The following is a 114,817-nucleotide window of genomic DNA, read 5'->3' on the forward strand; positions in this document are numbered from 1 at the left end:
CTAAGCCCTTCAGCGCCGATGGTACTGCCCTGGAGACGGGGTGGGAGAGTAGGACGCCGCCGGACAACCCTTCACCGAAGGCCCACCCCACACGGGGTGGGCCTTCGGCATATCCGCGCCCCTATTGCTGAGCTCTCGGCTGGCCGAGACAGACCTGCGGTTCGCCAGACAGGACCGCGGTCGCGAGAAGTAGAACCGTGGTCGAGAGGTGGAACGGCTGCCGGGCGAGGTAGAGCCGTGGTTCTCGTGCTCGACGGCGTGCGGCCGGCCTGGACCGTCGAGGTGGTTGGTGGTGCCGCGTCTACCATCCGCCGCTCGTTCCTCGCGGATCCCACCAGGCCCGCCACGAGGCGGTACCAGCACCCACCCCGCCCGGCTTGTCTCACCTCGTCGTGGCTCGCTCGGCGTCTGCGCGCGGTGTCGTCTGCGCTGTCTCGGTCACATCCGTGTGCCGGGAGGTCGGCGACGCGGTGGGCACGACGTCGGTCCCCACTAGAATGGGGGCATGTCCACCATCTCCCGTGACGAGGTCGCGCGCGTCGCCGCGCTGGCCCGCATCGATCTGCGACCCGAGGAGCTGGACCGGCTCTCCGGCGAGCTCGACGTGATCGTCGACGCCATCGCCAAGGTCAGCGAGGTCGCGACGCCCGACGTCCCCGCGACGAGCCACCCGATCCCGATGTCGAACGTCTTCCGTGACGACATCCCCGAGCCGCCGCTGCCCGTCGAGGACGTCCTCGCGGGCGCGCCCGCGGCGGAGGACGGCCGGTTCTCCGTACCGCAGATCCTCGGGGAGGAGTGAGATGACGGACCTGACACGGCTCTCCGCGGCCGAGCTCGCCGAAGGGCTCGAGGCGCGCGACTTCTCGAGCGTCGAGGCCACCCAGGCGCACCTCGACCGGATCGGCGCGGTCGAGGGCGCGGTCAACGCGTTCCTCCACGTCAACACCGACGATGCGCTGGCGACGGCCCGCTCGGTCGACGACCGCCGCGTCGCGGGCGAGCCGGTGCACCGGCTCGCCGGTGTGCCGATCGCGGTCAAGGACGTCGTCGTGACGAAGGGCATGCCGACGACGGCCGGCTCCAAGATCCTCGAGGGCTGGGTGCCGCCGTACGACGCGACGCTCGTCGAGAAGATCCGCGCCGCCGGGCTGCCGATCCTCGGCAAGACGAACATGGACGAGTTCGCCATGGGCTCGTCGACCGAGCACTCCGCGTACGGCAACACCCGCAACCCGTGGGACCTCGACCGGATCCCCGGCGGTTCGGGCGGCGGCTCCGCCGCGGCGGTGGCGGCGTTCGAGGCACCCCTCGCGATCGGCACGGACACGGGCGGCTCGATCCGTCAGCCCGGGGCCGTCACCGGCACCGTCGGCGTCAAGCCGACGTACGGCGGCGTCTCCCGGTACGGGCTCATCGCGATGGCGTCCTCGCTCGACCAGGCGGGCCCCGTCACGCGCACCGTGCTCGACGCCGCGCTGCTGCACGAACTCATCGGCGGCTACGACCCGCGCGACTCCACGTCGATCCCCGGCCGCGGGCCGGCGCTCGTCGACGCCGCGGTCCAGGGCGCCACGGGCGACCTCTCGGGCCTGCGCGTCGGCGTCGTCAAGGAGCTCACGGGCGAGGGCTACCAGGAGGGCGTGAGCGCGCGCTTCGCGCAGTCGCTCGACCTCCTGCGCGGGCTCGGCGCCGAGATCGTCGAGGTCTCCTGCCCGCACTTCGAGTACGCGCTCGGCGCGTACTACCTGATCATGCCGTCGGAGGCGTCGAGCAACCTCGCGAAGTTCGACGGCATGCGCTTCGGCCTGCGCGTGGAGCCCGAGGAGGGCCCTGTGACCGCGGAGCGCGTCATGGCCGCCACGCGCGGCGCCGGCTTCGGCGACGAGGTGAAGCGCCGCATCATCCTCGGCACCTACGCGCTCTCGGCCGGCTACTACGACGCCTACTACGGCAGCGCGCAGAAGGTCCGCACGCTCATCCAGCGGGACTTCGCCGCCGCCTTCGAGCAGGCGGACGTCCTGGTCTCGCCGACGGCGCCGACCACGGCGTTCCGGTTCGGCGAGAAGCTCGACGACCCGCTCGCCATGTACCTCAACGACGTCGCGACGATCCCCGCCAACCTCGCGGGGGTCCCCGGAATGTCGGTGCCCTCGGGCCTGTCGGACGACGGCCTGCCCGTCGGGTTCCAGATCCTCGCGCCGGCCAAGGCCGACGACCGCATGTACCGGGTGGGCGCCGCGCTCGAGGCCGCCCTGGTCGGCTCGTGGGGCGGACCGCTGCTCGACCGCGCGCCCGCGCTGCCCACGGCCACGAACGCACAGGAGGGCCAGGTCGGATGACCGCCACGACCGTCGACCTCGTCGACTACGCCGACGCCACGCGCCGCTACGACCCCGTCATCGGGATCGAGGTGCACGTCGAGCTCGGCACGCTGACCAAGATGTTCTGCCCGGCCGAGGTGAGCTTCGGCGCCGAGCCGAACACCCAGGTGACCCCGGTCTCGCTCGGGCTCCCGGGCGCCCTGCCGGTCGTCAACGGCAAGGCTGTCGAGTACGCGATCCGCATCGGCCTCGCGCTCAACTGCCAGATCGCCGAGACGTGCCGGTTCGCGCGCAAGAACTACTTCTACCCGGACGTCCCGAAGAACTTCCAGACCTCCCAGTACGACGAGCCCATCGCCTACGACGGGTGGATCGACGTCGAGCTCGAGGACGGGACCGTGTTCCGCGTCGAGATCGAGCGCGCGCACATGGAGGAGGACGCCGGCAAGAACACCCACGTGGGTGGGGCGACCGGTCGCATCCACGGTGCCGAGTACTCGCTCGTCGACTACAACCGCGCCGGCATCCCGCTCGTCGAGATCGTCACGCGGCCGATCACGGGCGCGGGCGACCGCGCCCCCGAGGTCGCGCGCGCGTACGTGCAGACGCTGCGCGACATCTTCCGGGCGCTCGACGTGTCCGAGGCGCGCATGGAGCGCGGCAACGTCCGCGCCGACGTGAACCTCTCGCTGCGCCCGACGCCCGAGTCGCCGCTCGGGACGCGCACCGAGACGAAGAACGTCAACTCGTTCCGCTCCGTCGAGCGGGCCGTGCGCTACGAGGTCTCGCGTCAGGCCGCCGTGCTCGACGCGGGCGGCACGGTGATCCAGGAGACCCGGCACTGGCACGAGGACACCGGCATTACGACGTCGGGCCGCGTGAAGTCGGACGCCGAGGACTACCGGTACTTCCCGGAGCCCGACCTCGTCCCGATCGCGCCGCCGCGCGAGTGGATCGAGGAGATCCGTGCCGGGCTCCCCGAGCTCCCGGTCGCGCGCCGCCGTCGGCTCCAGGGCGAGTGGGGCTACGCGGACGCCGAGATGCGCGACGTCGTGAACGCGGGCGCGCTCGACCTCATCGAGGCCACCGTCGCCGCGGGCACCAGCCCGGCCGGTGCGCGCAAGTGGTGGATGGGCGAGCTCGCGCGCCGCGCCAAGCAGGACGAGGTGGCGCTCGAGGCGCTGCCCGTCACGCCCGCGCAGATCGCCGCGCTGCAGGGTCTCGTCGACGCGGGCCGGATCAACGACAAGCTCGCGCGCCAGGTGCTCGACGGCGTGCTCGCCGGCGAGGGGGACCCGGAGGCGGTCGTCACCGCTCGGGGCCTCGAGGTCGTCTCTGACGACGGTGCGCTGCTCGCCGCGATCGACGAGGCGCTCGCCGCGCAGCCGGACATCGTGGAGAAGGTCCGGGGCGGGAACCTCGGGCCCGTCGGCGCGATCATCGGCGCCGTGATGAAGGCGACCCGCGGCCAGGCGGACGCGGGCCGCGTGCGCGAGCTCGTCCTCGAGCGGATCGGCTGACCGCCGTGACGCGCGGACCGGTCGTCCTGGGGGAGATGGTGCGTCTGCGCCCGATCGAGGCGCGGGACGCGGGCCGCATGTGGGAGTCGCTGCAGGACCCGGAGGCCAACCGGCTCACGGGGACGACGGCGACCTTCACGCGCGACCAGATCGACGAGTGGGTGGCGACCGTCAGCGACCGGGACGGCCGGTACGACTGGGCCATCACGCCGGGCGCGGTGCGTGACGGGCAGCCGGTGAGCGACGAGCTGATCGGCGAGATCGTGCTCAACGACCTCGACGAGCACGCGCGCTCGGCGAACCTGCGGCTCGCGCTGCTCCCGAACTACCGCGGGCGCGGCTACGGTCGCGAGGCCATCTTCGAGGTGCTGCGGTTCGCGTTCGACGGGTCGACGGACGTGGACGGCGTCCGGCACGAGGGACCGCGCCTGCACCGCGTGAGCCTCGACGTGCTGAGCATCAACCCCCGCGCCCGGATGCTCTACGAGTCGTTGGGCTTCCGCGAGGAGGGTCGGCTGCGCGACGTCTACCGCGACGGCGACGGGTGGGCGGACGCGACGGTCATGAGCATCCTCGAGGACGAGTTCCGGGCGGGCCTCGGCGCGTCCTGAGCCGTCCGCGGGCACGACCGCACGAAGGGCCCGGCAGCATCCGCTGCCGGGCCCTTCGTCGTCCCGTCCTGCACCAGCTCCTCGCCGCGCGGACGTGCCCGTCAGGCGCGGTACGCCTGGCGCAGCAGCTCCACGCCGTCCAGCGTGCCCTCGAAGGACGTGCCACCGGTCATGACGACCACGAGCTCCTGGTCGGGGAAGAGCGCCAGGAGCTGGCCGCCCAGGCCGAGGGCGAAGACCATGCCGAGGTCCGGGTCGGCCCACCAGTGCCAGCCGTACGCGCCGATCCAGGGGTAGGTCCGGGTGCGGGGGCGCCAGCACTCGCGCAGCCAGTCGAGCGGCGCGACCTCCTCGCGCAGCACGGCGGTCCCGAGGCGCGCGAGGTCGGTCGGGAGGAGGCACAGCCCGTTGCCCGCGTGGCTGTAGCCGTTCCGGTCCGCGTAGAAGCGCCAGCGGCGGATGCCCGACGGGCGGAAGAGGTGCTCCTCCGCCAGCTGCTCGACGCTGCGACCCGTGCGCCGGTGGAGCACCGCACCGAGCAGGTGCGAGGACCCCGTGGAGTACCACATCGTGCGTCCGGGCTCGTCGACCAGCGGCCGCTCCACGACGGCGCGCAGCAGGTCCTTGCTCGCCGTGAGCGGCGGGGCCGAGCCCCGCCAGGCGCCGAACTCCGGCCACTCGAGCCCCGACGTCATCCCCAGCAGGTGCTCGACGGTGATGGCGCGCTTGCGCTCGTCGTCGACCGGCACGTGCGGCAGGTGCGCAAGCGCCGAGGACGACAGGTCGACGTCGACGAGGCCCGCGAGGATGCCGGTGACGCTCTTCGTCACCGAGTTCAGCTTGGCGAGGCGGTCCGCTCCGTCGTGCCGGCGGAACCACGTGCGCTCGGTGGTCCCCGCGTGCACGACGACGAGCGCGTGCACGCCGGCGGTGCGCAGCCGCCGCTCCCAGCGCGGGCCGGTCCAGAGGTCGTCGATCATGGGGCAGGAACGTAGCGGCTCCGGCTCGCGGCGGACGACGGGATTACCGACGCGTGGCCGGGACGCACCGTGGTTGACATCACCCGACCCACGACGTACATTCATAAGACGGAAACAAACTTCCGAGATGTGGAATCCACTCCGAAGGTCGGGCGGTGTGCCGCCCGGCCCGGTCGTCGAGAGGGAACGCAGCGATGACGCTGGACGAGTTCAACCGGTGGTCGCCGGACGAGGCGCGGGACGCGCTCCTCGCGTGCGCCCACGTGGACCGCTGGGCCGAGGAGGTCGCGGCCGGGCGCCCGTACGCGACCGTGGAGGACGCCGCCGAGGCGGCGCTCACCGCCGCCGACCCGTGGACGGACGACGAGGTCGACTCCGCGCTGGCGCGCCACCCTCGGATCGGCGAGCGTGCCGAGGGGGAGGCCGCGGACGCGAGCATGTCGCGCTCCGAGCAGGCCGGCGTCGACACCTCCGACGACGACGTGACGCGCCGGCTCGCCGAGGGGAACCGCGCGTACGAGCAGCGGTTCGGCCACGTGTTCCTCGTCCGGGCCGCCGGGCGCAGCGCCGAGGAGATCCTCGAGCAGCTCACCGAGCGGCTGGGCAACGACGCCGAGACCGAGCGGGCGAACGCCGCCCGCAACCTGCGCGAGATCGCCGCGCTGCGGCTGAAGGGAATGCTGACGGCATGAGCACCCACGCCAGCCACATCACCACGCACGTACTCGACGCGGCCAGCGGTAGGCCCGCCGAGGGGATCACCGTCCGCCTGGAGGCGGCTCCGGAGATCGCGGAGGGGACGACGGGGCAGGGCTGGTCCCTGGTGGCGTCCTCCCGCACGAACGACGACGGTCGCGTGCCCCAGCTCGGGCCCGAGACCCTCGTCCCCGGTACGTACCGGCTCGTGTTCGACACGGCCGAGTACTTCGACCGGCGAGACACCGTGTCCTTCTACCCGGAGGTCGTCATCGTCTTCCGGGTGGCGAGCGCTGAGCAGCACTACCACGTCCCCGTCCTGCTCAGCCCGTTCGCCTACTCGACCTATCGAGGGAGCTGACATGAGCACCACCACGACTGCCGAGCAGTCGGCGGCCACGCAGAGCAGCGGGGCCATCGTCCTGGGCGACAACCAGTGGGGCAAGGCGGAGGTGCGCCTCGTGCGCGTCGACCGCTCCACGCCCCGCCACGAGATCACGGACGTCAACGTCTCCTCACAGCTGAGGGGCGGGCAGGAGGCCACGCACCGCGAGGGGGACAACTCCCGGTGCGTCGCGACGGACACGCAGAAGAACACGATCTACGCGTTCGCTCGCGACGGCGTCGGCGCGATCGAGGACTTCGCGATCCGCCTCGGGCAGCACTTCGTCGAGGACTTCGAGTGGATCGAGGGCGGGCGCTGGGAGATCGAGCAGTACTCCTGGAACCGCATCGAGACCTCGGACGGCGAGCACGACCACGCGTTCGTCCGCAACAACCAGGAGACGCGCACCACGGTCGTGCAGCGCGACGGCGACGAGGTCTTCGTCGTCTCGGGCCTCACGGACCTTGTCGTCCTCAAGTCGACGGGCTCGGAGTTCCACGGGTTCCCCCGCGACCGCTACACGACGCTCGTCGAGACGGACGACCGCATCCTCGCGACGTCGGTCACCTCGCGCTGGCGCTACACGACCACGGACGTCGACTTCGACGCGGTGTACGCGAAGGTCCGCGCGATCCAGCTCGAGGCGTTCGCGACGACGCACTCGCTCGCGCTCCAGCAGACGCTCTTCGCGATGGGCAAGGCCGTCCTGGAGGCCGTCCCGGAGATCGCGGAGATCAAGTTCTCGATGCCGAACAAGCACCACTTCCTCGTGGACCTGGCGCCGTTCGGCCTCGACAACCCGAACGAGGTCTTCTACGCGGCCGACCGCCCGTACGGTCTCATCGAGGCGACCGTCCTGCGTGAGGACGTCCCGGCCGAGCCGCGCGCCTGGGCGACCGTCACCGGGTTCTGCTGAGCCGACATGACGGACGGACGCGCCCTGCCGGGCCGCGGAGTACCCGCGGCCGGGCAGGGTGCGCCCATCTCAGGGCGCCGCGGTGATGAGCTCGCGCGTGAGCTCGCTCGCGACGCGGTGCAGCACCGGGACCGCGTGCTCGCCGAACTCGTACGTCACGCGGGCCGCGGGCCCGGAGACGGACAGCGCGGTGGGGGTCGGGGCGTCGGGCACCGCGACGGCGAAGCAGCGCACGCCGAGCTCCTGCTCGCCGTCGTCGATCGCGTACCCGCGCTCGCGGGTCGCGGCGAGCTCCGCGAGGAGCGCGTCGACGTCGGTGATCGACTGGTCCGTCGCGGGGGGCATGCCGACGCGGCCCATGATCTCGCGCACCGTCTGGTCGGGGAGCTGGGCGAGGACCGCCTTGCCGACGCCCGTGCAGTGCGTGTAGACGCGTCGTCCGACCTCGGTGAACATGCGCATCGAGTGGCTCGACGACGCCTGGGCGACGTAGACCGCCATGTCGCGGTCGATCATCGCGAGGTTCGCCGACTCGCCGAGGTCGTGGGCGAGGCGCTCCAGGTAGGGGCGCGCACCGGCGCCGAGCTGGCGGCCCGCCGACTCGCCGAGCCGGATGAGGCGCGGGCCGAGGGTGTACCGCCGCGACGGCGTCTGGCGCACGTAGCCCTGGGCGAGCAGCGTGCGCAGCAGGCGGTGGATCGTGGGCAGGGGGAGCCCCGCGTGCTGCGCGAGCTCGCTCAGGCCGGACTCCCCGCCGAAGTCGGCGAGCAGCTCGAGCAGCTCGATCGCGCGGTCCACGGACTGCACGCCCCCGGCCGGCTTCGCCGTCCGCGTGCCCGGCGCGGTCTCCGTCGGCTCCGTCGCCGCCGGTGTCTCGGCCATCTCACCATCTCCTGTCCACCAGGTGCCGCCCGACGGCGGGCGCACCTCGCCTGAGCAGTGCGGGAACCTCCCGCACTCCCTTCCGCATCACGGAAGACACGCATCAGCATACGAGAAGAAGGAACGAACATGACGTCCGAGACGAAGGCCCCGGAGACGCAGGCCGCGACGGCGAAGAACGCCGCGACCAGCCCGAGCTACTCCATCACGCTGCGCGTCGAGGCCCCCAGCGGTCACCGCACGGCGAGCGACCTCGTCGCGGCCGTGAGCGCGACGGGTGCCGCGATCACGGGCGTCGACGTCTCGGAGTCGGGCGCCGACCGCCTCGTCGTCGACATCACGGCCGACACCGTCGACGCCGCGCACGTGGAGCAGATCCGGGACGCGCTGAGCGCGCTCGACGGCCTCACCGTGCGGCACGTGAGCGACGCGACGTTCCTCATGCACCTCGGCGGCAAGCTCGAGGTCAACCCCAAGGTGCCGCTGCGCCACCGCGCCGACCTGGCCCGTGCCTACACGCCGGGCGTGGCGCGCGTGTGCCTCGCCATCGCGGAGCGGCCCGAGGACGCGCGCCGTCTGACGGTCAAGCGCAACACGGTCGCGGTCGTGACCGACGGCACCGCCGTCCTCGGCCTGGGCGACATCGGTCCCGCCGCGGCCCTCCCCGTCATGGAGGGCAAGGCCGCGCTGTTCAAGCAGTTCGCGGGTGTCGACGCCTGGCCGGTGTGCCTCGACACGACCGACACCGAGGAGATCATCCGCACGGTGAAGGCCATCGCGCCCGTGTACGGCGGGATCAACCTCGAGGACATCTCCGCGCCCCGCTGCTTCGAGATCGAGCGCCGTCTGCGCGAGGAGCTCGACATCCCCGTGTTCCACGACGACCAGCACGGCACGGCGATCGTCGTGCTCGCGGCGCTGACGAACGCGCTGCGCGTGGTGGGCAAGGCCATCGAGGACGTGCGCATCGTCGTCTCCGGTGTCGGCGCGGCGGGCAACGCGATCATCGCGCTGCTCCAGGGCCAGGGCGCGGGCAACATCGTCGCGTTCGACCGCCAGGGCGCGATCCACCCCGGCGCGAGCCTCACCGACGAGCACCGCCGCCGCCTGGCGGAGACGACCAACCCCGAGGGTTTCACGGGCACGCTGCGCGAGGGCCTGGCCGGTGCCGACGTCTTCATCGGCGTCTCGGGGCCGAACATCCTCACGGGCGACGACGTGGCCACCATGGCCGACGACGCGATCGTCTTCGCGCTGGCGAACCCCACGCCGGAGGTCGACCCGATCGCCGCGGCGCAGCACGCGACGGTCGTCGCCACGGGCCGGAGCGACTACCCGAACCAGATCAACAACGTGCTCGCCTTCCCGGGCCTTTTCCGAGGCCTGCTGGACGTCGGCGCGAGCGAGATCACCGACGAGATGCTGCGCGCCGCGGCCGTCGCGATCGCCGACGCGGTCGCGCCCGAGGAGCTCAGCGCGAGCTACATCGTCCCGAGCGTCTTCGAGCCGGCCGTCTCCACGGCCGTCGCGCGCGCCGTCGCCGAGGTCGCGGAGCGCGACCGCGCGGGCCAGGCTCAGGAGAGCAGCACGTCGGGCCACCACGTCGGGTCGGCAGCCCGGTCCTGACGCACCCTCGTCAGCCCGGCCCGCCCCGCAGAAAGGACACCACCATGACCACCACCACGGCCGTCGCCGTCCACGGACCCGCCGTCGAGCGGTCCGACGAGATCCTCACGCCGGACGCGCTCGACTTCGTCGCCGACCTGCAGCGCCGGTTCGGCGCCCGCCGCGACGAGCTGCTCGCCGCCCGGGCCGCGCGGCGCGAGCAGGTCGCCCGCACGGGTCGCCTCGACTTCCTGCCCGAGACCGCCGACGTGCGCGCGGGGGACTGGACGGTCGCCGGCGCGCCCGCCGACCTCCGGGACCGCCGCGTCGAGATCACCGGGCCCCCGACGCCCAAGATGGCGATCAACGCCCTCAACTCGGGCGCGAAGGTCTGGCTCGCCGACCTCGAGGACGCGTCGACGCCGCACTGGAGCAACGTCGTCGGGGGGCAGGTCGCCCTGCACGACGCGACGCGCCGCACGCTCGCGTTCACGTCGCCCGAGGGCAAGCAGTACGCGCTGCGCCCGGAGACCGACGGCGACCCGCTCGCCGTCATGGTCGTGCGGCCCCGTGGGTGGCACTTCGACGAGGTGCACCTCACCGTGGACGGGACGCCCGCCGTGGGCGCGCTCGTCGACTTCGGGCTGCACTTCTTCCACAACGCCGCGGAGCTCGTCGCGCGCGGCTCCGGGCCGTACTACTACCTGCCGAAGATGGAGTCGCACCTCGAGGCGCGCCTGTGGGACGAGGTCTTCACGCACGCGGAGCAGGCGCTCGGCATCCCGCACGGGACGATCCGGGCGACGGTCCTCATCGAGACGATCCCGGCCGCGTTCGAGATGGACGAGATCCTCTACGAGCTGCGCGACCACGCGTCCGGGCTCAACGCGGGCCGCTGGGACTACCTGTTCTCCGTGATCAAGTACTTCCGCGACTCCGGGCCGTCGTTCACGCTGCCCGACCGCGGGTCCATCACGATGACCGCGCCGTTCATGCGCGCGTACACCGAGCTGCTGGTGCAGACGTGCCACCGGCGCGGCGCGTTCGCGATGGGCGGCATGGCGGCCGTCATCCCGAACCGCCGCGAGCCCGAGGTCACCGCCCAGGCGTTCGAGAAGGTGCGCGCCGACAAGCAGCGCGAGGCCGGCGACGGCTTCGACGGGTCGTGGGTCGCGCACCCGGACCTCGTGCCGGTGTGCCGCGAGGTGTTCGACGGGGTGCTCGGCGAGCGACCCAACCAGCTCGACCGGCAGCGCCCCGACGTCCACGTCACCGCCGACCAGCTCCTCGACGTGGCGTCCGCGCAGGGCGACGTCACCGAGGCCGGGCTGCGCAACAACCTCTACGTGTCCGTCGCGTACGTCGCGGCGTGGCTCGCGGGCAACGGCGCGGTCGCGATCCACAACCTCATGGAGGACGCCGCGACCGCGGAGATCTCGCGCTCGCAGGTGTGGCAGTGGGTGCGCTCGGGCGCGTCGTTCACCGCGGGCGAGAGCGCGGGCACGACCGTCACCGCCGACCTGGTCCGCACGCTCCTGCGCGAGGAGACCGCGCGGCTGCGGGACGACGTCGGGCACGAGGCCTACGACGCCGGGCCGTACGACCGGGCGGCGGCGCTCGTCGAGGACATCGCGCTCAACGAGCACTACGTCGACTTCCTCACGCTGCCCGCGTACGAGGACGTCGTCGCGCACGAGCAGGACGCGTCCTGATGCCGGCCGGTCCCGAGGCGGGCTCGGTCCGCGGCTTCAGCGAGGACGGCGTCGCGGCGCTGCACGCGTCGCTCGACGGTCTGCTCGCGCCCTGGGACGCGGAGCTCGCGGCCCGCTACCCGGGCGACGACGGCTCGCGCCAGCCCGTGCACACCGTCTACGTGCCGGGCGACCGGTACACGGCCGGCCTCGCACCGGAGTGGGCGGCCCGGGCGCGCGAGGCGGTCGACGGCGCAGGCGGCGTCCGCCGGCTCGTGGACCTGCTGGGCGTCGGGGAGGGGGCCGGGGGCGACCTCGCGGACGCCGTCGCGGAGCGCGTGAGCGCGAAGCTCGCGGTCGAGGCGATCGAGGACCTCCGGATCGACTTCGAGGACGGGTTCGGCGACCGCGGCGACGCGGCGGAGGACGCCGCGGTGATCGCGGCGGCGCGCGAGCTCGTCCGGGCCGAGGCGCAGGGCACCGCGACGCCGTTCGCGGGCATCCGCATCAAGTGCCTCGAGGAGGCGACGCGCCGACGTGGCGTGCGCACCCTCGCGCTGTTCGTCGCGGAGGTCGTCGCGGGTCGCGTCGCGGCCGGCGAGACCCGCGCCCTGCCGGACGGGTTCGTCGTGACGCTCGCCAAGGTCACCGCGCCCCAGCAGGTCGAGGCGATGGCGCGCGCGTGCGAGCACGTCGAGGACGCGAACGGCCTCGAGCCGGGCACCCTGCGGTTCGAGGTCCAGGTCGAGACGCCGCAGGCGCTGCTCGCGGCCGACGGCACGGCGACGGTCGCCCGCCTCGTGCACGCCGCGCCGGGTCGTGTCACGGCGCTGCACTACGGCACGTACGACTACTCGGCGTCGCTCGGTATCGCGGCGGCGTACCAGTCGATGGAGCACCCCGCGGCCGACCACGCGAAGTCGGTCATGCAGCTCGCCGTCGCGGGCACGGGCGTGCGGCTGTCGGACGGGTCGACGAACGTCCTGCCCGTCGGCGACCCCCAGGCCGTGGACGCCGCGTGGCGCCTGCACGGGCGGCTCGTGCGCCGCTCGCTCGAGCGCGGGTACTACCAGGGCTGGGACCTGCACCCCGCGCAGCTCCCGAGCCGGTTCGCCGCGACGTACGCGTTCTACCGCGAGGGCGCGGCGTCGGCGCTCGCGCGCCTCGCGGCGTACGTCGGGTTCGTGCCCGACGCCGGGGGCGTCCTCGACGAGCCGGCGACCGCCAAGGCGATGGCCTGGTTCCTCGGACGCGGCGTCGACTGCGGCGCGCTCACCGATACCGAGGTCCGCACCGCCACCGGCCTCGACCGCGCCGGGCTCGACGCGGTTCGCGTCTCCGGGCGCGCGCCGCAGCCCGTCGCGGGCTGAGCGCCCGCCGGCCCTCCCATCCTTCCCGCCGTCCGCCGTGGCGCCGCCACCGGCACGGCCACGACCTCCGAGGAGTGACCCCATGACCCAGACCACCCCCTACTACACCCCGCAGGGTGGCCTGCCCGGCCAGACCGAGCTGCTCACCGACCGCGCGATCGTCACCGAGGCGTACACGGTGATCCCGCGCGGCGTGCTGCGCGACATCGTCACGAGCAACCTGCCCGGCTGGGACAAGACCCGGCTGTGGGTGCTCGCCCGGCCGATCGAGGGCTTCGCGACGACGTTCGCGCAGTACGTCATGGAGGTCTCGCCCGGCGGCGGGTCGGACCAGGGCGAGGACGAGGAGACCGTGCAGTCCGTCGTCTTCGTCACCGAGGGCACGCTCGTGCTCACGCTCGCCGGGGTCGAGCACGTGCTCGAGCCGGGCGGGTACGCGTACCTGGCGGCGGGGGAGCGGTGGGCGCTGCACAACCGCTCGGACGCGAAGGCCGCGTTCCAGTGGATCCGCAAGGTGTACGAGCCGATCCCGGGCCACACCGCGACGTCGTTCGTCACGCGCGAGCAGGACGTCGAGCCGCGTGCGATGCCGGACACGGACGGCGTGTGGGTGACGACGCGGTTCGTCGACCCCGACGACCTCGCGCACGACATGCACGTCAACATCGTGACGTTCCAGCCCGGCGGGTCCATCCCGTTCGCGGAGACGCACATCATGGAGCACGGGCTCTACGTGCTCGAGGGCAAGGCGGTCTACCGCCTCAACGGCGACTGGGTCGAGGTCCAGGAGGGCGACTTCATGTGGCTCCGCGCGTTCTGCCCGCAGGCCTGCTACGCGGGCGGCCCCAAGCCGTTCCGCTACCTGCTCTACAAGGACGTGAACCGGCAGGTCAAGCTCGACCGTCGACGCTGACGAGACCTGACGAGGGCATGACCAGGGCCCGGCTCCGCACGCGGAGCCGGGCCCTCGTCGTGCTTCGGGTGTTTTCACCCGCCGCGGCGCGAAGATCATCCGGCTCCGAACGGCTCTCGGCCTGTCGGCGGTGCCACAGTGGGGTGTAAGGCAACGGATCACGTGAACCAATGGAGTGTTCATGGCACCGCGCTACAACTCCCCGCCCAACTGGCCGCCGCCTCCTGCAGGGTGGTCACCGCCGCCAGGCTGGTCGCCTGACCCCGCATGGGGACCCGCGCCGCAGGGGTGGAGGTTCTGGATCGAAGACACCGAGTCCGGTTCTCCCGATCCCCGAGGGGCGCTTCCCAAGGTCGGTGCCGGTGACGAGACCGCGGGAGCGGCACAGGGGAAGTCCTGGATTGCGCGGCACAAGCTCCTGACGGGAGCAGGCGGTGTGGTCCTGCTCATCGTCGCCATCGCGGCGCTGGTCGGCGGGAATGGCGGCGCAGGCGAAGATCCCGTCGTCGTCGCGACGACGCAAGATGCCGATACGGGCGAGAAGTCGGCTGACGAGATCGCTGCGGAGGAGCAAGCAGAGGCGGATCGCCTTGCCGAGGAGGAAGCTGCGGCGGCGGCGGAAGCCGAGGAGGAGCGGCTGGCGGAGGAGCAGCGACTCGCTGACGAGGCGGCTGCTGCGGAGGCAGCCGCTGCCGAAGCAGCGAGGATCGGGTCGGTCGCGCAGCAGAATGCGTACCGGTCGGCCGTGAGCTACCTCGACCTCACGGGGTTCTCGCGTTCGGGCCTCATCGGGCAGCTCGAGTTCGAGGGCTTCAGCGCAGCCGACGCCGAGTTCGCGATCGCTCGACTCGAGGCCGAAGGCGGCGTGGACTGGAACGCGGAGGCGGCCGAGAGCGCGGCGAGCTACCTGGACTTGACGTCGTTCTCGCGGGCCGGTCTCGTCGACCAGTTGCTCTTCGAGGGATTCACACAAGAGCAAGCCGAGTATGGAGTGAGTACCACGGGACTGTGACTCAAGGTCCGTCCCGACCGTTCGCCGCCATCGTGTCGTCGAGGGCCAGTCCGCACGGCGATCCTGCCCGTCGACGAACGTCCCTGCAGCGACGAGGTTTGCGCCTCTGTCGAGCCTCACGTTCTGCGCCTTCATGAAGGCCGCGCCCGCCCACTCCTCGAAGAGCAGCGCGACCGGCCCTTGACGTCCTGACCGAGAGGCAGCGCGTCTCGCCCTTCGCCATCGCGACGATGCGCGACATCTGAACGTCGCCGAGTGCGATTCGAGCCCGCACGCCCGGAAGCGGGAGCCGTCTCACGATCCCCTTCATGTGTCGTGTGAGGGCGGACGGTAGCCGCGCGCGAGCCCAAGTGGGTCACCGTCTCCCTCCACCGTCGTCCCGAGGGTCTGCACCTGAGGCTCGGGAGAGGTTCAGTCTTGCGTGCCCTCGTGAGTCTTCGCTGACGGGCTTCCCGTCGCGCCAGATACGGGAAGGCGCCGACGCCCTGGACGTCGCGCCAAGGCTTCCCCGACGCTTGACGCTCTGCGCGAACGGCGCTTACACTTCCATACAGCAGAAGAAAAGTTCCGCAGAATGGAATCGCAAGGTCGCGAGACGCGGACGGACCCAGGGAGACGACGATGAGCCCCGCACCGACGTACACCGTCAACTGCTCGATCCTGCTCACGGACCTGCCGCTGCTCGAGCGGCCGGCCGCCGCCGCGGCGGCGGGGTTCCGGGGCGTCGAGTTCTGGTGGCCGTTCGCGTCGCCCACGCCCGCCCGCGACGAGGTGGACGCGTTCGTCGGCGCGATCGAGACCGCGGGCGTGCAGCTCACGGGCCTCAACTTCGACGCCGGGAACATGCCCGGCGGCGACCGCGGCCTCGTGTCGTGGCCCGCGCGCTCCGCCGACCTGCGCGCGAACCTCGACGTCGTCACCGCGATCGGGGAGCGCACCGGCTGCCGCGCGTTCAACGCGCTCTACGGCAACCGCCAGGAGGGCGAGACGCCCGAGGTGCAGGACGAGCTCGGCGCCGAGAACCTCGCGCTCGCGGCGCGGGCCGTCGGGCGCATCGGCGGCACGGTGCTCGTCGAGCCCGTGAGCGGCGCGCCGGCCTACCCGCTGAAGACCGCGGCCGACGCGGTGCGCGTCATCGACCGGGTCGCCGCCGACCACGGCGAGACGAACCTCGGTCTCCTGTTCGACGTCTACCACCTGGCCGTCAACGGCGACGACGTCGACGCGGCCCTGTCGACCTACCGCGGCCGCATCGCGCACGTGCAGGTCGCGGACGCGCCCGGTCGTGGCGAGCCCGGCACGGGCGACCTGCCGATCGAGCGCTGGACCAAGGACCTGCGCGCCGGCGGCTACGACGGCTGGATCGGCCTCGAGTACAAGACCGCGGCCGCCGACCCGTTCGCGTGGCTCCCCGCCGCCGAGCGCTGACGCGACCCCCGGCCGTCCGCCGGCCGCGTGCCGGCGTCCGTCGGCCGCCCCGACCCCCGACCTGAACCACCCAAGAGGAGCACACCATGGCCTCCATCGCCTTCATCGGACTCGGCATCATGGGCAGCCCCATGGCCGTCCACCTGCAGAACGCCGGGCACGACGTCGCGGGCTACAACCGCAGCCCCGAGAAGACCGCGCCGCTCGTCGAGGCGGGTGGTCGCGCGGCCGCGTCGGTCGCCGACGCGGTCTCGGGCGCCGACGTCGTCGCGATCATGGTCCCGGACTCGCCCGACGTGGAGGCGGTGCTCACCGGCGACGACGGCGTCCTCGCGAACGCGAAGCCCGGCGCGCTCGTCGTCGACTTCTCCTCGATCCGCCCGGACGTCACGGTCGCGCTCGCGCAGCAGGCGAAGGACGCGGGCCTGCGGATCGTCGACGCCCCCGTCTCGGGCGGCGAGCCGGGCGCGATCAACGCCGCGCTGTCGATCATGGTCGGCGGCACGCCCGAGGACTTCGAGGCGGCCAAGCCGTTCCTCGACGTCGTGGGCAAGACGGTCGTGCACGTGGGCCCGAACGGCTCCGGCCAGACGGTCAAGGCCGCGAACCAGCTCATCGTCGCCGCGAACATCCAGGCGCTCGCCGAGGCGGTCGTCTTCCTCGAGGCCTACGGCGTCGACACCGAGGCCGCGATCGAGGTCCTGGGCGGCGGCCTCGCGGGCTCGGCGGTGCTGAACCAGAAGGCGCGCAAGATGCTCGACCGCGACTTCGGCCCCGGCTTCCGGATCGAGCTCCACCACAAGGACCTCGGCATCGTCACCGCCGCGGCCCGCGAGGCGGGCGTCGTCGCGCCGCTCGGCGGCCTCGTCGCCCAGCTCATGGCCTCCGCCCGCGCGAACGGCGACGGCGGCCTCGACCACTCCGGCCTGTTCCGCGGCGTCGAGCGCCTGTCCGGCCGCGACGGCTCCTGACTTCCCCCTGACGACGACGTCACCTCCAGCAAGGAGAGAAACCATGCCTCGTATGCGTGCGGTGGACGCCGCAGTGGCGATCCTCGAGATCGAGGGCGCGACCCAGGCGTTCGGCCTGCCCGGCGCCGCCATCAACCCCTTCTACTCCGCGATGCGCGCGCACGGCGGCATCGACCACGTGCTCGCCCGCCACGTCGAGGGCGCGTCGCACATGGCCGACGGCTACTCCCGCGCGAAGCCGGGGAACATCGGCATCTGCATCGGCACGTCGGGCCCCGCGGGCACCGACATGATCACCGGCCTCTACGCCGCGTGGGCCGACTCGATCCCGATGCTCTGCATCACGGGCCAGGCGCCGGTCGCCAAGCTCGACAAGGAGGACTTCCAGGCCGTCGACATCGCGAGCATCGCCGCTCCGGTGACGAAGATGGCCAAGACCGTGCTCGAGGCCGGGCAGGTGCCGCAGGTCTTCCAGCAGGCGTTCCACCTCATGCGCTCGGGCCGCCCGGGCCCGGTGCTCGTCGACCTGCCGATCGACGTGCAGCTCACGGAGATCGAGTTCGACCCGGCGACCTACGAGCCGCTGCCCGTGCACCGCCCGGCGGCGACGCGCGCGCAGGCCGAGAAGGCGATCGACCTGCTGCTCGCGGCGGAGCGTCCCCTGCTGGTCGCGGGCGGCGGCATCGTCAACGCGGGCGGCGAGGACCTGCTCGTCGAGCTCGCCGAGACGCTCGGCGTCCCCGTGATCCCCACGCTCATGGGCTGGGGCGTCATCCCGGACGACCACGCGCTCATGGCCGGCATGGCCGGTCTCCAGACGTCGCACCGCTACGGCAACGCGAACCTGCTCGCGTCCGACTTCGTGCTCGGCATCGGCAACCGCTGGGCCAACCGCCACACGGGCGGCCTCGACACGTACCGCGCGGGCCGCACGTTCGTCCATGTCGACATCGAGCCGACGCAGATCGGTCGCGTGTTCGCGCCCGACTACGGCATCGTCTCGGACGCGAAGGCGGCCCTCGAGCTGTTCGTCGAGGTCGCGCGCGAGCGCCGCGACGCCGGCCGTGCGCGCGACTACGCGGGCTGGGCGGCCGAGTGCGCCGAGCGCAAGCGGACGCTGCAGCGCAAGACGCACTTCACCGAGATCCCCATCAAGCCGCAGCGCGTGTACGAGGAGATGAACAAGGCCTTCGGCCCCGAGACGCGCTACGTCACGACCATCGGGCTCTCGCAGATCGCCGGCGCGCAGTTCCTCCACGTGTACAAGCCGCGGCACTGGATCAACGCGGGCCAGGCCGGGCCCCTCGGCTGGACGGGGCCGGCGGCGCTCGGTGTCGCGAAGGCCGTGCCGGACGAGCCGGTCGTCGCGCTCTCGGGCGACTACGACTTCCAGTTCATGATCGAGGAGCTCGCGGTCGGCGCGCAGTTCAACCTGCCGTACGTGCACGTCGTCGTGAACAACTCCTACCTGGGCCTGATCCGCCAGGCGCAGCGGGCCTTCGACATGGACTACCACGTCCAGCTCTCGTTCGAGAACGTCAACTCGCCCGAGCTGGGCGGCTACGGCGTCGACCACGTCAAGGTGGCCGAGGGGCTGGGCTGCAAGGCGATCCGCGTGACCGACCCCGAGGGGCTCGGCGAGGCGTTCGCGAAGGCGCAGGCCATGGCGGCGGAGTTCCGCGTGCCGGTCGTGGTCGAGGTCATCCTCGAGCGCGTCACGAACATCGCCATGGGCGTCGAGATCACGGGCGTGAACGAGTTCGAGGACCTCGCGATCTCGGCCCAGGACGCCCCCACCGCCACCGCGCTGCTCGACTGAGCACGCCGCACCCAGGGAGCAGGAGACATGACGGAGGGCGCGATGGGCACGGGTGAGGTGAGCGGTCGCGGGCACGAGTACGACCTCGTCGTGCGCGGCGAGCGCGTGCTCGTCGCCGGTGGCGAGCACCCGCGCGAGGTAGGTGTCGTCGGGGGAGTGGTCCGCGCGATCGAGCCGCTCGGCGCGAGGCTCGACGGCGCGCGCGTCGTCGAGCTGGGGCCGCACCAGGTGCTGGTCCCGGGGCTCGTCGACACGCACGTGCACGTGAACGAGCCGGGGCGCACCGAGTGGGAGGGCTTCGCGTCCGCGACACGGGCCGCCGCCGCGGGCGGGGTGACGACGATCGTCGACATGCCGCTCAACTCGATCCCCCCGACGGTCGACGTCGAGGCGCTCGAGACCAAGCAGAAGGTCGCGCGCGACCAGGCGTTCGTCGACGTCGGGTTCTGGGGCGGCGCCGTGCCCGGCAACGCGGACGAGCTGCGGCCCCTGTGGGACGCGGGCGTGTTCGGGTTCAAGTGCTTCCTGCTGCACTCGGGGGTCGAGGAGTTCGGGTACCTCGAGCCGGACGAGCTGGAGGCCGACCTGCGCCTGCTCGCCGACTTCGACGGGCTCATGCTCGTGCACGCCGAGGACTCGCGCGCGATCGAGCGGGCGCCCACCCCGCACGGCGACCACTACGACGCGTTCCTCGCGTCGCGCCCGCGCGGCGCGGAGAACGTCGCGATCGCCGCGGTGATCGAGGCGGCGCGCTGGACCGGGGCGCGCGCGCACGTGCTGCACCTGTCGAGCTCGGACGCGCTGCCGATGATCCGCAGCGCGAAGCGCGAGGGCGTGCGCCTCACGGTCGAGACGTGCCCGCACTACCTGGCGCTCGCGGCCGAGGAGATCCCCGACGGCGCGACGCAGTTCAAGTGCTGCCCGCCCATCCGGGAGATCGACAACCGCGAGCTGCTCTGGGAGGGGCTGCTCGACGGCACGATCGACTGCATCGTCTCGGACCACTCGCCGAGCACGCCCGACCTCAAGGAGCTCGACACGGGCGACTTCGGGACGGCGTGGGGCGGGGTGTCGTCGCTCCAGCTCGGTCTCGCGATCGTGTGGACCGAGGCGCGGACGCGCGGTGTGCCGTTCGCGCGCGTCGTCGAGTGGATGTCGGCTCGCCCGGCGGCCGTCGCGGGCCTGCGGCGCAAGGGCTCGATCGCGCTCGGCTTCGACGCGGACCTCGCGGTGGTCGAGCCGGACACGGCGTTCGTCGTCGATCCGAAGGCCCTGCATCACAAGAACCCCATCACGCCGTACGCCGACCGCGCGCTCTCGGGCGCCGTCGTCGCGACGTACCTGCGGGGCGAGGAGATCACCCTCGACCGCCCCACGGGCCGCCTGCTCGCGCGCGGCGACGCGTGAGGGGCTGAGACTCCCGTGCCCGGCCGCGGGGGCCGGGCACGGGGAACCACCTGACCCGTACACGACGAGGGGCGGCACCGCTGGTGGGTGCCGCCCCTCGTCGAGCGCGAGGTAGAGCCCTGGTCGCCCGAGGTAGAGCCCTGGTCGCGACCACGGCTCTACCTCGGCGGACCGGGGCTCTACCTCGGCGGGGTGGAGGGCGTGGGGGTCAGGATTGCGCGAGGAGCTCGTCGAGCTGCTCGTAGCCCTCGCGGACGCCGACCTCCATGCCGCTCGCGACGAAGCCGTCGCGGCCCTCGAACGAGTCGACGAGCGACGTCGCGGTGAGCCGGCTGCGGCCGTCGGGCAGGTCCTCGAACACGAGGCGGTCGAGCGAGACGCCGTCGGGGAAGCCCTCGAACGTGAACGTCTGGACGATGAGCTCGTCCGGGCGCACCTCGTGGACGCTGCCGAAGAACGCGTACTCGTTGCCGTCCGGGTCGACCTGGACGTACCGGTACGCGCCGCCCGTGCGCACGTCCCAGAGCTCGTTGCGCTGGGTGAGGTAGCGCGGGCCGTTCCAGCGCGCGAAGAGCTCCGGGTCGAGGTGGGCGCGGAAGACCTTCGCCGCGGGCGCGTCGAACTCGCGCACGATGCGGACGATCGGGAGGTCCGTGGGGACGACGATCTCGGTCTCGTGGGTGCCGGTGGTGGTCATGGTGCTGCTCCTGTCGTCGGGTCGTTCTCGGTGGTGCCCGGTCGGTCGGGCAGGTCGCGCAGGACGTCGTCGAGGCGGCGGTAGCGGTCCTCGGCCTCGCGCCGGTAGCGCTCGATCCACTTCGTCATGAGGTCCAGCACCTCCGCCTCGAGGTGCACGGGGGCGCGCCGGGCGTCCGTCGTGCGGGTCACCAGGCCGGAGTCCTCGAGCACGCGCAGGTGCTTGGACACCGCCTGGACGGACATGTCGTACGGCCGGGCAAGCTCCCCGACGCTGGCGTCTCCCGACGCGAGCCGGGCCACCATGTCGCGGCGCGTGGGATCGGCGAGCGCCGAGAACACGCGGGAGAGCGGGTCGGCCGTCACGGGACCTCCTCGTGGGGCGCCGGGGTACGGCGTCCGGTTCGTCAACTCATTGGTTGACAACGACGCTACGCCGCACCCGGCAAGTCGTCAACCCTTTGGTTGAGAAGATCGCGTCAGGCGCGCCGGGCCCGCTCGAAGTCGTCGAGCGAGACCTTCCGCTCGACGGCGTGGTCGACGATCCGCTCGGGGTACCCGGCCGGCAGCTCGCGCAGCGTCCACGGCTCGTGGACCCCCCGGCCCTCGACCTCCCGCAGCTCCGGCACCCACCGGCGCACGTACGTGCCGTCGGGGTCGAACTTCTTGCCCTGGGTGACGGGGTTGAAGATGCGGAAGTACGGCGCGGCGTCGCGGCCCGTCCCCGCGACCCACTGCCAGTTCAGCTGGTTCTGTGAGACGTCGCCGTCCGCGAGGTGCGCCATGAAGTGCTCCGCGCCGCGCTGCCACCGCACGTGCAGGTCCTTGACGAGGAACGACGCCACGACCATCCGCACGCGGTTGTGCATCCACCCCTCGCCGAGGAGCTGGCGCATCCCGGCGTCGACGAGCGGGTAGCCCGTGCGGCCCTCGGCCCACGCGGCGAGGTACGCGTCCTCGGCGGCACCCTCCGCCCACGCGTCCTCCGGGACGACGGTCCGCAACGACTGCTGCGCCGCCCCCGGGTGGTGGAACAGGACGTCCGCGTGGAACTCGCGCCAGGCGAGCTCGGAGCGGTAGGCGAGCGCGTCGTCGGACGGCGCGGAGCCGTCGTGCAGGGCGCTCCGCACGTCGGCGAGGAGCGTGCGCGGGTGCAGCTCGCCCCACTTCAGCGGCACCGACATGCCCGACGTCGCGGGCCGGTCCGGGCGGTCGCGCTCGGTCGCGTAGCCCGCGAGGTGGTCCGCGAGGAAGTCGCGCCAGCGCCGTCGCGCCGCGGCCTCGCCCGCCGCGGGGAGCCGGGCGTCGGTACCGGGGTCGGCGGGGACGCCGTCCGACCGGAGCGTGGCCCACGGCACGTCGCGCGGCCTCGGCGCCGGGTCGCGCCAGCCGTGCTCGACCCACGCGTCGCGGAACGGCGTGAAGACCTGGAACGGGGTCCCGGTGCGCGTGCGCAGGCGCCCCGGCGCGACGGCGTAGGGCGAGCCGGTGCGCACGAGGTGCGCGTCGGCGTCGGGCAGCGCCTCCTCGACCGCGACGTCGCGGGCGACGCCGTAGGGCTCGAACGACGCCGCGACGTGCACCTCGCGCGCCTCGACCTCGCGCGCGACGGCGGGCACGACGGCGCGCGGGTCGCCGTGCCGGACGACGAGCCGGCCGCCCGTCGCCTCGTCGAGCGCGGCGAGGCTGCGCGCGAGGTAGGCGCGGCGCGGGTCGCCCGCGGCGCCCCACAGGCGGGGATCGAGCACGTAGAGCGCGACGACCTCGTCGTCCGCGTCCCGGGCGGCCTGCACCGCCGCGACGAGGGCCGGGTTGTCGGCGAGGCGGAGGTCGCGGCGGCACCACCAGAGCGTCGGCATCCGGCCACGCTAACGGTCGCAGGCGGTGCACGCCGGTGGGAGCATCGCAGGATGGGTGGTGACGACCGACGAGAGCAGGACGACGCGCGACGCCGTGCGCTCGGGCGCGAGGCGCGCACCGAGCCGGAGGCCGGGGCACCGCCCCTCGGGCCGGGGACCGCGGCCGGTGTAGGGGCCGCCGAGGGCCCCGCGGCGGGGGCCATCGTCGGGGACCACGCGTTCTTCGGGCACCCGCGCGGGCTGCTGACGCTCTTCACCACCGAGCTGTGGGAGCGGTTCAGCTACTACGGGATGCGCGCGATCCTGCTGTTCTACCTCACGGACACCGTGGCGAACGGCGGCCTGGGCATCGGGGAGACGACGGGCCTCGCTCTCGTGTCGATCTACGGCACCAGCGTGTACCTGCTGTCCGTCGTGGGCGGCTGGCTCGCGGACCGCGTGATCGGGTCCCGGCGCTCCGTCCTGTACGGCGGCATCATCATCGCGGCCGGGCACGTGAGCCTCACGGTCCCCGGCGCGGGCTTCTCGATGGTGGGCATCGCGCTCGTCGCGCTCGGCACCGGCCTGCTCAAGCCCAACGTGTCGTCGATGGTCGGCGAGCTGTACGCGCGCGACGACCCGCGCCGCGACTCGGGCTTCTCGATCTTCTACATGGGCATCAACCTCGGCTCGTTCGTCGCGCCGTTCCTCGTGGGCGCCGCGCGGGCCTGGGGCGGCTACCACGCGGGCTTCGCCGTGGCCGCGGTGGGGATGGCCGTCGCGCTCGTGTTCTTCGTCGCGGGCCGGCGCTACCTCGGCGAGGCGGGGGCGCACGTGCCCAACCCCGTCCGCCCCGAGGAGCGCGCGAAGATCGCGCGGATCTTCCTCCTCATCGCGGGCGGCGTGGTGCTCGTCGGTCTGGTCGCCGTCCTCGTCGCGGGCGGGTTCGAGATCTCGACCTTCATCGACACGATGTCCTACCTGGCGTTCCTCGCGCCGATCGCGTACTTCATCGTCATGTACCGCTCGCCGCGCGTGACGGACGCCGAGCGGCCGCGTGTCATCGCGTACATCCCGCTGTTCGTCGCGGCGATGCTCTTCTGGATGATCTTCGAGCAGGCGGCCACGACGCTCTCGGCGTTCGCGAAGGACCGCACCGACCTGACGTTCTTCGGCGTGGGCATCAGCCCCGAGTTCTTCCAGTCGGTGAACCCGCTGTCGATCATCGTCCTCGCGCCCGTGTTCGCGTGGATCTGGCTCAAGACGGGCGACCGCCCGACGACGGCCAACAAGTTCGCGATCGGCCTCACCCTCGCGTCGGTGTCGTTCCTCTTCCTCGCGGCCGCGTCGGCCGTCGTCGGCGACGGCAAGGCGCCGTCGTGGGTGCTCGTGCTCGTCTACGTGATCCAGACGCTCGGCGAGCTGTGCCTGTCGCCGGTCGGCCTCGCCGCGACGACCCTGCTCGCGCCGAAGGCGTTCCGGTCCCAGGCGATGGCCCTGTGGTTCCTCGCGCCCGCCGCCGGGCAGGCCATCACCGCGCAGGTCGTGCAGGTCACCGAGGGTGCCTCCGACACCGCGTACTTCGGCGGCATCGGCGCCATCACCCTCGTGTTCGCGCTCGCGCTGTTCGCGCTCGCGCCGTGGGTCACGCGGCACATCCGCCACGCCGACGAGCTCGAGGGCGCGCACACCGCCGGGGCCTGAGGGCGGCGTCGGACGACGGAGCGGGGCCGCGACGTCGCGGCCCCGCTCCGGTGCTGCACCCGTGGGGGTACCAGTCCCGCGGCGCGTCAGCGCAGCCAGGCCGCCCGGCGCACGAGGGGGAGGGCCGCCCAGCGTCGGCCGAGGCCCCACGTGTCGCCCGCGAGCGTCGTCGCGAGGACGGCGAGGAGCAGGATCACGAGGACGTGGTCGTCGACGACCGGGTTGTTCGAACCGGCCGCGAGCGGCCACTGCGAGAGCCACAGCATCGCGAACAGGACCGTGCCGCTCACCGCGGCGACCCGCAGGCCGATCCCCAGCAGGAGCGCGAGGCCGACGCCCAGCAGCCCGAGCATGAAGAGCCAGTCGGTGACGGGGCTCGCCATCGCGGCGAACGTGCTCGCGAGCGGGCCCTGAGCGCCGTTCTCGAGGTAGCCCTGCGTGGGTGCGCCCCCCGCGAGCCACGCGCGCTCGCGCGGGGTCGCGTACCCGAGGCCGACGAGCTTGTCGGTGAACGGCCACAGGAAGACGACGGCCGTGCCGATCCGCGTGAGCGCGAGGGCGTGGCGGGCCGACGAGCGCGTGACGACGTCGTCCTGGGTGACGGGGCCGGTGGTGCGCGCTGCGGCCCCCGGGGTGGCGCCGGGCGGCGCGGACGTGGTGGACGTGGACATGGAGGTGCCCCCTCGGGGAGAGAAGTGGTCGGGTCGGGGCCGGCGAGGACCCACCCCGACCCGAGCGGTGTGCCGCTCCCCGTCGAGGCGTCGCGGTGGTCGTCCGGCCGTGACGTGCTCGCCCACGGTGGCAGGGGTACGGGAGGCGGTTCAACCCTTACGTCCGGATCGCGTGGACATCCCGTAGGTCCCTCGGGGCTACGTACGTAGGCCGCACGACCACGAGACGGACGCCTCGGCCGGACCGCCCCGACGAGGCGTAATGTGACCCGGCGGCCGGAGGATCGGTCGCAGCACCCCGTCGAAGGAGCTGACCCGGAATGAGCCGCCCCCTGCGCTCTCGGACGTCCACCCACGGCCGCAACATGGCCGGCGCCCGCGCCCTCTGGCGCGCGACCGGCATGGGCGCGGAGGACTTCGGCAAGCCGATCATCGCGATCGCCAACTCGTACACGCAGTTCGTCCCCGGCCACGTACACCTCAAGGACATGGGCGACCTCGTCGCGTCCGCGATCCGCGAGGCCGGCGGCGTCTCCAAGGAGTTCAACACCATCGCCGTCGACGACGGCATCGCCATGGGCCACGGCGGCATGCTCTACTCGCTCCCGAGCCGCGACCTCATCGCCGACTCGGTCGAGTACATGGTCAACGCGCACTGCGCCGACGCCCTCGTGTGCATCTCGAACTGCGACAAGATCACGCCCGGCATGCTCAACGCCGCGCTGCGGCTCAACATCCCGGTGATCTTCGTGTCCGGCGGGCCCATGGAGGCCGGCAAGGCGGTCGTCGCCGACGGCGTCGCGAAGACCCCGCTCAACCTCGTCAACGCGATCAACTACTCGGCCGACGACGCGGTGTCCGACGCCGCGCTCGCCCAGGTCGAGGAGAACGCGTGCCCCACGTGCGGGTCGTGCTCCGGCATGTTCACCGCGAACTCGATGAACTGCCTCACCGAGGCGCTCGGCCTGTCGCTCCCCGGCAACGGCTCGACCCTCGCGACGCACGCCGCGCGCAAGGAGCTCTTCCTCGAGGCCGGCCGCACGATCGTCGGGCTCGCGAAGCGCTACTACGAGGACGAGGACGACTCCGTCGCGCCCCGCTCGATCGCGACCAAGGCCGCGTTCTCGAACGCCATGGCGCTCGACGTCGCGATGGGCGGCTCGACGAACACCGTGCTGCACATCCTCGCCGCTGCGCAGGAGGGGGGCGTCGACTTCGACCTCACCGACATCGAGCGCATCAGCCGCCAGGTGCCGTGCCTGTCCAAGGTCGCGCCGAACCACCCGAACTTCCACATGGAGGACGTGCACCGTGCCGGCGGCATCCCCGCGCTCCTGGGCGAGCTCGACCGCGCGGGCCTGCTCGACCACGACGTCACGAGCGTGCACACGCCGACGCTGCGCGAGTGGCTCGACGACTGGGACGTCCGGGGCGGCAAGGCGACCGAGCGGGCCGTCGAGCTGTTCCACGCGGCGCCCGGGGGAGTGCGCACCACGCAGGCGTTCTCGACGTCGAACCGCTGGGAGTCGCTCGACACCGACGCCGCGAACGGCTGCATCCGCGACCTCGAGCACGCGTACACCGTCGAGGGCGGGCTCGCCGTGCTGCGCGGCAACCTCGCCGAGGACGGCGCCGTGTTCAAGACCGCCGGGGTCGACCCGGACATCTTCCACTTCGTCGGGAAGGCGCTCGTCTGCGAGTCGCAGGACGAGGCCGTCGAGAAGATCCTCACCAAGCAGGTCCAGCCCGGCCACGTCGTCGTCGTGCGCTACGAGGGCCCCGCGGGCGGCCCCGGCATGCAGGAGATGCTGTACCCGACGTCGTTCATCAAGGGCCGCGGCCTCGGCAAGGTCACCGCGCTCATCACCGACGGCCGCTTCTCCGGCGGGTCGTCGGGCATCTCCGTCGGCCACGTCTCGCCCGAGGCCGCCGCGGGCGGCGTCATCGGCCTCGTCGAGGACGGCGACGAGATCGAGATCGACGTCGACACGCGCCTCATCCGCCTCAACGTGCCGGACGACGTGCTCGCCGAGCGTCGCGCCAAGATGGAGGCGCGCGAGAACCCGTGGCAGCCGGTCGACCGCGACCGCTACGTCTCGCCCGCCCTGCAGGCCTACGCCGCCATGGCGACGTCCGCCGACCGCGGCGCCGTCCGCGACGTGTCGCTCATCAAGCGCCGCTGACCCGACGACGACGGGCCCGCACCTCCCGAGGTGCGGGCCCGTCGTCGTGCCCGGGCGCGGAGCCCCCCGCGGCGAGGGTCAGCACTCCTCCTCGGACTGCTCCGTGACGACCCACCGCGCGCCCTGCGGCACCATGACGGCGATCCCGCAGTCGCCGCCGTCGTAGACGACGGACAGCACCGCCGCGTCGGCGCGCTCCTCGCGGACGCCGACCTCGACCTCCGGCACGTCGCCCACGGCCGCGTAGAGACCGGCGGTGGTCGTGGTCATCGACGCGCAGTCCGTGATGCCCGGCCACCCCTGTGCCGTCATCTCGGCGACCATCCGGTCGACGAGCTCCGGTGCGAGGTAGCCGCACGCGACCTCGACGTCCGGCGCGCGGCTCGCGGCCAGCCACGCGCGGAACGACTCCTCGGGCGTCTCGACCTGCCCCTCGGGAGCCTCCTCGGCGCTCGCGGTCGCCGTCGCGGTCGCGGTGTCGTCGGGCGACCCGGTCGTCGCGTCCGGTGCGGGGGCGGACGTCGCGGAGGTAGGGGAGCCGGGGCTCGTGCCCGACGGCGCGGGAGCCGCGCACGCGGCGGTCGCGGCCAGGGCGAGGACGGGCAGGACGGCTCGGACGGCTCCGGGGCGTGTGTGCACGGCCCCATGATGCCGTGCGCCTCGCACCGCGGTCGGCCCGTCTCGGGCCTGCACGGGCCGGGCGGGCCTCCGTGCCGCGGCGCGTCCCGCCGCGCCCCGCGCCGGTGCCGTTCCTAGAGTGGGGTCATGACTGGGCACACCTCGGGGTCCGACGCCGGACCCGACCTCAAGCCGCGTTCCCGCCAGGTCACCGACGGCCTGGAGGCGACGGCGTCGCGCGGCATGCTGCGCGCCGTCGGGATGGGCGACGAGGACTTCGCCAAGCCGCAGATCGGCATCGCGAGCTCGTGGAACGAGATCACGCCGTGCAACCTGTCGCTCGACCGGCTCGCGCAGGGCGCGAAGGAGGGCGTGCACGCGGGCGGCGGGTACCCGCTGCAGTTCGGGACGATCTCCGTCTCCGACGGCATCTCCATGGGCCACGAGGGGATGCACTTCTCGCTCGTGAGCCGCGACATCATCGCGGACTCGGTCGAGACGGTCGTCCAGGCGGAGCGCCTCGACGGGACGGTCCTCCTCGCCGGGTGCGACAAGTCCCTCCCGGGGATGCTCATGGCGGCAGCGCGGCTCGACCTGGCGAGCGTGTTCCTCTACGCGGGCTCGATCATGCCCGGCTGGGTCAAGCTCTCCGACGGCACGGAGAAGGACGTCACGCTCATCGACGCGTTCGAGGCGGTCGGCGCGTGCGCGCGCGGGCTCATGAGCCGCGAGGACGTGGACCGCATCGAGCGCGCCATCTGCCCCGGCGAGGGCGCGTGCGGCGGCATGTACACGGCGAACACGATGGCGTCGGTCGCGGAGGCGATGGGCATGTCGCTGCCCGGCTCGGCGGCGCCGCCGTCGGCGGACCGGCGCCGGGACGCGTTCGCGCACCGCTCGGGCGAGGCCGTCGTCAACCTGCTGCGGCTCGGCATCACGGCGCGCGACATCATGACGAAGGAGGCGTTCGAGAACGCGATCGCCGTCGTCATGGCGTTCGGCGGCTCCACCAACGCGGTGCTGCACCTGCTCGCCATCGCGCACGAGGCCGAGGTCGACCTCACGCTCGCCGACTTCGACCGCGTCGCGAGCCGCGTGCCGCACCTCGGCGACCTCAAGCCGTTCGGGCGCTACGTGATGAACGACGTCGACCGCATCGGCGGCGTGCCCGTCGTCATGAAGGCCCTGCTCGACGCCGGCCTGCTGCACGGCGACGCGCTCACCGTCACCGGCCGTACGGTCGCGGAGAACCTCGCCGACATCGACCCGCCCGACCCGGACGGCAAGATCCTGCGGGCCCTCGACAACCCGATCCACCACACGGGCGGCATCACGATCCTGCACGGGTCGCTCGCGCCCGAGGGCGCCGTCGTGAAGTCCGCCGGGTTCGACGAGGACGTGTTCGAGGGCACCGCGCGCGTCTTCGAGCGCGAGCGCGCGGCGCTCGACGCCCTGGAGGACGGCACGATCACCGACGGGGACGTCGTCGTCATCCGGTACGAGGGGCCCAAGGGCGGCCCGGGGATGCGCGAGATGCTCGCCATCACGGGCGCGATCAAGGGCGCGGGGCTCGGCAAGACGGTCCTGCTGCTCACGGACGGCCGCTTCTCCGGCGGGACGACCGGCCTGTGCGTCGGGCATGTCGCGCCCGAGGCGGTCGACGGGGGCCCCATCGCGTTCGTGCGCGACGGCGACCCGATCCGGCTCGACGTCGCGAACAAGACGCTCGACCTGCTCGTCGACGCCGACACTCTCGCCGCGCGCCGCGACGGGTGGGCGCCGCTGCCCCCGACGTTCACGCGCGGCGTGCTGGCGAAGTACGCCAAGCTCGTCCAGTCGGCGTCGCGCGGCGCGATCCTCGAGTGACCCCGGAGCGCGCGGGCGTCGCAGGCGCGCACTAGCGTGGTGTCGCACCTCGCCGCAGCGACGCACCCCGGAGGACGGCCATGACCCAGACGGCGGACGACCGCATCACCGCGCGCCAGTTCCACGACAGCGACGGCGTCGAGGACTGGCGGTTCATCCTCAGGACGGTGCAGACGCTGTTCCGCACGGGGTCGTTCACCGCGGGGGTGGAGCTCGTCGACGCGATCGGCGAGCTCGCCGAGGCGGCGAACCATCACCCCGACGTCGACCTGCGGTACGGGACGGTGACGGTCCGGCTGACCTCGCACGACGTCGGGGGCGTCAGCGAGCGGGACGTGGCCCTCGCCCGGCAGATCTCCGCGGCGGCGCGCGAGCTCGACCTCGTCGCGGACCCGACGGCGGTGCAGGACCTCGAGATCGCTGTCGACACCCTCGTCGGGACGGCGGTGCAGCCGTTCTGGCGCGCGGTCCTCGGGTTCGACGAGGGCGCCCCCGAGCTGCCCGCACCCGAGCTCCGCGATCCGAGCGGGCGCGCCCCGGCGTTCTGGTTCCAGCAGATGGACGCGCCGCGCGAGCAGCGCAACCGCATCCACGTGGACGTGACGGTCCCGCACGACGTCGCGGAGGCGCGCGTCACCGCCGCCATCGCCGCGGGCGGGCACCTCGTGTCCGACCGGCGCGCGCCCGCGTTCTGGGTCCTGGCCGACGCCGAGGGCAACGAGGCGTGCGTGTGCACCTGGCAGGCGCGCGACTGACCGGGGCCGGTGGCTACGGGGATGAGCCGAGCGCGCAGGAACCGCCCGGTCCCTGCGATGCTGGTCCCGTGAGCGCACGTCCGGAGAGATCGCCGCGCCGTCGCCGGGCCGCGTCCGCCGTCGTCCCGCTGGCCATCGTGACGGCCGCGGTCGTCGCGCTCGGCGGGTGCACTGCCGCCGGGGAGCCGGAGGTCGCTCCGGGGTCCTCCGCCCCGAGCCCGACGGCCACCGAGGACGCGCTGGGCACGCGCGACGAGCCGTCGGAGGAGACGACGCCCGAGGTGGTCGACCCGCTCGCCGACCGTCCCTCCGCGCCACCCGCCCAGGCGGTGGACGCGGGAACGGTCGCCGCCGGTGCACCCGCCGCGGCGAGCGGGACGGGGAGCGCCGCCGTGACGTTCGCGCGCGACGGCGACTTCGCCGTCGTCGTGCACCTGGACTGCGGCGACTGCGCGGGGACGCGCGCGTTCATGGCACCGACGGACGTCACGCCGTACCCGGGTGCGCTCGGTGAGACGACCGGGTCGTACCTCATGGACGTCTTCGAGGACTCCGCGCCGCAGCAGTCGATCTGGCTCGAAGCGTCGGGGGAGTGGTCCCTGCGGTTCGAGAGCTGGAACGACCTGCCGCCCGTCGCAGGGCCGCAGTCGGGCACGGGACCGACCGTCCTGCGGCTCGACGGCAGCACGACGAGCGCGGAGGTGTCGTGGACGCCGGCGGGCCCCGAGGACTCGTTCCAGGGCCGATACTTCGGGGTCACGCGCGAGGCGTCGCGCATGTTCGGCGACACCGAGGCGTTCACCGAGACGTACGACCTCGCGCTTCCCGGTGTCCTCGCCGTGAAGACCGCCGGCACGTGGAGCGTGACCCCGCAGGGCTGACGCCCGGTGTACCGCTGCCGATTCCCGCCCTGCGGGTCAGGCGCGCGCAACGACCAGCTGGTCGTAGCCGGGCACGAGGACCCGGCGCTTGGCGCGGCGCGACACGACGCGCAGGGGTGCGCCGTCGTCGTACAGCGCGTGCAGGAGCGCGGCGATCTCGGCGCGGGCGAGCGCGGCGCCGAGGCACAGGTGGCGCCCCGCGCCGAACCAGAGCTGGCGCGTCTCGCGCACGTAGGGGCGGTCGGCGCGGAACGGCCCGGCCGCTGTGTTCGCCGCCCACGTGAGGATCATGACGCGCTCCCCGGCGCGCAGGGTGCGGCCCGCGACCTCGACGTCGGCCGACACGCCCCGGCCGATCACCGAGGCCGGGCTCGTCACGCGCAGACCCTCGCGCACGGCGTTCTCGACGGCGTCCGGCTCGCCGGCGGTCCGCTCGACGGGGTGGGCGCGCTCGTCGGCCAGGAGCCGGAGCAGGCGGTGCTGCTCGCCCGTGTCGATCAGGAGCGCGGTGGTGCGGACCATGGCCGACGCCGACGTCTCGGTGCCCGCGACCATGAGCAGGCTCGCGAGCCCGGTCGTCTCCTCCAGCCCGAGGCCGAGCTCGCGGCACCGGCCGAGCAGGCGGTCGGCCGGCGCGTGCCGCCACCCGTCCGGGACGCCCTGGGTCAGCTCGGCGACGATCTCCCGCGCCGCCGCGACCTGGCCCGGCGCGAGGTACGTCGAGCCGGCGCTCCCGAGCGCGATCGACGCGAGCCGCTCGCCCGTCGCGAAGGCCGCGAGGGCGTCGTCGTCCGTCGGGACGGCCTCCGGCGTCGCGCCGGTCCCGGCGCCCGCCGCTGAGCCCGCCGCTGAGCCCGTCGCTGTGCCCGGCCCTGAGCCCGCCCCGGTGGCCGCCGGGGACGGGATGCCGAGCAGCGAGATCATCATCCGGCCGACGAGCACGCGCGCGAGCCGGCCGACGTCGACCGTCCCGCCCGCGGCGAGGGTGCGGCGCGCGTCGTCGAGCGCGAGCGACCACGCGCCGTCGACCAACGCCGCGGCGCTCGCCTCGGTGAAGAGCTCGCGCGAGCGGGTGCGCAGGTCGTGGTGGCCCGGGCCGTCGAACAGGTCGAGGACCCAGTCGCCGAGGATCTGGGCCCAGAGGTGCCCGACCCCGCCCTCGCCGACGATCGTGAAGTGCCGGTGGTCGGTGAGGATGCGGCGACCCACGGTCGGGTCGGCCGTCACCCACCCGAGGCCCGGCACCCGGCGCAGCCCACCGCCCGGACGCCGCCCGGTGAGCGCGCCGCCCACGAGGAGCACGCCGGCCATCGCGGGGCGCGCGGCGGTGAGGACCTGCAGCTCGTGCCGGGTCGTGGGCAGGGCGCGACGGCGCTCGCGGGTGGGCACGGGTCCGGTCGTGGTCGCAGTCACGGGGTCAGTGTGGCGCACGGGCAGGGCCACGGGGCGGCCGCGCCGCCGTCCGGGGATGGGCACTTCACCCCATCGGAACCTGTGGACGCCCGCCGTCCGAGGGGGTCTGCTTGGCTACTGTGTCGCGCGTGCCAGAGAACCCACCCCGCCCGGTAGCCCCCGGGTCCGCACCCGTGCGTCCCGCGGCGGTGATCGCCGCCGTCGGGGTCCACCTGCCCGAGCGCGTGGTCGACGTGCGCGAGGCGGAGCGCGCGCTCGCGGAGCGCAACCCGGGCGCGGCGCCGCGCGTGCCGATGGTCTCGCGCCTCACGGGCGTGCGGCAGGTCCACGTGCTCCCCGACGACTGGGACGCCTCCGACCTCGCCGTCGCGGCCGCGGAGAAGCTGCTGGCGACCCAGGGCCTCGCCCCCGACGACGTCGACCTGCTGCTCTTCGCGTCGGCGAGCCAGGACATGGTCGAGCCCGCGACGAGCCACATCGTCGCCGCGAAGCTCGGGGTCCGGGCGCCCGTCATGGACGTCAAGAACGCGTGCAACTCCGTGCTCAACGCCATCGAGGTCGCCGAGGCGCTCGTCGCGACGGGCCGGTACGGCACCGTGCTCGTCGCGTGCGGGGAGGCGCCGTCGCGCGCCGTGCGCTGGGACGTCCCCGACCGCGCGACCTACCTGCTCTCCGCCCCGGGCTACACCATGTCCGACGCCGGGGCCGCCGTCCTCGTGCGCCGCGTCACCGCGGCGGAGGCCGACGCGCGCGACGGCTCCGGCGCCCCCGCGCCCCGCGGCATCCTCGCGAGCGCGTTCGGCGCCGAGTCGACGCACTGGGACGTCGGCATGCTCCCCGGGGGCGGCACCGCGCACCCGCGCGACCTCGAGCGCACCTACTTCGAGATCGACGGGTCGCGGCTCCGGGACGCGTTCCTCGCGCTCGGGCCGGGGGTCGTCCTCGACGCGCTCGGCCGTGCGGGGCTCACGTGGGACGACGTCGCGCTCGTCGCCGTGCACCAGGTCGCCGTCGCCTACCTCGACGACGTGCACGCCGCGCTCGGCCTGCCGACCGGGCGCACGCTCGTCACCGTCGCCGACCACGGCAACGTCGCCTCCGCGACGCTCCCGCTCCAGCTCGCGACCGCGCTCGAGACGGGTCGGGTCGGGCCGGGCGACGTCGTCGTGCTCGTCGGCCTCGCGGGCGGCATCAGCATCGGCGCGACGGTGGTGCGGCTGTGAGCACCCGGCGGTTCACGCGAGGAGTGACGAGCACGCAGCGGCTCGCCGTCGTGGTGCCCGCGCGCGACGAGGCGCACGGGATCGTCGCGACGCTGGAGGCGCTGCGCGACCAGCAGGACACGGACTTCGACCTCGTCGTCGTGGACAACGGGTCGTCGGACGGCACGGGCGACCTGGTGCGCGCGACCGCGGCGGCGTGGGGCATGACGCGGTGGCGCGTCGTCGACGAGCCGCAGAAGGGCACGGGCGCGGCGGCCGACACGGGGATGCGGGCGGCGATCGCGCAGGGCGCGACCCACCTCGCCCGCACCGACGCCGACTGCCTGCCGCTGCCCGACTGGACCCGACGCGTGCGGGCCGCGTTCGCGAGCGGGCACGACCTCGTCGCGGGACGGCTCGTGCCGCGTACCGACGACCGCCCGGTCTCGCGCGTCCAGCAGGGCGTGCTCTCCGCGGCGGTGAGCGTCGCGAGCACGTTCGGGCGCTTCCGCCCCGGCAACCAGGACCCGTCCTACCTCGGGCCCTACGTCATGGCGCCGGGCTGCAACATGGCGATCACCGCGGCGCTGTACGAGGCGGCGGGCGGGTTCCCGCGCACCGCGATCGAGGACGTCCACGAGGACCGGGCGCTCGTCAACGCGGTGCGCCGCCGCACGCGACGGTACGGCGCGCACCGTGACGTCGTCGTGCGGGCCTCGACGCGCCGGGCGCACGCGTGGGGCCTCGTCCGCACGCTCGGCTGGTACGCCGACCACCGCTACCGGCCCGAGCTCGTGGACATCCGGTGACCGGCACGGCGCTCGCGCCCGCACCCGCCGGGCTCGCCGCGGCGATGCGCTGGGAGGAGCGGGTGCAGCGCGGGGCGCACCCGCTCGTCTACCCGGCGATCCGGGCCCTGCGGCACCGCGGCCCGGTCGTGCGCGTCCCCGGGATCGGGGTGGTCGTGTCCGACGCCGCGACGGCGCGCGCCGTGCTGCTCGACACCGAGCACTTCTCCAAGGTGGGCCCGGGGTCGCCGTCGGACCTGTGGACGCCCGTGCTCGGCCCGTCCGTGCTCCTCAACATGGAGGGCGCCGACCACGCGCGCCTGCGCCGGGCGCTGTCGGGTCTCTTCACGCCCCGCGCGGTGCGCGACCTCGTCGCGGTGAGCGTGCCCGACGTCCTCGCGGGCCTCGCCCCGCGGCTGCTCGCGGGCGAGCGCGTCGACCTCGTGGCGGAGACGGCGACCATGGCCGGCACGGTCGTCTGCGCGATGACCGGGCTGCCCCCGACGGACTCCGCCGTCCGCGAGGCGATGACCGCCGCACAGTCCGTGGTCGGCCTCGTGCGCCTGCACCGGCGCAGCCTCACGCCCAGCCAGGTGCGGCACGCGCGCGCCGTCCTCGCGCGGCTGTCCGCACCGGCGCGCGACGCGTACCGCGCGGGGGACCCCGCGACCGTCCCCGGGCGCATGCGCGAGCTCGGGCTCTCGGAGGACGAGGCGCTCGGCGCCGTCGGCGCGTTCGTCCTCACGGGCACCGAGACCATCCAGTCGTTCGTGCCGCGCCTCGTTACACTCACCGCGGACACCGGCTGGCTCGACCGGCTCCTCGCGGCCGACCCCGGCGCCGGGCCGGAGGCCGCGGCGCTGCGCGGCCGCGTCGTCGAGGAGGCGCTGCGCGTCACGGCCCCCACGCCCGCCATGCTCCGCTCCGTGCGTGCCGCCACGACCGTGGGCGACGTCCGCGTCCGCGCGGGCGACCGGGTCGTGATCGCGACGATCTCCTGCTGCAAGGACGCGGGCCCCTTCGACCCGGACGCCCCCGTCGACCCGGCGGTGCGACACCTGTGGTTCGGCGCCGGCCCGCACTTCTGTCTCGGCATGCCGCTCGCGACGGCCCAGGTCGACGCCGTCCTGGACGCCCTGCGCCCGGTCGCCGCGGCGGGTCGGAGCCTTCAGGTCACCGACCGAGCCGTCGCCCGCGGCGTGCTCATCCCGGCGTACCGCTCGCTCGTCGTGCGGGCGGTCGGCGGCGAGGTGCGCGCACCGGGCCCGGTCGCCGGATCGGCCGCGTCGTCGGCCGGGGAGGCGGCATGACCGCGCCCGACGACGTGGCCCGCCACCTGCTCGCCCCGATCCTCGCCCGCGGGGCCGCCGGGCACGCGTCCGCCGACGCGGTCGCGCTCCGGCGCTGGACGCGGCCGGGCCGCCGCGGTGCGCGCGTGCGCGAGGAGGCCTCGTACGCCGACCTCGCGCGGCGCGTCGAGGCGACCGCGACGGCGCTCGCGGCCGACGGCCTCGCGCCGGGCGACCGCGCCCTGTTCTCGGTGCGGCCCCGGCCGGAGGGCGTCGTGCTCGCGTTCGGGGTGGTCCGGGCGGGCGGGACCGTCGTCTTCGTCGACCCCGGCTCGACGCCCGAGCTCTTCGCGGCACGCGTGAGCGCAGCCGGGCCGTCGCTCGCGACGACCGAGTCGCTCCTCTACGCCGCCTCGCGCGGGCCGCTGCGCCGTCTGGCGCGGTCACGGGGCCTGCTCCTGCCCGACTACGCGAGCCTCCCGCTGCGGCACGTGCACGCCGGCCCGTGGCTCCCCGGGGTGCCGCGCGGCTCGCGCGCCGCCCGCCGCCTCGCCGCGAGCGCGGTCGACCGCGCGGCGCTGCCGCCGCTCGACCCGGACCGTGAGGCGCTCACCGTCTTCACGTCCGGCACGACGGCGCAGCCGAAGGCCGTCGTGCACACGGCCGGGTCGCTGCTCGCCGGGTGCGACCTGCTGCGCGACGTGTTCGCGCTCGCGCCGGGCGACGTCGTGCACACCGACCAGATGCTGCTCGGCGTCCCGGCGCTGCTCGCGGGTGCCACGTGGTCCGTGCCGGCCGACCCGCCGAGCCGCGACATCACGACCTTCGCGCGCCAGCTCGACGGCGCCGCGGGCACGTACCTCGTGCCCGCGGACGTCACGGCACTGCTCGACGCGATCGAGGCCGGGGCAGTCCCGGCACGCGGGCCGCGCGTCGCGCTCGTCGGCGGCGCTCCCGTGACCCGCGCGCTCCTCGAGCGCGCGACGCGCGTGCTGCCCGGCACGCGGTGGGTCGCGGTGTACGGGATGACCGAGATCCTGCCGGTCGCGGTGGTCGAGGCCCGCGAGAAGCTCGCGTATGCGGGCGACGGCGACCTCGTCGGCGCGCCGCTGCCCGGCACGGTCGCGCGGCTCGACCCGGTCGAGGACGAGGAGCCCGAGGACGGCCGGGACGCCGTCGTCGGGGAGCCCGGGCACGAGGACGGCGTCGGGGAGCTCGTGCTGTCCGGGCCGTCGCTCATGGCGGGCTACCTGCACGACCTCGACGCCCCCGCCCGGGGCGCGGGCGCACGGGCCGCGGAGCACCGCACCGGCGACCTCGCGCGCCTCGACGACGCGGGGCGGCTCGTCCTCGTCGGCCGCACGCGGGACATGATCATCCGCGGCACGACGAACATCTACCCCGGCCTCTACGAGCCGCGCGTCGCGGCGCTCGACGGCGTCGGCGAGGCGCTGCTCGTGGGGGTTCCCCAGGTGGACGGCGACGAGCGGGTCGCGCTCGTCGTCACCTCGGCGTCGGGAGACTCTCGGCCGGAGACGGCCACCAGGCCCGATCCTCGGCCCGACGCCGGTACGGCGGTGCGCCTGGACCCGCACCACCCGCTCGTGGACCGGGTGCGCACCGCGCTGCCGGGCGTGCTCGACCACGACGCGCTGCCCGACGTCGTGCTGCTCGCCGACCGCATCCCGCTCGCCGGTCGCTCGCGCAAGCCCGACCGCGCCGCGCTCTCGCGCGCCGCCGCGCCGCTGGTGCCCGCCGCACCGCTGGAGACCGCCGCGCCGAGCGTGCCCGCCGCGCCGCTGGTGCCCGCTGAGTCGGCCGCCGTCGGCCGAGACACGCCCGGCGCCCGCGCGTGAGGGTCGTCGTCACCGGGGCGTCGGGATTCGTCGGGGGAGCGGTCGCGCGCGGGCTGGTCGCCGACGGCCACGAGGTCTGGACGTCCTCCCGCCGCGACCCGGCGGTCGACGGCGCCCGGCACCTCGCCTGGGACCTCACCACCGGTCCGCTCGCCGACCCGCCCCCGGTGGACGCCGTCGTGCACGGGGGCGCCGCCGTGTCCGACTGGTGCGCGCTCGACGTCGCGCGCGCCACGAACGTCGCCGGGACGCTCGCGGTCCGCGACACGTTCCCCGGCGCGCGGTTCGTGCACGTCTCGTCCGGCAGCGTGTACGACCCGTACCGCCCGAGCGTCCGCGCCCGCGAGCACGAGGCGCCGGTCGCCCGGTACCTCGACGCCTACGGCACGACGAAGGCGGAGGCCGAACGCGCGCTGGCCCGCGACGTCGCGCGCCACCCCGACCGCGGCGCTGTCGTCGTCCTGCGCCCGCACGCCGTCTACGGGCCGGGCGACTCGACGCTCCTGCCGCGCGTCGAGGCCGCCGTGCGGCGCGGGCGCCTCGTCCTGCCCGGCGGCGGGCGCGTGCTCCAGTCCCTGACCCACGTGGACACGCTGCTCGCCGCGGCGCGCGCCGCCGTCGTGCTGCCCGACGCCGCGGCCCGCGCGCCCGGCGCGGGGGACGGCGCGGCCGGAGGCCCGCTCGTCGTGAACGTCGCCGACGCCGAGCCGGTGGTCCTGCGCGACGCGCTCGCCGACGCGCTGCGCCGCCGGGGTACCGCCGTGCGGGTCGTCGCCGTCCCGGTGCGGCCCGCCTGGGCGCTCGCGGGCGCGGTCGAGACGGTCGCCCGGCGGCTGCGTCGCCGCGAGCCGCCGCGCCTGACCCGGTACGCGCTGAGCCACCTCGCGATGGAACGCACCTACGACCTCACGGTCCTGCGCGACGTGCTGGGCGTCGACCCGGCTCCCACGCGCTTCGTCGGGGCCGAGCGGTGGTAGCGGCGAAAGCCCTGGGTGTCGTGACGCCGACCCGCTAGGTTGCCCGGGTGGAGACCGGGACCGACCTCGCGCGGCGCTACTACGACGAGGTCGTCGGGCCGATCCTGCTCGGCCGCTGGCCCGGGCTGCCGCACGCGGCGGGACGCCTCGGGAGCGGGTCCGACGTCCTCGGGCTCGACGACGCGACGTCGCGCGACCACGACTGGGGTCTGCGCCTGACGTTGCTGGTCGACGAGCCGATGGTCGACGAGGTCGACGCGCTGCTCGGCGCGGCGCTGCCCGACACGTTCGCCGGGCACCCGACCCGGTTCCCGACCACGTGGAGCCCGCACGGTCCGCACCAGGTCGAGGTCGCGTCGCCGTCGGGCTTCGTCACGTCGCGCCTCGGCGTCGACGCGACGCGACCGCTCGCCGTCGACGACTGGCTCACGCTCACCGGTCAGGCGGTCCTCGAGGTGACGGCCGGGCCGGTGTTCGTGGACACCGGCGGTCAGGCCACCGCGGCGCGCGAGCGCCTCGCCTGGTATCCCGACGACCTGTGGCGGTACGCGGTCGCCGTCGACTGGGCGCGGATCGGGCAGGAGCTGCCGTTCGTCGGCCGGACGGCGGAGCGCGGAGACGACCTCGGGTCGCGCGTCGTCGCCGCCCGGCTCGTGCGCGCAGCGATGCACCTCGGCTTCCTGCTCGAGCGGCGCTGGACGCCGTACGCGAAGTGGTTCGGGACGACGTTCGCCGCGCTCCCGCGTGCCGCCGCCGCCGGGCCCGACCTCGCGGAGGCGCTCGCGGCCGACGACTGGCGGGCGCGCGAGGCGGCGCTGTGCCGAGGGCTGGAGACCCTGCACGACCTCCAGGGCGAGGTGGGCCTCCCGACCGTGACCGACGTCGTCGTCCCGTTCTTCGACCGGCCCTTCCGGGGGCTCGGGCCGGTGGCCGACGTGGTGACGTCCGCGATCCAGGACCCGGTGGTGCAGGCGCTGCCACCGGGCGTCGGGACCGTCGAGCAGTGGGTCGACGACGTCGACGTCCTCACGGACCCCGCCCGTCGCGTCGCCGCGTCGCGCGGCGTCGGGCAGGCTGGGACCAGGACCCCCTGACCCGAGAGGAAGCCGTGCGATGACCTCGTCCGCACCCACCCCGGACCCCCTGCCCCGCGGCGGGTGGCCCGGCGCCGAGACGCCCGGTGACGCCCCCTGGTGGACGCGCTCGGTCGTCTACCAGGTGTACCCGCGCTCGTTCCAGGACACCGACGGCGACGGCATCGGGGACCTCCCGGGGATCACGCGACGCCTCGACCACCTGGAGCGGCTCGGCGTCGACGTCGTGTGGCTGTCCCCGGTGTACCGGTCGCCTCAGGCGGACAACGGCTACGACATCAGCGACTACGAGGACGTCGACCCGCTGTTCGGGTCGCTCGCGGACCTCGACGCCCTGATCGAAGGGCTGCACGCGCGCGGGATGAAGCTCGTCATGGACCTCGTCGTCAACCACACGAGCGACGAGCACCCGTGGTTCGTCGAGTCGCGCTCGTCCGCGCAGAGCCCGCGGCGCGACTGGTACTGGTGGCGCCCCGCGCGCGAGGGCATGGAGCCCGGCGCCCCGGGCGCCGAGCCGACGAACTGGCGCTCGTTCTTCGGGGGCAGCGCGTGGCGGTTCGACGAGGCCTCGGGCGAGTACTACCTGCACCTGTTCGACCCCAAGCAGCCGGACCTCAACTGGGAGAACCCCGACGTCCGCGAGGCGGTCTACTCGATGATGCGGCGGTGGCTCGACCGCGGCGTCGACGGCTTCCGCATGGACGTCATCAACCTCATCTCCAAGGACGTCGCGCCCGACGGCTCGCTGCCCGACGGCGAGGTGCACTGGGGCACGTACGGGGACGGGAGCCCGCACTACACGGACGGGCCGCGCGTGCACGAGTTCCTCGCCGAGATGCACCGCGAGGTGTTCGCGCCGTACCTCGCCCGGGGCCGGGAGATCCTCACGGTGGGGGAGACGCCGGGCGTGACGGTCGAGCACGGCGTGCGGTACACCGACCCGGACCGTCGCGAGGTCGACATGGTGTTCCAGTTCGAGCACATGGGCATCGACCACGGGGCGACCCGGTACGACCCGGTCCGGTGGGACCTCGCCGATCTCAAGGCGACCCTCGGCCGCTGGCAGGCGGGCCTCGCCCACCGGGGCTGGAACGCCCTCTACTGGGACAACCACGACCAGCCGCGCGTCGTCTCGCGGTTCGGCGACGACTCCCCGGAGCACCGCGTCGCCTCGGCGAAGGCGCTCGCCCTCCTGCTGCACCTGCACCGCGGCACGCCGTACGTCTACCAGGGCGAGGAGCTCGCCATGACGAACGCGCCGTTCACGCGGATCGAGCAGTACCAGGACGTCGAGTCGCTCGGGTACTTCCGCGAGCTCACCGGTCGCACGGGCGCCCCGCGCCTGCGGACCGACGGGGAGATGCTCTCCGTGCTCGCGCACGCGAGCCGCGACCACGCCCGCACGCCCGTGCAGTGGGACGCGAGCGCGAACGCCGGCTTCACGACGGGGACGCCGTGGCTCGAGGTCAACCCCAACCACACGACGATCAACGCGGAGGCCGCCTGGGCCGACGAGGACTCCGTGCTGCACTTCTACCGGCGGCTCGTCGCGCTGCGCCGGGAGGAGCCGGTCGTCGCGCTCGGCGACTTCCGCATGCTGCTGCCCGACCACGAGGCGGTCTACGCGTTCACGCGCGCCCTCGACGCGCCCGGGCCCGACGGCACGCCCGTCCGGGACGAGCTCCTCGTGCTCGTCAACGTCGGCGGCGTCCCGCAGGACGTCCCGGCCGGGACGCTCACGGGCTGGGAGGACGCGTCGGTCCTCGTGACCACGCACCCCGGGCGGGCCGACGACGGCACCCGGCCGGGCGCCGTCGGGCACCTGGAGCCGTGGGAGGGACGGGTGCTCCGGCGCACCGGGCCGCGCCCCGCACGTCCCAGTGCGTGAGACGGCCGCCTCGACACGTGACATCACCGGGACATGGGCGTACAGTCCCAGACGTGCAGACGATCCTCCTTGTAGTACTTCCTGAGCGCGCCGGCTGAGGCCACGCCACCAGGCTTCGTCAGCGCGCTCACCCCTCGTCCAGCCCGGCATCCCGGGTTCGAGGGGTTTTTTGTTGCCACCACAACGCCATCAGCACGGCAGACAGACCGCGGCAGGCCTACCCGGCCACCGCGAGCGCCGCACCCGCGAGACCCGCGAGGACCGGCACCCGCACACCGCGACCAGCACGACCGCACCACCACGGTCGGCTCCGGCTCCCGGCGGAGCGCCCCACGGGGCGCCCGCCGGGCCGAGGCCACGACACGCAGGAGACACCATGGCCCAGGGTCCCACCCCGGCACCTCCGCGACAGGGCGCCCCGGCGCCCGCCGCGGCGCCGAAGCCCGCCCCGACACCCGCGTCGGTCGCCCCGCGCGGCGACGTCCGGCGCGCAGCCACGGCTCGCCCGGCCGGCGCCTCGAACGGCGCCCCGACGGGCGAGGAGATGACGGGCGCGCAGTCGATCGTCCGCTCGCTCGAGGAGGCCGGTGCCGAGGTCGTCTTCGGCATCCCGGGTGGTGCGATCCTCCCGACGTACGACCCGCTCATGGACTCCCAGCGCCTGCGCCACATCCTCGTGCGCCACGAGCAGGGCGGCGGCCACGCGGCGCAGGGCTACGCCCACGCGACCGGCCGCGTCGGTGTCACGATGGCGACGTCGGGCCCGGGCGCGACGAACCTCGTGACCCCGATCGCCGACGCGAACATGGACTCGATCCCGCTCGTCGCGATCACGGGCCAGGTCGCCGAGTCGATGATCGGCACCGACGGCTTCCAGGAGGCGGACATCGTCGGCATCACGATGCCGATCACCAAGCACTCCTACCTGGTCACCGACCCGGACGACATCCCGCGCACCATCGCCGAGGCGTTCCACATCGCCTCGACCGGCCGCCCGGGCCCGGTGCTCGTCGACATCGCGAAGTCGGCGATGCAGTCCCGCACCACGTTCTCCTGGCCGCAGGACGTGCAGCTGCCCGGCTACCACCCGGTGACGAAGCCGCACAGCAAGCAGATCAAGGAGGCCGCGCGCCTGCTCGCGACGGCCCGCCGCCCGGTCCTGTACGTGGGCGGCGGCGTGATCCGCGCGAACGCGTCGGCCGAGCTGCGCCGCCTCGTCGACCTGTCGGGCGCGCCCGTCGTGACGACGCTCATGGCGCGCGGCGCGGTGCCCGACACGCACCCCCAGAACCTCGGCATGCCCGGCATGCACGGGACCGTGCCGGCCGTGGCGGCGCTGCAGAAGGCCGACCTCGTCGTGTCGCTCGGCGCCCGCTTCGACGACCGCGTCACCGGCGCGCTGTCGAGCTTCGCCCCGCACGCGCAGGTGGTGCACGCCGACATCGACCCCGCGGAGATCGGCAAGAACCGCGACGTGGACGTGCCGATCGTCGGCGACCTCAAGGAGGTCATCACCGACCTGCTGCCCGAGCTCGAGCGTGAGCACGAGGCCAAGGGCAAGCCGGACGTCGAGGCCTGGTGGCGCCAGATCGACGACTGGCGCGAGACGTACCCGCTCGGCTACACGGAGCCCGACGACGGCCACCTCGCCCCGCAGCACGTCATCTCCCGCCTGGGCGAGATCTCGGGCCCCGAGTCGATCTACGTCGCGGGCGTGGGGCAGCACCAGATGTGGGCGGCCCAGTTCATCCGCTACGAGCACCCGCGGACGTGGCTCAACTCCGGCGGCCTCGGCACCATGGGCTTCTCGATCCCGGCGGCCATGGGTGCGAAGGTCGGCCGCCCCGACGCCACGGTGTGGGCGATCGACGGCGACGGCTGCTTCCAGATGACCAACCAGGAGCTCGCCACCTGCACGATCAACGAGATCCCCATCAAGGTCGCGCTGATCAACAACAGCTCGCTCGGCATGGTGCGCCAGTGGCAGACGCTGTTCTACGACCAGCGCTACTCGAACACGGACCTGCACACCGGCCACGGCACGGCGCGGGTGCCCGACTTCGTCAAGCTGGCCGACGCCTACGGGTGCGAGGGCATCCGCGTCGAGTCGATGGGCGAGGTGGACGCCGCGATCAAGCGCGCGATGGAGATCGACGACCGCCCGGTCGTCATCGACTTCAACGTCTCGCGCGACGCGATGGTGTGGCCGATGGTCGCCGCCGGCGTGAGCAACGACGACATCCAGTACGCGCGGGGCATCTCGCCCGCCTGGGACCGGGAGGACTGAGCGGAATGCAGCGGAGGTTGAGGGCCGCAGCGAAGCAAGGCACTCGGCTGCAGCGCAATGCAGCCCCGATCCGACCCCTGTCCCTGGAGGACTGACCGATGTCCCGCCACACCCTCTCCGTGCTCGTCGAGAACAAGCCCGGCGTGCTGACGCGCGTCGCGGGCCTGTTCGCCCGCCGCGCCTTCAACATCCACTCCCTCGCCGTCGGCCCCACCGAGCACGAGGAGATCTCGCGCATCACGGTGGTCGTCGACGTGGAGGAGCGCCCGCTCGAGCAGGTGACGAAGCAGCTCAACAAGCTGGTCAACGTCATCAAGATCGTCGAGCTCGACTCGTCCGCGTCGGTCCAGCGCGAGCTCCTGCTCGTCAAGGTGCGTGCCGACGGTACCCACCGCACCGGCGTGCTCGAGGTCGTCAACCTGTTCCGCGCGAAGGTGGTCGACGTCGTGCCCGACGCCGTGACCATCGAGGCGACGGGCACGGGGGAGAAGCTCGACGCGCTGCTCGGGGCCCTCGAGCCCTACGGCGTGCGCGAGATCGTGAAGTCGGGGACCGTCGCCGTCGGGCGCGGGTCCCGCTCCATCACGGACCGCGCGCTGGAACGCGTCGTCCGCTCCGCCTGACCATCGCCTACCCTCGCACCGAGACCCCCGTGGGCGTCGGCGCGCACCGGTCGCCGTTCCGCGCGACACCGCAACAGACCCCTGCACCGCAACGAAGAACCGAGGAGATCCATCGTGGCTGAGCTGTTCTACGACGACGACGCCGACCTGTCCATCATCCAGAGCAAGAAGGTCGCGATCGTCGGCTACGGGAGCCAGGGCCACGCGCACGCCCAGAACCTGCGCGACTCGGGCGTCGAGGTCGTCGTCGCCCTGCGCGAGGGCTCCAAGTCCGTCGCGAAGGCCCAGGACGAGGGCTTCGAGGTCAAGTCCGTGGCGGACGCCGCCGCGTGGGCCGACCTGATCATGATCCTCGCGCCGGACCAGCACCAGCGCTCGATCTACAACGACGAGATCAAGCCGAACCTCGCCACGGGCAAGACGCTCGCGTTCGCGCACGGGTTCAACATCCGCTTCGGCTACATCGAGGCCCCCGAGGGCGTCGACGTCATCCTCGTCGCCCCGAAGGCGCCGGGTCACACGGTGCGCCGCGAGTTCGTCGCGGGCCGTGGCATCCCGGACATCATCGCCGTCGAGAAGGACGCGTCGGGCCAGGCCTGGGACGTCGCGCTGTCGTACGCGAAGGCGATCGGCGGCACGCGCGCGGGCGTCATCAAGACGACGTTCACCGAGGAGACCGAGACCGACCTGTTCGGCGAGCAGGCCGTGCTCTGCGGCGGTGTGTCGCAGCTCGTCCAGTACGGCTTCGAGACGCTGACCGAGGCCGGCTACCAGCCGGAGATCGCGTACTTCGAGGTGCTGCACGAGCTCAAGCTCATCGTCGACCTCATGTGGGAGGGCGGCATCGCCAAGCAGCGCTGGTCCGTCTCCGACACCGCCGAGTACGGCGACTACGTCTCCGGCCCGCGCGTCATCGACGCCCGCGTCAAGGAGAACATGCAGGGCGTCCTCGCCGACATCCAGTCGGGCGCGTTCGCCAAGCGCTTCATCGACGACCAGGACGCCGGCGCGCCGGAGTTCACGGCGCTCCGCGAGAAGGCCGCGCAGCACCCGATCGAGAAGGTCGGCAAGGAGCTGCGGTCGCTGTTCGCGTGGAAGCAGCAGGACGCCGACTACACCGAGGGCAGCGCCGCGCGCTGATCCTCGGCCTCTGAGCTCGGCTCACCTCTGGGGGTGGGTGACCCCTGTCGCGCGATCTACCATCCGCGGTGCTCGTTCCTCGCACCGCTCCCGCCAGGCCCACCACGATCGCGCGACAGGGGTCACCCACCCCCTTGCTGTCGGCTCACCCGGGCGCTGGCCAGCAGGCCGCCAGTCCCGGACCTGGTCGCGGCGTCCGAGAAGATGGCGGATCGTGCCGGCGCGACACGGGTGGGACGAAGGGCGGGAGACCGGGCAGATCCGATTCTCGGTGCGCCACGATAGGGGCATGACCCGAGAGACGGACGAGGGAGACCCGGTGACGGACGACGTGACGGTGGACGAGCGGGCGGCGGAGATCCTGGCGTTCTGGGAGCTGGCGCGGCCCAGCGCGGGCATGGCGCGGCTCGGTGTCGTCACGGGCACGACGGTGTCCGAGAGCGTGCCGCCCCCGGCGTGGTCGTTCGGGGACAACCCGGCGCTGGCGGACGACCTGCTCATGGCGGTGCTCACGGGGGAGAAGACGGCGACGTCGTCGGCCCTGTGGGAGTACGAGGAGACGGGCGAGGCGGTGCCGCGCGTCGGCGAGCTGTCGATCCTGCTCGACGGCGCGGGCCACCCGCGCGCGCTGATCCGCACGACGTCGGTCGAGGTGGTCGCGTTCGAGGACGTCGGCGCGGACTTCGCGCACGCGGAGGGCGAGGACGACCGGTCGCTGGAGTCGTGGCGCGTCGAGCACGAGAAGTACTTCCGTCGCGTCCTGTCGCGCGAGTTCGCGCCGGACATGCCGCTGGTGTGCGAGCGGTTCGAGCTGCGCTACCCGCGCTGAGCGCGGCGAGGATGAGCGGTGGCCGGCCGTGCCACGGTCGGCCGGCCACCGCTCGCGAGGTAGGTGAAGAGGACTACCCCGGGACGGAGGGCGCGACGACCGGGTGGTCCGGTCGTCCCGCGGCGGCGAGCAGGAGGGTGCGCACGTCCTCGGCGACGACGGAGCGCGCGCCGCGCAGGACGGCGAGCTCGGGGACGGCGCTCGCGACGACCGCTCCCGTCCGCTGGTCGGTGCCGCGCAGGACGGCGGCGGTCGCCTCGGCGAGCGGCGCGCCGCACGCGACGCCCGTGGGCCCGCCGAGCACGACGGCGTCGGGCTCGAGGATGGCGACGACGGGCTGGAGGACGACCGCGACGCGGAGCGCGAGGTCCTGCACGAGGTCGTGCACCGCGGTGCTGTCGCGGTGCGCGGCGAGGGCGGCGACGGCGTCGCCGTAGGAGGAGCCCTCCTCGGTGATGCCGGGGAGCCCCGCGCGGGCGCACAGCTCGACGAGGCGGAGACCGCCGACGAGGTCCTGCACGTTGACCGAGTCGTCGATGCCGGCGGCGGGCACGGGGAGGTAGCCGATCTCACCGGCGCCACCCGCGGTGCCGTGGTGCACGCGGCCCTCGAGCCACGCGCCCATGCCGATGCCCTCGCCCAGCCACAGCAGCGCGAAGCTCTCCTCGTCGCGGCCGGCGTCGCGCTCGGCGATCGCGGCGAGGTTGACGTCGTTCTCGACGTGGACGTCGATGCCGAGCACGTCCTCGAGGTGCGCGCGCAGCCCGCGGCGCGGCCAGCCGGGGAGCTCCCCGACGAGGGCGATGTCGCCGGTGCGCGGCGCGACGGCGGCCTGCACGCCGACGACCGCGGTCGCGACGCGGGAGACGGGGATGCCGGCGTCGGCGCAGGCCTCGTCGCGCGCGGCGAGGACGTCGGCGGCTGCCGAGCGCTCGGGACCGGCGGCGACGGTCGTCTCGCCGAGCGTGCGGCCGAGCGCGTCGACGACGCTGGCGCGCACCCCGGCGGGCACGACGTCGAGCGCGAGTCCCACGACGACGTCGGTCCGGGCGGCGTACTGCGTGGCCTGGGGGCCGCGCGCGCCCTGCACGGAGCCGGTGGGCTCGATGAGCCCCGACTGCTCGAGCCGTGCGACGATCTGGGAGGCGGTCGGTCGCGAGACGCCGGTGCGGTCACCGATCTGGGACCGGGTCAGCGGGCCGACGTCGAGGAGGAGCTCCAGGGCCGCGCGGTCGTTGATGGTGCGCAGGAGCCCCGGGGTGCCGGGAACCCTCGACGTGGCGGGCGCGGTCATGGTCGGTCCTTCGACGGGCTTTAGGAAAGTTTACTAATAGTGGACCCGCCGCGCGTGGAACGCAACTCGGCGCCCGTCCGAGACGTGAGACCACCGTCCCGAAGGGTGGCGGCGCGGCGTAGGCTCGCCGGCATGACGCGCACCATTGATCTGGCAGTCGTGGCCGGCGACGGCATCGGGACCGAGGTCGTCGAGCAGGGGCTCGCCGTGCTCGAGGCCGCCGTGGCCGGCTCGGACGTGAAGGTCTCCACGACGCCGTTCGACCTGGGTGCGCGCCGCTGGCACGCGACGGGGGAGACGCTCACCGACGCGGACCTCGACGCGATCCGCGGGCACGACGCGATCCTCCTGGGCGCGATCGGCGACCCGAGCGTCCCGTCCGGCGTCCTCGAGCGCGGCCTGCTGCTCAAGCTGCGCTTCGCGCTCGACCACTACGTCAACCTCCGCCCGGGCAAGCTGTACCCGGGCGTCACGTCGCCGCTCGCCGACCCGGGCGAGATCGACTTCGTCGTCGTGCGCGAGGGCACCGAGGGCCCGTACGTCGGCAACGGCGGCTCGCTGCGCACCGGAACGCCGCACGAGATCGCGACCGAGGTCTCCCTCAACACGGCGTTCGGCGTCGAGCGCGTCGTGCGCGACGCGTTCGCCCGCGCCCAGGCGCGTCCGCGCAAGCACCTCACGCTCGTGCACAAGCACAACGTCCTCGTGCACGCGGGCCACCTGTGGCGCCGCACGGTGGAGGCCGTCAACGCGGAGTTCCCCGACGTCACGACCGACTACCTGCACGTCGACGCCGCGACGATCTTCCTCACGACGAAGCCCTCGCGCTTCGACGTGATCGTCACCGACAACCTGTTCGGCGACATCCTCACCGACCAGGCCGCCGCGATCACGGGCGGGATCGGCCTCGCCGCGTCCGCGAACATCAACCCCGACCGCACCGCGCCGTCGATGTTCGAGCCCGTGCACGGCTCGGCTCCGGACATCGCCGGGAAGGGCAAGGCCGACCCGACCGCCACGGTGCTGTCGGTCGCGCTGCTCCTCGACCACCTGGGCCTCGGCGACGAGGCGCGGCGCGTCGAGGCGGCCGTCGCCGCCGACCTCGCCGAGCGGGGGAGCCGAGTACGCTCGACGGCCGAGGTGGGCCGCGAGCTCGCCGCTCGCGTCGCCGGCTGACACGCCGTCACGGGCCCCTCGCGGGCCCGGGCACCGGTTCGCCGCAGTCCCCGCACCTCGGTCGTCATCGCCCCAGGACCGGATCCCTCCCGTTCTGACCCGGTGGCGCCCCACGTCGTCGTGCCCTCGCGCGGATCCCCGCACGAGCCGCACCGGCGTGGAAAACTAGGCGGAGACCACCCGGGTCGCCAGGTGAAAGGCCTCATGATGAGCACCCTCGCAGCGCAGCACCAGCCGTCCTCCTCGGCGGAGGACCTCGTCGCCCTGTTCGACGTCCGCCCCACGGACTCCCCGACGCCGCCCGCCGAGCGCGAGGCCGCCATCGCGGCCCCGAAGTTCGGCACCGTCTTCACGGACCACATGGCGCGGATCAGCTGGAACTCGACCGACGGGTGGGTCGACCGCCGCATCGAGAGGTACGGCCCGCTCCTCCTGGACCCGGCGACCGCCGTCCTGCACTACGCGCAGGAGATCTTCGAGGGCATGAAGGCGTACCGCCACGCCGACGGTTCGGTGTGGACGTTCCGGCCCGAGGCCAATGCCGCGCGCTTCGCCCGGTCGGCGCACCGCCTCGCGCTGCCCGCGCTGTCGGTGGACGACTTCGTCGGCTCGATCACCGCGCTCGTGCGCACGGACGTGGACTGGGTCCCGTCGGGCGAGGAGGCGAGCCTCTACCTGCGCCCGTTCATGTACGCCTCGGAGGCGTTCCTCGGCGTGCGCCCGTCGCTCGAGGCGGAGTACCTCGTCATCGCGTCGCCCGTCGGCCCGTACTTCTCGGGCGGCGTGAAGCCCGTGTCCATCTGGGTGGACCGCGAGTACAGCCGCGCCGGCGCGGGCGGCACCGGCGACGCGAAGTGCGGCGGCAACTACGCCTCGAGCCTGCTCCCGCAGGTGGTCGCGCAGCAGCACGGGTGCGAGCAGGTGTGCTTCCTCGACTCCGCGACGCGCACCTTCCTCGAGGAGCTCGGCGGCATGAACGTGTTCGTCGTCAAGGCCGACGGCTCGGTCGAGACGCCGGAGCTCAGCGGCTCGATCCTCGAGGGCGTGACGCGCTCGTCGATCATCCGCCTCCTCACCGACCGCGGGCACGAGGTCGTCGAGCGCCGCATCCCGCTGACCGACGTCCTCGCCGGGATCCGGGACGGCTCCGTCACGGAGGTCTTCGCGTGCGGCACGGCCGCCGTGATCACGCCGATCGGCCGGCTCGCCGGCTCGGACTTCGACCACACGATCGGCACCGGCGAGGCGGGCTCGCTGACCATGACGATCCGCACCGAGCTCACGGACATCCAGACCGGTCGCGCCGCCGACCGCCACGGCTGGCTGCGCCGGCTCGCCTGAGCGCCGGCTCGCCCGAGCCGGCCGGCACGACACGGGGCGCCCCTCCCGCGGGAGGGGCGCCCCGTCGTCGTACGGCGTGCGGCGCGGCTGGTGCGCCCGGGTGATCCAGGTCAGACGACGGGCGCGGGCCGCGCGACGATCGTCCGCCCCGCGACGCCCGCGAGCAGCGACCACACCGCGACGCCGATGAGCAGGTTGATGAGCCCGGAGAGCGCCGCCGCGGTGACGTCGCTCGACCACGCGAACGGCAGGACGGCGATCGCCACCACGACGAGCGCCATGATCCAGCCGAAGAACGCGCGCGGCCGGGGCGTGCTGAGGATGAGCAGGTGCAGCACCCCGGCGGCGAGCAGCGCGAGGATCGCGCCGTCGATCGCCCACGCCGCCTGGCGCGACCCCGTGGCGAAGAGGTCGGGCGGCGGGACGAGGGTGATCGCGAAGATGCGCTCGAAGATGATCACGCCGAGCAGCCCGATGAGGGCGGCGACGAGCGCGGTCGCGGCGGCGCCCGCCCAGAACCGGCCGGCCTCGACCGTGAGGCGCGGGTCCGCCGGGCTCACCGGGGTGCGGGGCTCGGGGAACTGGGCCTGCGGGTCCGTCGGGCGGATCGCTGGGGGAGGGGACTGCGGGGGGACCGGCGGCTGGCCGTAGCGCCGCGTCGGAGGGTTCTGCGGGTCGTAACCGCCCGGGGTCGGGTCGCTCATCGTCACTCCTCGCTCGGTCGCCGTCGCGCCGACGGGCGGCGGGCGGCTCAGTGGATGGACGCTCTGGTCCATCCTGGCGGAACCTGTGGCACCATGTGCCCTGTGACACACCTCGTCTCCCAGCTCATTATCGAGTAGCGCGCCCGGTAGCACCCACCGGACGCGCAGACCTCCCGCACCCTCGGGGGGTTTTTTTGTTGCTGGGCACCACCTCCGCCCGGCGGCACGGACGCCGGGCCCACCGCCTCACGAGGGCCCCCGCCCGGCGTCGGGAGACGCACCGCAGGGGCGGGCGCAGCGACGCCCGCGACACGACGAACGGCAGGAAGAGGCACCATGACCTCGGCGACGACCCCCGTGACCGGCCCCCACGAGCCCCGGGTCTTCCACGTCTACGACACGACCCTGCGCGACGGCGCGCAGCAGGAGGGCATGAACCTCTCCGTCGCCGACAAGCTCGCCATCGCCCCGCTGCTCGACGAGCTCGGCGTCGGCTTCATCGAGGGCGGCTGGCCGGGCGCCGTGCCCAAGGACACCGAGTTCTTCCGTCGCGCGGCGAAGGAGCTCGACCTGCGGCGGGCGGTGCTCGCGGCGTTCGGCGCGACGCGCAAGGCCGGGCTGCGCGCGTGGGACGACCCGCAGGTGCGGGCGCTCGTCGACTCCGAGGCGCCGGTGGTCACGCTGGTCGCGAAGTCCGACGTGCGGCACGTCGAGCGCGCGCTGCGCACGACGCCCGACGAGGGCCTCGCGATGATCACCGACACGGTGGCGTTCCTCGTGGGCGAGGGGCGCCGGGTCGTCGTCGACGCCGAGCACTTCTTCGACGGCTACCGGTACGACGCCGCGTTCACGCGCGCGGCCGTGCAGGCCGCGTTCGAGGCGGGCGCCGAGGTCGTCGCGCTGTGCGACACGAACGGCGGCATGCTCCCCACGTGGGTCGCCGATACCGTCGCGGAGCTGCGCGACGCCGTCGGGCTCCCGCACGGGCGCGACGCGCTGCCGGGGGACGCGCTGCTCGGGATGCACGCGCACAACGACTCGGGCTGCGCCGTCGCGAACACGCTCGCCGCCGTCGAGGCGGGCGCCGCGCACGTGCAGGGCACGGTGAACGGGTACGGGGAGCGCACGGGCAACGTCGACCTGCTCACGGTCGTGGCGAACCTCGAGCTCAAGCACGGGGTGCGCACGCTCACGGGCGAGGGCCTGGAGGAGGCGACGCGCATCTCGCACGCGATCAGCGAGATCACGAACATCTCCCCGTACGCGCGCCAGCCGTACGTCGGGGCGAGCGCGTTCGCGCACAAGGCGGGCCTGCACGCGAGCGCCATCAAGGTCGACCCGGACCTGTACCAGCACATCGACCCGACGGCGGTGGGCAACGACATCCGCATGCTCGTCTCCGACATGGCGGGCCGGGCGTCGATCGAGCTCAAGGGACGCGAGCTCGGGTTCGACCTGTCGGGCCAGGGCGACCTGCTCACCCGTGTCACGAACCGCGTCAAGGACGACGAGGCGCGCGGCTACACGTACGAGGCCGCCGACGCGTCGTTCGAGCTGCTGCTGCGCGAGGAGATCGCGGGGGAGCGTCCGCCGTACTTCCGGGTCGAGAGCTGGCGCACGATCGTCGAGCGCGCCGGGTCGCGCGGCACCGAGGCGACGGCGGAGGCGACCGTCAAGCTGCACGCCGGAGGCGAGCGCATCGTCTCCACGGGCGAGGGCAACGGCCCGGTCAACGCGCTCGACCACGCGCTGCGGCTCGCGCTCGGGCGCGTCTACCCGGAGATCGAGGTGTTCGAGCTCATCGACTTCAAGGTGCGCATCCTCGACACCGAGCAGGGCACGGACGCGATCACGCGCGTGCTCATCGAGACGACCGACGGCTCGACGTCGTGGTCGACGGTCGGCGTCGGGCCCAACCTCATCGAGGCGGCCTGGGAGGCGCTCACCGACTCGGCGATCTACGGGCTGGTCCACGCGGGCGTCGAGCTGCGCTGAGCCGGTGGTGCGCGCGTCGGGCTTAGGGTGGACGCGTGCGTGGTGAGTACAAGGTCCCCGGTGGCAAGCTCGTGGCGGTCGACGTCGAGGTGGAGGCCGGGCGGCTCGCCCGGGTCGCGGTCAGCGGCGACTTCTTCCTCGAGCCGGACGACGCGCTCGAGGACATCGACGGCGCCCTGACGGGGATGCCGGAGACGGCGACGGTCGCGCAGCTCGCGAGCGCCGTGCAGGCCGCGCTCGGCCCCGACGTGACGATGGTCGGGTTCTCGCCCGAGGCGGTCGCGATCGCGGTGCGCCGGGCGCTCGGCCGGGCGACGGGGTGGGGCGACCACACGTTCGAGATCGTGCACGAGGGGCCCGAGGAGCCGGCGATGCACCTCGCGCTCGACCAGGTGCTCACCGAGGAGCTCGACGAGGGCCGTCGCGGCCCCACGCTGCGGATCTGGGAGTGGGCGTCGCCCGCGGTGATCATCGGCTCGTTCCAGTCGCTGCGCAACGAGGTCGACCCGGAGGGCGCGGAGCGGCACGGGGTGTCGGTCGTGCGGCGCATCTCGGGCGGGGGCGCGATGTTCGTCGAGCCCGGGAACACCATCACCTACTCGCTGTACGTGCCGGGGTCGCTCGTCGAGGGGCTCAGCTTCGAGCGCTCGTACGCGTTCCTCGACGACTGGGTGCTGGGCGCCCTCGCCGACCTGGGCGTGGAGGCGACGTACAAGCCGCTCAACGACATCGCGTCCCCGGCCGGCAAGATCGCGGGCGCGGCGCAGAAGCGGCTGCGCGGGGGAGCGGTGCTCCACCACGTGACGATGGCGTACGACATCGACGCCGACAAGATGACCGAGGTGCTGCGCATCGGGCGCGAGAAGCTCTCCGACAAGGGCACCACGAGCGCCAACAAGCGCGTCGACCCGGTGCGCTCGCAGACGGGCATGGCGCGCGAGGACGTCATCGAGGCGTTCAAGGAGCACTTCCGCTCGCGGTACCGCACGGTCGAGGGTGCGGTCACCCCCGAGGAGCGCGAGCGCGCGCAGGAGCTCGCGCGGACGAAGTTCTCCACCCCGGAGTGGACCGCGCGCGTCCCGTGACGCGCGCGGAGTGCGCAGGGTGGTGCGCGGCCGGGGCGTGAGGGGGACGCCCGCCCGCGTGCTGGGCCCCGCGGCCTGAGCGGTCTCCCGAGCCGGGCGACCCCCGGCGATTGTTAAGAACGTGCAACATCTGCCGCCGTGGCTTCCGTTCGCGCACTCGTGGCAGTAATCTCCACACATACGTCCACTGATGGAAGTAAGTTTCACACCGCGGGAGCCGACCGGCCGCGCGGGACCGTCAGGACACACGACCCGGCCGTTCCCCCGACGGCCGACCAGAAAGGAAGTGTCACGGCATGCAGCGACGCAGCACGGTGGCCGTCACGGGCACCCTCGTCCTCGCGCTCGGCCTGGCCGCGTGCAGCTCCGGCGGCGGGTCCGGCTCCGAGGGGACCGGTGGCGACGACGCGACCGACTTCTCGGGCGAGACCCTCACCGTCTGGATCATGGAGGGCACCAACCCCGACGCGGACGCGTTCTTCGACGAGGTGACGACCGCGTTCAAGGACGAGACCGGCGCCGACCTCCAGATCGAGTTCCAGCCGTGGGCCAGCGCCCACGACAAGTTCACGACCGCCATCGCCGGCGGCACGACGCCTGACGTCGCCGAGCTGGGCACCACCTGGACGGGCGAGTTCGCGGACGTCGGCGCGCTCGCCGACCTCTCGGACCGGGTCGCGGAGGCCGGTCTCGAGGACGACCTCGTCCCCGGGCTCGTCGAGTCCGCGACGCTCGACGGCAGCATCTACGGCATGCCCTGGTACGCGGGCGTGCGCTCGGTCGTCTACCGCGCCGACCTCTTCGAGGCCGCCGGCATCGAGACCCCGACGTCCTGGGACGAGCTCGTCGCCGCGGCGGACGCGCTCAAGGCGGCGAACCCGGAGATCATCCCGTTCCCCGTCGCGGGCGACAGCCAGTACGGCGCGATGCCGTTCATCTGGGGCGCGGGCGGTGACCTCGCGGTGAAGGACGGCGACACCTGGACGTCGGAGATCAGCTCGCCGGAGTCGGTCGAGGGCCTCGAGTTCTACACCGGTCTCGCGACCGAGCACGGCTTCTCGACCGCCGCCGCGACGACGTGGAAGGAGACGGACCTCCTCGCCGCGTTCGAGCAGGGCCAGGTCGGCATGATGATCTCCGGCAGCTGGACGCCGGGCAAGATCCTCGCCGACGTCCCGGACATGGAGGGCAAGATCGGCGCCTTCCCGATCCCCGGCCAGACCGAGGGCCTGTCCGACTCGTTCCTCGGCGGCTCGCACCTCGGCGTCTTCGAGGCGAGCGAGAAGCAGGACCTCGCGTGGAAGTTCGTCGAGATGATGACGACCGGCGAGTTCGCGCAGGCGTGGGGCGAGCAGTCCGGCTACTTCCCGGGCCAGACGTCCCTGCTCGAGAAGGTCGTGGCGGAGGACGACCCGATCGTCGCGCCGTTCGCCCGGCAGATGGCCGAGGCCGGCCGCTCGGTCCCCGTCACGCCGCTCTACGGCCAGATCCAGGGCAAGAAGACGCTGGAGACGATGCTCCAGTCCGTCCTGTCGGGCAGCGCGACCGTCCAGGAGGCCGCCGACACCGCGGCCGCCGACATGGACGAGACGTTCGGCTCCTGACCCGACGCGTCCGGCCGCGGGCAGCCCGCCCGCGGCCGGACGCCGCCCTCCGTCGGCGCCCGACCGCCGGCGCCCGCACCACGCCCCGCACCCCGCGACAGGACCTCTCCCATGGCAGACCTTCGAGCCGCGCCCGGCGCCTCGCCGGCCCCGGCCGCCCCGGCCGACCGGCCGCCGTCGAGCACCGTGCCGACCGCCGTACGACGCCGCCGCACGGGCCTCGGCCACCGTTCCCCGCTGCGCCCCTGGCTGCTGCTGGCCCCGGGACTCGTCGTCCTCGGCGTCCTGCTCCTGTGGCCGCTCGTGCGCGTCGTGCTGCTCTCGCTGCAGGACTACGGCCTGCGGCAGATCGCGAGCGGCGAGTCGAACTGGATCGGGCTCCAGAACTACGCCGACCTGCTCGGCGACAGCTACCTGTGGACCACGGTCCTGCCCAACACCGTGCTGTTCGCCCTCGCGTGCGTCGTGCTCACGGTCGCGCTCGGGACGGCGGTCGCGCTGTTCCTCAACACGCTCGGCGGGTTCTGGCGGGGCGTCGGCGCGACGGCGATCATGGTCGCCTGGGCGGTCCCGGCGATCACGGGCACGTACGTGTGGGTGTGGATCTTCGACCCGCTGAACGGCCTCGTCGCCTCGGTGCTCGAGGGCATGGGCGCGATCGAGCCCGGCACGGTCAACTGGTTCACGGAGCGCCTGTCGTTCTACGCGATCGCGACGCTCAACGTGGTGCACCACGGGTTCCCGTTCGTCGCGATCACCGTGCTCGCGGGGCTCATGACGATCCCGCACGAGCTGCACGAGGCCGCCAAGGTCGACGGCGCGACGGCGTGGCGCCGGTTCTGGGCCATCACCGCGCCCATCCTGCGCCCGGTGTTCGCGGTCGTGACGATCCTGTCGACCATCTGGGACTTCAAGGTCTTCACGCAGATCTACCTCATGCCCGGCGGCAACGGCGGGAACAAGGACGTCTTCAACCTCGGCGTGTGGTCGTACATCCAGTCCTTCGCCCAGGGCAAGTACGGCATGGGCGCGGCCATCGCGGTCCTGCTCACGCTCATCCTGCTCGGCATCACGCTCGTGTACATGCGCACCCTGTTCAAGGAGGAGGAGCTGTGAGCGCCGCCGTCGTCGACACCCGCGCCACCCCCGGGCCCGGCGCCCGCACCGAGCAGGTGCTGCGCGCCCGCCGCCGCCGACCTGGCGTCGCGGCGGCCAAGACCCTGGGGATCGTCGCCCTCCTCGTCTTCTCGCTCTTCCCCGCCTACTGGATGTTCTCCTCGGCGATCGACCCGGAGGCCGCGACGCGCGGCGCCCGGCTCCTTCCCGCCGGCGTCACGTGGGACAACTTCGTCACCGTGATCGACGACGGCGGGTTCGGCCACTACCTGCGCAACTCGGTGCTCGTCGCGCTCGGCACGGTGCTCGCGTCGTCGGTCGTGGCGCTGCTCGCCGCCGTCGCGGTGAGCCGGTTCCGCTTCCGGTTCCGCAAGTCGATGCTCGTGCTCATCCTCATGGTGCAGATGGTGCCGCTCGAGGCGCTCGTCATCCCGCTGTTCATCCAGATGCGCAACCTCAACATGCTCAACTCGCTCCTGGGTCTGGCGGTCGTGTACCTCGCGTTCGCGCTGCCCTTCGCGATCTGGACGCTGCGCGGCTTCGTCGCCGCGGTGCCGGTCGAGCTGGAGGAGGCGGCGTTCCTCGACGGCGCGTCGTGGGGGCGCATGTTCTGGAAGGTCCTGGTGCCGCTCGTCGCGCCCGGGGTCGTCGCGACGAGCGTCTTCTCCTTCATCACCGCGTGGAACGAGTTCATCTTCGCGCTGACGTTCCTCCAGCAGTCGAGCAAGTACACCGTGCCGATCGGGCTGCAGAAGTTCTTCGGCGAGAACACGACCGACTGGGGCGCCGTCATGGCCGCGTCGACGATCATCACGCTGCCCGTGCTCGTGTTCTTCGTCCTCGTGCAGCGCAATCTGTCCTCGGGCCTCACCGCCGGGTCGGTGAAGGGATGAGCGGCGCGACGCCCTCGACGGCGGACCCGACCGGGGCGCGGCGCGCGGCCGACGTGGTGCGCGCCGTGAACGGCGTGCTCCTGCCCGGGTTCACCGGCACGGACGACCTGCCGGCGTGGCTCGTCGACGCGGCGCGCGACGGCTTGGCCGGGGTCGTGCTGTTCGGGCACAACACGCCCGACGTCGCGACCACCGCGCGGCTCACCGCGCGCCTGCGCGGCGCGTCGCCCGACCTGCTCGTCGCGGTCGACGAGGAGGGCGGGGACGTGTCCCGGCTCGAGGCGGCGACCGGTTCGAGCCTGCCCGGCAACGCGGCCCTCGGGCTGGTCGACGACGTCGCGGTCACCGAGGAGGTCGGCGCCGCGCTCGGTCGTCTGCTCACCGCGACGGGCGTCGACCTCGACCTCGCGCCCGACCTCGACGTGAACTCCGACCCCGACAACCCCGTGATCGGCGTGCGCTCGTTCGGCGCGGACCCCACGCTCGTCGCCCGCCACGGGGCGGCGTTCGTCCGCGGCCTGCACGCGGGAGGCGCGGGCGCGTGCGGCAAGCACTTCCCGGGCCACGGTGCGACGAACGTCGACTCGCACCTCGCGCTCCCGATCGTGGACGCGAGCCTCGACGAGCTCCGCGCGCGCGACCTGCCCCCGTTCGTCGCGACCATGGCCCCGGACGACGAGGCCGGCGACGCGCTGCTCGACGCCGTGATGACGGCGCACGTCGTCGTCCCCGCGCTCGGCGCGCTGCCCGCGACGCTCGAGCCCGCCGTCGGCGCGCTCGTGCGCGAGCTCGGGTTCGACGGGCCGATCGTCACCGACGCGCTCGACATGGGCGCGGTCGCGACGTACGCGGCGGGCGACACGGTCACCTCGTCCCGTGCCGACGACGCCGCGCCGCACGGCATCGGCGAGGTCGCGGTCCGCGCGGTCGAGGCGGGCGCCGACCTGCTGTGCCTGGGCACGACCGTCGGGCGCGACGACGAGGTCCTGTTCCGCCAGGCGCAGCGCGCGCTCGTGGACGCCGTCGCGTCCGGCCGGGTCACGGTCGAGCGCCTGCGCGCGTCCGCCGCGCGCACGGCACGCACCCTCGCCGCGGTGCGCGCGCGCCAGGCGGCGAGCGGCATCGTCCCCTCGCCGGAGTCCGCGCGCGCCGCGCTCGACGTCCTCGACCAGGTAGGCGCCCGCGTCGCGGCGCGCGCCGTCCGGTTCGCCGGGCCCGCGCCGCAAGATCCGCCCGTCCCCACGGCACCCGACGTCGTCGACCTGCGCCTGCGGTTCGACCACGCCGCGGGCCGCACCGCGCAGCACGTCCAGCGCGCGCTCGACGACGCGTTCGGCCCCGACGTGCGGCACCTGCGCCCGGCCGACGCCGAGGCGTGGGCGCGCACGCTCGACGCCGTGCGCGCGGGCGACCGCCCGCTCGTCGTCCTCACGCGCGAGCCGGTGCCCGGTTCGGGCGAGCACGAGCGGCTCACGGAGCTGCTCGCGGCGCGGCCCGACGCCGCCGTCGTGCACACCGGGTTCCCCGGCGCCGTCGGCCCGTGGTTCGGCGCGGGCCGCACGGTCGTCGTCGCGTGCGGGACGGGGCGCGCCAACGCGCGCGCCGCCGTCGCGCTCCTGCGGGGGACGACAGGCCCCCGCGCGAGCACCGGTACGGAGACGCCTCGAGCCGACCCGACCGTCGGCGTGGAACAGGAGGGAGAGCGATGATCGTCCTCGGACTGTCCTCCGGCACGTCGGTCGACGCGATCGACGCGGCCGCGGCCGACCTCACGCTCGGCGACGACGGCGTGCTGCGCATGCGGCCCCTGGGCCACACGGAGTACGCGTGGCCGCGCGCCCTGCGCGAGCGCATCCTCAAGGCGCTGCCGCCCGCCGCCGTCGACGTGGCCGAGGTGGCCCAGCTCGACACCCTCATCGGGCAGGAGCTCGGCCGCGCCGGTCGGCGCGCGATCGACGACGTCGCCGGCGGCGACGTCGACCTCGTCGCGTCCCACGGCCAGACGATCTACCACTGGGTCGTCGGGGCGCGGGCCCGCGGCACGCTCCAGCTCGGCAACGCCGCGTGGGTCGCGGAGCACGTCAAGCGCCCGGTCATCAGCGACTTCCGCGTGGCCGACGTCGCGGCCGGCGGCCACGGCGCGCCGCTCGTCAGCGTGCTCGACGCGCTCTGGCTCGGGCGCGAGGACGCGGGCGCCGACGCGGCCGCGGACGCCGGGCTCACCGCAGCCCTCAACATCGGGGGGATCGCGAACGTGTCCCTCGTGGGGCGCGTCGACGACCCGGTCACCGGCTGGGACACGGGCCCCGGCAACTGCCTGCTCGACGTCGCGGTCGCGGCGCTCACCGACGGCCGTCTCGCGTACGACAAGGACGGCGAGCTCGCCGCGCAGGGCACGGTCGACCCGGTGGCGCTCGCGGCTCTGCTCGACGACCCGTACTTCGCCGCGCCCGCCCCGAAGTCGACGGGCCGCGAGCTCTTCGACACGACGTACACGGCCCGCCGGCTCGCGTCCGTGCGCCCGGGGCTCACCGGCCCCGACCTCGTCGCGACGCTCACCGAGCTCACCGCGGTCAGCGTCGCCGACGCGCTCGCGGGCCGCGACGTGCGCCGCGTCGTCGCGTCCGGCGGGGGAGCGCGCAACCCTGTGCTCCTCGACCGGCTGCGCGCGGCGCTCGCCGAGCGCGTGCCGCACGCGTGCGAGGTCGTGACGTCCGAGGCGCTCGGCCTGCCGGTCGACGCGAAGGAGGCGTACCTCTTCGCGCTCCTGGGCTTCCTGTCGGCCCACGGGCTGCCGGGCACCGCCGTCGGCGAGCACCGCCGTCGGGCGACGGGGGCCCGCCGCGCGGTCGTCCTCGGCTCGCTCACCCCGCCCACGCCGCTGCCGTGGCCCGCCGCGAGCGGCCCGGTGCGCCGTCTGACGCTCGCCAACACCCCGCACGGCCTGCACCCGGGCCCGCGCACCCAGGGTCCGCTGCCGGACCCGACGAAGGGAACCTCCCGATGACCGACCCGACCGTCGCCACGAGCGGCACTCCGAGCGGGGCTGCGAGCACCACCTCGAGCCCCGACGAGTGGCAGGAGCTGGTGCGCCTCGCCTCGCCGACCGAGGAGCGCAACCCGCGCACGACCGACGTCGACCTGCTCCCGACGGCGGACGTCGTCCGGCTCATCACCGAGGAGGACGCCGTCGTCGCGGACGCGGTGCGGGCCCAGCGCGGTCGCATCGCGCAGGCCGTCGACCTCGCCGTGGAGGCGCTGCGCTCCGGCGGCCGCGTGCACTACGTGGGGTCGGGCACGTCGGGCCGACTCGGCGTGCTCGACGCTGTCGAGCTCCTGCCGACGTACGGGGTGGGCGAGGAGTGGTTCGTCGCGCACCTCGCCGGCGGCGTGGGCGCCATGATGCTGGCCGTCGAGGGGGCGGAGGACGACGTGGCGCTCGGGCGCGCCGACGTCGACGCGGTCGGGCCGCGCGACGTCGTCGTCGGGCTCGCGGCGAGCGGCCGCACGCCGTACGTGCGCGGGGCGCTCGACGTCGCGCGCGAGCGCGGGGCGCGCACGGTGCTCGTCTCGGCCAACCCGGACGCGCCGCTCGCGGCCGGGGTGGACGTCGCGATCCTCGTCGACACGGGCCCCGAGGTCGTCACGGGCTCCACGCGCATGAAGGCGGCGACGGCTCAGAAGCTCGTGCTCAACACGTTCTCGACCGCGACGATGATCCGCCTCGGCAAGACGTACTCGAACCTCATGATCGACGTGCGCCCGACGAACCAGAAGCTGCGCGCACGCATCGTCCGGATGCTCGTGCAGGCGACCGGCCTGGGCTCGGCGGAGTGCGAGGACGTGCTGCGCGCGGCCGACGGCGAGGTGCACGTCGCGCTCGTGATGCTCCTCGCGGGCGTCGAGGCCGACGCCGCGCGCGAGGCGCTGGCCGGAGACGGCGTGGCCGGGGTCCGCGGCGCGCTCGCGCGCCTGGGCGCCCTCCCCGCGCGATGACCACCCCGCCGAGGGAGAGGCCGGGTACCGCGAGGTAGAGGCCTGGTCGCGACCAGGCCTCTACCTCGCCCTACCGGGCCTCTACCTCGGCGGACCCGGGCTCTACCTCGGCGGGGTGGGGCGGGGGCCGAAGACGGCGGTGCCGACGCGGACGATCGTCGCGCCCTCGGCGACCGCGAGCTCCAGGTCGCCGCTCATGCCCATGGACAGCGCACGGGCGTCTGCGGTCCCCGGCGCGCCCGACCCCACGACGGCGTCGCGCACCGCGCGCAGGCGCGCGAAGCCCGCGCGCACCACGGCCTCGTCGGGCGAGTTCGCGCCGATCGTCATGAAGCCCGCGAGCCGCAGCCCGTCGAGCGCGGCGACCGCCGTCGCGAGGGCGGGCGCGTCGTCGGGCCGCACGCCCGACTTCGACTCCTCGCCCGAGACGTTGACCTGCACCAGGACGTCGAGCACGCGGCCGTCGCGCGCGCAGCGCGCCGCGAGCGCCTCGGCGAGCGCGAGCGAGTCCACGCTCTCGACCCCGGTCGCGGTGGCGAGGACCTGGTTGACCTTGTTGCGCTGGAGGTGGCCGATCATGTGGACCTCGACCCGTCCCGCGGTGACGAGGTCGGCGAGGTCCGGCGCCTTCGCGACCAGCTCCTGCACGCGGTTCTCGCCGATGAGGTCCGCGCCGGCCTCGACCACCGCGCGCACCGCGTCGGCGGGCTGGGTCTTCGTCGCCACGAGCAGCCGCACGTCCGACGCCGCACGCCCAGCCGCGCGCGCGGCGTCGTCCACCCGGGTCCGCACCCGGGCGAGGTTCTGCGCGATCTGCGCGGCCAGCACGGACGACGGCTCGGGGAGGGGCATGCGGTCAGTCTAGGTCGGCCGCACGGTCCGGGATCCGGGTCGTCTCAGGGTGGTCCCCGATCCGCACCGACCGCTCGATCGGCGAGAATGGTGGGGAAAGGACGGTGCCGTGAAGACGCTGCTCAACATCATCTGGCTCGTGTTCGCCGGGCTGTGGCTCGCGCTGGGCTACGTCGTGGCGGGGATCATCTGCTGCATCCTGATCGTGACGATCCCGTTCGGGATCGCGTCGTTCCGCATCGCGGGCTACGCGCTGTGGCCGTTCGGCCGCACGGTGGTCGACAAGCCGACCGCGGGCGCCTGGTCGACGATCGGGAACGTCATCTGGGTGCTCGTCGCGGGGATCTGGCTGGCGATCGGGCACGTCGTCACCGCGATCCCGCTGTTCGTGTCGATCATCGGGATCCCGCTCGGCATCGCCAACCTCAAGATGATCCCCGTCTCGCTCCTGCCGCTCGGCAAGGACATCGTCCCGACCGACGCGCGGTACACCTTCTACCAGCGCTGACGGACCGCCTACCGCGCGATCGGGGCGGCCGTGCCCGCCGTGAGGCGCAGGAGGTCCGCGGGCGACAGGCCGACGTCGAGCCCGCGGCGTCCGCCCGAGACGTAGACGGCGTCGAACGCGAGCGCGCTGTCGTCGACGAACGTGCGGTGGGGCTGCTTCTGGCCCAGCGGCGAGATCCCGCCGACGACGTAGCCCGTCGCGCGCTCGGCCGCGGCGGGCTCGGCCATGCTCGCCTTCTTGCCGCCTGCGGCCTTGGCGAGCGCCTTGAGGTCGAGCTGCCGGTCGACCGGCACGATCCCGACGACGAGCGGGCCGCCGTCGACCACGGCGAGCAACGTCTTGAACACCTGCTCCGCGGGCACCCCGATGGCCGCGGCCGCCTCGAGCCCGAAGGACAGCTCGCTCGACGGGTCGTGCTCGTACGGGTGGAGCGTGTGCGCGACCCCCTCGCGCTCGAGGAGGGCGACCGCGGGCGTGCCGGCGTGCGCGGAGGACTTCGACTTCTTGGCCACGGCCCGATTGTGCCGCAGCGCGCGGGGGAGCGCCCGCACGGGTCATCGGGGGGCGCGGGCCGTCGCGGGGCCGGTCACGCGACGCAGGATGGCCGCCGTCACCAGGGCGAGCGCGGTCGCCGCCACGGCGACCCACACCGGCCCACGGTCGCCGAGCCGGGTGGCGATGGTCGCTGCGGCGACGGCCGGCCCTACGGCCGCGCCGACGTTGAGCGCCGCCGTGGCGAAGGAGCCGCCCAGGGTCGGTGCGCCCGACGCCGCGCGGAGCACCTGCGCGATCAACGTGCTGCCGACCGCGAAGCCCAGGACGCCCTGCACCAGCACGAGGCAGAGCAGCACCACCGGAACGGCGGCGAAGGTGGCCAGGGCGACCCAGCCGCCCAGCAGCAGGACGCCGCCCACGGCGACCACGACCCCGGGGATGCGGTCGGACGTCCGGCCCGCGACGGTGACGCCGAGGAAGGAGCCGACCCCGAAGAGCACGAGCGCGACGGGCACCCACCACCAGCTCAGCCCGGCGACGTCGGTCACCAGCGGAGCGAGGAACGTGAGCGTCGCGAAGGTGCCGGTGTTGACCAGCGCGGCGGACACCATCGTGAGGCCGAGCGGGGGCGAGACGAGCTGTGCCACCTCCGTCCGCAGCGACCGTGCGCCGACGGGCAGCAGGGCCGCACGCTCGGGCCCGCGCGCGGGGAGGCCGCGCGCGATCCCGAGCGCGGCGGGCAGGCAGAGGACCGCGACGGCCCAGAAGGTCGACTCCCAGCCCCACGCGGCGCCGAGGAGAGCCCCGGCCGGGACGCCCGCGACCATCGCGACGGTGGTGCCCGACAGCAGCACGGCGACGGCGCGCCCCGTGCGGTCCGCGGGCACGAGCGTCGCGGCCGTGCCGAGCGCGACGGCGAGGAACCCCGCGTTGGCGAAGGCTGCCACCACCCGGACCGCGACGAGCGCCGCGAAGCTCGGGGTGACCGCGCCGACGACGTGGGCGAGGGCGAACAGCGCGACGCAGCCGAGCAGCGTCGCCCGCACCGGCAGGCGGCGGGCCGAAGCCGCCATGACCGGCGCGCCGAGGACCATGCCGACGGCGAAGGCCGACGTCAGCAGGCCCGCCGTCCCCACCGGGACATCGAGACGGGCGGCGATGTCCGGCACCAGGCCGGCGAGCATGAACTCCGAGGTGCCCATGGCGAAGACCGCCAGGGCGAGCAGGTACAGGGCACGAGGCATCGAGGGCTCCGGGGTGCGAGAGGACGAGCAGGAGGTGTCTCGTCACACCACGGTCAGCGCCCGGAGGGCGGCGTCCGGCACGGCACCCGCACGGAGCGGGGGCGGAGGGCAGCGCTGAGAGGCTCAGCGGTCCTGGGGGCTGACGGTGTGACCGAAAGCCCCCGGAGTGGATGCCTCAGGGCTCGACATGGGCCACACCCTACCCAAGTCGCCGCGCGGGCGCCGGGAGCCCCGACAGTCCCGGGCCTTCGGCTAGACGTTCACGTCGAGCAGCGAGCCGATCGCGTACGTGACGCCCATCGCGACCGCGCCGCCGACGACGGTCCTCACCGTCGCGCGGCGCGTGGGCGCGTCGCCGAGGCGTGCCGACCCCCAGCCGGTGAGGACGAGCGCGAGCACGACGGCGACGAAGGTGAGCGGGATACGGATGGCCGCCGGGGCCAGGAGGATCGCCGCGAGCGGCAGCAGGCCACCGACGGTGAACGACACGATCGACGCGACCGCGGCCTCCCACGGGCTCGTGAGCTCGTCGGGGTCGATGTGCAGCTCCGCGTCGGCGTGCGCGGCGAGCGGGTCGCGCTCGGTGAGCTGGACCGCGACCTGGCGTGCGAGGTCGGGCGTCAGGCCCTTCGCCTCGTAGATGCCGGCGAGCTCGTCGAGCTCCGCGTCCGGCATCTCCGCGAGCTCGCGGCGCTCGGTCGCCAGCAGCGCCTTCTCGGTGTCGCGCTGCGTGCTCACCGAGACGTACTCGCCCGCGGCCATGGACAGCGCGCCCGCGAGCAGCGCCGCGCCGCCCGCCGTCGCGATGACGGGGATCGACGTGCTCGTCGCCGCGACGCCCACGACGACGCCTGCCGTCGAGACGATGCCGTCGTTCGCGCCGAGCACCCCCGCCCGGAGCCGGTTGAGCCGTGAGCCCGTGCTCTCCGGGTGGTGGGGCTCGCCGGGGTGCCGACCGGTGCGCGGTGCGTCGCTCATGAGTTCACCGTAGGACGCGACCAGCGCGGCGCGACCTGGGGCGCGAGACCGTCGACCGCGACCGCCGCGCGTCCTCTACCCTGCTCCGCGTGACGCAGGGGAACTCCACGGACGACCGGTCGACGACGCGCGCGGAGCGCTACGAGCACGGGCGGGCGGTGTTCGGCGCGGTCAACGAGGCGGCGCCCGCCGCCATCGCCGAGGCGCTCGCGGACGTCTCGCCCGAGCTCGAGCACCAGATCTCGGCGTGGGCGTACGGCGAGATGTACGCGCGGCCGCACCTCGAACCGCGGGACCGCCAGCTCGTCACGCTCGGGATGCTCGCCGCGCTCGGGGGCTGCGAGGCGCAGCTCGACATCCACGTCGTCACCGCGCTGGAGGTCGGGCTGACGCCGCGCGAGATCGTCGAGGCGCTCCTGCAGTCCGCGGTGTACTGCGGGTTCCCGCGCGCGCTCAACGCGACCGCGGTCGCGAAGGACGTCTTCGCGCGGCGCGGGCTCCTGCCGGTCGAGTGAGGGCGGCGGGGCGCGGTCTCGCCCGGCCTACAGCGGCCCGACGGCGAGCACCGTCACCACGGGCTCGCCCGCCTCGTCGCTCGCCGCGAGGTCGACGCTCGCCGTGATCGCCCAGTCGTGGTCGCCCGCCGGGTCGTCGAGCACCTGCCGCACGAGCCACGTGCCCGCGGGCACCACGCCGCCGGGGGCGTGCTCCGCCGTCGGGCCCTCGTGGCCCGCGGGCAGCTCGGCGCCCGCCTCGACGACGCGGAACAGCGCCGCGGAGCGGGCCCCGGGCCCGATGCCGATCGCGTCGTCGCCCTGGTCCTCGAAGAGCGGGTCGAGCGCGTCGCCCCACGCGTCCGCGTCCCAGCCCGCGCCGCCGTCGAGCGCGCCGAGCGCGCGGTAGTCCTCACGCGCCGCGAGCTCCACGCGCTTGAACAGCGCGTTGCGCACGAGGCGGCGGAACGCGCGCGGGTTGCCTGTGACGGGACGCGTCGGCGCCTCGGCCCCCGCCCCGGAGAGCGGGCCGTCGCCCACCTCGGTGTCCGCGTCGTCGTCGACCGGGTGCGCCAGGCGCTCCCACTCGTCGAGGAGCGACGAGTCGACGCCGCGCACCAGCTCGCCGAGCCACTCGACGATCTCCTGCACCTCCTCGGTGCGGTGCTCCTCGGGGACGACCTGGCGCAGCGCGCGGTAGGCGTCCGCGAGGTAGCGCAGCACCACGCCCTCCGTGCGCTCGAGCCCGTAGACGGACACGAACTCCGCGAACGTCATGGCGCGCTCGACCATGTCGCGGACCACGGACTTGGGGGAGAGCTCGGCGTCCGCGACCCACGGGTTGGACCGCTTGTACATCGCGAACGCGGGCGCGAGCAGCTCCTCGAGCGGCTTGGGCCACGTGATCTCCTCGAGCAGCGCCATGCGCTCCTCGTACTCGTACCCCTCGGCCTTCATCGCGGCGACGGCCTCGCCCTTGGCGGCGTTCTGCTGGGCGTAGAGGACCTGGCGCGGGTCGTCGAGCGTCGCCTCGATGACGGAGACGACGTCGAGCGCGTGGGTCGCGCCCTCGACGTCGAGCAGGTCCAGGGCCGCGAGCGCGAACGGCGACAGCGGCTGGTTGAGCGCGAACTCGCGCGGCAGGTCGCCGACGAGGCGCACGCTCGGGCGGTAGCCCGCAGGGCGCGACGGGTCGGGGACGCGCACGCGCTCGACGATCCCCGCGACGCGCAGCGAGCGGTAGATGCGGAACGTCTGGCGCACGTGCTCGCGGCGCTGCGACTCGGTGTCGTGGTTCGCGAGGAGAAGGTGGCGCATGGCCTCGACCGGGTCGCGGCGCGGGTCGCTCGCGTCGGCCTGGCCGCCGCGACCGTGCTGCGCGGTGCGCGCGAGGACGTTGAGCACCATGGCGTGCGTGACGGTGAAGTGGCTCGTCAGCGGCTCGGGCTCGGCGTCGCGCAGGCGCTCGAACGTCGCGTCGGTCCAGTTGACCGAGCCCTGCGGCGCCTTCTTGCGGACGATCTTCTTGAGCTTCTTCGGGTCGTCGCCCGCCTTGGCGAGCATCTTGCGGTTCTCGATGACGTGCTCGGGTGCCATGACGAGCACCTCGCCCACGGTGTCGTACCCGGCGCGGCCCGCGCGCCCCGCGATCTGGTGGAACTCGCGTGCCGTGAGGTGGCGCATGCGCTCGCCGTCGAACTTCACGAGGCTCGTGAGCAGCACGGTGCGGATCGGCACGTTGATGCCGACGCCGAGCGTGTCCGTGCCGCACACCACCTTGAGCAGACCTGCCTGCGTGAGGCGCTCGACGACGCGCCGGTACTTGGGCAGCATGCCCGCGTGGTGCACGCCGACGCCGTGGCGCAGGAACTTGCTGAGCGTCTTGCCGAACCCGGTGCCGAAGCGGAAGTCGCCGAGCTCGGCGGCGATCGCCTCCTTCTCGGACTTCGTCGCGACGTTCATCGACAGCAGGGACTGCGCGCGCTCGACCGCGTCCTTCTGCGTGAAGTGCACGACGTACACGGGCGCGCGGCGCGTGCTGACGAGCTCCTCGATGACCTCGGTGAGCGGCTCGACGACGTAGCTGAAGTGCAGGGGGACCGGCCGCTGCGCGGTGGTCACCTCGGCGACGGGCCGGCCGGTGCGCTCCTCGAGCTCCTCGACGAACCGGGTCGTGTCGCCGAGCGTCGCGGACATGAGCAGGAACTGGGTGTTCGGCAGCTCGAGCAGCGGCACCTGCCACGCCCAGCCGCGCTGCGGGTCGGCGTAGAAGTGGAACTCGTCCATGACGACCTGCGAGATCGCGTCCTCGTCGTCCGCACCGGCGTTCTCGCCGCCGCGGCGCAGCGCGATGTTCGCGAGGATCTCGGCCGTGCAGCAGATGATCGGCGCGTCGGGGTTCACGGCGGAGTCGCCCGTCGTCATGCCCACGTTCTTGGAGCCGAACGCCGCGACGAGCGCGAAGAACTTCTCGCTGACGAGCGCCTTGAGCGGCGCGGTGTAGTAGGTGCGACCGCCGCGGCCCGAGCGGTGCGCGGCGAGCGCCGCGAACTGGGCGCCCATCGCGACGAGCGACTTCCCCGACCCGGTGGGCGTCGAGAGGATGACGTGCGAGCCGGTGACCAGCTCGATGAGCGCCTCGCTCTGGTGGGGGTAGAGCTCGAGACCCTGCTCCGTCGCCCAGGTGGTGAACCCCTCGTAGAGCGCGTCCGGGTCGGGGGCCTTGCCCGTCGGGGCGGGCACGTGCGCGAGGAGAGCCGGGGTGCGGCCGGTCGTGGTGGTCACGGGACGAGTCTGTCAGGTGTCGCGGAGGCGGGTCGCCGGACGGGCGCTGCGGGCGACCCGGGGGTCCGAGAAGGGGGTTGATAGCGCTGTCAACGTGTGCGAGGGTAGCCCCGGACGTGCACGGGACGCGCGTCCAGCCTCCGCGTCACCGACGACCACCGAGCCCACGCCGCCGTGGGACGGAGGGAGCACCCCGTGCGGCCACCCGCAGACCACCCGCTCGTCACCTGCCCCTGACAGGGTGGCGCGGGCCCGCCCCGGCCCCCCGCGCCATCCCACCCCCTGACCGACCCTGCCGCCCCGGCGCCCCCGCCGGCGGCCCCTGCCCGAGGACACCATGGCCCCCAGCCTGCCGACCCCCCGATCCCTGCACCCCAGACCGTCGACCCCCGGGACCGCGACCCCGGACCGCACGCGCCGGCCCGCCCCGCGGCTGGTCGCGGGCGCGCTCGCCGTGGCGCTCGCCGTGGCGCTCGCCGTCGTCGGCCTCGCGCCCGCGACCGCCGCGAGCGCCGCCCCCGAGCCGCCGTCGGCCGACTACGCGTCCCTGGTCGACGTCTTCGTCGGCACCGAGGGTGACTACGGCAACGACATGCCGGCCGCGCAGGCGCCGAACGGCCTCGCGAAGGTCAACCCACGCACGACCCCGGGCCGCAACAACACCGGGTACGACTACGCGCAGTCGAAGATCTCGGGCTTCACGCACACCAACCTCGACGGGGTCGGGGGCTCCGGCGGCGGCGGTGACCTCCTCGTGGTCCCGACGTCCGGGTCGTACACGGCGCGCCCCGGCACGGGCACGTACGCGCACCCGTTCTCGCACGACGACGAGGACGCGGGCCCCGGCTTCTACTCCGTCGGGCTCGGCAACGTCGCGGGGAAGGACGGCGCGATCACCGGCGCGCCGGGCACGATCGAGGCCGAGGTCGCGGCGACCACGCGCTCGGGCGTGCACCGCTACGCGTTCCCCGCGGGCTCGACGCCGAGCCTCGTCGTGGACCTCGAGACGAACAACACGAGCCGCCGGTCGTCGTCGGTGCAGGTCGAGACGCGCGCGGACGGCACCGTGGAGCTGTACGGACAGGTCACGGGGTACTTCTACAACGCGGCCTACACGCTGTACTACACCGCGCGCACGCTGCAGCCTGCGACCGTGCAGACGTGGGGCGACGACGACAGGCTCGTCGACGCGACGTCCCAGGACGGCGTCGACACCGGCGCGATCCTCACGTTCGACCCGGCCGACGCCGAGGAGATCGGGCTTCAGGTCACACTGTCGCCGGTGAGCGTCGAGCAGGCGCGGATCGATCAGCAGGTCGAGCTCGGCGACCTGTCGTTCGACGCGATCCGCGACCGCACGCGCGCGGAGTGGAACGCGACGCTCGGGCGGGTCGCGATCGACGCGTCGACGGCGACGGACCCGACGGGTGAGCTCCAGCAGCTCTTCTACACGCACCTCTACCGCATGTTCGCCATGCCGATGAACGCGACGAGCACCTCGGGCACGTATCGCGGCGTCGACGGCGCGGTGCACGCCGCGCAGGGCTTCACGTACTACGACTCGTGGGCCACGTGGGACGACTTCCGCAAGTTCTCCGTCATCGCGTACATCGACCCGGCGCTGTACCGGGACATGGTGCAGTCGCTGGTCTACCTGTTCGCGGACGCCGAGGCGACGGGGACCGGCGGCGGGCTCGGCGGGTTCGTGCACTCCGTCCCGACGGTGCGCTGGGAGCGGTCGTCGGTCGTGGTCGCGGACGCGGTCGCCAAGGGCTTCGACGGGTTCGACCGCCTCGACGAGGCGTACCCGGCGCTGCAGCGCCTCGTGGGGCAGTACAGCGCGGACGAGCTCCGGCGCGGCTACGTGGCGGGCAACCCCGGCGCGTCCGTGCAGCGCGGCTACGACCAGTACGGCCTGTCCGTGATCGCGGACGAGCTCGGGCTGACCGACGAGGCCCAGACGCTGCGCGAGCAGGCGTCGTGGCCGATCGAGAAGCTCACCAAGCCGGGCGCGTGGACCGCGGCCGACGGCACGCAGGTCGGCCTCCTCACCCCGCGCGCCGCCGACGGGTCGTGGCAGAGCGCCGACTACGCGAAGTTCGAGGCCGCGAGCCTCTACCAGGGCACGCTCTGGCAGTACCACTGGTACGACGCGTACGACATGGACGCGCTCGTCGAGGCGATGGGCGGCCCCGAGGCGGCGCGCCTCGCCATGCGACACATGTTCGGTGAGCACGCGCCGGACGACGGCACGGCCATGCTCCACTCGAACGCGAACGAGATCGACCTCCAGGCGCCGTACCTGTTCAACTACACGGGCGAGCCGAGCCTCACGCAGAAGTGGGCGCGCGCGATCTACACGAAGGAGACCTGGAACCGGTACATCGCGACGGGCTCCTCGAGCGCCGTCCCGAGCGGAGGCGGCGAGTTCACGCCGCCCGTGAAGACGAAGGTCTACCAGCTCGACCCACGCGGGATGCTCCCCACGATGGACAACGACGCGGGCACGATGTCGACGATGTTCGTCGCCGCGGCCGTCGGCCTGTTCCCGGTGACCGCGGGCTCGTCCCAGTTCCAGGTCGGGTCGCCGTTCTTCGACTCGACGACCATCACGTACGACGACGGCAGCGCCTTCACGGTCACGGCCGACGGCGTCTCGGAGGACGCGTTCTACGTCCAGTCCGCGACGCTCGACGGCGCGACGTTCGGCAACACGTGGGTCGACTACGCGACCGTGGTCGGGGGCGCGGACCTCGCGTTCCGCATGGGCGAGCAGCCGAGCGACTGGGGCACGGACACCGCGCCCGCGTTCTCGATGAGCACCGCGACCGACGAGCCGGCCGAGGGACCGCGCGTCAGCGCCGACCCGACCACCGTGCAGACCCGCGACGGCGGCGCGCTCGACGCGACCGTGACGCTCACGCTCGACGGCGCCCGCCTCGCCGCGCCCGCCGGCACGGACCTCGTCACGAGCGGGACGGCGAGCGTCGTCGGGCTGCCCGACGGCGTCACGGCGGCGGTGACGGTCGTGTCACCGACCGCGCTGACCGTCTCCCTGACGGGGACGGCGTCCGCCGACGCGCGCTTCTTCGTGCACCTGCGCGACGCCGCGCTCGCCGACGGCGTCGCCGCGGCGTCGCTCCAGGGACAGGGCATCTCGGTGCGCTCGCCCCTGCGGTTGTCCGTGGCGTCCGCCGAGCGCGACGCGCTCGCCGCGCTCGTCGACGACGCCGTGCTCGTGCGGCACGGGAACTACTCCTCGGTGACGTTCGACCGGTTCTCCACCGCGCTGACGACGGCGCAGGAGGTCCTCGGTGACGAGGCCGCGACGAGCATCGCGCTGCGGTTCGCGGCCGACCGGCTCGGTGCGGCGGCCGACGCGCTCGACCTCACGGGCGGCGGCTACCGCACGCTCGAGGCCGAGCAGTCCGAGGCGTGGTCGGGCGGCGAGCTGAAGAACGAGGCGAACAGCTCGTCCGGCAACCTCGGCGGCGTGCGCTCCGGGTCGTGGGTGCAGTACCGCGACATGACCTTCGAGACCGCCGCCGGGGACACCCCGCCGCGCTTCCTCACGGTCCGGTACGACACGAGCTTCGCCCCGACGGACACGCCGAGCACCGTGCGCGTGCACGCGGGCGACGTGAGCGGCCCCGTGGTCGCGACCGTCGACCTGAAGGGCACGAGCGGCTGGGGCAGGTACGCCGAGGTGACGGCGGAGCTCGGCGACGTGCAGGCGCTCGTCGACGCGCAGGTCGTCACGTTCGAGCTGCTCGCGCCGTCCGGGCGGAGCTGGGTCGGCAACTTCGACTGGTTCCGGTTCAGCGCCGAGGACCCGGCTGCCCCAGGTCAGCCGGGCGAGTCACCGACGGTGACGATCGAGGCCGAGGACTGGACCGCGAGCTCCGGTCGCGGGCTCAAGAAGGAGTCCTCGACGTGGACGAGCGGTCCGGTGACGAACGTCGGCGGCACCGCGGACGGCGACTGGATCGCCTACGGCGAGGTCGACCTCGGTGAGCTCCCGCTCGGCGAGCTGTCGGTCCACTACGTGCACAACGCGAACCGCTCCGGGAAGAACTCTGCCCTGTCGGTGTACCTCGACGCGTTCGACCCGGAGAACCCGGGGGAGCCGTTCGTCACCGTGCCGCTGCCGACGACCGGGTCGAGCTGGACCGCGGACGGGACCGCGACCGTCGTCCTGCCCGAGACGGTGCAGGGGACGCACGAGGTGTTCGTGCGCCTGTCGACCGAGCCGTACGCCGACCACCCGTACGTCGCGAACCTCGACAGCCTGACGTTCGCGCCGGGCGGCCCGACGTCGGTCGTCGTCGAGTCCGAGGCCTGGACGTCGAACTCCGGCCGAGGGCTGAAGAACGAGAGCTCGACGTGGACGAGCGGTCCGGTGACGAACGTCGGCGGCACCGCGGACGGCGACTGGCTCGCCTACGGCGAGATCGACCTCGGCTCCGCCGCGCTCGACCGGCTCTCGATCCACTACGTGCACAACTCCAACCGGTCCGGGCGGAGCTCCGCGCTGTCGGTGTATCTCGACGCGTTCGACCCGGCGAACCCGGGCGAGCCGTTCGTCACCGTCCCGCTGGCGAACACCGGGTCGAGCTGGACGACGGACGGGACCGCCGTCGTCGACCTGCCGAGCACGGTGCGCGGCAAGCACCAGGTGTGGGTGCGCCTGTCCACCGAGGCGTACGCCGACCACCCGTACGTCGCGAACCTCGACAGCATGCGGTTCTTCACCGACGCGTACGACGTCGAGGCTCCCTCCACGGACACCGCGGCGCTCGCCGCGTCCGTCGAGGACGCCGAGGCGTTCGAGGCGGAGATCGCGCGGTACGGCCGGATCGACGCGCGCGTCTTCACGCGCGAGCTCGCGGCGGCACGGTCCGTGCTCTCCGACGCCGGCGCCACCCAGGCGCAGGCCGACGAGAGGGCCCGGCGCCTCGGCCTGGCGACCGACCAGCTCGTGCCCGCCGAGCGCCGTCGGCTCGAGAACCTCGTGGCGAGCGCCGAGGCCCTGACTGACGAGGGGTACAGCCCCGAGTCCTGGCAGGCCTTCCGCACGGCTCTCGCCGCGGCGACCGGGACGCTCGACGACGCGGCGGCGTCCGACGTGGCGCTGCACGACGCGCGGCTCGCGCTCCAGGGCGCCGTCGACGCCCTGGAGGAGCCGGCCGACGTCGTGCTCGTCGAGGTCGAGGTCAGCCCGCGCTGCCTCGCCGGCAAGCCCTACGTCGCGGTCCGCGCGGTGAACGTCTCCGACGCGGCCGTCGACGTCGAGCTGGCGTCGTCGCTCGGGACGAGGTCGTTCACCGGCGTCGCGCCGGGGGCGAGCGCGTACCAGTCGTTCGCCGCGCGGTCCGCGACGGGCGACCTGGACGTCACCGTCACGGCGACGGGGGCGGACGGGACGCAGACCGTCGACCAGGTCGTCACAGTCCCGTCCTGCTCCTGACCGCAGGACGCACGACCGACCCGGGAGGCGCTGACGGGGCGCCTCCCGGGCCGGCACCCTGGCGCCTCCGCGGCGGACCGGGCACGCTGGTGCCCCGACCGACGACGGAGGCGCCACCGTGACCGAGGAGTACCAGGGCCGGCCCGCGTTCCACGCGCAGACCCCCGCGGAGTGGCGGGCATGGCTCGCCGCGCACCACGACGACCCCGAGCCCGGGGTCTGGCTCCTCACGTGGCGCCGCGAGAGCGGGCGGCCGACGTTCGGGTACGAGCCGTGGATCGAGGAGGCGCTGTCCTACGGGTGGATCGACGGGCAGGCCGCGACCGTCGACCAGGACCGGCACGCGCTGTGGTTCACGCGCCGCCGTCCCGGCTCCCGGTGGACGCGCCTCAGCAAGGAGCGGGTGGCGCGCGTCGAGGCGGACGGGCGCCTGACGGACGCGGGGCGCGCCGTCGTGGAAGCGGCCCGGGCGGACGGGTCCTGGACCCGGCACGACGACGCGGAGGCGCTCGTCGTCCCCGACGACCTCGCCGCGGCGCTCGGCGAGCGGCCCGACGCGCGGGCCCGCTTCGACGCCTTCACGCCCGGCGTGCGGCGCTCGATCCTCGGCTGGATCGTCGAGGCGAAGCGGCCCGACACCCGGGCCCGCCGGATCGCGGAGACCGCCGCGCTCGCCGAGCAGGGCGTCGCCGCCCACCAGCCGCGTCGGCGCTGACCGCGTCCGCGGCGGCACCACGCCCCGCCGTCAGGACAGGTCCCAGAGCAGCCGGTAGTACGCGATGCGCTCCGGGTCGGGGTCGACGCCGTAGCCCGCGTAGACGTGGCCGTCGTACCCGGGGCCGTAGTTCCACTCCGTGCTCCACGCCGCGACGGCGAGGTCCGCCCAGCGGTCCGCGACCCCGAGCGACCCGAGGTCGACGTGCGCGGCGAACGTGCCGTTGTCGTGCAGGAGCGTGTTCGGCACGCACGCGTCCCCGTGGCACACGACGAGGCGGTCGACCGGGGGAGCGTCGTCGAGCCGGGCGCGCGCCTCGGCGACGGCCAGACCGCGATGCTCGGGGAACCACTCGTCGGGGCCGTGCCCGCGCGCGAGGCGGTCGTCGGCCTGCGCCACGCGCTGGGCGACGGACCAGGTGAAGGAGCACGACGCGACCGGGAGCGCCTCGTGGAGCGCGCGCAGCCCGCGGCCGATCGCGGCCGCCGCGACCGCCGGGTCGCCCGCCCAGCGCGCCTCGACCGCCGACCGCCCCGAGACGGCTTGCGTCACGAGCCACGAGCCGTCGTCGTCCGCGCCCTGGTCGAGCACGCGCGGCACCGGGGTCCGGTCGCCGACCCACGCGAGCCGCTCGGCCTCCGCGGCCAGGTCGATCTCCGGGACGCCCGCCGGGACCCACTTCGCGTACCGGACCGGTCGCTCGGCCTCGCCGCCGCGGGGGTCGAGGCGGAACGTCAGCCCGCCGACGGTGTTGCGCCAGACCGGGGTGACGACGTCGTCCCCCGCGAGCGCGCGGACGACGGCGGGGACGGCCACGGGTCCGGTCGGGATCTCGGCGATGGTCTCGGCGCGGCTCACGCGGGCGATCCTCGCACGCGGTCCGTCCGCCGGTCACGGCCATTCCCGGCGCGACGTCGGCCCGGTGCGCCGGTCGTCGGTGCGTCAGCGGGGAGGGCGGGCGGCCGCGTCGCCGTCCGGCGGGAGCAGCGCGTCGCACACGGCGACGAGCCGCTCGCGCAGCGCCGCCCCGCGGGCGGCGAAGGCGCGCTGGTGCCGCACGTACTCGGCCTTGCCCTCGGGCGTCTCGATCGCGACCGGCTCCAGCCCGTACGACGACACGTCGTAGGGCGACGCCTGCATGTCGACGACGCGGACGTCGCGCGCGAGCTCGAACGCGTCGAGCACGACGTCGCCGGGGACGGCCGGCGTGAGCTTGAGCGCCCACTTGTAGAGGTCCATCGTCGCGTGCAGGCACCCGGGCTGCTCCAGGGCGGGCTGCGTCTCGCGCGTGGGCCGCAGGCGGTTGAGCGGCCCCGCCTCGGGCGTGAAGAAGCGGAACGCGTCGAAGTGGGAGCACTGCACGGGGTGGTCCTCGACGACCCGGTCGGTCCCGTCGTGCCCGAGCCGCAGGGGGAGCGGGTGGCGGTGGTCGCGGCCGGCCGCCTTGTCGCGGTAGACCATGGCCCACTCGTGGAGCCCGAAGCAGCCGAACCGCCCCGGGCGAGACGCCGTCGCCGTGAGCAGACCGCGCAGGTACCGCACGGTGTCGCCACGGTCGGCGAGGAACGCGTCGGTGTCGAGCGTCAGGCCCTCGGTCGTGCGGCGGTACCAGCGCCAGCCGGCGCGGTCGGTGGACGGGTCAGGGGCGTCGTCGCCGCCCGGTGCCGCACCGCTCGCGGCGGTGGGCGGGGGAGCCAGCACGACGCCCGGCCCCGGGTGCCAGCGCCGGAGCTGGGCCGGGCGCGTGGGGTAGTAGGTGAAGAGGAAGTCCTCGATCGCGTGCTTCTGCCCGAGCGGCTTCCGGTGCCGCCACCCGGCCGTGAGCGCGTCCGCGCGCTCGGCGTGGGCGCGCTCACGCTCCGCCCACTCCGCGGCAGGCAGCACGACGGGGCCGACGACGGACGTCGCCCGGGGGGTCGTGGTGACGGTCGCAGGCACGTACCCAGGGTACGAGAGCCCGTGGGCGCGCCGCCGCGGCGGACTTTCACCCGCCGTGCGGTTTTCCCGATGTGGGCGCGACCGGGAAGAATGGTCGTGAACGTGCTGTGAAGACCCGGCGCGTCAGGCCGGCCGACCGCGCGTCGGCCGTCCACCCCGACCCGAACGACCGAACTCGCGGCGAGGCCGCGGAGGAGCACCATGTCGCAGCCGCCCACGGCACCGCAGGACCCCTACCAGTTCGACCCCTACCGGCCGCAGGACTCGGACCCGGCGCGGCAGGAGCACGGACAGGGGCAGGACCCGTGGGCGCCGCAGGGGGAGCCGCAGCCGTACGGCTCGCCCGACGCCGCGTCCGGCGCGCCCGGGTACGGCGGCACGCCGGAGCAGGCGCCCTACGGCGACCCGGGCTACGCGCCCTACGGCGCGGACCCGCAGACGGCGTACGGACAGCCGGGCTACGGCGGGCCCGCAGGGGACCCGGCCCAGGGGTACGCGCAGCCATACCCGGCCGCCGGGGCGCAGCAGCCGTACGGCCAGCCCTACGGCGACCCCGCCCAGCAGCCCTACGGGAGCCCGTTCGGGAACGGCTACGCCCCGTACGCCGCGCCCGTGTCGACGACCGGGACGATGGCGATCGTCGGGTTCGTGCTCGCGATCCTCGGCTTCCTGGGCAGCTGGATCCCGTTCGTCAACATCTTCGCCGCAGTCATGGGCATCGCGGGCGTGGTGCTCGGCTTCGTCGGGCTGTCGCAGGCGAAGCGGGGCCGGTCGGGCAAGGGCTTCTCCATCGCGGCGATCGTGCTGGGCATCGTGTCCGTGCTCGTGACGATCCTCGTGTGGGTCCTCTTCGTCATCGCGGCGAACGAGGCCTCGTCGCAGTACGAGCAGTCGCTGGCGGAGATCCAGGAGGACTCCGACCGTGCGCTCGGCGAGTCGACGGACGAGATCCTCGCGAACGACCTCGAGGTCGAGATCGGCACGTTCGAGGGCACCGCCGACGAGTTCGGCTGGGTGGAGTCCGCGCTGCCGGTCACGCTGACCAACACCTCCGACGAGCCGCTGACGTTCGACCTCGACATCGACGCCGTCGCGGCCGACGGCACGGTCGTCGAGTCCGACTTCGCCTACACCGACGAGCTCGCGCCGGGCGAGTCGACGACCGTCGAGGCCTTCGACTTCATCGACTCCGAGAACCTGGAGGCCATGAAGACGGCGACCTTCGAGGTCACCCGCGTGAGCGCGTACTGACCGGCGCACGGGACCGAGGGACGGACCGGTGAGCACGAGCGACCCCAGGACCCCGCCCGACGACGCGGCGCCCGCACCCGTGTGGGGCACGGCGCCCGGTACGGCGGGGGAGCGCGAGCCCGCGCCCTCGGCGCCGGACCCTGTGCAGGCCAGCGCGCCTGCGGACGGCGGCGAACGCCCGGCCCCGGGCGACCCCGAGCCCGGACCGGCCGCGCAGCCCGCGCGTGCCCGGCCGCCGGGTACGGGCGTCCTCGTCACGGCGTGCCTCGGCGTCCTGCTCGTCGGGGCCGTCCTCGTCACCGAGGCCATGACGGCGCGCCTGGGCTGGGCGCACGTGGGCTGGCTCTACCCGGTCGCCGGGGCCGTCGTGCTGACGGTCGGCGCCGTCGCCTGGCGTCGGGGCACGCGCGGCGTGCCCGGGGCGACGCGCGCGCTCGTCGCGCTGCTCGCGGGGACGGTCGTCGTCACGACCTGGGTGGCTGTCGACCTCGTGCCCGCGTCCGGTCCCGGCTACGGCGTCGGCAGCTCGCTGCGCGGGTACCCGCTCGGCGGCGGGTCCGACGACGGCCCGGAGATCACGGCAGTGTCCGACCGCGTCTGGTTCGGCGACTCGGTCCGGTACGCCGACGGACTCGTCGTCGCGGTCTCGGCGCCGCAGGCGTACACGCCGAGCGAGCACGCGGCGGTGCGCGACGGCGACCCGCCGGACTCCGTGCGTGTCCGGGTGCGCCTGACGAACGGCACGGGCCGCGCCGTCGACCCCGGGAGCGTCGACGTGCAGCCGGTGTCGGGCGGCCTCGTGGCCCGCCGGGTGTACGACTACGCGCCGGACGTCCTGCTCGAGCGTCCCGACCTCGTGGCGCGGGGGTCGAGCGGCGAGTGGGATCTCGTGTACGCCGTCCACGACCCGGAGGACGTCACGGTGGCGCTGGAGCCGACGTGGGCGAACTACGCGGTGGCCGTCTTCTCCTGGTGACGCCTCTCCCGACGTGCGCAGGCGTCACTCCGTGCGCCGCAGGTACTCCTGCGCGAGGCGGTGCGGGGCGCGGGCGAGCCACGCGTCCTGCACGAGCTCCTCGAGCTCTGGCACAGGGACCCGGTCGAGCCGCGCGAGCACGATCGGGTACCCGTCGAAGTGGCTCGTCGTGAAGAACGTGCCGGGGTCGTCCTGGATCAGCGCGGCCTTCTCGCCCTCGTCCGCGACGCGCAGCGCGACGGGCGGCTCCGCCGGGGCTGCGGCGCCCAGCTCGTCGAGGTCGCGCGGGCGCAGGGGGCGCTCCCACACGAAGAGCTTGCCGTGCACCGTCCACCGTCGTGCGTCCTTGAGCGCCGTGCCCGGCAGCACCGCCACGACCCGTCCGACGTCCTCCCACGAGGCCATGCCCCCACGGTAGGCAGCCGGTCGCGGTCGGGCCACACGACCGGCCGCCAGGCCGGCAGGAGCCCGGTGGGACGGGTCAGAAGGGCGCGACCTTCCCGAGCGGAGGAAAGATCTCGTCGAGCTCGGCGAGGTCCTCGTCCGTGGGCCGCCACGCGCCCGCGGCGGCGTTCTGCCGCACCTGCTCGGGCTTCGTCGCACCCGCGATGACGCTCGACACCTGGGGTCGGGAGAGCAGCCACCCGAACGCGACCTGCACCTCGGTGATGCCGCGCACCTGGCAGAACGCGCCGAGCCGCGCGAGCGCCTCCCAGGGCGCGGACTCGAGCAGGTGCGGCTTGGTGCGCACGAGCCGGCCGTCGTCGGGCCGCGCGCCGTGCGCGTACTTGCCGGTGAGGAGGCCGTTCGCGAGCGGGAAGTACGGCAGGACGCCGAGCCCGTACGCCGCCGCGGCGGGCAGCACCTCGAGCTCGGCCGCGCGGTCGACGAGGTTGTACTGGTTCTGCGCGGACACGAACCGCACGGTGCCCGCCGCGCGCGCGACGAACTCCGCCTCCGCGATCTGCCACCCCGCCCGGTTCGAGTGCCCCACGTAGAGGACCTTGCCCGCGCGCACGAGGTCGTCGAGCGCCGCGAGCGTCTCGTCGATCGGCGTCCGCGGGTCGGGGGCGTGGAACTGGTAGAGGTCGATGCGGTCGGTGCCGAGGCGCCGCAGCGAGTCCTCGACCGCCCGCACGACGTAGCGGCGCGAGCCGCGCGCGTCGAAGTCCGCCCCCGCGACCCCGCGCATCGACAGGCCGAACTTCGTCGCCACCACGACGTCGTCGCGCCGCGACCCGAGCGCCTGGCCGAGGAGCTCCTCGCTCAGACCCGGACGGCCGCCGTACGTGTCGGCCGTGTCGAAGAAGGTCACGCCCGCGTCGAGCGCGGCGTCGACGACGGCGCGCGTGCCTTCCAGGGTCTCCGTCGCCGTCGTGGGGCGCCCGAAGTTGTTGCACCCCAGCCCGACGGCGGACACCGCCAGGCCGGACCGGCCGAGACGGCGCAGGGCGGGGCGGGGGGCGGTGTCGTCGCTCGTGGTGGTCATGCGGCCGACCCTACGTCGGCCCGCGCGACGACGTGACGGCGGAGGCGCGCGCCGCGACGGACGCGACGAGCCGTTCCAGCGGGCCGCGGCCGAACGCCCAGCGCCAGAGGGTCGCGACCACCAGCGTCGCGAGCACGAGCGCGAGGAGCGGCCCGTTCGTCGTCTGCTCGTACGCCGCGTCGCCCCACGCCCACAGGACGACGATCTGGGCCGAGTAGACCGTGAGCGCCATGGCGCCGACCGCGGCGACGGGGGCGAGCACCCAGCGACCGACCCGGCCCGCGAACAGGCACAGCCCGAGCACCGCGACGGCGAACCCGCCCGACCCCACGACCTCGGGGAGGGTGTCCGTGTGCGGGCCCGCGAGCCAGAGGTACGCGCTCGTCGGCCACGGTTCCGCCCACCCGAGCGGCTCCGGCCGGTACGCGCTCGACCACACCGCGGCCGCGTCCTCCACGGCCTGCGCCCCGCCGAGCGGACCCGTGAGCACCGCCGAGACGCCGTACCCGAGCCCGGCCGCCAGCAGACCGCCACCGACCAGCGCGACGCGCGTCGTCCTCGCGCCGAGGTCGGACCGCCCGATCGCGATCCCGACGAGCACGTACGCCATCCACACCACCGCCGGGTAGTGCCCCGAGACGAGGAAGTCGGTGAGCGCGCCCGACCCGTCGTCGGGCAGGTGGAGCCCGGCGCGCGCGAGCACCTCCGGGAGCCACAGGGCGAGCACCGGACCGACGACGGCGACCACGCCCGCGAGGACCAGGAGGTCCCGGCGCCGCCAGCGCAGGAACGGCAGCGCGAGCACGAAGTAGGCGGCGTAGAAGCCGAGGATGAGCAGCACGCGTGTGCCGAGCAGGTCCAGCAGCCCGGCCAGGGCGAGCAGGAGCACGGCGCGCACGAGGACGCGGGTGCGGTTCTGGAGCGCGGGCAGCCCGTCGAGCGGGGTGCGCCCGCCCGAGACGAGGGCGAGCGACACCCCGGCCACGAGCGCGAAGAGCACCGACGAGCGCCCGTGCGACAGCGAGAGCCAGCCGGAGACCTCGCCGAAGTCGTCCGTCGTGAAGCCCACGTGCGCCGCGAACATCCCGAGGACCGCGACCCCGCGCGCGACGTCGAGCCCCGTGACGCGGCCCGGCCCGCCGAGCAGGAGCGCGGCGTGGCGCCGCGCGAAGCCGGCGGAGGGGCGAGCGGGGTCGCCCGGGGCGGAGGTCGTGCCGGTCGCGGCCGTCATGGGGGGATTGTCCGTGCGCGGGCGCGCTCCCACCCCGCCGCCACGCCGGGGACGAGCGCGCGGGGACCGCGCGCCCAGAGTGTGAGAACGGGGTCGAGAACGCCGCAACCGCGGCCTACGGTGCGGGTATGACGCACACCCCCCACGGCGCCGACGAGGCCGCCGAGCACCACGCCGACGCCCCCACCGGGGCAGGCAGCGACCCCGCGCAGGAGTCCGAGTCGTACACCCACGGCCACCACGAGTCCGTGCTGCGCTCGCACCGCTGGCGCACGGCCGAGAACTCGGCCGGCTTCCTCCTGCCGCACCTGCGCCCCGGCATGAGCCTCCTCGACGTCGGCTGCGGCCCGGCCACGGTCACCGTCGACCTCGCCGACCGCGTCGGCGGCGGGCGGGTCGTCGGCGTCGACGCGTCCGAGGCCGTCCTCGACAGCGCGCGCGAGCTCGCCGCCCAGCGCGGCACCGCGAACATCACGTTCCAGCACGCGAACGCCTACGAGCTGCCGTTCGCCGACGGCACCTTCGACGTCGTCTACGCGCACCAGCTCCTGCAGCACCTGTCCGACCCGGTCGGCGCGCTGCGCGAGATGCGGCGCGTCACGAAGCCGGGCGGGCTCGTCGCCGTGCGCGACGCCGACTACGCCGCGATGACCTGGTACCCCGAGTCGCCGGGGCTCACCGAGTGGAACACGCTCTACCACGAGGTCACGCACGCCTACGGGTACGAGGCCGACGCCGGCCGTCGCCTCTTCTCCTGGGTGCAGGACGCCGGGTTCCCGCTCGACGGGATCGAGCCCAGCGCGAGCACCTGGTGCTACGCCACCCCCGCCGACCGCACGTGGTGGGGCGGGCTGTGGGCCGAGCGGTGCGTCGCGTCGAACTTCGCCGTCCAGGCGAAGGAGTCGGCGCTCGCGGACGACGTCGCGCTCGAGCAGCTCGCGCAGGACTGGCTGCGCTGGGCCGAGGAGCCCGCGGGCTGGTTCGCCGTCCTCAACGGCGAGGTCCTCGCCCGCGCGTGATCGACCGGGCACGGCCGGATAGCCTGGGCCCGTGCGCATCGCGAGATTCACCACCGGAGACGACCCCCGCTACGCCCTCGTCCAGCAGGAGGGAGACCGCACGTACCTCGCGGTCCTCACGGGCGACCCGCTCTACATGCCCGTCACGCCGACGGGCGAGCGCGTCGAGCTGGGCGACGGCGTCCGGCTCCTCGCGCCGGTGATCCCGCGCTCCAAGGTGGTCGCCGTGGGCCGCAACTACGCGGACCACGCGAAGGAGATGGGCAACGACGTCCCGTCGAGCCCGCTGCTGTTCCTCAAGCCGAACACGTCGGTCGTCGGCCCGGACGACCCGATCGTCCTGCCCGACTTCTCGCAGGAGGTCTCGTACGAGGCCGAGCTCGCGGTCGTCATCGGACGCCTCGCGAAGGACGTGTCGCCCGAGGCCGCGCCGGCGTACGTGCTCGGGTACACGGTCGCGAACGACGTCACCGCGCGCGACGCGCAGCGGACCGATGGCCAGTGGGCGCGCGCCAAGGGCTTCGACTCCGCGTGCCCCCTCGGGCCGTGGATCGACACCGACCTCAACCCGGAGGACGTCGGCGTCCGCAGCCGCGTCAACGGCGAGGTCAAGCAGGACGGCCGCACGAGCGACATGATCTTCGACATCCCGTTCCTCGTGTCCTACGTCTCCGAGGCGATGACCCTGCTGCCCGGCGACGTCATCCTCACCGGCACCCCTGCGGGCGTCGGGCTGATCGACGTCGGCGACCGCGTCGAGTGCGAGGTCGAGGGGCTGGGCGTCCTGAGCAACCCGGTCGTCCGGCGCGGCTGACCGTGGGACGCGGGCCGGGCCGCGTCGTCGCGCGGTGGGCGGGCTGGGGCGCCGTCGTCCCGTGCGTGGTCGTGGTCGTGCTCGCGGTCCTCGCGATCGCCTCCGGGAACGTCCCCCCGGGCGAGGTGCTGGCGTACGCCGTCGTCCTGGCGATCATCCTGGTCCCGGGGTGCGCGCTCGCCGGCGCCGCCCTCGGCGCGGCGGTCGCCGCGACGCGGTCGTGGCGGGCCGGGCGCGCGGGAGGCGCGGCGGGGACCGTACCGGACTGAGACGAGGACGGGCCCGGCGCCGGACGCCCGGGCGGCGGACGGCGTCGGGCAACTAGGCTGGGAGCCGTGATCCCCGCACCTGGTTCCTCGCCCGTCCGCGTCCGCTTCTGCCCGTCCCCGACCGGGACGCCGCACGTCGGGCTCATCCGCACCGCGCTGTTCAACTGGGCCTACGCGCGGCACACGGGCGGCACGTTCGTGTTCCGCATCGAGGACACCGACGCCGCGCGCGACAGCGAGGAGAGCTACCAGCAGCTCCTCGACGCGCTGCGCTGGCTCGGGCTCGACTGGGACGAGGGCGTCGAGGTCGGCGGCCCGCACGAGCCGTACCGGCAGTCGCAGCGCGCGGACATCTACCAGGACGTCATCGCGCGCCTCGTCGAGGGCGGGTACGTCTACGAGTCGTTCTCGACCCCGGAGGAGTCCGACGCGCGCAACGCCGCCGCGGGGCTCAAGACGAAGGGCTACGACAACTTCGACCGCACCCTCACGGACGAGCAGAAAGCCGCCTTCCGCGCCGAGGGCCGCGAGCCGGTGCTGCGCCTGCGGATGCCGGACGAGGACATCACGTTCACCGACGTCGTGCGCGGGGAGATCACGTTCAAGGCGGGCTCGGTCCCGGACTACGCGCTCGTGCGCGCGAACGGGCAGCCGCTCTACACGCTCGTGAACCCGGTGGACGACGCGCTCATGGGCATCACGCACGTGCTGCGCGGCGAGGACCTGCTGTCCTCGACGCCGCGCCAGATCGCGCTGTACCGGGCGCTGCTGGAGATCGGCGTCGCGCACGTGATGCCGGAGTTCGGCCACCTCCCGTACGTCATGGGGGAGGGCAACAAGAAGCTCTCCAAGCGCGACCCCGAGTCGAACCTGTTCCTGCACCGCGAGCGCGGGTTCACGCCGGAGGGCCTGCTCAACTACCTCGCGCTGCTCGGCTGGTCGATCTCGCCGGACCACGACATCTTCACGGTCACCGAGATGGTCGAGGCGTTCGACGTGCACGACGTGCTGCCGAACCCGGCGCGCTTCGACCTCAAGAAGGCCGAGGCGATCAACGCGACGCACGTGCGGATGCTCGCGCCGGAGGACTTCCGCGACCGCCTCGTGCCGTACCTCCACGCGGGCGGGCTCGTCCCGGCGGACTCGTTCGCCGACCTGTCGCCCCGCAACCAGGAGATCCTCACGGCGGCCGCGCCGCTCGTCCAGGAGCGCATGGTGCTGCTGGGCGAGTCGGTCGGGATGCTGGGCTTCCTCTTCACGCCCGACGACGCGCTCACGGTCGAGGAGGACGCGCGCGGCGCCCTGCGCGACGACGCGAAGGACATCCTCGCGGCGGCGATCGCCGCGCTCGACGTGCTGCAGGACGACGAGTTCGTCACCGCCGCCATCGAGGAGCGCCTGCGCGACGCGATCGTCGAGGGCATGGGCGTCAAGCCGCGGTTCGCGTTCACGCCGCTGCGCGTCGCGCTCACGGGCCGCCGCGTCTCGCCGCCGCTGTTCGAGTCGATGGAGCTGCTCGGCAAGGGCTCGACGCTGGAGCGCCTCGTGCGCCTGCGGGACGCGCTGTGACCGACGCCGCGGCCTCGGCGGGCGCGCCGCTCGAGGGCGTCCTGTTCGACGTCGACGACACGCTCGTCGACACCCGCGCCGCGTTCGCGCAGGCCATCGCCGCCGCGTCACGGGTGTGGCTGCCGCACCTGCCCGAGGAGCGCTACGACGAGGTCCTCGCGCTGTGGCGCGCCGACGTCAACGGGCACTACCGCGCGTACACGCGCGGCGAGGTCGACTTCGACGCCCAGCGGATGGCGCGCGCCAACGAGCTCCAGGCGGCGTTCGGCGGCGAGCTGCTCGACGACGCGGCGTACGTCGACTGGAAGGACCTCTTCTGGGGCACGTTCGAGGAGTCGTGGACGGCGTTCGCCGACTCCCGCGCGGTCGTCGACGCGCTCACGGGGGCCGGGGTGCGCGTCGGGTCGCTGACGAACGCGCGCGTCGAGCTCCAGACCCGCAAGCTCGCGGCCGCTGGCCTGGCCGACGTGCCGCTGCTCGTCGGGGTGGACACGCTCGGCTTCGGCAAGCCCGACCCGCGCGTGTTCGCGGAGGCGTGCCGTCGTCTCGGCACCGACCCGGCCCGCACCGCGTACGTGGGCGACGAGCTCGACGTCGACGCGCGCGGCGCGCTCGCCGCGGGCCTCGTCGGGGTCTGGCTCGACCGCCCCGGCACCCGCCGCGGCGGCCCGCACCCGGAGGATCCGGCGTCGGCCCGCGCGTCGGGCGTGCACGTCGTCCACGGCCTCGACGACCTCCCCGCGACGCTCGGCGTCGCGGCGGCGCAGACCCCCGCGCCGAGGTAACCCCCGGCCCTGCGAGGCGCAGCCCCCCGCCCCGCGAGGTAGAGCCCCGGTCCCGCGAGGTAGAGCCCTGGTTCCGCGAGGTAGAGCCCTGGTCATGACCAGGGCTCTACCTCGGCGTACCGGGCCTCTACCCCGGCCTACCGGGGCGTTCCCTCGGGAGGCCGGGGGGCTCCCGCTCCTGGGGCGATCAGGCGAGGAGCAGGACGCCCACGAGGGCCGTCGCGGTGACGAGCACCGCGGACAGAGCGCCCAGCACGAGCGACCGCCGTCCGGTGCGCACGAGCGTGGGCACGTCCACGCCGAGCCCAAGGGCGAACATCGCCGCGACGAACGCGAGCGTCGAGGCCGTGACGAGGACGGCGAGCACCGGCGCGGGCACGACCCCGAGGCTGCGGAGCACGACCGCCGCCACGAACCCGACGACGAACCACGGCACCGGGGCGACGCGTCGCCTCCTGGCCCCGGCACCTGCGCCGCGAGACTCGCCGTCGTCCGCACCGGACGACGGCGCGGTGCCCGGTGCCCCGAGCGCGCTCGTGGCCGCCAGCGCCGACGCCGCGCGTCGCGCCCCGCGGGCCACGACGACCCCGGCGACGGCGACGAGCGGCGCGAGCAGGGCCACGCGCGCGAGCTTCGCGACCGTCGCGGTGGCGAGCGCCGGCGCGGAGACCGTCCCGGCCGCGGTGACGACCTGCGCGACCTCCTGGACGCTCGCGCCGATCCAGAGCCCGGCCCGGTCGTCGGTGAGCCCGAGCAGCCCTGCGAGCCAGGGCAGCACGACGATCGCGAGGGTGCCGTAGACGGTGACGAGCGCGAGCGCGGTGGCGACGCCGTCGTCGTCCTCGCGCACCTCGTCGGGCGTGCGACCCGGCCGGTCCACGACGCCCTGCATCGCGGAGATCGCGGCCGCCCCGCACACGGAGAAGCCGGTCGCGACGAGCAGCGTCGTCACACGCGGCACGCGCAGCACGCGGCCGAGCGCGAGCGTCCCCGCGAAGGTGACGGCGAGCGTCGTCGTGACGACGACGAGCCCGCGCCAGCCCAGCCCCAGCACCTCCGGGAGCGAGAGCTGGAACCCGAGCAGCACGACGCCCACCCGGAGCACGACGCGCGACGTCCACGCGACGCCGGGGCGCGTCGCGGTGACCGTCGCCCCGCCCCGCCGGGTCGTCGCGAGCCGGCCGAGCACCGGGGCGACGAGCGCGCCCAGGACGAGCGCGACGACGAGCGGGGACACCGTGGGGACGAGGCGCGCGCCCGCGAGCACGAGGAGCGTCGCCGCGCCGACGAGGAGGAGCCCGGGGACGAGCGCGCGCGGTCCGCGCGGTGCGTCGGGGCGTCGGTCGGGTGCGGGCGCCGGGGGAGCGGCCGTGACCGCCGGGACGCCTCGGGTCGCGAGGGCCTCCGTGCGCGTCGAGGGGGGTGCAGGGTGGTTCATGCTTCCAGCGTGCTGCGGCCGGTGCGGCGGCAGAAGAGCGACTTCCCTCGCGAGGCATAGAGTGGGCCTATGGCCCCCACCGCCCGCGACAGGACGTCCCTCTCCGCGCTCGAGCTGCTCGTCGCGACCGACTCGCACGGGTCGATCAGCGCGGCGGCCCGCGCGCTCGGCGTCGCCCAGCCCACCGCGTCGGCGGGCCTGCGCGCGCTCGAGCGCCGCCTCGGCCTCGACCTCCTCGAGCGCACGACGCGCGGGTCCCGGCTCACGGAGACCGGCCGCGCGACGGCGGCGTGGGCGCGCGAGGTGATCGAGGCCTCCGACCGCTTCGAGACCTCCGTCGCGGCGCTGCGCGACGCCCCGGCCGCCCGGGTGCGGGTCGCGGCGAGCCTCACCGTCGCGGAGTACCTGGCGCCGCGCTGGCTCGCGCGGCTCGCGCTCGAGGGGGCGCCGGGCGGCGGGGCTCCCGACGTCGAGCTCGTCGTCCGCAACTCGCGCGAGGTGACCGACCTCGTCCTCGACGGCGGGGTGGAGCTCGGGTTCGTCGAGAGCGCGACGCTGCGGCGCGGGCTGCGCAGCCGCACCGTCGCGCACGACCGGCTCGTCGTCGTCGTCGGCCCGGCGCACCCCTGGGCGCGTCGCAGCGCCGTGCGCGTCGACGAGCTGCTGTCCGGGGGGCTCGTCGTGCGCGAGCGCGGCTCGGGCACGCGCGAGACGCTCGAGCGCGGCCTCGCGACGCTCGGCGAGCGGCTGCCGGACCACCTGCCCTACCTCGGCTCCACCGCGGCGCTGAAGACGGCCGTGCAGCACGGCGGGGCGGTCGCCGTGCTGTCGAGCCTCGCCGTCGCCGACGACGTCGCACGGGGCGCCCTCGTGCGGGTCGCGGTGCCGGGGCTCGAGCTGGACCGCCGGCTGCGGATGGTCTGGAAGGACGGCACGGCGCTCTCCTCGGCCGCGCGCCGCATCGCGGCGGCCGCGGCCGCGTCGTCGGCCTGACGGGCCGGCTCAGCCCGGCGAGTCCGCGCGCACGCTCGCGTCCCAGCGCCAGCGCGTGCGCCGCGGCCGACCCGGGAGCTCGCCCCGGCCGGTCGCCCAGAGGAGCACGGCGTCGGGGTCCTCGTCCGGACTCGTCTCGACGTCGGGGAACAGGCGCGTCAGGGCGCGGGCCGCCAGCCCCGGGGGGAACGGGGTGGGTGCGTGCGTGAGCCCGAGCAGGACGTCGTGGCCGTGCACGAGGACCTCGACGACCCCCATCGCCGCGAAGCCGTCGGCGTCCGAGACCCCGTACGGGTGGAAGGCGCGCGCGTCCGCGGGCCGCGTCTCGGCGAGCGTCGCGAGCAGCTCCCCGCCGCCGACGAGCGCCTCGACGAGTCCCGCCGTCCCGGCCGCGCGGTCGACGTGCGCGATCTCGCCCTCGCCCCGCGGGCCGACGAGCGGCACGTACGCGAGCGTGGGGAGCGCCGCGAGCTGGAGCGCGTAGGCGAGGAGGTCGTCCACGACGTGCTCCGTCGTCGTCCAGCACGACCAGCGGACCGGGCCGGCCTGCGCGTCGAACGCGGACACGGGCTGGCCCACGAGGCGGTCGGCGAGCCATCGGACGGCCACCCGGACGTCGTCGCCGGTCATCGTGCCGCGTGCGTTCCCGCCGCTCATGCTGCGCCCGGTGCGTCGGAACGCACGTCGGCGCGCCAGCACTGGGCGAGGTAGGGGAGGTCCACCTCGGTGCGGCCGGCGAGGTCGGGGTGGGTCGCGACGAGCCGGTCGATCTCGTCCAGCAGCTCCTCGCGCCGCGCGGGTGGGAGGGTCAGGAGGTAGCTGCGCGACGCGGCGAGCGGGCGCAGCGAGGACGTGAGGACCCGGTCGGCCCACGGCACCGTGCGGTGCTCCGGCGTCGTGAAGAGGTGCTCGGAGAGCGCGGGCTCGCGGTAGCTGTGCTCGAGCGTGTCGCCCCGGTGGATGATCTCGGTGAACCTGCCCACCCAGTCCACCGAGCTGTCCCGGACGTTCCACACGATGCCGAGCCGGCCGCCGGGCCGCAGCACGCGCGCGATCTCCGGCTGGGCCGCGGGGGAGAACCAGTGCCACGCCTGGGCGACCAGCACCGCGTCGACGCTCGAGTCCGGCAGCGGGACGGCCTCGGCCGATCCCGGGAGCGCCTCGGCGCCGGGCACGGTCTCGGCGAGGCGGTCGCGCATCGCGTCGGACGGCTCGACGGCGACGACGTCGAGGCCGCGTGCGACGAGCCGCTCCGTGAGCTTCCCGGTGCCGGCGGCGAGGTCGAGGACGCGGTGGGCGCCGTCGGGCACGAGCCAGTCGACGGCCGCGTCCGGGTAGGACGGCCGGGTGGAGGCGTACTGCGCGGCACCGTGCTCGAACGACGCGGCCCGGTCGGCGCGCGAACCGGGGTCGAGGGAGTCTCCAGGGCTCATGCCCTGACGGTGCCAGACGGCGGCCGTGCCCGTCGACCGCAGGACGCGCGCGTCGCCGGGCCGCTCGGGCGCGCGCAGCGCATTTGGTCCGCGTCGGCATGTCCGGTAATGTTCTCGGCCGGTGGGACCTCCACGGGAGGGAGCCAGGGGACGGGTCTATGACTCGTCGTCACGGCTTCCCGACGCGGATCGGTTACCCCCTTGGGGTATGGTGTAATTGGCAGCACGAGTGATTCTGGTTCACTTAGTCTAGGTTCGAGTCCTGGTACCCCAGCGAAGAGCTCCGGCTCTGGATCGAGCGGTCAAGACCGCGAGAAACATGAGGTAGAGTTCTCACCGGAGAAACGGACCGGAAACGGTACGAAGCTCCACAGGCCCCCATCGTCTAGCGGCCTAGGACGTCGCCCTCTCACGGCGGTAACACGGGTTCAAATCCCGTTGGGGGTACAGAAGAAGGCCCGGTCACCATCACGGTGACCGGGCCTTCGTCGTTTCTTCCGTGCGCCCGTTGGCCGCTCGTCGATCGATGGCGGGCCTGGCCGGTGTTGAGTGTGACGCACGTCGCGTGGCGTGCGAGACCCCGCGGAGGTCGGCCTCGGGGCCTTTGCTACCGGGTGGTGGGTGGTGCGGCCGGTCAGGGGGCGCCGTCGCGCCCGGGGCCGGGCTCGTACGGCTTCGGGATGGGCGTCGACGACGGCCGCGGGGGCGTGACCGGCACGTACGTCGCGCGGTGCTCGCCGGAGACCGTCCAGCCCTGCTCGTCCTCGCCGGGCCCCGCCGGCGGGCCGTCGGGACGCGCGGCGTCCCGCGCCGCGTGAGCGTCGCCGGTCACGGGGATCGGCTGGGTGGGCCCGCTCGACGCGCCGGCGGACCGGCCGGGCACGACGACGACCCGCGGGTCCGACGGGAGCGGTGCCGGGGGAGGCGGGGTCGTGGCGGCCGGGCTGCGTCCGTCCCACGCGGGCGCGGGCTCGACCGGAAGCGGCTCGGCAGGCTGCGGCGGGCGCGGCGCGGGCGGCGGCACGGTCGCGGGCAGCGCACCCCCCGTCGTCGCGGCGGCCCCGCCCGGGCCGGTCGGCGCTCCGCCCGGGCGGACGCCCGGGATGAACAGCGTGTCGCACAGCAGGCGGTAGGTCCGATCCGGGTGCGCGACCCAGTCGATCTGGCGCAGCGCCTGGTCCTGCCCGGCGGACTCGAGCAGGAACTGGCCGTAGCCCAGCACGCGCCCGACGAGCGAGCGCCCGTAGTTCATGTCCGTCACCTTGGTCAGCGGCATCATCGCCACCTTGTGCGTGATGAGGCCGTAGAGCAGGAGCAGGCGCTTGTCCGTGGCGACGAACCACTCGTTGCGCCACTCGAAGACCTTCCACACCAGGCGGGCGGCGAGGATCAGCCACAGCCACCACAGCACGAGCACGCCGTCGCCGACCGCGGGGCCGGCCTGCACCACGAGCCAGGCGATCGCGACCGCCCCCGCGACGGTGGTCGCGACGGGCTCGAGGAGCATCCCCCAGTGGTGGCGCGTCGCGATGACGACCCGCTCGCCGTTGAGCACGTAGCGGTCCAGGATCCTGCTGCGAGGTCCGCCGCGGGCCACGGTCAGTCCAGGAGCGAGCTGAAGAACTGGCCGATCGAGCGGAACGCCCCGACGATCACGTCCCAGATGCCCTCGACGATGTCGGCCGCGCGGTCCGGGCTCGTGACGATCGCGTACACGGCGAAGATCACGAGGACCCAGATCAGGGCGGCCTTCAGCTTCGGGTGCATCGGAACTCCTCGTGTCTCGGGATCGGACGGTCAGCGGTCGCCCCCGCGACCGCTGCGCTGTCCGGGCGTCGGGCACGCACAGCATGGCAGCAGCCGGGGACATTTTGACAGGGCGCGTCCCGTTTGCGGCCCGCGGCACGCCGACGTCGGCCCGGTGCGGGCCGGCGTCGCCGTCCTCACTCGCCGGCGCGGCGCAGCACCTCGGTGAGGCGGTTCGCGGCGGCGACGACCGAGCCGGAGTGCAGCCGCCCGGGCTGGCGGCTCAGTCGCTCGACCGGGCCCGAGATGGAGACGGCGGCCACGACCCGGCCCGACGGGCCGCGCACGGGCGCGGAGACCGACGCGACGCCGAGCTCGCGCTCGGAGACGGACTGGGCCCACCCGCGGCGTCGGACGCCGGAGAGGATCGTGGCGGTGAAGACGGCCTCGCGCAGCCCGCGGTGCAGCCGGTCCGGCTCCTCCCACGCGAGCAGGACCTGGGCGGCGGAGCCCGCGTTCATGGTGAGCGTCGCGCCGACGGGGATCGAGTCGCGCAGGCCGACGGGGCGCTCGGCGGCCGCGACGCAGATGCGGTGGTCGCCCTGGCGGCGGTAGAGCTGGGCGCTCTCGCCCGTGTGGTCGCGCAGCGCGGTCAGCACGGGGTTCGCGGCGGCGAGCAGGCGGTCCTCGCCGGCCGCCGTCGCGAGCTCGTTGAGCCGGGGGCCGAGGACGAACCGGCCCTGCATGTCGCGCGCGACCATGCGGTGGTGCTCGAGGGCGACGGCGAGGCGGTGCGCCGTCGGGCGGGCCAGGCCCGTGGCCGTGACGAGCTGGGCGAGGGTGGCAGGTCCGGACTCCAGGGCGCCCAGGACGGAGGCCGCCTTGTCCAGCACTCCGACTCCGCTAGTATTGTCCATAGGTCGATATTGACGTCTCACGCACTGAGATGCAAGTCCGGCACGGATGTTCCACCCGCTGGACGTCTTCCCCGGCAGGATGCCGGACGGCGGACCATCGACCCAGGCGGCTCTCCGTACCCCCCAGGAGGACCGTGACAGACGACGAGGAGATGAGCTACATGGCCGGCACGCTGGCGGAGAAGGTCTGGGACGCGCACCTGGTGCGACGAGGCGCCGACGGGTCGCCCGACCTCCTCTACATCGACCTCCACCTCGTGCACGAGGTCACCAGCCCCCAGGCGTTCGAGGGGCTGCGCCTCGCGGGCCGCCCGGTCCGCCGCCCCGACCTCACCATCGCGACCGAGGACCACAACACCCCGACGCTCGACATCGACCTGCCGATCGCGGACCTCACGAGCCGCACGCAGATCGACACGCTGCGCAACAACGCGCGCGAGTTCGGCGTCCGCATCCACTCGCTCGGCGACGCCGACCAGGGGATCGTGCACCAGGTCGGGCCGCAGCTCGGCCTCACCATGCCCGGCCTGACGGTCGTGTGCGGCGACTCGCACACCTCGACGCACGGCGCGTTCGGTGCGCTCGCGTTCGGCATCGGCACGTCCGAGGTCGAGCACGTGCTCGCCACGCAGACGCTCCCGCTCGCCCCGTTCAAGACCATGGCGATCAACGTCGACGGCGAGCTGCCGCCCGGCGCCACGAGCAAGGACATCATCCTCGCGATCATCGCCAAGATCGGGACCGGCGGCGGCCAGGGCTACGTCCTGGAGTACCGCGGCGAGGCCATCCGCAAGCTCTCCATGGAGGCGCGGATGACGATCTGCAACATGTCGATCGAGGCGGGCGCGCGCGCCGGCATGATCGCCCCGGACGACACGACGTTCGAGTACCTCAAGGGCCGCCCGCACGCGCCCGAGGGCGCCGACTGGGACGCGGCCGTCGAGTACTGGCGCACGCTGCGCTCCGACGACGACGCCGTGTTCGACACCGAGGTCACGCTCCGCGCGTCCGACCTCGAGCCCTTCGTCACGTGGGGCACCAACCCCGGCCAGGGCCTGCCCATCTCCGCGACCGTGCCCGTCCCCGAGCAGATCGCGGACGAGAACGAGCGCGTCGCCGCCGAGCGTGCGATCGAGTACATGGGTCTCACGCCCGGTCAGCCGCTGCGCGAGATCCCCGTCGACACCGTGTTCATCGGGTCGTGCACCAACGGCCGCATCGAGGACCTGCGCTCGGTCGCGAAGGTCGTGCAGGGCAAGAAGAAGGCCGACGGCGTCCGCGTCCTCGTCGTCCCGGCGTCCGCGCGCGTGCGCCTCCAGGCCGAGGCCGAGGGCCTCGACCAGATCTTCCTCGACTTCGGCGCGGAGTGGCGCAACGCCGGCTGCTCGATGTGCCTGGGCATGAACCCCGACCAGCTCCAGCCGGGCGAGCGCGCCGCCTCGACGTCGAACCGCAACTTCGAGGGCCGCCAGGGCAAGGGCGGGCGCACGCACCTCGTGTCGCCGCTCGTCGCCGCCGCCACCGCGCTGCGCGGGACGCTCTCCTCGCTGAGCGACCTCGACCTGCCCGAGGGCACCGACATCACGTCCTTCGACGGCACGCCGCTCGCGCCGCTCGACCCGCGCGTCCTCGTGCAGGTCTGAGCCAACCGCGCCGCGCTGCCCCACTCGTCGCCCCGAAGACCCGAAGAGGTTCCTGCCATGGAGAAGTTCACGACCCACACCGGCGTCGGCGTCCCGCTGCGCCGCAGCAACGTCGACACCGACCAGATCATCCCCGCCGTCTACCTCAAGCGCGTGACGCGCACCGGGTTCGAGGACGCGCTGTTCGCCGCCTGGCGCGGCGACCCCACGTTCGTCCTCAACCAGGACGCCTACCGTGCGGGCTCCGTGCTCGTCGCCGGGCCCGACTTCGGCACCGGCTCGTCGCGCGAGCACGCCGTCTGGGCGCTCAAGGACTACGGCTTCCGCGTCGTCCTCGCGTCGCGCTTCGCCGACATCTTCCGCGGCAACTCCGGCAAGCAGGGCCTCGTCGCAGGCATCGTCGCGCAGGAGGACGTCGAGCTGCTCTGGAAGATCCTCGAGACCAACCCGGGCACCGAGGTGACGGTCGACCTCGTCGCCCGCACCGCGTCGGCGCTCGACGTCACCGTGCCGTTCCAGATCGACGACTACACGCGCTGGCGCCTCATGGAGGGCCTCGACGACATCGGCCTCACGCTCCAGCACGAGGACGAGATCTCCGCGTTCGAGGCGACGCGCGCGTCGTGGCGCCCGAAGACGCTGCCCGCGAAGACGCTGCCCAAGGTCGAGATCGAGGCGGCGCGGCCGGTCTGATTCTTCGGGTTCATGGTCGGGGGGCGGGCGCTGGGGTGGTGACGACGGGTCTACCCTCCGCAGGGCTCGTCCCTCGCCCTGCTCCCGCCAGGCCCGCCACGACCCGTCGTCACCACCCCAGAGCCCGCCCGTGATCGTGTTGCCGACACACGTCGCGCGGCCGAGCCCGTGCGTCGCCTCGCCCCGTCCCTGCTCAGGGACGGGGCGGGCCTGCGTGGATCGCGGCGAGCAGCGACTCCGGGGTCGCGGTCTCGGGGTTCCAGCGGGACTCGACCCACCAGGTCGCTCCGGCGTCGGCGAGGCCGGCGAGCTGGTCGGCCGCCGCGGAGCGGTCCGCCGGGAGCTCGCCCTGGACGACGACGTCGAACGGCCGGTCCGCGTCGAGGCCCAGCTCGGCGCGGCGCGTGGTGAGCCACGCGACGAGGGCGGAGACGTCGTCGGGCGTGGGCACGTCGAAGCCGCGGTCGCCGCGGAGCTGGAGCACGATCCCGTCGGCGCGCAGGGTGCGGTCGAGCGAGCGCGCCGGCGGGCGCTCGGCGTCCCACACGCCGACCGGCCAGACCGGCACGTGGTGGCCGACGACGGCACGCTCGACCGGGCGCGGCAGGAACTGCATCTCCCCGGTCCGCACGTGGGTCCCCTCGAACGTGAACCGCTCGCCGGTCCACGCGCGGTCGAGGTAGGCGAGCGCGTCGTCGAGCAGCTCGGCGCGCTCGCGCAGCGACTGCGGTTGACCCGGCACGGCGGAGAAGCCGCCGTCGTCGAGCACGCCGACGCCGACCGGCAGCACGAGGCGGCCGCCCGACAGGTGGTCGACGGTCAGCGCCTGGCGCACGACCTCCCACGGCTTGCGGCGGGGGAGCGCGAAGACCATCGCGCCCAGCGTGATCCGCTCGGTCCGGACCGCCGCCGCGGCGAGCACCGCCCACGGGTCGAACGTGTCGACCGGCATGGACAGCAGGCTCAGCCCGTCCCACGAGAAGAACCCGTCCCAGCCGGCGTCCTCCGCCCCGACCGCCATCTCCAGCACCTGGGCGGCGGAGCCGAAGCTCCCGACCACCCCGACCTTGATCCCCGACCGTGTCTCCGTCGTCGCTGCGCTCATCCACCCGACGCTACGCGGCCCCACCCACACCGCTGAGTGCAGGAAAAAGTCGCGTCCGAGGTGCCGGGACGCGACTGTTTCCCGCACTCAGCGTCGTGCGCTCAGCGGTCAGGGGAGCGGGACGACGTCCACGCGCACGATGCGCCGCCGCGCGACGTCGGTCACCGTGAGCCGGTAGCCGTCCGCGTCGACGTGGTCGCCCACGAGGGCGAGGCGCCCGAGCTGCGCCAGGACGAAGCCGGCGACGGTCTCGTACGGGCCGTCGGGCAGCTCGACGCCCGTGCGGCGCGCGAACTCCTCGATCGTCTGTCCGGCGTCCACGCTCGTCGTCGCGCCGTGCTCGCGAGCGGGCGACGGCTCGTCGGCGTCGTACTCGTCACGGATGTCGCCCACGAGCTCCTCGACGAGGTCCTCGAGCGTGACGATCCCGTCGGTGCCGCCGTACTCGTCGACGACGACGGCGATGTGCACGCCCTCGCGCCGCATCTGCGACATCGCGGGCAGCACGGTGTTCGTCGCGGGCAGCGCGAGGATGGGCCGCACGACGTCGCGCACGGTGAGGGCGCGCCCCGTCGTCGGGTCCGTCGGCGGGTGGTCGGGGCAGTCCCGGCCGAGCAGGTCGCGCACGTGGAGGAAGCCGACGACGTCGTCGAAGTCGTCGCCCGTCACCGGGTAGCGCGAGTACGGGCCCGCCGCGACCGTCTGGGCGGCGTCCGCGAGGGGGGTGTCGGCCGCGAGGAACGCGACCTCGCCGCGCGGCGTCATCGCCTCGGCGAGCGAGCGGTCGCCCGCTGCGAACACGTCGTCGAGGATGCGGCGCTCGTCCTCGGGCAGCGACTCGTGCGCGAGCACGATCTCGCGCAGCTCCTCCTCGCTCATCTCCTCGCTGCGCGCCGAGGGGTCGCCGCCGAGCAGCCGCACGACGCCGTCGGTCGAGCGCGACAGCAGCCAGATGACGGGCCGCATGAGGGTCGCGAAGCGGTCCAGGGGAGGGGCGACGACGAGCGCGACGCCCGCCGAGCGCTGGAGCGCGATGCGCTTGGGCACGAGCTCGCCGAGCACCAGGGAGAGGTAGGCGATGACGAGCGTGAGCCCCACGAGCGCGACGGTGTCCGCGAGACCGCTCGACAGCCCCAGGTCCTCGAGCGCGGGCGCGAGATCCGGCGCGAGCGTCGACGCGCCGTACGCGGCCGAGAAGAAGCCCGCCACGGTGACGCCGATCTGCACCGCGGCGAGGAAGCGGTTGGGGTCGCGCGCGACCGCCGCGACCCGGGCGCCGCGCGCCGACTGCTTCTCGATGCGGGCGACCTGGCTCTCGCGCAGCGAGACGAGCGCGATCTCGGTCCCGGCGAAGACGCCGCCGACGAGGATGAAGAGCAGGACGAGGCCGATGTTGGTCCAGGTGCCGGAGTCCATGCCTCATCCAACCAGGCCACTCGGCCCGGCGTGGGCTCAGCCGGCGGTCGGGGCGGGGCCGTCCGGCGTCGTCGGCTCGGTCGCGGCGGGCTCGCCGTGCTTGCGGCGCGGGATCAGGTGCGCCACGAGGACCACGACGCCGCCGACCACGATCCCGACGACGGCGGAGCACGCCGTGTTGACGAGCCAGCCGAGGAACCCGCCCACGCCCGCGACGCCGGTCACGGCGTGCTCGAGGTGGTGCACGACGTCGTACGGGCCGTGCCAGCCGAGGTCGTACGTGCCCTGCAGCAGGATGTGGCCGCCCACCCAGAGCATCGCGACGATCCCGACGATCGAGATGACGGACATGACCTTCGGCATCGCGCTCACGAGCCCGCGCCCGAACGACTGGACCCAGGGCGTGTCGCGCTTCGCGAGGTGCAGGCCGATGTCGTCCATCTTCACGATGAGCGCCACGACCCCGTAGACGAGGACCGTGATGAGGATCGCGACGATCACGAGGATGATCAGACGCGACCAGAAGTTCTCGGAGGCGACCTCGTTGAGCGCGATGACCATGATCTCCGCGCTGAGGATGAAGTCGGTGCGGACCGCGCTCGACACCACCGAGTCCTCGTCGACCGCCTTCTTCTCGGTCTTCGTCTCGACCTCGGCGTGGTGCCGCCCCGAGACGAGCTCCCACACCTTCTCGGCGCCCTCGAACGCGAGGTACGTGCCGCCGAGCATGAGCAGCGGTGTGAGCAGATCGGGAAGGAACTGGCTCAGGAGCAGGATCGCCGGGAGGATGAACAGCAGCTTGTTGCGCAGCGACCCGGTCGCGATCCGCTTGACGACGGGCAGCTCGCGCTTGGCGGCCAGGCCCTCGACGTAGCGGGGCGTGACGGCGGTGTCGTCGATGACGACGCCCGTCGCCTTCGCGCTCGCACGCCCGGCGGCCGCGCCGACGTCGTCGATCGAGGCGGCCGCGAGCTTGGCGAACGCGGCGATGTCGTCCAGGAGGGCAGCGAGTCCGAAGGCCATGGGTGGGTGCTCCGTGCGCCGGCCCGTGTCGCCGCGCACGGGCCCGCTGGTCGAGTGGACGCGGCCGCAGCATCGTAGCGACTCCGCCCCCACCACGCGTCGCAGGACCGCACCCGCCGGCACCGGGGCGCCGAGCACGGGACCGGCGACCGGATCGAGGCGATTCCGGTCGCCCACCCCGTGCTCGGCGGCGGCTCACGTGACTGCCGGGTCGTCCGTGGAGGGGCGGGTCACCACGTTCACCAGGTGCGGCGGGCGGACGACGACGCGCACGACGTGCCGCCCGGCCGTCGCCCGGGCGGCACCCGCGGTCGCGAGCGCGAGGTCGTGCAGCGTCCGCTCGTCGACGTCCGCAGCCACCCGCACCCGGTCGCGCACCTTCCCGTCGACCTGGACGGCCGCCACGACCTCGTCGACGACGAGCAGCGCCGGGTCGACGGTCGGCCAGTCGGCCTCGGTCACCGACGGCTCGCGCCCGAGGCGGTGCCACGCCTCCTCCGCCGTGTGCGGCGCGACCAGGCTCAGCAGCACGACGGCGGCCTCGACGGCCTCGCGCACGGCGGCGGCGTGCGCGCCGGCCTTTTCGTCGGACGCCGGCCCGGTGTCGGTGGCGCGCCGCGCGGCGCTCGCGAGCTCCATGACGCGCGCGACGACGACGTTGAACCGGCTCCGGTCGAGCAGGTCCTCCGCCTCGTGCACGGTCCGGTGCGTGGCCCGGCGCAGCGCGTGAGCCCGCGACCCGGGCACGACGGCGCCCAGCACCTCGGGGCCGGTCGCCCGCGGCCCGGCGGCCGGTCCGACGGCGTCCGCGAGCCGCAGCACGCGCGCGCAGAACCGCCGCATCGCGCTCGCGTCGACGTCGGCCCAGTCGACGTCGTCCTCCGGCGGCCCCGCGAACACCAGGGCGAGGCGGACCGCGTCGGCACCGTGCCGGTCGAGCTGCTCGCCGAGGTCGACGCCGTTCCCGAGCGACTTGCTCATGGCCCGCCCGCCGTTGCGCACCTGACCCTGGTTGAGCAGGGTCGCGAAGGGCTCGACGACGTCCACCCAGCCCTCGTCGTGCAGGAACTTCGTGACGAACCGGCTGTACAGCAGGTGCAGGATCGCGTGCTCGACGCCGCCCACGTACTGCGCCGCGGGCATCCACCGACGCGCGTCCTCGGGGCGGAACGGGACGTCGTCGGGCGGGCTGTCGTCGCCCGGCGAGCAGTACCGCAGGAAGTACCACGACGAGTCGACGAACGTGTCGAGCGTGTCCGGGTCGCGCTCGGCGTCGGCGCCGCACCGGGGGCACGGCACGCGCCGCCACGCCTCGGCGGCGGGGGCGGCCAGCGGCGAGCGGCCCCGAGGGAGGAGGTCGTCGCCGGCCAGGTCGGGGAGCCGGACGGGCAGGTCGTCGTCCGGGACGGGCACGACGCCGCACCCCGGGCAGTGCACGACCGGGACGGGTGCGCCCCAGTAGCGCTGCCGCGAGACCAGCCAGTCGCGCAGCCGGTACGACGTCGCACGCTCGCCCGTGCCGTCGTCCTCCAGGCGGGCGATCGCCTCCTCCACGCCCGGCCACGTCTCGCCCGACCCCGTCGGCAGGCCGTGGGCGGCGGCGAAGCGCGCGTCGCGGTCGTCGTGCGCGGGCACGCCCATGACCGCTCCCGTCCCGTAGTGGGGCAGCACATGGTCGGCGGCCCAGACCGGCAGCCGCTCGTCGCTGCCGGGGCGGCGGACCCAGGCGCCCAGGAACGTCCCGGCGCTCGGGCGCTGCGCGCTCGTCCGCTCGATCTCCCCGGACGCCAGCGCGGTCTCCCGGTGCCGGGCGAGCGCCTCCGCGCGCTCCGGTGCGCACAGTGCCGCAGCGAGCGGCCCGTCCGGCGCGACCGCGACGAACGTCGCGCCGGGCAGGGTGTCGGGACGCGTCGTGAAGACCTCGACGTGCTCGGGCCGCGAGGCGGCCCCGGGCGCGGCGCTCGCGGGGGCGTGGGGGGCGTCGTCGGGCACGACGGGGAAGCGCACGCGCGCCCCGGCGCTGCGCCCGATCCAGTTCCGCTGCATCGTCAGCACGCGTGCGGGCCACGCGTCCTCGAGCGCCTCCATGTCGTCGAGCAGGCGGTCCGCGTACGCGGTGACGCGCACGAACCACTGCGTGAGCTCGCGGTGCACGACGGCGGCCCCGCACCGCTCGCACCGACCGCCCACGACCTGCTCGTTCGCGAGCACGGTCCGGTCGACCGGGCACCAGTTCACCGACGCCGTCGCGCGGTAGGCGAGGCCGCGCTCCAGCAGCCGCAGGAACAGCCACTGCGTCCAGCGGTAGTACTCCGGTCGGTGGGTCTCCAGGCGGCGCGACCAGTCGAACGACACCCCGTACCGGCGCGCGGTGGCGGCCTGCGTCGCGATGTTCGTCTCGGTGAAGACGGCGGGGTTCTCGCCGCGGCGGATCGCCGCGTTCTCGGCGGGCAGCCCGAACGAGTCCCAGCCGATCGGGTTGAGGACGTCGTACCCGCGCAGGCGCCAGTACCGCGCGACGACGTCCTCCAGCGCGAACACTTCGGCATGACCCATGTGCAGGTCGCCTGAAGGGTAGGGAAACATCGTCAGCAGGTACCTGCGGGGGCGCGAGCCGTCGTCGCGCGCGCGGAACGTGCCGTGCTCGGCCCAGTACTGCTGCCAGCGGTCCTCGATCTCTCGCGACGACGCGCCGAGCATGCGGCTGTCGCCCGAGCTCGGCTCGACATGGTCGACACCCGCATGGTCGGCGGGGACGATCGGGACAGTGGGGACAGAAGGGTGGGGTGGGGGTGCGGCGTGCATCGGGAGGGCTCCTCGAGAGGTGGGCTCGTCGTCGGGCACTCGCCGTGCGGCCCCTCGGGGACGCGCAGGCACCGCCGCGCTGAGCGTGCCCGCCCGGCGGGCTCAGCGCGGCCGACGAAGGAGGAGCCGCAGGTGTCGCATCCCGGCCATCGTCGCCCGGGCGCCGACGCGCGGTCAACACCGGGACGGCCCAGGACCGGGGCGGGGCCGGGTGTGGCGGACGTCGCGCACGCGGGCGCGCCACGGCCGATGCTGCGCCAGTAGGCTTGAGGCCATGGCATCCCACTACGACGTCGTCGTCCTCGGTGCAGGTCCCGGTGGTTACGTGGCCGCGATCCGTGCAGCCCAGCTGGGCCTGTCGGTCGCGGTCGTGGAGGAGAAGTACTGGGGTGGGGTGTGCCTCAACGTGGGCTGCATCCCGTCCAAGGCGCTCCTGCGCAACGCCGAGCTCGCGCACATCTTCCAGCACGACGCGAAGACCTTCGGCATCTCCGGAGAGGTCAGCTTCGACTTCGGCGCGGCGTTCGACCGCTCGCGCACCGTCGCGGAGGGGCGCGTCAAGGGCGTGCACTTCCTCATGAAGAAGAACAAGATCACCGAGTACGACGGCCGCGGCACGTTCCGCGACGCGCACACGCTCGACGTGAAGCTCGCCGACGGCTCGACCGACCAGGTGACGTTCGACAACGTCATCATCGCGACCGGCTCGAAGGTACGCCTGCTCCCGGGCGTCGAGCTGTCCGAGAACGTCGTCACGTACGAGAAGCAGATCCTCACGCGCGACCTGCCCCGCTCGATCGCCATCGTCGGCGCGGGCGCGATCGGCATGGAGTTCGCCTACGTCCTCAAGAACTACGGCGTGGACGTGACGATCATCGAGTTCCTCGACCGCGCGCTGCCCAACGAGGACGCCGACGTGTCGAAGGAGATCGCCAAGCAGTACAAGAAGCTCGGCGTCAACCTGCTCACCTCGACCGCCGTCCAGACGGTCAAGGACAACGGCGCCGACGGCGTCACCGTCAGCTACAAGGGCGTCAAGGACGACAAGCCGGGCGAGCTCGTCGTCGACAAGGTCCTCATGGCCGTCGGCTTCGCGCCCAACGTCGAGGGCTTCGGCCTGGAGAACACCGGCGTCCAGCTCACCGAGCGCGGTGCCATCGCGATCGACGACGTCATGCGCACCAACGTCGAGCACATCTACGCGATCGGCGACGTCACCGCGAAGCTCATGCTCGCGCACGTCGCGGAGGCGCAGGGTGTCGTCGCGGCGGAGACCATCGGCGGCGCCGAGACGCTCACGCTCGGCGACTACCGCATGATGCCGCGCGCGACGTTCTGCCAGCCGCAGGTCGCGAGCTTCGGCCTCACCGAGCAGCAGGCGCGCGACGAGGGCTACCAGGTCAAGGTCGCGACCTTCCCGTTCATGGCGAACGGCAAGGCGCACGGCCTCGGCGACCCGGTCGGCTTCGTCAAGCTCATCTCCGACGAGACCTACGGCGAGCTCCTCGGCGGCCACCTCATCGGCCCCGACGTCTCCGAGATGCTGCCCGAGCTCACGCTCGCGCAGAAGTGGGACCTCACGGTCAACGAGGTGGCGCGCAACGTGCACACCCACCCGACGCTGTCCGAGGCCGTCCAGGAGTCGATCCACGGCCTCGCGGGGCACATGATCAACTTCTGACCCGTCAGACGCGGTCGCCCGCGCGGGCGACCACCCGAGCCGAGGCCCGGACCTGCTTGTCTCAGGTCCGGGCCTCGTGCTGTCCGGCGGGCGTGCTGCGCCTGGGGACGAACGTGCCCCCCGCGCGCCCTCGCCGGGGAGGCGGACGGTCCGCCGGGCGATCCGCCGGTGCCGCTAGGCGAGCGTCCGCGTCACGTGCTCGAGCCATCGGGCGACGGTGACCAGCTCGTCGGGGGTGAAGCCCTCGGTGAGGCGGTCGTTCAGCTCGGCGAGCGCGGCGCGGACGTCGTCGAGCGCCGCGGTGCCGGTGGGCGTGAGGTCCAGGCGGACGGTGCGGCGGTCGTCGGGGTCGGGGCGACGGCGCACGAGGTCCGCGCGCTCCATGCGGGCGAGCAGTCCGCTGGTGCCGGCGGGGGAGGCCTGCAGCGCGGCCGTCACCTCGCCGATCGTCGCGCCGGGGTGGGTGGCGAGGTGCAGCAGCACACCGGCGGCGGCGGCCCCGAGTCCCGGGCCGCCGTCCCCGGTCGTGCGCGCGCTGCCGCGGCGCGCGATCCAGCGCCGCATCTGGCGCTCCGCCGCGGTGGTGAGGAACACCAGCCGCGGCGGGCGGCCCGTCATCGTCGCGGCTTCCTGGCGGGGAAGTGGACGTTCCCGTCCTGCTGCGACGGGGCGGCCGCGGCGCGCGCGTCGAGCCAGGCGAGGAGCTCGGGCCAGAGCGTGTCGCGCAGGCCGCGGCGGAAGAAGCCCATGTGGCCGATCGCCTCCACGCCGCCGTCGGCGGGGCTCCAGGTGCGGCGCTCGACGTGGGCGGCCGTGAGGCGGTCGGTGATCGCGTCGATCTGCGCGGGGGTGGCCCACGGGTCGTCGGTGAACCCGACGGCGAGGACGTCGCCCGTGACGCGTGCCGCGTCCGCGGCGGCGCGCATGGTCGGGTCGTCGAAGAAGTAGCCCGGCATGGTCGACCAGCGACTCCACTCGAGCATCGCGGCGGCGGGCATGTCCTCCCCGAGGCTCAGACGACGGCCGGGGACGTGGCCGAGCACCCGGGCCGTCGCGGGGCCGAGCGCCCGCAGGATCAGTCGGACGCGCGCTCGCTCGGCGCGGTCGGGGATCGCGGACGTCGCGGCGACGTGGGACGCGACCGTGACGAACCCGGCCAGGCCCCGTGAGCCCTTGCCGAGCGCGAGCGCGTGCCCGCCGATGCTGTGCCCGACGGCGAGCTGGGGCACGTCGCCGAACCGCGGGCGGGCCCACGCGGCGACCGCGGGGACGTCGTCGGCCATCCAGTCGCGCATGCGCAGGCCGCGGTGGTCGCGGGGGCTGCCGGACCGGCCCGTGCCGCGGTAGTCGTAGGTGACGGCGACATACCCATGAGTGGCGAGGAACTCCGCGAACCCCGTGTACAGGCGCTCGGGGACCGCCGTCGCGGGATGGATCACCACGACACCGCGGGGGGACTCCTCGGCGGGCTTGCGCACCGTGCCGACGACCCAGCCGCCCGCCGGGATCTGGATCCGCAGCTCGTCGGAGCCCACCGTCGCCGGGCTGTCGTTTCGCATGCGAAGTACCTTAGCGGGCTCCGTGGGTGAGGTCGTGCGTGCGCTGACGCGGCGCGAGCGAGAGGTGCACGAGCAGCTCGCGGCCGGGCTCTGCAGGCCGTCGGGCTCGCGTACCGCGTGGGTCCGGTCTCGGCGGACCAGGGCGCTCGTCGTCGGCGCACGGGGCGGGCGCGCTGCGAGCGCGCGCGGACGCCCCCATGCTGGACGTTCCGCCGAACGACGACAGGGGAGTTGCTCATGTCCGACCAGACCACGCCGCAGGACCCCACGACGCAGCAGCCGCAGCCGGAGCAGCCCGCGGACCAGCTCCAGCCGCCGGGACGCACGGGCGACATGTCGCAGGAGCCGGACCACGGGGAGACCACCTACCGGGGGTCGGGCCGGCTCGACGGGAAGCGGGCGCTGATCACCGGCGGCGACTCGGGCATCGGCCGGGCGGTCGCGATCGCGTTCGCGCGCGAGGGCGCGGACGTCGCGATCTCGTACCTCCCGGAAGAGGAGGAGGACGCCCGCACGACGGCCCGGTGGATCGAGGACGCGGGCCGCACGGCCGTGCTGCTGCCGGGCGACATCCGCGACGAGGCGTTCTGCCGGCAGCTCGTCGCGGACGCCGTCGCGGGCCTCGGCGGGCTCGACGTGCTGGTGAACAACGCCGCGTACCAGATGGCGCAGGACGACGGGCTGCGGGGGATCACGACCGAGCAGCTCGACCGGGTCCTCAAGACGAACGTCTACGCGCTGTTCTGGATCACGCAGGCGGCGCTCGACCACCTGCCCAGCGGCGGCGCGATCATCAACACGACCTCCGTCCAGGCGTTCGACCCGAGCCCTCCGCTGCTCGACTACGCCAGCACCAAGGCGGCGATCCTCAACTTCACCAAGGGGCTGGCGCAGCAGCTCGCGCCCGAGGGCATCCGCGTCAACGCCGTGGCGCCCGGGCCGATCTGGACGCCGCTCATCCCGGCCACGATGCCGGAGGAGAAGGTCGAGCAGTTCGGTGCCGACACGCCGCTCGGCCGCGCCGGGCAGCCGGCCGAGCTCGCGCCGGCGTACGTGTTCTTCGCCTCGCAGGAGTCGAGCTACATCACCGGTGACCGCATCGGCGTGACCGGAGGTCGGCTGCTCTGACGGGTTCTCCCGTCCCCCGGCGCACACGAGGCGGCGGCCACCCACCCGGGTGCGCCGCCGTCGTCGTGCACGGGAGAAGATGGTCCCGGGGGACACCGACCGAGAAGGAGACCCATGCCCGCGCCCACGACGCCCACCCGCGAGTTCGTCACCGGCCTGCCGAAGGCCGAGCTGCACCTGCACCTGGAGGGCACGCTCGAGCCCGACCTCAAGCTGCGCCTCGCGCAGCGCAACGGCATCGACATCGGCCAGTCGACGGTCGAGGAGGTGCGCGCGACGTACGCGTTCGACTCCCTGACGAGCTTCCTCGCCGTGTACTACCCGGCGATGGAGGTGCTGCAGACCGCGGACGACTTCTACGAGCTCGCCGACGCCTACCTCGCTCGCGCGGCGGCGGACGGCGTGAAGCACGCCGAGATGTTCTTCGACCCGCAGGCGCACACGTCGCGCGGCGTGCCGTTCGAGGCGGTCGTGACCGGGTACCACCGCGCCGCGGCCGAGGCGCCGAGCAAGCACGGCATCGACGCGCACCTCATCCTGTGCTTCCTGCGCGACCACTCCGCGCAGAGCGCGGCCGAGACGCTCGAGGCGTCGGTGCCGTTCCGCGACAAGATCCTGGGCGTCGGGCTCGACTCCGACGAGCGCGACAACCCGCCGCAGAAGTTCGCGGACGTGTTCGCGCGCGCCCGCGAGCTCGGGTACCGGCTGACGATGCACTGCGACATCGACCAGGTCGGCAGCATCGACAACATCCGGACCGTGCTCGACGAGATCGGCGTGGACCGGGTGGACCACGGCACGAACGTCGTGGAGGACCCGGCGCTCGTCGACGTCGTGCGCGAGCGCGGGCTGGGCCTCACGACGTGCCCGATCTCGAACTCGTTCGTCACCGACGACATGAAGGCGACCGAGATCGCCGGCCTGCTGCGCTCGGGCGTGCGCGTCACCGTGAACTCCGACGACCCGGCGTACTTCGGCGGCTACGTCGCGGAGAACTACGTCGCGCTCGCAGAGGCGGCGGGCCTCACGACGGAGGAGGTCGTGCAGCTCGCGAGGAACTCGTTCGAGGCGTCGTGGCTCGGCGACTCGCAGCGCGCGGCCTACCTCGCCGAGATCGACCGGTACGTCGCCGCGTTCGACGCTAACGCCGTCTGACCCGGCCACCCACCCCGCCGAGGTAGAGCCCCGGTCCGCCGAGGTAGAGGCGTGGTCACGACCACGGCTCTACCTCGCGGGACCGGGGCTCTACCTCGCGCGATCGAGGCTCTGTCTCGCGGTTCTGGGCGCTCGTCCCGCGCGGACGTACCGGGGAGTAACGTGTCGGGGACGGCCGCCGCCGTCCGTTCGGCGGCGAGCACCCCCGCAGGGGGTGAATAATCTCCGGGTGCCGCACGTTGGCACGCACGGGACCCGCGCGCGCGGAACGGCCGTCCGCGGCCCCGCACGCGGGCCCCTGCCCGCAGGGGCACCACGACCACCGGCTTGGCGAGAGGGCGACCAGAGCTCATGAAGGATGTGCTGTACGTCGACGGCGGGACCCCGCTGGACGGGACGATCACCGTGCGCGGCGCGAAGAACTTCGTGTCGAAGGCGATGGTGGCGTCGTTGCTGGGGGAGTCGCCGAGCGTGCTGCGCAACGTGCCGCAGATCCGCGACGTCGGCGTCGTGACGGGGCTGCTGGAGCTGCACGGCGTCACCGTGAAGTCCGACCCGGACGCAGGGATCCTCGACCTGGACCCGTCGAACGTCGAGTCGGCGCACGTCGCGGACATCGACGCGCACGCGGGCTCGAGCCGCATCCCCATCCTGTTCTGCGGCCCGCTGCTGCACCGTCTCGGTGAGGCGTTCATCCCGGACCTGGGCGGCTGCCGGATCGGCGACCGTCCGATCAACTACCACCTGGACATCCTGCGCCAGTTCGGCGCGGTGGTGGACAAGCGGGAGAACGGAATCCACATCCGTGCCCCGCGTCGCCTCCAGGGCACGAAGATCGCGCTGCCGTACCCGTCGGTGGGCGCGACCGAGCAGCTCCTGCTGACGGCCGTGCGCGCCGAGGGCATCACGGAGCTCGCGAACGCCGCGATCGAGCCCGAGATCATGGACCTCATCGCGGTGCTCCAGAAGATGGGCGCGATCATCTCGGTCGACACCGACCGCGTGATCCGCATCGAGGGCGTCGACCGCCTCGACGGCTACACGCACACCGCGCTCGGCGACCGCATCGAGGCGGCCTCGTGGGCGTCGGCCGCGCTGGCGACGGGCGGCGACATCACCGTCAAGGGCGCGACGCAGCCCGAGATGATGATGTTCCTCAACACGTTCCGGAAGGTCGGCGGCCGGTTCGACGTCCAGGACGACGGCATCCGGTTCTGGCACCCGGGCGGCGACCTGTCGCCGATCGTGCTCGAGACGGACGTGCACCCGGGCTTCATGACGGACTGGCAGCAGCCGCTCGTCGTGGCGCTCACCCAGGCCAAGGGGCTGTCGATCGTGCACGAGACGGTCTACGAGAACCGCTTCGGCTTCACGGACGCGCTGCGCGGCATGGGCGCGACCATCCAGGTCTACAAGGAGTGCCTGGGCGGGCGCGACTGCCGGTTCGGGCAGCGCAACTTCCACCACTCCGCGGTCATCTCGGGCCCGACGCCGCTCGCCGCTGCCGACATCGAGGTGCCCGACCTGCGCGGCGGCTTCTCCCACCTCATCGCCGCGCTCGCCGCGAAGGGCACGTCGACCGTGCGCGGCATCAGCCTCATCGACCGCGGCTACGAGAACTTCCAGGACAAGCTGGTCGCGCTCGGTGCGGACGTCCGCCGGGACTGAGCCGTCCACGGGTGCCCGGGGCACCCACCTCATGACGACTGTCACGGCCTCGCACGCGGTCCGCGTGCGAGGCTGGTCGTCGTGATCACCCGACCGCGCACGTTCCTCGACGTGTGGAGCCGGCGGACCGGCCCCGAACGGTTCGACTCCTACACCCGATGGTCGCTCTACTTCCTCTCGGGGACCGAGCCCCTCATCGCGCTCGCCCTCATCGGGAGCGATCCGACGTTCGACCCGTCGGTGACGCGGTTCTGGCTGGCGCTCGTCCTCGTGCACACGGTCGTCTGCATCCTCGCGCTGCGCGCCGGGATCGGGCACTTCCTCGGCGGACGCCGCGTCCACCCGGTGCTGCTCGTCCTCCTCGGGGTCCTCTCGCTCGCGGTCGCCGCGCTCGCCGTCGGCACCTTCCCCGTGGACGGGGTCGACGACGTCGCCGCGAGCAGTCGCTACTACGGGCTGCTCCTGGGCCTCGGCTACGGGGTGCTGGCGCTCGTCCCCCTGCTCACGTTCCGGCGGGTCGCCCTCGTCGCGCTGGTCCTCGCCGTCGTCACCGGGTGCTCCGTGTGGATGGGCACCGGGCCCGTGACGGCGCGGACGGCGGGCATCGCGGTGGGCCTCGGCCTCTCGGCCCTGGTCATGCTGCTCGGCGTCTTCGGCTCGTACCGCGCCTCGGTCTGGATGCTCGGCGTCGTGTGGGAGCAGGAGCGCACGCGCGTGCTCCACGCCCGCCTCGCCGTCGCCGAGGAGCGGCTGCGGTTCTCGCGCGACCTGCACGACGTCTTCGGGCGCACCCTGTCCGTGGTCGCCGTGAAGAGCGAGCTCGCGGCGGAGCTCGCGGCCCGCGGCCGCCCCGGCGCCGAGGAGCAGATGCTCGAGGTCCGCCGCATCGCGCAGGACGCGCTGCGCGAGGTGCGCGCCGTCGTCGCGGGCTACCGCACGGCCGACCTCGGTGCCGAGCTGGCCGGGGCGCGGTCCGTCCTGCGGTCCGCCGGGATCGAGACGACCGTGCACGGCGACGAGACCCCCGTGGGCGAGGACGCGCAGGAGGCGCTCGCGTGGGCGGTCCGGGAGGCCGTGACGAACGTCGTGCGGCACTCGACCGCGCGCACGTGCACCATCACGGTCCACCGCGACGGGGCGTCGAGCGTCGTGGAGGTCGTCAACGACGGCGTCCCGACGACGCCGCGCACCGGCGGCGGGTCGGGCCTCGTCGGGCTCCGCGAACGCCTGGAGGGCGCCGGCGGTCGCCTCGAGACGTGGGTCGACGACGGCCGCTTCGGGCTCGTGGCCCGCGTGCCCGACGCCGCCCGTCCCCACCGCGCGTCCCCGTCCCCGCTCCCCGAGAGGACCACCCCGGCGTGATCCGCATCCTGCTCGCCGACGACGAGAACCTCATCCGCGACGCCGTCGCGTCGCTCCTCGCGCTCGAGGACGACCTCGAGGTCGTGGCGCAGGCGGCGTCCGGCCCCGAGGCCGTCGCGGCCGCGCTCAAGCTCCGGCCCGACGTCGCCGTGCTCGACCTCCAGATGCCGGGCCTCGACGGCGTCGAGGTCGCGCAGCGGCTCGCCGGCGAGCTGCCGTCGTGCGGCGTCGTCATCGTCACGAGCCACGGTCGCCCGGGCTACCTCAAGCGCGCGCTCGAGGCGGGCGCGCGGGGCTTCCTGCCGAAGACCGTCTCGGCGCGCGTCCTCGCGGACGTCGTGCGCCAGGTGCGCGACGGCGGCCGGTACGTGGACCCGGAGCTCGCCGCGGAGGCGATCGCCGCGGGCGCGAGCCCGCTCACGCCGCGCGAGGCCGACGTGCTCGAGCTCGCGGCCGACGGCGCCCCCGTCGAGGAGATCGCGACGCGCGCCCACCTCGCGCCCGGCACGGTGCGCAACTACCTCTCGTCCGCAGCGGCCAAGCTGGGCGCCGCGAACCGGCACGAGGCCGCGCACGCCGCGCGACGGCACGGCTGGATCTGAGGGCGGGCTCCGCCCGGTAGGCTCGGTGACCGTGCCGAGCCAGCCCCAGACCCCGCGCGCGTACAAGACTTTGGCGTTCGTGCTGCGCCCGATCCTGTTCGCGATCACCCGACGCGACTGGCGGGGTGCCGAGAACCTGCCCGACGGCGGGTTCATCGCCGCGGCGAACCACGTCACCGAGGTCGACCCGGTGACGCTCGCCCACTTCCTCTACGACCAGGGCCGTGCCCCCAAGATCACGGCGAAGGCGTCGCTCTGGAAGGTGCCCGTGCTCGGCGGTCTCCTCACCCGCACCGGGATGATCCCCGTGCACCGCGGCACCGCGGGCGCCGCGCAGTCGCTCGTGGACTCCACCGCGCGGCTCCACGAGGGCGAGTGCGTCGTGTTCTTCCCCGAGGGCACGCTCACGCGCGACCCGGACGGCTGGCCCATGGTGGGCAAGACCGGCGTCGCGCGCCTCGCGCTCGCGAGCCGGGCGCCCGTCGTCCCCATCGCCCAGTGGGGCGCGCACCGGCTCCTCGCGCCGTACGGCAAGGTGTTCAAGCCGATCCCGCCCAAGCAGGTCGCGGTGCACGCGGGCCCGCCCGTCGACCTCTCCGACCTCTACGACCGCCCGCAGGACACCGCGACGCTGCGCGAGGCGACCGAGCGCATCATGGCCGCGATCACGAGCCAGCTCGAGGAGATCCGCGGCGAGAAGGCTCCCGCCGAGCGGTTCGACCTGCGCCGTCGGCCCGGGACGGAGGACCGCGCGTGAGCGCCGAGCGGATCGTCGCCGCCGTCCTCGGGTCGGGCAGCTGGGGCACCACGTTCGCCGCCGTCCTGGCCGACGCCGGGTGCGAGGTGCGTCTCTGGGGCCGCGACGCCGAGGTCGCCGAGCAGGTGAACGCCTCGCGCCGCAACGAGAAGCGGCTGCCGGGCATCGACCTCCCCGACGGGATCCGCGCCACGACCGACGCGGCCGAGGCGCTCGCGGGCGCCGGGCTCGTCGTCGTCGCGGTGCCCTCCCAGGTCGCGCGCGAGACGCTCACCGAGCTCCGCCCGCACGTGGCGCCCGACGCCGTCGCGGTGTCCCTCATGAAGGGCGTCGAGCTGAGCACCGACCGGCGCATGAGCGAGGTCGTCGCGGAGTCGCTCGGCCTGGCTCCCGAGCGCGTCGCCGTGATCTCGGGGCCGAACCTCGCGCGCGAGATCGCGCACCGGCAGCCGACGGCGACCGTCGTGTCGTGCGCCGACGACGACGTGGCACGCTACGTGGCGCGCGCGTGCTCGTCGTCGTACTTCCGCCCGTACACCAATCGGGACGTGGTCGGCGTCGAGCTGTGCGGCGCGGTGAAGAACGTCATCGCGCTCGCCGTGGGCATCGCCCAGGGCCGCGGGTTCGGCTACAACACCACCGCCACCGTCATCACGCGCGGCCTGGTCGAGATCACGCGCCTCGGGCTCGCGCTCGGGGCGGACGCGGAGACGTTCCCCGGGCTCGCGGGGATGGGCGACCTCGTCGCGACGTGCTCGTCGCCGCTCTCGCGCAACCACACGCTCGGCAAGCACATCGGCCAGGGCCTGAGCCTCGACGACGCGATCGCCGCGACCGGCGGCACGGCGGAGGGCGTGAAGTCGTGCCGCTCGGTGCTCGAGCTCGCGCGCAAGGTCGGTGTCGACATGCCCATCACGGCCGGGGTCGTCGCGGTGCTCCACGAGGGCATGCCCGTCGACGAGATGGCGCGCGGCCTGCTGTCGCGGCCGCAGAAGGCCGAGGGCGTCTCGGCGGAGCGCTGAGGCCCTCGGCCTGCCGAGTGGGGCCGTCAGCCGTCGTCGCGGACGTCGACGACGACGCGGGTCGGGTCCTCGAGCGAGAACACCCGGAACGGGCGCCGCTCGTCGTCGACCCCAACGAACGCCTGCGTGTACCCCTCGAACACGCCGCGCAGCAGCACCTCCTCGACCTCGCCGTCGTCCCCGGCCCGGACGGGGTTGGGGCCCGCGTACTCCTCGACCCCGGTGTCCATGGGGTACCCCGAGCCGGAGATCATGACCTGCAGATAGGCGTCGCCGTCGACCGCGACGACGTCACCCTTGCCGTCGTCCGTCGGCTGGTCCACGTACTCGACCCGCCACCCGGGCGTCCCCGTGCCGCCGAGCTCGAAGACGACCCGGTCGAACCCGTCGTGGTGCCCGACCCGGACGTCCGTCACCGTGAGCGCGGCGTCCGCGGACGGGTCCTGCGTGTCCGGCTCGGTGTTCGCGGGGAACGGCAGCGGTGCCTCCGTCGCGTCGTCCGACGGCGTGGACGCGCCGTCGGACGGCTCGGCGCCGGGCTCCGGGGTGGTGCTCGGGGAGTCGGTGGGGCTGGGCGACGCGCTCGTCGCGGTGCTCGACGGCGAGGGCGACTCGTCCGACCCGCCCGGGCTGCACGCCGCGAGGGCGAGGACGAGGACCGCGCCGGCGACGGCGGCCGGTCCTCCGGGCACCGCGCGGCCCGTCGGTCGTGCCTGCCGCGTCCGCACCGCTCGTCGTGTCGTCATGCCGTCGATCCTAGAAAGCCCAGGTCACGCGCGCGCGGCGGGCGGGCCACGGTCCGGCGACGGTCGTGTCACAGCCCGGTCTCGGGGACCGTGCACCCTGTCCTGACGAGGTGGCTGCCGCTACCCTCGGGGGATGCTGCAGGGGATCGGTGGTGCGTCCTTCGCGGTCGCGCTCACGGGACTGGTCGTCGTGGGGATCGTCCGCTTCACCTCCGGTGCGGAGGCGCGTGCCCGGCGCTCCGAGGGCGCGGGCGAGAGCGCGTCGTCCGGCATGTTCGGCGAGATCGTCGAGATCTTCCAGCCGAGCCGGACGCACCTCACCGAGGAGAAGGAACGTCAGCGGCTCGACATCGTGCAGCGTCCGGCGGAGGGCCGACCGTTCGACGTCGACCTGGACGGCGGGGTCTTCTACGTCCCCCGGGAGCAGTCCCGCCGCGACTCCCCGGCACCTGACCCGACGCGGGCTAGGGTGCGGTGACCCACAGGTGGTGGTGCGCGGGCCGTGGCGGCCTGCGCGGAGAGGATCCAGGGCGTGCGTGACGAGCATCTGTTCGGTATCCGCCTGCACCCGGTGGCAGCGAGGACCGACCTCGACCCCGGGGCCCGCGAGATCGGCGTCGTCCACGACGGAGAGCTTCTGGTCGTGGAGCACGAGGACGGGTCGACCTGGGTGCGGGACGTCGCGACGGGCGACTCGTCCCCCCTCAACCGCGAC

99 protein-coding genes and 2 tRNA genes (1 of these 101 cut by a window edge) are annotated in these 114,817 nt (G+C 74.0%); 68 read left to right on the forward strand and 33 right to left on the reverse strand.

Annotation, left to right across the window (positions count from 1 at the left end; translation table 11 throughout):
- Positions 1-505: 505 nt before the first annotated feature.
- The 4 genes from gatC to RDI86_RS06155 are packed head-to-tail and all read left to right on the forward strand — an operon-like array spanning position 506 to position 4,455.
- Entirely contained in the window at positions 506-802 is a 297-nt protein-coding gene (gene gatC, locus RDI86_RS06140; RefSeq protein ID WP_021480419.1) for an Asp-tRNA(Asn)/Glu-tRNA(Gln) amidotransferase subunit GatC, read from the forward strand.
- A gap of 1 nt (position 803) precedes the next feature.
- Complete coding sequence (gene gatA / locus RDI86_RS06145) at positions 804-2,342, forward strand: Asp-tRNA(Asn)/Glu-tRNA(Gln) amidotransferase subunit GatA (protein ID WP_076405772.1); 1,539 nt, start codon at positions 804-806, stop codon at positions 2,340-2,342.
- Complete coding sequence (gene gatB / locus RDI86_RS06150) at positions 2,339-3,844, forward strand: Asp-tRNA(Asn)/Glu-tRNA(Gln) amidotransferase subunit GatB (protein ID WP_021480421.1); 1,506 nt, start codon at positions 2,339-2,341, stop codon at positions 3,842-3,844. Before gatA ends, gatB begins: the two co-directional genes overlap by 4 nt.
- Before the next feature lie 5 nt (positions 3,845-3,849).
- The gene (locus RDI86_RS06155) at positions 3,850-4,455 is read left to right on the forward strand and encodes a GNAT family protein (protein ID WP_308820958.1); all 606 of its coding nucleotides are present in this window, start codon (positions 3,850-3,852) and stop codon (positions 4,453-4,455) included.
- A 101-nt stretch (positions 4,456-4,556) separates the two neighbouring features.
- Here RDI86_RS06155 and RDI86_RS06160 read toward each other — a convergent pair whose 3' ends face one another.
- Complete coding sequence (locus RDI86_RS06160) at positions 4,557-5,435, reverse strand: serine hydrolase (protein WP_308820959.1); 879 nt, start codon at positions 5,433-5,435, stop codon at positions 4,557-4,559.
- 194 nt (positions 5,436-5,629) lie between these two features.
- Between RDI86_RS06160 and uraD the strand changes: the two genes are divergently transcribed.
- Genes uraD through pucL form a run of 3 tightly spaced genes read left to right on the forward strand, consistent with a single transcriptional unit; the run spans position 5,630 to position 7,432 of the window.
- The gene (gene uraD, locus RDI86_RS06165) at positions 5,630-6,127 is read left to right on the forward strand and encodes a 2-oxo-4-hydroxy-4-carboxy-5-ureidoimidazoline decarboxylase (protein ID WP_021480423.1); all 498 of its coding nucleotides are present in this window, start codon (positions 5,630-5,632) and stop codon (positions 6,125-6,127) included.
- Positions 6,124-6,492: a hydroxyisourate hydrolase gene (gene uraH, locus RDI86_RS06170; protein ID WP_021480424.1), complete on the forward strand. Its 369-nt coding sequence runs from the start codon at positions 6,124-6,126 to the stop codon at positions 6,490-6,492. Before uraD ends, uraH begins: the two co-directional genes overlap by 4 nt.
- A 1-nt stretch (position 6,493) precedes the next feature.
- Positions 6,494-7,432 (forward strand): factor-independent urate hydroxylase, encoded by a 939-nt coding sequence (gene pucL / locus RDI86_RS06175; RefSeq protein ID WP_021480425.1) that lies wholly within the window; start codon positions 6,494-6,496, stop codon positions 7,430-7,432.
- A gap of 69 nt (positions 7,433-7,501) precedes the next feature.
- On the opposite strand, the gene RDI86_RS06180 is transcribed toward pucL, so the two are convergent.
- A complete protein-coding gene (locus tag RDI86_RS06180) occupies positions 7,502-8,314 on the reverse strand; it encodes an IclR family transcriptional regulator (RefSeq protein ID WP_061268761.1) in 813 nt (270 codons plus the stop codon).
- 129 nt (positions 8,315-8,443) lie between these two features.
- Between RDI86_RS06180 and RDI86_RS06185 the strand changes: the two genes are divergently transcribed.
- From RDI86_RS06185 to allB, 9 genes are all read left to right on the forward strand, one after another.
- Positions 8,444-9,940, forward strand: a complete 1,497-nt coding sequence (locus RDI86_RS06185) for an NAD-dependent malic enzyme (RefSeq protein WP_021480427.1) — start codon at positions 8,444-8,446, stop codon at positions 9,938-9,940.
- 44 nt (positions 9,941-9,984) lie between these two features.
- Positions 9,985-11,631, forward strand: coding sequence for a malate synthase A (gene aceB, locus RDI86_RS06190; RefSeq protein WP_085387606.1), 1,647 nt, complete (start codon positions 9,985-9,987; stop codon positions 11,629-11,631).
- On the forward strand, positions 11,631-12,980 hold the full coding sequence (locus tag RDI86_RS06195) for a DUF6986 family protein (RefSeq protein WP_308820960.1): 1,350 nt from the start codon (positions 11,631-11,633) through the stop codon (positions 12,978-12,980). Before aceB ends, RDI86_RS06195 begins: the two co-directional genes overlap by 1 nt.
- Positions 12,981-13,062: 82 nt before the next feature.
- Positions 13,063-13,893: a bifunctional allantoicase/(S)-ureidoglycine aminohydrolase gene (locus RDI86_RS06200; RefSeq protein WP_021481128.1), complete on the forward strand. Its 831-nt coding sequence runs from the start codon at positions 13,063-13,065 to the stop codon at positions 13,891-13,893.
- A 436-nt stretch (positions 13,894-14,329) separates the two neighbouring features.
- Complete coding sequence (locus RDI86_RS06205; RefSeq protein ID WP_061268758.1) at positions 14,330-14,905, forward strand: Ltp family lipoprotein; 576 nt, start codon at positions 14,330-14,332, stop codon at positions 14,903-14,905.
- Between the two features lie 621 nt (positions 14,906-15,526).
- Complete coding sequence (locus tag RDI86_RS06210) at positions 15,527-16,333, forward strand: hydroxypyruvate isomerase family protein (RefSeq protein ID WP_086151230.1); 807 nt, start codon at positions 15,527-15,529, stop codon at positions 16,331-16,333.
- 86 nt (positions 16,334-16,419) lie between these two features.
- Positions 16,420-17,304, forward strand: coding sequence for a 2-hydroxy-3-oxopropionate reductase (locus RDI86_RS06215; RefSeq protein WP_021481126.1), 885 nt, complete (start codon positions 16,420-16,422; stop codon positions 17,302-17,304).
- A gap of 43 nt (positions 17,305-17,347) precedes the next feature.
- Positions 17,348-19,123 carry a glyoxylate carboligase gene (gene gcl / locus RDI86_RS06220; RefSeq protein ID WP_308820961.1) on the forward strand — a complete coding sequence of 592 codons (1,776 nt, stop codon included), beginning with the start codon at positions 17,348-17,350 and terminating at the stop codon, positions 19,121-19,123.
- Positions 19,124-19,150: 27 nt separating this feature from the next.
- Positions 19,151-20,530, forward strand: coding sequence for an allantoinase AllB (allB, locus tag RDI86_RS06225; RefSeq protein WP_308820962.1), 1,380 nt, complete (start codon positions 19,151-19,153; stop codon positions 20,528-20,530).
- Between the two features lie 208 nt (positions 20,531-20,738).
- Here allB and RDI86_RS06230 read toward each other — a convergent pair whose 3' ends face one another.
- The 3 genes from RDI86_RS06230 to RDI86_RS06240 all read right to left on the reverse strand — a co-directional run bounded on the left by RDI86_RS06230 (position 20,739) and on the right by RDI86_RS06240 (position 23,085).
- Positions 20,739-21,227: an SRPBCC family protein gene (locus tag RDI86_RS06230; RefSeq protein ID WP_085387610.1), complete on the reverse strand. Its 489-nt coding sequence runs from the start codon at positions 21,225-21,227 to the stop codon at positions 20,739-20,741.
- Positions 21,224-21,592: a helix-turn-helix transcriptional regulator gene (locus tag RDI86_RS06235; RefSeq protein ID WP_043654229.1), complete on the reverse strand. Its 369-nt coding sequence runs from the start codon at positions 21,590-21,592 to the stop codon at positions 21,224-21,226. The genes RDI86_RS06230 and RDI86_RS06235 overlap by 4 nt, the downstream gene beginning before the upstream one ends.
- A gap of 113 nt (positions 21,593-21,705) precedes the next feature.
- On the reverse strand, positions 21,706-23,085 hold the full coding sequence (locus tag RDI86_RS06240) for a deoxyribodipyrimidine photo-lyase (RefSeq protein WP_076405754.1): 1,380 nt from the start codon (positions 23,083-23,085) through the stop codon (positions 21,706-21,708).
- Between the two features lie 51 nt (positions 23,086-23,136).
- On the opposite strand from RDI86_RS06240, the gene RDI86_RS06245 reads away from it, so the two are divergent.
- Positions 23,137-24,768: a peptide MFS transporter gene (locus RDI86_RS06245; RefSeq protein ID WP_083711909.1), complete on the forward strand. Its 1,632-nt coding sequence runs from the start codon at positions 23,137-23,139 to the stop codon at positions 24,766-24,768.
- Positions 24,769-24,854: 86 nt separating this feature from the next.
- Here the strand turns inward: RDI86_RS06245 and RDI86_RS06250 are convergent, their stop codons facing one another.
- Complete coding sequence (locus tag RDI86_RS06250) at positions 24,855-25,439, reverse strand: DoxX family protein (protein ID WP_171468155.1); 585 nt, start codon at positions 25,437-25,439, stop codon at positions 24,855-24,857.
- 320 nt (positions 25,440-25,759) lie between these two features.
- Here RDI86_RS06250 and ilvD (RDI86_RS06255) point away from each other — a divergent pair, with 320 nt between their 5' ends.
- On the forward strand, positions 25,760-27,622 hold the full coding sequence (ilvD, locus tag RDI86_RS06255) for a dihydroxy-acid dehydratase (RefSeq protein ID WP_308820963.1): 1,863 nt from the start codon (positions 25,760-25,762) through the stop codon (positions 27,620-27,622).
- A 78-nt stretch (positions 27,623-27,700) separates the two neighbouring features.
- On the opposite strand, the gene RDI86_RS06260 is transcribed toward ilvD (RDI86_RS06255), so the two are convergent.
- Positions 27,701-28,261, reverse strand: a complete 561-nt coding sequence (locus RDI86_RS06260) for a hypothetical protein (protein WP_211933171.1) — start codon at positions 28,259-28,261, stop codon at positions 27,701-27,703.
- A 126-nt stretch (positions 28,262-28,387) separates the two neighbouring features.
- Between RDI86_RS06260 and ilvD (RDI86_RS06265) the strand changes: the two genes are divergently transcribed.
- The 3 genes from ilvD (RDI86_RS06265) (at position 28,388) to RDI86_RS06275 (ending at position 31,742) form a co-directional block, all read left to right on the forward strand.
- Entirely contained in the window at positions 28,388-30,106 is a 1,719-nt protein-coding gene (gene ilvD, locus RDI86_RS06265; protein WP_074809864.1) for a dihydroxy-acid dehydratase, read from the forward strand.
- A gap of 80 nt (positions 30,107-30,186) precedes the next feature.
- Positions 30,187-30,861: a 4a-hydroxytetrahydrobiopterin dehydratase gene (locus RDI86_RS06270; protein WP_076405746.1), complete on the forward strand. Its 675-nt coding sequence runs from the start codon at positions 30,187-30,189 to the stop codon at positions 30,859-30,861.
- 68 nt (positions 30,862-30,929) lie between these two features.
- Complete coding sequence (locus tag RDI86_RS06275; RefSeq protein ID WP_308820965.1) at positions 30,930-31,742, forward strand: hypothetical protein; 813 nt, start codon at positions 30,930-30,932, stop codon at positions 31,740-31,742.
- 36 nt (positions 31,743-31,778) lie between these two features.
- Here the strand turns inward: RDI86_RS06275 and RDI86_RS06280 are convergent, their stop codons facing one another.
- Positions 31,779-33,155, reverse strand: a complete 1,377-nt coding sequence (locus tag RDI86_RS06280) for a cytochrome P450 (protein ID WP_308820967.1) — start codon at positions 33,153-33,155, stop codon at positions 31,779-31,781.
- 128 nt (positions 33,156-33,283) lie between these two features.
- Here RDI86_RS06280 and RDI86_RS06285 point away from each other — a divergent pair, with 128 nt between their 5' ends.
- The 11 genes from RDI86_RS06285 to RDI86_RS06335 all read left to right on the forward strand — a co-directional run bounded on the left by RDI86_RS06285 (position 33,284) and on the right by RDI86_RS06335 (position 47,128).
- Entirely contained in the window at positions 33,284-34,378 is a 1,095-nt protein-coding gene (locus tag RDI86_RS06285; protein WP_232422997.1) for a 3-oxoacyl-ACP synthase III family protein, read from the forward strand.
- Positions 34,375-35,166 (forward strand): glycosyltransferase family 2 protein, encoded by a 792-nt coding sequence (locus tag RDI86_RS06290; RefSeq protein ID WP_308820968.1) that lies wholly within the window; start codon positions 34,375-34,377, stop codon positions 35,164-35,166. Before RDI86_RS06285 ends, RDI86_RS06290 begins: the two co-directional genes overlap by 4 nt.
- Positions 35,163-36,455 carry a cytochrome P450 gene (locus RDI86_RS06295; RefSeq protein ID WP_308820969.1) on the forward strand — a complete coding sequence of 431 codons (1,293 nt, stop codon included), beginning with the start codon at positions 35,163-35,165 and terminating at the stop codon, positions 36,453-36,455. The genes RDI86_RS06290 and RDI86_RS06295 overlap by 4 nt, the downstream gene beginning before the upstream one ends.
- A complete protein-coding gene (locus RDI86_RS06300; RefSeq protein WP_308820970.1) occupies positions 36,452-38,290 on the forward strand; it encodes a class I adenylate-forming enzyme family protein in 1,839 nt (612 codons plus the stop codon). The genes RDI86_RS06295 and RDI86_RS06300 overlap by 4 nt, the downstream gene beginning before the upstream one ends.
- Positions 38,287-39,267 carry an NAD(P)-dependent oxidoreductase gene (locus RDI86_RS06305; protein ID WP_308820971.1) on the forward strand — a complete coding sequence of 327 codons (981 nt, stop codon included), beginning with the start codon at positions 38,287-38,289 and terminating at the stop codon, positions 39,265-39,267. Before RDI86_RS06300 ends, RDI86_RS06305 begins: the two co-directional genes overlap by 4 nt.
- A gap of 47 nt (positions 39,268-39,314) precedes the next feature.
- Entirely contained in the window at positions 39,315-40,361 is a 1,047-nt protein-coding gene (locus RDI86_RS06310) for a DUF4037 domain-containing protein (protein WP_308820972.1), read from the forward strand.
- A 19-nt stretch (positions 40,362-40,380) separates the two neighbouring features.
- Positions 40,381-42,249 (forward strand): alpha-glucosidase, encoded by a 1,869-nt coding sequence (locus tag RDI86_RS06315; protein ID WP_308820973.1) that lies wholly within the window; start codon positions 40,381-40,383, stop codon positions 42,247-42,249.
- 376 nt (positions 42,250-42,625) lie between these two features.
- Positions 42,626-44,536, forward strand: coding sequence for an acetolactate synthase large subunit (locus RDI86_RS06320; protein ID WP_061268746.1), 1,911 nt, complete (start codon positions 42,626-42,628; stop codon positions 44,534-44,536).
- Between the two features lie 98 nt (positions 44,537-44,634).
- The gene (gene ilvN / locus RDI86_RS06325) at positions 44,635-45,159 is read left to right on the forward strand and encodes an acetolactate synthase small subunit (protein ID WP_061268745.1); all 525 of its coding nucleotides are present in this window, start codon (positions 44,635-44,637) and stop codon (positions 45,157-45,159) included.
- 114 nt (positions 45,160-45,273) lie between these two features.
- Complete coding sequence (gene ilvC, locus RDI86_RS06330) at positions 45,274-46,299, forward strand: ketol-acid reductoisomerase (protein ID WP_021481959.1); 1,026 nt, start codon at positions 45,274-45,276, stop codon at positions 46,297-46,299.
- A gap of 289 nt (positions 46,300-46,588) precedes the next feature.
- On the forward strand, positions 46,589-47,128 hold the full coding sequence (locus tag RDI86_RS06335) for an ASCH domain-containing protein (RefSeq protein ID WP_308820976.1): 540 nt from the start codon (positions 46,589-46,591) through the stop codon (positions 47,126-47,128).
- Between the two features lie 73 nt (positions 47,129-47,201).
- On the opposite strand, the gene RDI86_RS06340 is transcribed toward RDI86_RS06335, so the two are convergent.
- The gene (locus RDI86_RS06340; protein WP_076405735.1) at positions 47,202-48,422 is read right to left on the reverse strand and encodes an ROK family transcriptional regulator; all 1,221 of its coding nucleotides are present in this window, start codon (positions 48,420-48,422) and stop codon (positions 47,202-47,204) included.
- A 132-nt stretch (positions 48,423-48,554) separates the two neighbouring features.
- On the opposite strand from RDI86_RS06340, the gene RDI86_RS06345 reads away from it, so the two are divergent.
- Both RDI86_RS06345 and RDI86_RS06350 read left to right on the forward strand, forming a co-directional pair.
- Positions 48,555-49,598, forward strand: a complete 1,044-nt coding sequence (locus RDI86_RS06345) for a 3-isopropylmalate dehydrogenase (protein WP_168944319.1) — start codon at positions 48,555-48,557, stop codon at positions 49,596-49,598.
- A 207-nt stretch (positions 49,599-49,805) separates the two neighbouring features.
- Positions 49,806-50,939 carry a branched-chain amino acid aminotransferase gene (locus RDI86_RS06350; protein WP_031317075.1) on the forward strand — a complete coding sequence of 378 codons (1,134 nt, stop codon included), beginning with the start codon at positions 49,806-49,808 and terminating at the stop codon, positions 50,937-50,939.
- Between the two features lie 110 nt (positions 50,940-51,049).
- Here RDI86_RS06350 and RDI86_RS06355 read toward each other — a convergent pair whose 3' ends face one another.
- Positions 51,050-51,643, reverse strand: coding sequence for a hypothetical protein (locus RDI86_RS06355; protein ID WP_051028087.1), 594 nt, complete (start codon positions 51,641-51,643; stop codon positions 51,050-51,052).
- A 336-nt stretch (positions 51,644-51,979) separates the two neighbouring features.
- Here RDI86_RS06355 and cimA point away from each other — a divergent pair, with 336 nt between their 5' ends.
- The 8 genes from cimA to RDI86_RS06395 all read left to right on the forward strand — a co-directional run bounded on the left by cimA (position 51,980) and on the right by RDI86_RS06395 (position 62,332).
- Positions 51,980-53,638, forward strand: a complete 1,659-nt coding sequence (gene cimA, locus RDI86_RS06360) for a citramalate synthase (protein ID WP_308820977.1) — start codon at positions 51,980-51,982, stop codon at positions 53,636-53,638.
- A gap of 35 nt (positions 53,639-53,673) precedes the next feature.
- Positions 53,674-54,723, forward strand: a complete 1,050-nt coding sequence (locus RDI86_RS06365) for a biotin/lipoate A/B protein ligase family protein (RefSeq protein ID WP_076405727.1) — start codon at positions 53,674-53,676, stop codon at positions 54,721-54,723.
- A gap of 296 nt (positions 54,724-55,019) precedes the next feature.
- The gene (locus RDI86_RS06370; RefSeq protein ID WP_163187204.1) at positions 55,020-56,327 is read left to right on the forward strand and encodes a sugar ABC transporter substrate-binding protein; all 1,308 of its coding nucleotides are present in this window, start codon (positions 55,020-55,022) and stop codon (positions 56,325-56,327) included.
- A gap of 111 nt (positions 56,328-56,438) precedes the next feature.
- Complete coding sequence (locus RDI86_RS06375) at positions 56,439-57,443, forward strand: carbohydrate ABC transporter permease (protein WP_076405723.1); 1,005 nt, start codon at positions 56,439-56,441, stop codon at positions 57,441-57,443.
- Between the two features lie 56 nt (positions 57,444-57,499).
- The gene (locus tag RDI86_RS06380; RefSeq protein ID WP_371810625.1) at positions 57,500-58,336 is read left to right on the forward strand and encodes a carbohydrate ABC transporter permease; all 837 of its coding nucleotides are present in this window, start codon (positions 57,500-57,502) and stop codon (positions 58,334-58,336) included.
- On the forward strand, positions 58,333-60,045 hold the full coding sequence (locus RDI86_RS06385) for a glycoside hydrolase family 3 N-terminal domain-containing protein (protein WP_308820978.1): 1,713 nt from the start codon (positions 58,333-58,335) through the stop codon (positions 60,043-60,045). The genes RDI86_RS06380 and RDI86_RS06385 overlap by 4 nt, the downstream gene beginning before the upstream one ends.
- Entirely contained in the window at positions 60,042-61,343 is a 1,302-nt protein-coding gene (locus tag RDI86_RS06390) for an anhydro-N-acetylmuramic acid kinase (RefSeq protein WP_308820979.1), read from the forward strand. Before RDI86_RS06385 ends, RDI86_RS06390 begins: the two co-directional genes overlap by 4 nt.
- The gene (locus tag RDI86_RS06395) at positions 61,340-62,332 is read left to right on the forward strand and encodes an N-acetylmuramic acid 6-phosphate etherase (RefSeq protein ID WP_083711907.1); all 993 of its coding nucleotides are present in this window, start codon (positions 61,340-61,342) and stop codon (positions 62,330-62,332) included. The genes RDI86_RS06390 and RDI86_RS06395 overlap by 4 nt, the downstream gene beginning before the upstream one ends.
- A 102-nt stretch (positions 62,333-62,434) precedes the next feature.
- On the opposite strand, the gene RDI86_RS06400 is transcribed toward RDI86_RS06395, so the two are convergent.
- On the reverse strand, positions 62,435-63,184 hold the full coding sequence (locus RDI86_RS06400; protein ID WP_076405717.1) for a YggS family pyridoxal phosphate-dependent enzyme: 750 nt from the start codon (positions 63,182-63,184) through the stop codon (positions 62,435-62,437).
- Between the two features lie 109 nt (positions 63,185-63,293).
- Between RDI86_RS06400 and RDI86_RS06405 the strand changes: the two genes are divergently transcribed.
- Positions 63,294-63,692 (forward strand): YccF domain-containing protein, encoded by a 399-nt coding sequence (locus RDI86_RS06405; RefSeq protein WP_021483390.1) that lies wholly within the window; start codon positions 63,294-63,296, stop codon positions 63,690-63,692.
- An 8-nt stretch (positions 63,693-63,700) separates the two neighbouring features.
- Here RDI86_RS06405 and ybaK read toward each other — a convergent pair whose 3' ends face one another.
- The 3 genes from ybaK to RDI86_RS06420 form a co-directional block, all read right to left on the reverse strand.
- Positions 63,701-64,204 (reverse strand): Cys-tRNA(Pro) deacylase, encoded by a 504-nt coding sequence (gene ybaK / locus RDI86_RS06410; RefSeq protein WP_061266868.1) that lies wholly within the window; start codon positions 64,202-64,204, stop codon positions 63,701-63,703.
- A 42-nt stretch (positions 64,205-64,246) separates the two neighbouring features.
- Positions 64,247-65,431 carry a Cmx/CmrA family chloramphenicol efflux MFS transporter gene (locus RDI86_RS06415; RefSeq protein WP_308820980.1) on the reverse strand — a complete coding sequence of 395 codons (1,185 nt, stop codon included), beginning with the start codon at positions 65,429-65,431 and terminating at the stop codon, positions 64,247-64,249.
- A gap of 252 nt (positions 65,432-65,683) precedes the next feature.
- The gene (locus RDI86_RS06420) at positions 65,684-66,409 is read right to left on the reverse strand and encodes a VIT family protein (RefSeq protein WP_061266857.1); all 726 of its coding nucleotides are present in this window, start codon (positions 66,407-66,409) and stop codon (positions 65,684-65,686) included.
- Between the two features lie 89 nt (positions 66,410-66,498).
- Between RDI86_RS06420 and RDI86_RS06425 the strand changes: the two genes are divergently transcribed.
- Complete coding sequence (locus RDI86_RS06425; protein WP_076405713.1) at positions 66,499-66,924, forward strand: carboxymuconolactone decarboxylase family protein; 426 nt, start codon at positions 66,499-66,501, stop codon at positions 66,922-66,924.
- 27 nt (positions 66,925-66,951) lie between these two features.
- Here the strand turns inward: RDI86_RS06425 and RDI86_RS06430 are convergent, their stop codons facing one another.
- Complete coding sequence (locus RDI86_RS06430) at positions 66,952-69,687, reverse strand: RNA helicase (protein WP_043657742.1); 2,736 nt, start codon at positions 69,685-69,687, stop codon at positions 66,952-66,954.
- A gap of 337 nt (positions 69,688-70,024) precedes the next feature.
- Here RDI86_RS06430 and RDI86_RS06435 point away from each other — a divergent pair, with 337 nt between their 5' ends.
- Both RDI86_RS06435 and RDI86_RS06440 read left to right on the forward strand, forming a co-directional pair.
- Positions 70,025-75,154 (forward strand): glycoside hydrolase domain-containing protein, encoded by a 5,130-nt coding sequence (locus RDI86_RS06435; protein ID WP_308820981.1) that lies wholly within the window; start codon positions 70,025-70,027, stop codon positions 75,152-75,154.
- Between the two features lie 118 nt (positions 75,155-75,272).
- A complete protein-coding gene (locus RDI86_RS06440) occupies positions 75,273-75,869 on the forward strand; it encodes a YdeI family protein (protein WP_074809840.1) in 597 nt (198 codons plus the stop codon).
- Positions 75,870-75,899: 30 nt separating this feature from the next.
- Here the strand turns inward: RDI86_RS06440 and RDI86_RS06445 are convergent, their stop codons facing one another.
- Both RDI86_RS06445 and RDI86_RS06450 read right to left on the reverse strand, forming a co-directional pair.
- Positions 75,900-76,727: an aminoglycoside 3'-phosphotransferase gene (locus RDI86_RS06445; protein ID WP_308820982.1), complete on the reverse strand. Its 828-nt coding sequence runs from the start codon at positions 76,725-76,727 to the stop codon at positions 75,900-75,902.
- 84 nt (positions 76,728-76,811) lie between these two features.
- A complete protein-coding gene (locus RDI86_RS06450; protein ID WP_374990521.1) occupies positions 76,812-77,807 on the reverse strand; it encodes a 3-methyladenine DNA glycosylase in 996 nt (331 codons plus the stop codon).
- Between the two features lie 201 nt (positions 77,808-78,008).
- Here RDI86_RS06450 and RDI86_RS06455 point away from each other — a divergent pair, with 201 nt between their 5' ends.
- Positions 78,009-79,058 carry a DUF4190 domain-containing protein gene (locus tag RDI86_RS06455; RefSeq protein ID WP_308820983.1) on the forward strand — a complete coding sequence of 350 codons (1,050 nt, stop codon included), beginning with the start codon at positions 78,009-78,011 and terminating at the stop codon, positions 79,056-79,058.
- A 28-nt stretch (positions 79,059-79,086) separates the two neighbouring features.
- The gene (locus tag RDI86_RS06460) at positions 79,087-80,034 is read left to right on the forward strand and encodes a hypothetical protein (RefSeq protein WP_308820984.1); all 948 of its coding nucleotides are present in this window, start codon (positions 79,087-79,089) and stop codon (positions 80,032-80,034) included.
- A 24-nt stretch (positions 80,035-80,058) separates the two neighbouring features.
- Here RDI86_RS06460 and RDI86_RS06465 read toward each other — a convergent pair whose 3' ends face one another.
- The 3 genes from RDI86_RS06465 to RDI86_RS06475 form a co-directional block, all read right to left on the reverse strand.
- A complete protein-coding gene (locus RDI86_RS06465) occupies positions 80,059-80,439 on the reverse strand; it encodes an MmcQ/YjbR family DNA-binding protein (RefSeq protein ID WP_009861177.1) in 381 nt (126 codons plus the stop codon).
- Positions 80,440-80,515: 76 nt separating this feature from the next.
- Complete coding sequence (locus RDI86_RS06470) at positions 80,516-81,523, reverse strand: aldo/keto reductase (protein ID WP_163187174.1); 1,008 nt, start codon at positions 81,521-81,523, stop codon at positions 80,516-80,518.
- Positions 81,524-81,533: 10 nt separating this feature from the next.
- Positions 81,534-82,754, reverse strand: a complete 1,221-nt coding sequence (locus RDI86_RS06475) for a heparan-alpha-glucosaminide N-acetyltransferase domain-containing protein (protein WP_168944334.1) — start codon at positions 82,752-82,754, stop codon at positions 81,534-81,536.
- 128 nt (positions 82,755-82,882) lie between these two features.
- On the opposite strand from RDI86_RS06475, the gene RDI86_RS06480 reads away from it, so the two are divergent.
- The 5 genes from RDI86_RS06480 (at position 82,883) to RDI86_RS06500 (ending at position 87,210) form a co-directional block, all read left to right on the forward strand.
- Positions 82,883-83,773: a methyltransferase domain-containing protein gene (locus RDI86_RS06480; protein ID WP_194520953.1), complete on the forward strand. Its 891-nt coding sequence runs from the start codon at positions 82,883-82,885 to the stop codon at positions 83,771-83,773.
- Positions 83,774-83,804: 31 nt separating this feature from the next.
- Positions 83,805-84,587, forward strand: a complete 783-nt coding sequence (locus tag RDI86_RS06485; RefSeq protein WP_308820985.1) for a fumarylacetoacetate hydrolase family protein — start codon at positions 83,805-83,807, stop codon at positions 84,585-84,587.
- Positions 84,588-84,589: 2 nt separating this feature from the next.
- Complete coding sequence (locus RDI86_RS06490; RefSeq protein ID WP_194227546.1) at positions 84,590-84,856, forward strand: hypothetical protein; 267 nt, start codon at positions 84,590-84,592, stop codon at positions 84,854-84,856.
- A gap of 66 nt (positions 84,857-84,922) precedes the next feature.
- Positions 84,923-86,425 (forward strand): glutamate--tRNA ligase, encoded by a 1,503-nt coding sequence (gene gltX, locus RDI86_RS06495; RefSeq protein WP_251176115.1) that lies wholly within the window; start codon positions 84,923-84,925, stop codon positions 86,423-86,425.
- Complete coding sequence (locus RDI86_RS06500) at positions 86,422-87,210, forward strand: HAD family hydrolase (protein WP_168944337.1); 789 nt, start codon at positions 86,422-86,424, stop codon at positions 87,208-87,210. The genes gltX and RDI86_RS06500 overlap by 4 nt, the downstream gene beginning before the upstream one ends.
- A 187-nt stretch (positions 87,211-87,397) precedes the next feature.
- Here the strand turns inward: RDI86_RS06500 and RDI86_RS06505 are convergent, their stop codons facing one another.
- Positions 87,398-88,648, reverse strand: coding sequence for a putative sulfate exporter family transporter (locus RDI86_RS06505; protein WP_308820986.1), 1,251 nt, complete (start codon positions 88,646-88,648; stop codon positions 87,398-87,400).
- A gap of 69 nt (positions 88,649-88,717) precedes the next feature.
- Between RDI86_RS06505 and RDI86_RS06510 the strand changes: the two genes are divergently transcribed.
- Positions 88,718-89,641: a LysR family transcriptional regulator gene (locus RDI86_RS06510; RefSeq protein ID WP_251176118.1), complete on the forward strand. Its 924-nt coding sequence runs from the start codon at positions 88,718-88,720 to the stop codon at positions 89,639-89,641.
- Positions 89,642-89,650: 9 nt separating this feature from the next.
- Here the strand turns inward: RDI86_RS06510 and RDI86_RS06515 are convergent, their stop codons facing one another.
- Both RDI86_RS06515 and RDI86_RS06520 read right to left on the reverse strand, forming a co-directional pair.
- Positions 89,651-90,298, reverse strand: a complete 648-nt coding sequence (locus tag RDI86_RS06515; protein ID WP_308820987.1) for a hypothetical protein — start codon at positions 90,296-90,298, stop codon at positions 89,651-89,653.
- Positions 90,295-91,074 (reverse strand): class I SAM-dependent methyltransferase, encoded by a 780-nt coding sequence (locus RDI86_RS06520; RefSeq protein WP_076405683.1) that lies wholly within the window; start codon positions 91,072-91,074, stop codon positions 90,295-90,297. Before RDI86_RS06520 ends, RDI86_RS06515 begins: the two co-directional genes overlap by 4 nt.
- 202 nt (positions 91,075-91,276) lie before the next feature.
- On the opposite strand from RDI86_RS06520, the gene RDI86_RS06525 reads away from it, so the two are divergent.
- Together RDI86_RS06525 and RDI86_RS06530 are read left to right on the forward strand one after the other, a co-directional pair.
- A tRNA-Gln gene (locus RDI86_RS06525) sits at positions 91,277-91,348 on the forward strand.
- Between the two features lie 100 nt (positions 91,349-91,448).
- Positions 91,449-91,521: transfer RNA gene (locus RDI86_RS06530), tRNA-Glu, on the forward strand.
- Positions 91,522-91,708: 187 nt separating this feature from the next.
- Here the strand turns inward: RDI86_RS06530 and RDI86_RS06535 are convergent.
- The 3 genes from RDI86_RS06535 to RDI86_RS06545 form a co-directional block, all read right to left on the reverse strand.
- The gene (locus tag RDI86_RS06535; RefSeq protein ID WP_240696673.1) at positions 91,709-92,671 is read right to left on the reverse strand and encodes a PH domain-containing protein; all 963 of its coding nucleotides are present in this window, start codon (positions 92,669-92,671) and stop codon (positions 91,709-91,711) included.
- 2 nt (positions 92,672-92,673) lie between these two features.
- Positions 92,674-92,841 carry a hypothetical protein gene (locus tag RDI86_RS06540; protein ID WP_163187158.1) on the reverse strand — a complete coding sequence of 56 codons (168 nt, stop codon included), beginning with the start codon at positions 92,839-92,841 and terminating at the stop codon, positions 92,674-92,676.
- A 176-nt stretch (positions 92,842-93,017) separates the two neighbouring features.
- Positions 93,018-93,737, reverse strand: coding sequence for an IclR family transcriptional regulator (locus RDI86_RS06545; protein ID WP_034654517.1), 720 nt, complete (start codon positions 93,735-93,737; stop codon positions 93,018-93,020).
- A gap of 161 nt (positions 93,738-93,898) precedes the next feature.
- Here RDI86_RS06545 and leuC point away from each other — a divergent pair, with 161 nt between their 5' ends.
- Both leuC and leuD read left to right on the forward strand, forming a co-directional pair.
- Positions 93,899-95,380 carry a 3-isopropylmalate dehydratase large subunit gene (gene leuC, locus RDI86_RS06550; RefSeq protein WP_061266852.1) on the forward strand — a complete coding sequence of 494 codons (1,482 nt, stop codon included), beginning with the start codon at positions 93,899-93,901 and terminating at the stop codon, positions 95,378-95,380.
- A gap of 57 nt (positions 95,381-95,437) precedes the next feature.
- The gene (gene leuD, locus RDI86_RS06555; protein WP_076405679.1) at positions 95,438-96,073 is read left to right on the forward strand and encodes a 3-isopropylmalate dehydratase small subunit; all 636 of its coding nucleotides are present in this window, start codon (positions 95,438-95,440) and stop codon (positions 96,071-96,073) included.
- Positions 96,074-96,266: 193 nt separating this feature from the next.
- Here the strand turns inward: leuD and RDI86_RS06560 are convergent, their stop codons facing one another.
- From RDI86_RS06560 to RDI86_RS06575, 4 genes are all read right to left on the reverse strand, one after another.
- On the reverse strand, positions 96,267-97,178 hold the full coding sequence (locus RDI86_RS06560) for an LLM class flavin-dependent oxidoreductase (protein WP_308820989.1): 912 nt from the start codon (positions 97,176-97,178) through the stop codon (positions 96,267-96,269).
- Positions 97,179-97,286: 108 nt separating this feature from the next.
- Positions 97,287-98,594, reverse strand: coding sequence for a hemolysin family protein (locus tag RDI86_RS06565; RefSeq protein ID WP_076405677.1), 1,308 nt, complete (start codon positions 98,592-98,594; stop codon positions 97,287-97,289).
- 36 nt (positions 98,595-98,630) lie between these two features.
- A complete protein-coding gene (locus RDI86_RS06570) occupies positions 98,631-99,617 on the reverse strand; it encodes a DUF808 domain-containing protein (RefSeq protein ID WP_076405820.1) in 987 nt (328 codons plus the stop codon).
- Between the two features lie 195 nt (positions 99,618-99,812).
- Positions 99,813-102,317 (reverse strand): class I tRNA ligase family protein, encoded by a 2,505-nt coding sequence (locus tag RDI86_RS06575; RefSeq protein ID WP_171468758.1) that lies wholly within the window; start codon positions 102,315-102,317, stop codon positions 99,813-99,815.
- A gap of 379 nt (positions 102,318-102,696) precedes the next feature.
- On the opposite strand from RDI86_RS06575, the gene lpdA reads away from it, so the two are divergent.
- Positions 102,697-104,103, forward strand: coding sequence for a dihydrolipoyl dehydrogenase (lpdA, locus tag RDI86_RS06580; protein ID WP_034654525.1), 1,407 nt, complete (start codon positions 102,697-102,699; stop codon positions 104,101-104,103).
- Positions 104,104-104,277: 174 nt separating this feature from the next.
- Here lpdA and RDI86_RS06585 read toward each other — a convergent pair whose 3' ends face one another.
- The gene (locus RDI86_RS06585) at positions 104,278-104,721 is read right to left on the reverse strand and encodes a MarR family winged helix-turn-helix transcriptional regulator (RefSeq protein WP_114552892.1); all 444 of its coding nucleotides are present in this window, start codon (positions 104,719-104,721) and stop codon (positions 104,278-104,280) included.
- Complete coding sequence (locus RDI86_RS06590; RefSeq protein ID WP_251176124.1) at positions 104,718-105,662, reverse strand: alpha/beta fold hydrolase; 945 nt, start codon at positions 105,660-105,662, stop codon at positions 104,718-104,720. Before RDI86_RS06590 ends, RDI86_RS06585 begins: the two co-directional genes overlap by 4 nt.
- Before the next feature lie 237 nt (positions 105,663-105,899).
- On the opposite strand from RDI86_RS06590, the gene RDI86_RS06595 reads away from it, so the two are divergent.
- The 7 genes from RDI86_RS06595 to RDI86_RS06625 all read left to right on the forward strand — a co-directional run bounded on the left by RDI86_RS06595 (position 105,900) and on the right by RDI86_RS06625 (position 113,356).
- Complete coding sequence (locus tag RDI86_RS06595; RefSeq protein ID WP_285845083.1) at positions 105,900-106,790, forward strand: SDR family oxidoreductase; 891 nt, start codon at positions 105,900-105,902, stop codon at positions 106,788-106,790.
- Between the two features lie 114 nt (positions 106,791-106,904).
- Entirely contained in the window at positions 106,905-107,945 is a 1,041-nt protein-coding gene (locus tag RDI86_RS06600; RefSeq protein ID WP_021481137.1) for an adenosine deaminase, read from the forward strand.
- Between the two features lie 351 nt (positions 107,946-108,296).
- The gene (gene murA, locus RDI86_RS06605) at positions 108,297-109,613 is read left to right on the forward strand and encodes a UDP-N-acetylglucosamine 1-carboxyvinyltransferase (RefSeq protein ID WP_061266819.1); all 1,317 of its coding nucleotides are present in this window, start codon (positions 108,297-108,299) and stop codon (positions 109,611-109,613) included.
- Positions 109,614-109,694: 81 nt separating this feature from the next.
- Positions 109,695-110,975 carry a sensor histidine kinase gene (locus tag RDI86_RS06610; protein ID WP_308820990.1) on the forward strand — a complete coding sequence of 427 codons (1,281 nt, stop codon included), beginning with the start codon at positions 109,695-109,697 and terminating at the stop codon, positions 110,973-110,975.
- Positions 110,972-111,577 carry a response regulator transcription factor gene (locus tag RDI86_RS06615; protein ID WP_061266816.1) on the forward strand — a complete coding sequence of 202 codons (606 nt, stop codon included), beginning with the start codon at positions 110,972-110,974 and terminating at the stop codon, positions 111,575-111,577. The genes RDI86_RS06610 and RDI86_RS06615 overlap by 4 nt, the downstream gene beginning before the upstream one ends.
- Before the next feature lie 31 nt (positions 111,578-111,608).
- A complete protein-coding gene (locus tag RDI86_RS06620) occupies positions 111,609-112,334 on the forward strand; it encodes a lysophospholipid acyltransferase family protein (protein ID WP_251176125.1) in 726 nt (241 codons plus the stop codon).
- Positions 112,331-113,356 carry an NAD(P)H-dependent glycerol-3-phosphate dehydrogenase gene (locus RDI86_RS06625; RefSeq protein WP_308820991.1) on the forward strand — a complete coding sequence of 342 codons (1,026 nt, stop codon included), beginning with the start codon at positions 112,331-112,333 and terminating at the stop codon, positions 113,354-113,356. Before RDI86_RS06620 ends, RDI86_RS06625 begins: the two co-directional genes overlap by 4 nt.
- Before the next feature lie 26 nt (positions 113,357-113,382).
- Here the strand turns inward: RDI86_RS06625 and RDI86_RS06630 are convergent, their stop codons facing one another.
- Entirely contained in the window at positions 113,383-114,102 is a 720-nt protein-coding gene (locus tag RDI86_RS06630) for a hypothetical protein (RefSeq protein WP_206153646.1), read from the reverse strand.
- A 133-nt stretch (positions 114,103-114,235) separates the two neighbouring features.
- Between RDI86_RS06630 and RDI86_RS06635 the strand changes: the two genes are divergently transcribed.
- Positions 114,236-114,580: a DUF6191 domain-containing protein gene (locus tag RDI86_RS06635; protein WP_009863042.1), complete on the forward strand. Its 345-nt coding sequence runs from the start codon at positions 114,236-114,238 to the stop codon at positions 114,578-114,580.
- 54 nt (positions 114,581-114,634) lie between these two features.
- Positions 114,635-114,817, forward strand: the beginning of a protein-coding gene (locus RDI86_RS06640; RefSeq protein WP_308820992.1) for a hypothetical protein. The gene runs 288 nt beyond the window's last position; the window shows 183 of its 471 coding nt (coding positions 1-183); the start codon lies at positions 114,635-114,637; its stop codon lies off the right edge, out of view.

It is taken from the genome of Cellulosimicrobium sp. XJ-DQ-B-000 (assembly GCF_031119065.1).
Taxonomy (GTDB): Bacteria; Actinomycetota; Actinomycetes; order Actinomycetales; family Cellulomonadaceae; genus Cellulosimicrobium; species Cellulosimicrobium funkei.

Excerpts from the sequence above, each read along its gene's own strand:
- gatC (WP_021480419.1), top strand. The coding sequence starts at position 506 with ATGTCCACCATCTCCCGTGACGAGGTCGCGCGCGTCGCCGCGCTGGCC.
- gatA (WP_076405772.1), top strand. The coding sequence starts at position 804 with ATGACGGACCTGACACGGCTCTCCGCGGCCGAGCTCGCCGAAGGGCTC.
- gatB (WP_021480421.1), top strand. The coding sequence starts at position 2,339 with ATGACCGCCACGACCGTCGACCTCGTCGACTACGCCGACGCCACGCGC.
- RDI86_RS06160 (WP_308820959.1), bottom strand. The coding sequence starts at position 5,435 with ATGATCGACGACCTCTGGACCGGCCCGCGCTGGGAGCGGCGGCTGCGC.
- uraD (WP_021480423.1), top strand. The coding sequence starts at position 5,630 with ATGACGCTGGACGAGTTCAACCGGTGGTCGCCGGACGAGGCGCGGGAC.
- uraH (WP_021480424.1), top strand. The coding sequence starts at position 6,124 with ATGAGCACCCACGCCAGCCACATCACCACGCACGTACTCGACGCGGCC.
- pucL (WP_021480425.1), top strand. The coding sequence starts at position 6,494 with ATGAGCACCACCACGACTGCCGAGCAGTCGGCGGCCACGCAGAGCAGC.
- RDI86_RS06180 (WP_061268761.1), bottom strand. The coding sequence starts at position 8,314 with ATGGCCGAGACACCGGCGGCGACGGAGCCGACGGAGACCGCGCCGGGC.
- RDI86_RS06185 (WP_021480427.1), top strand. The coding sequence starts at position 8,444 with ATGACGTCCGAGACGAAGGCCCCGGAGACGCAGGCCGCGACGGCGAAG.
- aceB (WP_085387606.1), top strand. The coding sequence starts at position 9,985 with ATGACCACCACCACGGCCGTCGCCGTCCACGGACCCGCCGTCGAGCGG.
- RDI86_RS06195 (WP_308820960.1), top strand. The coding sequence starts at position 11,631 with ATGCCGGCCGGTCCCGAGGCGGGCTCGGTCCGCGGCTTCAGCGAGGAC.
- RDI86_RS06200 (WP_021481128.1), top strand. The coding sequence starts at position 13,063 with ATGACCCAGACCACCCCCTACTACACCCCGCAGGGTGGCCTGCCCGGC.
- RDI86_RS06210 (WP_086151230.1), top strand. The coding sequence starts at position 15,527 with ATGAGCCCCGCACCGACGTACACCGTCAACTGCTCGATCCTGCTCACG.
- RDI86_RS06215 (WP_021481126.1), top strand. The coding sequence starts at position 16,420 with ATGGCCTCCATCGCCTTCATCGGACTCGGCATCATGGGCAGCCCCATG.
- gcl (WP_308820961.1), top strand. The coding sequence starts at position 17,348 with ATGCCTCGTATGCGTGCGGTGGACGCCGCAGTGGCGATCCTCGAGATC.
- allB (WP_308820962.1), top strand. The coding sequence starts at position 19,151 with ATGACGGAGGGCGCGATGGGCACGGGTGAGGTGAGCGGTCGCGGGCAC.
- RDI86_RS06230 (WP_085387610.1), bottom strand. The coding sequence starts at position 21,227 with ATGACCACCACCGGCACCCACGAGACCGAGATCGTCGTCCCCACGGAC.
- RDI86_RS06240 (WP_076405754.1), bottom strand. The coding sequence starts at position 23,085 with ATGCCGACGCTCTGGTGGTGCCGCCGCGACCTCCGCCTCGCCGACAAC.
- RDI86_RS06245 (WP_083711909.1), top strand. The coding sequence starts at position 23,137 with ATGGGTGGTGACGACCGACGAGAGCAGGACGACGCGCGACGCCGTGCG.
- RDI86_RS06250 (WP_171468155.1), bottom strand. The coding sequence starts at position 25,439 with ATGTCCACGTCCACCACGTCCGCGCCGCCCGGCGCCACCCCGGGGGCC.
- ilvD (WP_308820963.1), top strand. The coding sequence starts at position 25,760 with ATGAGCCGCCCCCTGCGCTCTCGGACGTCCACCCACGGCCGCAACATG.
- ilvD (WP_074809864.1), top strand. The coding sequence starts at position 28,388 with ATGACTGGGCACACCTCGGGGTCCGACGCCGGACCCGACCTCAAGCCG.
- RDI86_RS06270 (WP_076405746.1), top strand. The coding sequence starts at position 30,187 with ATGACCCAGACGGCGGACGACCGCATCACCGCGCGCCAGTTCCACGAC.
- RDI86_RS06300 (WP_308820970.1), top strand. The coding sequence starts at position 36,452 with ATGACCGCGCCCGACGACGTGGCCCGCCACCTGCTCGCCCCGATCCTC.
- RDI86_RS06315 (WP_308820973.1), top strand. The coding sequence starts at position 40,381 with ATGACCTCGTCCGCACCCACCCCGGACCCCCTGCCCCGCGGCGGGTGG.
- RDI86_RS06320 (WP_061268746.1), top strand. The coding sequence starts at position 42,626 with ATGGCCCAGGGTCCCACCCCGGCACCTCCGCGACAGGGCGCCCCGGCG.
- ilvN (WP_061268745.1), top strand. The coding sequence starts at position 44,635 with ATGTCCCGCCACACCCTCTCCGTGCTCGTCGAGAACAAGCCCGGCGTG.
- RDI86_RS06335 (WP_308820976.1), top strand. The coding sequence starts at position 46,589 with ATGACCCGAGAGACGGACGAGGGAGACCCGGTGACGGACGACGTGACG.
- RDI86_RS06340 (WP_076405735.1), bottom strand. The coding sequence starts at position 48,422 with ATGACCGCGCCCGCCACGTCGAGGGTTCCCGGCACCCCGGGGCTCCTG.
- RDI86_RS06345 (WP_168944319.1), top strand. The coding sequence starts at position 48,555 with ATGACGCGCACCATTGATCTGGCAGTCGTGGCCGGCGACGGCATCGGG.
- RDI86_RS06350 (WP_031317075.1), top strand. The coding sequence starts at position 49,806 with ATGAGCACCCTCGCAGCGCAGCACCAGCCGTCCTCCTCGGCGGAGGAC.
- RDI86_RS06355 (WP_051028087.1), bottom strand. The coding sequence starts at position 51,643 with ATGAGCGACCCGACCCCGGGCGGTTACGACCCGCAGAACCCTCCGACG.
- cimA (WP_308820977.1), top strand. The coding sequence starts at position 51,980 with ATGACCTCGGCGACGACCCCCGTGACCGGCCCCCACGAGCCCCGGGTC.
- RDI86_RS06370 (WP_163187204.1), top strand. The coding sequence starts at position 55,020 with ATGCAGCGACGCAGCACGGTGGCCGTCACGGGCACCCTCGTCCTCGCG.
- RDI86_RS06375 (WP_076405723.1), top strand. The coding sequence starts at position 56,439 with ATGGCAGACCTTCGAGCCGCGCCCGGCGCCTCGCCGGCCCCGGCCGCC.
- RDI86_RS06385 (WP_308820978.1), top strand. The coding sequence starts at position 58,333 with ATGAGCGGCGCGACGCCCTCGACGGCGGACCCGACCGGGGCGCGGCGC.
- RDI86_RS06390 (WP_308820979.1), top strand. The coding sequence starts at position 60,042 with ATGATCGTCCTCGGACTGTCCTCCGGCACGTCGGTCGACGCGATCGAC.
- RDI86_RS06395 (WP_083711907.1), top strand. The coding sequence starts at position 61,340 with ATGACCGACCCGACCGTCGCCACGAGCGGCACTCCGAGCGGGGCTGCG.
- RDI86_RS06400 (WP_076405717.1), bottom strand. The coding sequence starts at position 63,184 with ATGCCCCTCCCCGAGCCGTCGTCCGTGCTGGCCGCGCAGATCGCGCAG.
- RDI86_RS06415 (WP_308820980.1), bottom strand. The coding sequence starts at position 65,431 with ATGCCTCGTGCCCTGTACCTGCTCGCCCTGGCGGTCTTCGCCATGGGC.
- RDI86_RS06420 (WP_061266857.1), bottom strand. The coding sequence starts at position 66,409 with ATGAGCGACGCACCGCGCACCGGTCGGCACCCCGGCGAGCCCCACCAC.
- RDI86_RS06435 (WP_308820981.1), top strand. The coding sequence starts at position 70,025 with ATGGCCCCCAGCCTGCCGACCCCCCGATCCCTGCACCCCAGACCGTCG.
- RDI86_RS06455 (WP_308820983.1), top strand. The coding sequence starts at position 78,009 with ATGTCGCAGCCGCCCACGGCACCGCAGGACCCCTACCAGTTCGACCCC.
- RDI86_RS06465 (WP_009861177.1), bottom strand. The coding sequence starts at position 80,439 with ATGGCCTCGTGGGAGGACGTCGGACGGGTCGTGGCGGTGCTGCCGGGC.
- RDI86_RS06470 (WP_163187174.1), bottom strand. The coding sequence starts at position 81,523 with ATGACCACCACGAGCGACGACACCGCCCCCCGCCCCGCCCTGCGCCGT.
- RDI86_RS06475 (WP_168944334.1), bottom strand. The coding sequence starts at position 82,754 with ATGACGGCCGCGACCGGCACGACCTCCGCCCCGGGCGACCCCGCTCGC.
- RDI86_RS06480 (WP_194520953.1), top strand. The coding sequence starts at position 82,883 with ATGACGCACACCCCCCACGGCGCCGACGAGGCCGCCGAGCACCACGCC.
- RDI86_RS06505 (WP_308820986.1), bottom strand. The coding sequence starts at position 88,648 with ATGAACCACCCTGCACCCCCCTCGACGCGCACGGAGGCCCTCGCGACC.
- RDI86_RS06510 (WP_251176118.1), top strand. The coding sequence starts at position 88,718 with ATGGCCCCCACCGCCCGCGACAGGACGTCCCTCTCCGCGCTCGAGCTG.
- RDI86_RS06515 (WP_308820987.1), bottom strand. The coding sequence starts at position 90,298 with ATGAGCGGCGGGAACGCACGCGGCACGATGACCGGCGACGACGTCCGG.
- RDI86_RS06520 (WP_076405683.1), bottom strand. The coding sequence starts at position 91,074 with ATGAGCCCTGGAGACTCCCTCGACCCCGGTTCGCGCGCCGACCGGGCC.
- RDI86_RS06540 (WP_163187158.1), bottom strand. The coding sequence starts at position 92,841 with ATGCACCCGAAGCTGAAGGCCGCCCTGATCTGGGTCCTCGTGATCTTC.
- RDI86_RS06545 (WP_034654517.1), bottom strand. The coding sequence starts at position 93,737 with ATGGACAATACTAGCGGAGTCGGAGTGCTGGACAAGGCGGCCTCCGTC.
- leuC (WP_061266852.1), top strand. The coding sequence starts at position 93,899 with ATGGCCGGCACGCTGGCGGAGAAGGTCTGGGACGCGCACCTGGTGCGA.
- leuD (WP_076405679.1), top strand. The coding sequence starts at position 95,438 with ATGGAGAAGTTCACGACCCACACCGGCGTCGGCGTCCCGCTGCGCCGC.
- RDI86_RS06560 (WP_308820989.1), bottom strand. The coding sequence starts at position 97,178 with ATGAGCGCAGCGACGACGGAGACACGGTCGGGGATCAAGGTCGGGGTG.
- RDI86_RS06565 (WP_076405677.1), bottom strand. The coding sequence starts at position 98,594 with ATGGACTCCGGCACCTGGACCAACATCGGCCTCGTCCTGCTCTTCATC.
- RDI86_RS06570 (WP_076405820.1), bottom strand. The coding sequence starts at position 99,617 with ATGGCCTTCGGACTCGCTGCCCTCCTGGACGACATCGCCGCGTTCGCC.
- RDI86_RS06575 (WP_171468758.1), bottom strand. The coding sequence starts at position 102,317 with ATGCTCGGCGCGTCGTCGCGAGAGATCGAGGACCGCTGGCAGCAGTAC.
- lpdA (WP_034654525.1), top strand. The coding sequence starts at position 102,697 with ATGGCATCCCACTACGACGTCGTCGTCCTCGGTGCAGGTCCCGGTGGT.
- RDI86_RS06585 (WP_114552892.1), bottom strand. The coding sequence starts at position 104,721 with ATGACGGGCCGCCCGCCGCGGCTGGTGTTCCTCACCACCGCGGCGGAG.
- RDI86_RS06590 (WP_251176124.1), bottom strand. The coding sequence starts at position 105,662 with ATGCGAAACGACAGCCCGGCGACGGTGGGCTCCGACGAGCTGCGGATC.
- RDI86_RS06595 (WP_285845083.1), top strand. The coding sequence starts at position 105,900 with ATGTCCGACCAGACCACGCCGCAGGACCCCACGACGCAGCAGCCGCAG.
- RDI86_RS06600 (WP_021481137.1), top strand. The coding sequence starts at position 106,905 with ATGCCCGCGCCCACGACGCCCACCCGCGAGTTCGTCACCGGCCTGCCG.
- murA (WP_061266819.1), top strand. The coding sequence starts at position 108,297 with ATGAAGGATGTGCTGTACGTCGACGGCGGGACCCCGCTGGACGGGACG.
- RDI86_RS06630 (WP_206153646.1), bottom strand. The coding sequence starts at position 114,102 with ATGACGACACGACGAGCGGTGCGGACGCGGCAGGCACGACCGACGGGC.
- RDI86_RS06635 (WP_009863042.1), top strand. The coding sequence starts at position 114,236 with ATGCTGCAGGGGATCGGTGGTGCGTCCTTCGCGGTCGCGCTCACGGGA.